The sequence below is a fragment of the Amycolatopsis iheyensis genome, from assembly GCF_024703995.1.
Lineage (GTDB): Bacteria > Actinomycetota > Actinomycetes > Mycobacteriales > Pseudonocardiaceae > Amycolatopsis > Amycolatopsis iheyensis.
Genome location: NZ_JAMXQV010000024.1, coordinates 1 through 114,156 on the forward strand (window position 1 = coordinate 1; position 114,156 = coordinate 114,156).

At 69.0% G+C, this 114,156-nt stretch carries 111 protein-coding genes, 1 tRNA gene and 2 pseudogenes (1 of these 114 only partly in view); 63 read left to right on the forward strand and 51 right to left on the reverse strand.

The annotated features are described in order from the left end of the window. Window positions 1–107 precede the first annotated feature (107 nt). The gene (locus tag M8542_RS36005) at window positions 108–1,571 is read right to left on the reverse strand and encodes a nitrosuccinate lyase (protein ID WP_257924803.1); all 1,464 of its coding nucleotides are present in this window, start codon (window positions 1,569–1,571) and stop codon (window positions 108–110) included. Window positions 1,572–1,639: 68 nt separating this feature from the next. Between M8542_RS36005 and M8542_RS36010 the strand changes: the two genes are divergently transcribed. Next, window positions 1,640–2,296, forward strand: coding sequence for a TMEM175 family protein (locus tag M8542_RS36010; protein ID WP_257924804.1), 657 nt, complete (start codon window positions 1,640–1,642; stop codon window positions 2,294–2,296). Here the strand turns inward: M8542_RS36010 and M8542_RS36015 are convergent. Further along, on the reverse strand, window positions 2,283–2,825 hold the full coding sequence (locus M8542_RS36015; RefSeq protein WP_257924805.1) for a DinB family protein: 543 nt from the start codon (window positions 2,823–2,825) through the stop codon (window positions 2,283–2,285). The genes M8542_RS36010 and M8542_RS36015 overlap by 14 nt on opposite strands. Window positions 2,826–3,065: 240 nt before the next feature. Between M8542_RS36015 and M8542_RS36020 the strand changes: the two genes are divergently transcribed. Continuing rightward, window positions 3,066–3,884 (forward strand): COG1361 family protein, encoded by an 819-nt coding sequence (locus M8542_RS36020; RefSeq protein WP_257924806.1) that lies wholly within the window; start codon window positions 3,066–3,068, stop codon window positions 3,882–3,884. A gap of 52 nt (window positions 3,885–3,936) precedes the next feature. Here the strand turns inward: M8542_RS36020 and M8542_RS36025 are convergent, their stop codons facing one another. Then, a complete protein-coding gene (locus M8542_RS36025; protein ID WP_257924807.1) occupies window positions 3,937–4,476 on the reverse strand; it encodes an AAA family ATPase in 540 nt (179 codons plus the stop codon). Between the two features lie 829 nt (window positions 4,477–5,305). Between M8542_RS36025 and M8542_RS36030 the strand changes: the two genes are divergently transcribed. Together M8542_RS36030 and M8542_RS36035 are read left to right on the forward strand one after the other, a co-directional pair. After that, window positions 5,306–5,464, forward strand: a complete 159-nt coding sequence (locus M8542_RS36030; RefSeq protein ID WP_257924808.1) for a hypothetical protein — start codon at window positions 5,306–5,308, stop codon at window positions 5,462–5,464. Next, the gene (locus tag M8542_RS36035) at window positions 5,461–5,721 is read left to right on the forward strand and encodes a hypothetical protein (RefSeq protein ID WP_257924809.1); all 261 of its coding nucleotides are present in this window, start codon (window positions 5,461–5,463) and stop codon (window positions 5,719–5,721) included. Before M8542_RS36030 ends, M8542_RS36035 begins: the two co-directional genes overlap by 4 nt. A 133-nt stretch (window positions 5,722–5,854) precedes the next feature. Here the strand turns inward: M8542_RS36035 and M8542_RS36040 are convergent, their stop codons facing one another. The 6 genes from M8542_RS36040 to M8542_RS36065 form a co-directional block, all read right to left on the reverse strand. Continuing rightward, entirely contained in the window at window positions 5,855–6,508 is a 654-nt protein-coding gene (locus tag M8542_RS36040; RefSeq protein WP_257924810.1) for a DUF742 domain-containing protein, read from the reverse strand. Further along, window positions 6,505–7,065, reverse strand: a complete 561-nt coding sequence (locus M8542_RS36045; RefSeq protein ID WP_257924811.1) for an RNA polymerase sigma factor — start codon at window positions 7,063–7,065, stop codon at window positions 6,505–6,507. The genes M8542_RS36040 and M8542_RS36045 overlap by 4 nt, the downstream gene beginning before the upstream one ends. Window positions 7,066–7,070: 5 nt before the next feature. Beyond that, on the reverse strand, window positions 7,071–7,319 hold the full coding sequence (locus M8542_RS36050) for a hypothetical protein (protein ID WP_257924812.1): 249 nt from the start codon (window positions 7,317–7,319) through the stop codon (window positions 7,071–7,073). A 247-nt stretch (window positions 7,320–7,566) separates the two neighbouring features. Then, window positions 7,567–8,820: a helix-turn-helix domain-containing protein gene (locus M8542_RS36055; protein ID WP_257924813.1), complete on the reverse strand. Its 1,254-nt coding sequence runs from the start codon at window positions 8,818–8,820 to the stop codon at window positions 7,567–7,569. Between the two features lie 129 nt (window positions 8,821–8,949). Continuing rightward, complete coding sequence (locus M8542_RS36060; protein WP_257924814.1) at window positions 8,950–9,525, reverse strand: hypothetical protein; 576 nt, start codon at window positions 9,523–9,525, stop codon at window positions 8,950–8,952. A 280-nt stretch (window positions 9,526–9,805) separates the two neighbouring features. After that, on the reverse strand, window positions 9,806–11,587 hold the full coding sequence (locus M8542_RS36065) for an Hsp70 family protein (RefSeq protein WP_257924815.1): 1,782 nt from the start codon (window positions 11,585–11,587) through the stop codon (window positions 9,806–9,808). Between the two features lie 315 nt (window positions 11,588–11,902). Between M8542_RS36065 and M8542_RS36070 the strand changes: the two genes are divergently transcribed. Further along, window positions 11,903–12,139, forward strand: coding sequence for a hypothetical protein (locus M8542_RS36070; RefSeq protein WP_257924816.1), 237 nt, complete (start codon window positions 11,903–11,905; stop codon window positions 12,137–12,139). Between the two features lie 71 nt (window positions 12,140–12,210). Here the strand turns inward: M8542_RS36070 and M8542_RS50460 are convergent, their stop codons facing one another. From M8542_RS50460 to M8542_RS36095, 5 genes are all read right to left on the reverse strand, one after another. Further along, complete coding sequence (locus tag M8542_RS50460; RefSeq protein WP_257924817.1) at window positions 12,211–12,906, reverse strand: endonuclease domain-containing protein; 696 nt, start codon at window positions 12,904–12,906, stop codon at window positions 12,211–12,213. Window positions 12,907–12,974: 68 nt separating this feature from the next. After that, window positions 12,975–14,096 carry a competence protein CoiA family protein gene (locus M8542_RS36080; protein WP_257924818.1) on the reverse strand — a complete coding sequence of 374 codons (1,122 nt, stop codon included), beginning with the start codon at window positions 14,094–14,096 and terminating at the stop codon, window positions 12,975–12,977. Between the two features lie 76 nt (window positions 14,097–14,172). Continuing rightward, window positions 14,173–14,355, reverse strand: a complete 183-nt coding sequence (locus tag M8542_RS36085; RefSeq protein WP_257924819.1) for a hypothetical protein — start codon at window positions 14,353–14,355, stop codon at window positions 14,173–14,175. Window positions 14,356–14,468: 113 nt separating this feature from the next. Further along, window positions 14,469–15,047 (reverse strand): hypothetical protein, encoded by a 579-nt coding sequence (locus tag M8542_RS36090; protein WP_257924820.1) that lies wholly within the window; start codon window positions 15,045–15,047, stop codon window positions 14,469–14,471. A 450-nt stretch (window positions 15,048–15,497) separates the two neighbouring features. After that, window positions 15,498–15,908: a histone-like nucleoid-structuring protein Lsr2 gene (locus M8542_RS36095; protein ID WP_257924821.1), complete on the reverse strand. Its 411-nt coding sequence runs from the start codon at window positions 15,906–15,908 to the stop codon at window positions 15,498–15,500. A gap of 324 nt (window positions 15,909–16,232) precedes the next feature. Here M8542_RS36095 and M8542_RS36100 point away from each other — a divergent pair, with 324 nt between their 5' ends. The 6 genes from M8542_RS36100 (at window position 16,233) to M8542_RS36125 (ending at window position 22,915) form a co-directional block, all read left to right on the forward strand. Next, complete coding sequence (locus M8542_RS36100; protein ID WP_257924822.1) at window positions 16,233–16,760, forward strand: hypothetical protein; 528 nt, start codon at window positions 16,233–16,235, stop codon at window positions 16,758–16,760. 1,038 nt (window positions 16,761–17,798) lie between these two features. Further along, on the forward strand, window positions 17,799–18,737 hold the full coding sequence (locus M8542_RS36105; protein ID WP_257924823.1) for a BMP family ABC transporter substrate-binding protein: 939 nt from the start codon (window positions 17,799–17,801) through the stop codon (window positions 18,735–18,737). Further along, window positions 18,734–20,206, forward strand: a complete 1,473-nt coding sequence (locus M8542_RS36110) for an ATP-binding cassette domain-containing protein (RefSeq protein WP_257924824.1) — start codon at window positions 18,734–18,736, stop codon at window positions 20,204–20,206. The genes M8542_RS36105 and M8542_RS36110 overlap by 4 nt, the downstream gene beginning before the upstream one ends. Window positions 20,207–20,265: 59 nt before the next feature. Beyond that, window positions 20,266–21,264, forward strand: a complete 999-nt coding sequence (locus M8542_RS36115; protein ID WP_257924825.1) for an ABC transporter permease — start codon at window positions 20,266–20,268, stop codon at window positions 21,262–21,264. Next, window positions 21,257–22,252: an ABC transporter permease gene (locus M8542_RS36120; RefSeq protein ID WP_257924826.1), complete on the forward strand. Its 996-nt coding sequence runs from the start codon at window positions 21,257–21,259 to the stop codon at window positions 22,250–22,252. Before M8542_RS36115 ends, M8542_RS36120 begins: the two co-directional genes overlap by 8 nt. 12 nt (window positions 22,253–22,264) lie before the next feature. After that, on the forward strand, window positions 22,265–22,915 hold the full coding sequence (locus M8542_RS36125) for a class I SAM-dependent methyltransferase (protein WP_257924827.1): 651 nt from the start codon (window positions 22,265–22,267) through the stop codon (window positions 22,913–22,915). 27 nt (window positions 22,916–22,942) lie between these two features. Here the strand turns inward: M8542_RS36125 and M8542_RS36130 are convergent, their stop codons facing one another. Continuing rightward, entirely contained in the window at window positions 22,943–25,252 is a 2,310-nt protein-coding gene (locus M8542_RS36130; protein ID WP_257924828.1) for a tetratricopeptide repeat protein, read from the reverse strand. 495 nt (window positions 25,253–25,747) lie between these two features. Here M8542_RS36130 and M8542_RS36135 point away from each other — a divergent pair, with 495 nt between their 5' ends. Continuing rightward, on the forward strand, window positions 25,748–28,132 hold the full coding sequence (locus tag M8542_RS36135; protein ID WP_257924829.1) for an ATP-binding protein: 2,385 nt from the start codon (window positions 25,748–25,750) through the stop codon (window positions 28,130–28,132). Window positions 28,133–28,239: 107 nt separating this feature from the next. On the opposite strand, the gene M8542_RS36140 is transcribed toward M8542_RS36135, so the two are convergent. Then, the gene (locus tag M8542_RS36140; protein ID WP_257924830.1) at window positions 28,240–29,430 is read right to left on the reverse strand and encodes a cytochrome P450 family protein; all 1,191 of its coding nucleotides are present in this window, start codon (window positions 29,428–29,430) and stop codon (window positions 28,240–28,242) included. A gap of 808 nt (window positions 29,431–30,238) precedes the next feature. Here M8542_RS36140 and M8542_RS36145 point away from each other — a divergent pair. The 5 genes from M8542_RS36145 to M8542_RS36165 all read left to right on the forward strand — a co-directional run bounded on the left by M8542_RS36145 (window position 30,239) and on the right by M8542_RS36165 (window position 33,368). After that, complete coding sequence (locus tag M8542_RS36145) at window positions 30,239–30,511, forward strand: hypothetical protein (protein ID WP_257924831.1); 273 nt, start codon at window positions 30,239–30,241, stop codon at window positions 30,509–30,511. Window positions 30,512–30,749: 238 nt separating this feature from the next. Further along, window positions 30,750–31,532 carry a YczE/YyaS/YitT family protein gene (locus tag M8542_RS36150; protein WP_504970535.1) on the forward strand — a complete coding sequence of 261 codons (783 nt, stop codon included), beginning with the start codon at window positions 30,750–30,752 and terminating at the stop codon, window positions 31,530–31,532. Window positions 31,533–31,590: 58 nt separating this feature from the next. Then, window positions 31,591–32,097: a cupin domain-containing protein gene (locus M8542_RS36155; RefSeq protein WP_257924833.1), complete on the forward strand. Its 507-nt coding sequence runs from the start codon at window positions 31,591–31,593 to the stop codon at window positions 32,095–32,097. A gap of 94 nt (window positions 32,098–32,191) precedes the next feature. Beyond that, a complete protein-coding gene (locus M8542_RS36160) occupies window positions 32,192–32,404 on the forward strand; it encodes a hypothetical protein (RefSeq protein WP_257924834.1) in 213 nt (70 codons plus the stop codon). Between the two features lie 409 nt (window positions 32,405–32,813). After that, window positions 32,814–33,368: a hypothetical protein gene (locus M8542_RS36165; protein WP_257924835.1), complete on the forward strand. Its 555-nt coding sequence runs from the start codon at window positions 32,814–32,816 to the stop codon at window positions 33,366–33,368. A gap of 369 nt (window positions 33,369–33,737) precedes the next feature. Here the strand turns inward: M8542_RS36165 and M8542_RS36170 are convergent, their stop codons facing one another. Next, window positions 33,738–34,388 (reverse strand): prepilin peptidase, encoded by a 651-nt coding sequence (locus tag M8542_RS36170; RefSeq protein ID WP_257924836.1) that lies wholly within the window; start codon window positions 34,386–34,388, stop codon window positions 33,738–33,740. An 18-nt stretch (window positions 34,389–34,406) separates the two neighbouring features. Between M8542_RS36170 and M8542_RS36175 the strand changes: the two genes are divergently transcribed. From M8542_RS36175 to M8542_RS36225, 11 genes are all read left to right on the forward strand, one after another. Continuing rightward, entirely contained in the window at window positions 34,407–35,033 is a 627-nt protein-coding gene (locus M8542_RS36175) for a hypothetical protein (protein ID WP_257924837.1), read from the forward strand. After that, window positions 35,027–36,046, forward strand: coding sequence for a hypothetical protein (locus M8542_RS36180; RefSeq protein WP_257924838.1), 1,020 nt, complete (start codon window positions 35,027–35,029; stop codon window positions 36,044–36,046). Before M8542_RS36175 ends, M8542_RS36180 begins: the two co-directional genes overlap by 7 nt. Window positions 36,047–36,151: 105 nt before the next feature. Beyond that, entirely contained in the window at window positions 36,152–36,859 is a 708-nt protein-coding gene (locus M8542_RS36185) for an SAF domain-containing protein (RefSeq protein ID WP_257924839.1), read from the forward strand. Beyond that, complete coding sequence (locus M8542_RS36190) at window positions 36,859–37,752, forward strand: CpaE/TadZ family protein (protein WP_257924840.1); 894 nt, start codon at window positions 36,859–36,861, stop codon at window positions 37,750–37,752. The genes M8542_RS36185 and M8542_RS36190 overlap by 1 nt, the downstream gene beginning before the upstream one ends. After that, a complete protein-coding gene (locus M8542_RS36195) occupies window positions 37,749–39,128 on the forward strand; it encodes a TadA family conjugal transfer-associated ATPase (RefSeq protein WP_257924841.1) in 1,380 nt (459 codons plus the stop codon). The genes M8542_RS36190 and M8542_RS36195 overlap by 4 nt, the downstream gene beginning before the upstream one ends. Beyond that, window positions 39,125–40,057 (forward strand): type II secretion system F family protein, encoded by a 933-nt coding sequence (locus M8542_RS36200; protein ID WP_257924959.1) that lies wholly within the window; start codon window positions 39,125–39,127, stop codon window positions 40,055–40,057. Before M8542_RS36195 ends, M8542_RS36200 begins: the two co-directional genes overlap by 4 nt. Further along, window positions 40,054–40,944 carry a type II secretion system F family protein gene (locus M8542_RS36205; RefSeq protein ID WP_257924842.1) on the forward strand — a complete coding sequence of 297 codons (891 nt, stop codon included), beginning with the start codon at window positions 40,054–40,056 and terminating at the stop codon, window positions 40,942–40,944. The genes M8542_RS36200 and M8542_RS36205 overlap by 4 nt, the downstream gene beginning before the upstream one ends. Window positions 40,945–41,007: 63 nt before the next feature. After that, complete coding sequence (locus M8542_RS36210) at window positions 41,008–41,205, forward strand: hypothetical protein (RefSeq protein ID WP_257924843.1); 198 nt, start codon at window positions 41,008–41,010, stop codon at window positions 41,203–41,205. 76 nt (window positions 41,206–41,281) lie between these two features. Next, window positions 41,282–41,632, forward strand: coding sequence for a TadE/TadG family type IV pilus assembly protein (locus tag M8542_RS36215; RefSeq protein ID WP_308210316.1), 351 nt, complete (start codon window positions 41,282–41,284; stop codon window positions 41,630–41,632). A 67-nt stretch (window positions 41,633–41,699) separates the two neighbouring features. Continuing rightward, window positions 41,700–42,674: a hypothetical protein gene (locus M8542_RS36220; protein ID WP_257924845.1), complete on the forward strand. Its 975-nt coding sequence runs from the start codon at window positions 41,700–41,702 to the stop codon at window positions 42,672–42,674. 59 nt (window positions 42,675–42,733) lie between these two features. Beyond that, window positions 42,734–43,135 carry a TadE/TadG family type IV pilus assembly protein gene (locus tag M8542_RS36225; RefSeq protein ID WP_257924846.1) on the forward strand — a complete coding sequence of 134 codons (402 nt, stop codon included), beginning with the start codon at window positions 42,734–42,736 and terminating at the stop codon, window positions 43,133–43,135. A 5-nt stretch (window positions 43,136–43,140) separates the two neighbouring features. On the opposite strand, the gene M8542_RS36230 is transcribed toward M8542_RS36225, so the two are convergent. Continuing rightward, a complete protein-coding gene (locus M8542_RS36230; RefSeq protein ID WP_257924847.1) occupies window positions 43,141–43,668 on the reverse strand; it encodes a hypothetical protein in 528 nt (175 codons plus the stop codon). 69 nt (window positions 43,669–43,737) lie between these two features. Here M8542_RS36230 and M8542_RS36235 point away from each other — a divergent pair, with 69 nt between their 5' ends. Continuing rightward, window positions 43,738–44,211, forward strand: coding sequence for a pilus assembly protein TadG-related protein (locus M8542_RS36235; protein ID WP_257924848.1), 474 nt, complete (start codon window positions 43,738–43,740; stop codon window positions 44,209–44,211). Window positions 44,212–44,270: 59 nt separating this feature from the next. On the opposite strand, the gene M8542_RS36240 is transcribed toward M8542_RS36235, so the two are convergent. Continuing rightward, window positions 44,271–45,380, reverse strand: coding sequence for a DUF4037 domain-containing protein (locus M8542_RS36240; protein WP_257924849.1), 1,110 nt, complete (start codon window positions 45,378–45,380; stop codon window positions 44,271–44,273). 360 nt (window positions 45,381–45,740) lie between these two features. Here M8542_RS36240 and M8542_RS36245 point away from each other — a divergent pair, with 360 nt between their 5' ends. The 15 genes from M8542_RS36245 to M8542_RS36315 all read left to right on the forward strand — a co-directional run bounded on the left by M8542_RS36245 (window position 45,741) and on the right by M8542_RS36315 (window position 59,634). Beyond that, complete coding sequence (locus M8542_RS36245) at window positions 45,741–46,172, forward strand: hypothetical protein (RefSeq protein ID WP_257924850.1); 432 nt, start codon at window positions 45,741–45,743, stop codon at window positions 46,170–46,172. Beyond that, window positions 46,172–49,102: a BTAD domain-containing putative transcriptional regulator gene (locus M8542_RS36250; protein ID WP_257924851.1), complete on the forward strand. Its 2,931-nt coding sequence runs from the start codon at window positions 46,172–46,174 to the stop codon at window positions 49,100–49,102. Before M8542_RS36245 ends, M8542_RS36250 begins: the two co-directional genes overlap by 1 nt. Before the next feature lie 932 nt (window positions 49,103–50,034). Beyond that, window positions 50,035–50,208 (forward strand): hypothetical protein, encoded by a 174-nt coding sequence (locus M8542_RS36255; RefSeq protein WP_257924852.1) that lies wholly within the window; start codon window positions 50,035–50,037, stop codon window positions 50,206–50,208. Between the two features lie 254 nt (window positions 50,209–50,462). Further along, complete coding sequence (locus M8542_RS36260) at window positions 50,463–50,801, forward strand: hypothetical protein (RefSeq protein WP_257924853.1); 339 nt, start codon at window positions 50,463–50,465, stop codon at window positions 50,799–50,801. A 57-nt stretch (window positions 50,802–50,858) separates the two neighbouring features. Then, window positions 50,859–52,076 (forward strand): AAA family ATPase, encoded by a 1,218-nt coding sequence (locus M8542_RS36265; RefSeq protein WP_257924854.1) that lies wholly within the window; start codon window positions 50,859–50,861, stop codon window positions 52,074–52,076. Next, window positions 52,073–53,851, forward strand: a complete 1,779-nt coding sequence (locus M8542_RS36270; RefSeq protein ID WP_257924855.1) for a VWA domain-containing protein — start codon at window positions 52,073–52,075, stop codon at window positions 53,849–53,851. Before M8542_RS36265 ends, M8542_RS36270 begins: the two co-directional genes overlap by 4 nt. 64 nt (window positions 53,852–53,915) lie before the next feature. Further along, window positions 53,916–54,731, forward strand: a complete 816-nt coding sequence (locus M8542_RS36275; protein ID WP_257924856.1) for a hypothetical protein — start codon at window positions 53,916–53,918, stop codon at window positions 54,729–54,731. An 18-nt stretch (window positions 54,732–54,749) separates the two neighbouring features. Beyond that, entirely contained in the window at window positions 54,750–55,430 is a 681-nt protein-coding gene (locus M8542_RS36280; RefSeq protein ID WP_257924857.1) for a hypothetical protein, read from the forward strand. Window positions 55,431–55,456: 26 nt separating this feature from the next. Continuing rightward, entirely contained in the window at window positions 55,457–55,849 is a 393-nt protein-coding gene (locus M8542_RS36285; protein ID WP_257924858.1) for a hypothetical protein, read from the forward strand. A 38-nt stretch (window positions 55,850–55,887) separates the two neighbouring features. Beyond that, complete coding sequence (locus M8542_RS36290) at window positions 55,888–56,406, forward strand: hypothetical protein (RefSeq protein WP_257924859.1); 519 nt, start codon at window positions 55,888–55,890, stop codon at window positions 56,404–56,406. Between the two features lie 161 nt (window positions 56,407–56,567). Beyond that, the gene (locus tag M8542_RS36295; protein WP_257924860.1) at window positions 56,568–56,813 is read left to right on the forward strand and encodes a hypothetical protein; all 246 of its coding nucleotides are present in this window, start codon (window positions 56,568–56,570) and stop codon (window positions 56,811–56,813) included. After that, window positions 56,813–57,301: a hypothetical protein gene (locus tag M8542_RS36300; protein WP_257924861.1), complete on the forward strand. Its 489-nt coding sequence runs from the start codon at window positions 56,813–56,815 to the stop codon at window positions 57,299–57,301. Before M8542_RS36295 ends, M8542_RS36300 begins: the two co-directional genes overlap by 1 nt. After that, a complete protein-coding gene (locus M8542_RS36305; protein WP_257924862.1) occupies window positions 57,298–58,116 on the forward strand; it encodes a hypothetical protein in 819 nt (272 codons plus the stop codon). The genes M8542_RS36300 and M8542_RS36305 overlap by 4 nt, the downstream gene beginning before the upstream one ends. A 47-nt stretch (window positions 58,117–58,163) precedes the next feature. After that, entirely contained in the window at window positions 58,164–58,517 is a 354-nt protein-coding gene (locus tag M8542_RS36310; protein ID WP_257924863.1) for a hypothetical protein, read from the forward strand. 331 nt (window positions 58,518–58,848) lie between these two features. Further along, entirely contained in the window at window positions 58,849–59,634 is a 786-nt protein-coding gene (locus tag M8542_RS36315; protein WP_257924864.1) for a hypothetical protein, read from the forward strand. Between the two features lie 498 nt (window positions 59,635–60,132). Here the strand turns inward: M8542_RS36315 and M8542_RS36320 are convergent, their stop codons facing one another. From M8542_RS36320 to M8542_RS36330, 3 genes are all read right to left on the reverse strand, one after another. Continuing rightward, window positions 60,133–60,891, reverse strand: coding sequence for a hypothetical protein (locus M8542_RS36320; protein WP_257924865.1), 759 nt, complete (start codon window positions 60,889–60,891; stop codon window positions 60,133–60,135). 20 nt (window positions 60,892–60,911) lie between these two features. Continuing rightward, window positions 60,912–61,175: a hypothetical protein gene (locus M8542_RS36325; RefSeq protein ID WP_257924866.1), complete on the reverse strand. Its 264-nt coding sequence runs from the start codon at window positions 61,173–61,175 to the stop codon at window positions 60,912–60,914. Between the two features lie 1,161 nt (window positions 61,176–62,336). Then, window positions 62,337–63,233, reverse strand: coding sequence for a hypothetical protein (locus tag M8542_RS36330; RefSeq protein WP_257924867.1), 897 nt, complete (start codon window positions 63,231–63,233; stop codon window positions 62,337–62,339). A gap of 230 nt (window positions 63,234–63,463) precedes the next feature. Between M8542_RS36330 and M8542_RS36335 the strand changes: the two genes are divergently transcribed. The 3 genes from M8542_RS36335 to M8542_RS36345 all read left to right on the forward strand — a co-directional run bounded on the left by M8542_RS36335 (window position 63,464) and on the right by M8542_RS36345 (window position 65,036). Next, window positions 63,464–63,649 (forward strand): hypothetical protein, encoded by a 186-nt coding sequence (locus M8542_RS36335; protein WP_257924868.1) that lies wholly within the window; start codon window positions 63,464–63,466, stop codon window positions 63,647–63,649. A 149-nt stretch (window positions 63,650–63,798) separates the two neighbouring features. Continuing rightward, the gene (locus M8542_RS36340; protein ID WP_257924869.1) at window positions 63,799–64,398 is read left to right on the forward strand and encodes a hypothetical protein; all 600 of its coding nucleotides are present in this window, start codon (window positions 63,799–63,801) and stop codon (window positions 64,396–64,398) included. Beyond that, window positions 64,398–65,036: a hypothetical protein gene (locus M8542_RS36345; protein ID WP_257924870.1), complete on the forward strand. Its 639-nt coding sequence runs from the start codon at window positions 64,398–64,400 to the stop codon at window positions 65,034–65,036. Before M8542_RS36340 ends, M8542_RS36345 begins: the two co-directional genes overlap by 1 nt. A 201-nt stretch (window positions 65,037–65,237) precedes the next feature. Here M8542_RS36345 and M8542_RS36350 read toward each other — a convergent pair whose 3' ends face one another. From M8542_RS36350 to M8542_RS36385, 8 genes are all read right to left on the reverse strand, one after another. After that, window positions 65,238–66,236 (reverse strand): C40 family peptidase, encoded by a 999-nt coding sequence (locus M8542_RS36350; RefSeq protein WP_257924871.1) that lies wholly within the window; start codon window positions 66,234–66,236, stop codon window positions 65,238–65,240. Window positions 66,237–66,333: 97 nt separating this feature from the next. Next, window positions 66,334–67,413 (reverse strand): replication-relaxation family protein, encoded by a 1,080-nt coding sequence (locus M8542_RS36355; RefSeq protein ID WP_372508694.1) that lies wholly within the window; start codon window positions 67,411–67,413, stop codon window positions 66,334–66,336. A 105-nt stretch (window positions 67,414–67,518) separates the two neighbouring features. Continuing rightward, window positions 67,519–70,083 (reverse strand): type IV secretory system conjugative DNA transfer family protein, encoded by a 2,565-nt coding sequence (locus M8542_RS36360; RefSeq protein WP_257924872.1) that lies wholly within the window; start codon window positions 70,081–70,083, stop codon window positions 67,519–67,521. A 40-nt stretch (window positions 70,084–70,123) separates the two neighbouring features. Beyond that, window positions 70,124–72,043, reverse strand: coding sequence for a VirB4 family type IV secretion system protein (locus M8542_RS36365; RefSeq protein WP_257924873.1), 1,920 nt, complete (start codon window positions 72,041–72,043; stop codon window positions 70,124–70,126). Between the two features lie 4 nt (window positions 72,044–72,047). After that, window positions 72,048–73,307: a PrgI family mobile element protein gene (locus tag M8542_RS36370; RefSeq protein ID WP_257924874.1), complete on the reverse strand. Its 1,260-nt coding sequence runs from the start codon at window positions 73,305–73,307 to the stop codon at window positions 72,048–72,050. A 10-nt stretch (window positions 73,308–73,317) separates the two neighbouring features. After that, window positions 73,318–75,576: a TrbL/VirB6 family protein gene (locus M8542_RS36375; RefSeq protein WP_257924875.1), complete on the reverse strand. Its 2,259-nt coding sequence runs from the start codon at window positions 75,574–75,576 to the stop codon at window positions 73,318–73,320. A gap of 2 nt (window positions 75,577–75,578) precedes the next feature. After that, a complete protein-coding gene (locus tag M8542_RS36380) occupies window positions 75,579–75,923 on the reverse strand; it encodes a pilin (RefSeq protein WP_276587585.1) in 345 nt (114 codons plus the stop codon). 50 nt (window positions 75,924–75,973) lie between these two features. Then, complete coding sequence (locus tag M8542_RS36385; RefSeq protein WP_257924876.1) at window positions 75,974–77,068, reverse strand: sigma-70 family RNA polymerase sigma factor; 1,095 nt, start codon at window positions 77,066–77,068, stop codon at window positions 75,974–75,976. A gap of 801 nt (window positions 77,069–77,869) precedes the next feature. Here M8542_RS36385 and M8542_RS36390 point away from each other — a divergent pair. From M8542_RS36390 to M8542_RS50695, 9 genes and pseudogenes are all read left to right on the forward strand, one after another. Next, window positions 77,870–78,673, forward strand: coding sequence for a RodZ family helix-turn-helix domain-containing protein (locus tag M8542_RS36390; protein WP_257924877.1), 804 nt, complete (start codon window positions 77,870–77,872; stop codon window positions 78,671–78,673). 146 nt (window positions 78,674–78,819) lie between these two features. Next, a complete protein-coding gene (locus M8542_RS36395; RefSeq protein WP_372508697.1) occupies window positions 78,820–79,836 on the forward strand; it encodes a TRM11 family SAM-dependent methyltransferase in 1,017 nt (338 codons plus the stop codon). 183 nt (window positions 79,837–80,019) lie between these two features. Beyond that, window positions 80,020–81,333, forward strand: a complete 1,314-nt coding sequence (locus tag M8542_RS36400; protein WP_257924879.1) for a DNA cytosine methyltransferase — start codon at window positions 80,020–80,022, stop codon at window positions 81,331–81,333. A 59-nt stretch (window positions 81,334–81,392) separates the two neighbouring features. Beyond that, window positions 81,393–81,806, forward strand: coding sequence for a hypothetical protein (locus tag M8542_RS36405; protein ID WP_257924880.1), 414 nt, complete (start codon window positions 81,393–81,395; stop codon window positions 81,804–81,806). A 253-nt stretch (window positions 81,807–82,059) separates the two neighbouring features. After that, window positions 82,060–82,599, forward strand: a complete 540-nt coding sequence (locus M8542_RS36410; RefSeq protein WP_257924881.1) for a recombinase family protein — start codon at window positions 82,060–82,062, stop codon at window positions 82,597–82,599. 170 nt (window positions 82,600–82,769) lie between these two features. Further along, on the forward strand, window positions 82,770–83,594 hold the full coding sequence (locus M8542_RS36415; RefSeq protein WP_257924882.1) for an adenine nucleotide alpha hydrolase family protein: 825 nt from the start codon (window positions 82,770–82,772) through the stop codon (window positions 83,592–83,594). 174 nt (window positions 83,595–83,768) lie between these two features. Next, window positions 83,769–83,930, forward strand: a complete 162-nt coding sequence (locus M8542_RS36420; RefSeq protein WP_257924962.1) for a helix-turn-helix domain-containing protein — start codon at window positions 83,769–83,771, stop codon at window positions 83,928–83,930. 83 nt (window positions 83,931–84,013) lie between these two features. Then, window positions 84,014–84,553: pseudogene (locus tag M8542_RS50810) on the forward strand (Arm DNA-binding domain-containing protein); the annotation flags it as partial. Window positions 84,554–84,925: 372 nt separating this feature from the next. Then, window positions 84,926–85,504, forward strand: a pseudogene (locus M8542_RS50695) (site-specific integrase); the annotation flags it as partial. Between the two features lie 86 nt (window positions 85,505–85,590). Here M8542_RS50695 and M8542_RS36430 read toward each other — a convergent pair. From M8542_RS36430 to M8542_RS36500, 15 genes are all read right to left on the reverse strand, one after another. Then, a tRNA-Lys gene (locus M8542_RS36430) sits at window positions 85,591–85,663 on the reverse strand. Between the two features lie 437 nt (window positions 85,664–86,100). Further along, entirely contained in the window at window positions 86,101–87,363 is a 1,263-nt protein-coding gene (locus M8542_RS36435) for a methyltransferase domain-containing protein (protein ID WP_257924884.1), read from the reverse strand. Continuing rightward, window positions 87,360–87,818: a hypothetical protein gene (locus M8542_RS36440; protein ID WP_257924885.1), complete on the reverse strand. Its 459-nt coding sequence runs from the start codon at window positions 87,816–87,818 to the stop codon at window positions 87,360–87,362. The genes M8542_RS36435 and M8542_RS36440 overlap by 4 nt, the downstream gene beginning before the upstream one ends. A gap of 119 nt (window positions 87,819–87,937) precedes the next feature. Further along, window positions 87,938–89,914, reverse strand: a complete 1,977-nt coding sequence (locus M8542_RS50465; protein ID WP_257924886.1) for a tetratricopeptide repeat protein — start codon at window positions 89,912–89,914, stop codon at window positions 87,938–87,940. 227 nt (window positions 89,915–90,141) lie between these two features. Continuing rightward, window positions 90,142–91,155, reverse strand: coding sequence for an SAM-dependent methyltransferase (locus M8542_RS36450; RefSeq protein ID WP_257924887.1), 1,014 nt, complete (start codon window positions 91,153–91,155; stop codon window positions 90,142–90,144). A 263-nt stretch (window positions 91,156–91,418) separates the two neighbouring features. After that, the gene (locus M8542_RS36455; protein ID WP_257924888.1) at window positions 91,419–91,994 is read right to left on the reverse strand and encodes a hypothetical protein; all 576 of its coding nucleotides are present in this window, start codon (window positions 91,992–91,994) and stop codon (window positions 91,419–91,421) included. Between the two features lie 90 nt (window positions 91,995–92,084). Next, the gene (locus tag M8542_RS36460) at window positions 92,085–92,363 is read right to left on the reverse strand and encodes a hypothetical protein (RefSeq protein WP_257924889.1); all 279 of its coding nucleotides are present in this window, start codon (window positions 92,361–92,363) and stop codon (window positions 92,085–92,087) included. Further along, window positions 92,360–93,265, reverse strand: a complete 906-nt coding sequence (locus M8542_RS36465) for an SAM-dependent methyltransferase (protein ID WP_257924890.1) — start codon at window positions 93,263–93,265, stop codon at window positions 92,360–92,362. The genes M8542_RS36460 and M8542_RS36465 overlap by 4 nt, the downstream gene beginning before the upstream one ends. Window positions 93,266–93,378: 113 nt before the next feature. After that, a complete protein-coding gene (locus M8542_RS36470) occupies window positions 93,379–94,374 on the reverse strand; it encodes a S1 family peptidase (protein ID WP_257924891.1) in 996 nt (331 codons plus the stop codon). A gap of 211 nt (window positions 94,375–94,585) precedes the next feature. Next, entirely contained in the window at window positions 94,586–95,686 is a 1,101-nt protein-coding gene (locus tag M8542_RS36475; RefSeq protein ID WP_257924892.1) for an SAM-dependent methyltransferase, read from the reverse strand. Beyond that, complete coding sequence (locus M8542_RS36480; protein WP_257924893.1) at window positions 95,683–96,969, reverse strand: cytochrome P450 family protein; 1,287 nt, start codon at window positions 96,967–96,969, stop codon at window positions 95,683–95,685. Before M8542_RS36480 ends, M8542_RS36475 begins: the two co-directional genes overlap by 4 nt. Then, the gene (locus M8542_RS36485; protein ID WP_257924963.1) at window positions 96,969–97,508 is read right to left on the reverse strand and encodes a GTP-binding protein; all 540 of its coding nucleotides are present in this window, start codon (window positions 97,506–97,508) and stop codon (window positions 96,969–96,971) included. The genes M8542_RS36480 and M8542_RS36485 overlap by 1 nt, the downstream gene beginning before the upstream one ends. Before the next feature lie 52 nt (window positions 97,509–97,560). Next, a complete protein-coding gene (locus tag M8542_RS36490; RefSeq protein ID WP_257924894.1) occupies window positions 97,561–97,914 on the reverse strand; it encodes a DUF742 domain-containing protein in 354 nt (117 codons plus the stop codon). Beyond that, complete coding sequence (locus M8542_RS36495) at window positions 97,914–98,312, reverse strand: roadblock/LC7 domain-containing protein (RefSeq protein WP_257924895.1); 399 nt, start codon at window positions 98,310–98,312, stop codon at window positions 97,914–97,916. Before M8542_RS36495 ends, M8542_RS36490 begins: the two co-directional genes overlap by 1 nt. Then, the gene (locus M8542_RS36500; RefSeq protein ID WP_257924896.1) at window positions 98,309–99,604 is read right to left on the reverse strand and encodes an ATP-binding protein; all 1,296 of its coding nucleotides are present in this window, start codon (window positions 99,602–99,604) and stop codon (window positions 98,309–98,311) included. Before M8542_RS36500 ends, M8542_RS36495 begins: the two co-directional genes overlap by 4 nt. Before the next feature lie 1,529 nt (window positions 99,605–101,133). Here M8542_RS36500 and M8542_RS36505 point away from each other — a divergent pair. Then, on the forward strand, window positions 101,134–102,435 hold the full coding sequence (locus M8542_RS36505; RefSeq protein ID WP_257924897.1) for a cytochrome P450 family protein: 1,302 nt from the start codon (window positions 101,134–101,136) through the stop codon (window positions 102,433–102,435). Between the two features lie 29 nt (window positions 102,436–102,464). Here the strand turns inward: M8542_RS36505 and M8542_RS36510 are convergent, their stop codons facing one another. Both M8542_RS36510 and M8542_RS36515 read right to left on the reverse strand, forming a co-directional pair. After that, a complete protein-coding gene (locus M8542_RS36510; RefSeq protein ID WP_257924898.1) occupies window positions 102,465–104,906 on the reverse strand; it encodes a LuxR C-terminal-related transcriptional regulator in 2,442 nt (813 codons plus the stop codon). 571 nt (window positions 104,907–105,477) lie between these two features. Beyond that, entirely contained in the window at window positions 105,478–106,131 is a 654-nt protein-coding gene (locus M8542_RS36515; RefSeq protein WP_257924899.1) for a hypothetical protein, read from the reverse strand. A 305-nt stretch (window positions 106,132–106,436) separates the two neighbouring features. Between M8542_RS36515 and M8542_RS36520 the strand changes: the two genes are divergently transcribed. From M8542_RS36520 to M8542_RS36535, 4 genes are all read left to right on the forward strand, one after another. Continuing rightward, window positions 106,437–107,588 carry a helix-turn-helix domain-containing protein gene (locus tag M8542_RS36520; RefSeq protein ID WP_257924900.1) on the forward strand — a complete coding sequence of 384 codons (1,152 nt, stop codon included), beginning with the start codon at window positions 106,437–106,439 and terminating at the stop codon, window positions 107,586–107,588. Window positions 107,589–108,227: 639 nt separating this feature from the next. Next, on the forward strand, window positions 108,228–108,593 hold the full coding sequence (locus M8542_RS36525; RefSeq protein ID WP_257924901.1) for a hypothetical protein: 366 nt from the start codon (window positions 108,228–108,230) through the stop codon (window positions 108,591–108,593). A gap of 423 nt (window positions 108,594–109,016) precedes the next feature. Beyond that, the gene (locus M8542_RS36530) at window positions 109,017–109,832 is read left to right on the forward strand and encodes a hypothetical protein (protein WP_257924902.1); all 816 of its coding nucleotides are present in this window, start codon (window positions 109,017–109,019) and stop codon (window positions 109,830–109,832) included. An 18-nt stretch (window positions 109,833–109,850) separates the two neighbouring features. Next, complete coding sequence (locus tag M8542_RS36535) at window positions 109,851–110,777, forward strand: inositol monophosphatase family protein (protein WP_257924903.1); 927 nt, start codon at window positions 109,851–109,853, stop codon at window positions 110,775–110,777. 186 nt (window positions 110,778–110,963) lie between these two features. On the opposite strand, the gene M8542_RS36540 is transcribed toward M8542_RS36535, so the two are convergent. Genes M8542_RS36540 through M8542_RS36555 form a run of 4 tightly spaced genes read right to left on the reverse strand, consistent with a single transcriptional unit; the run spans window position 110,964 to window position 112,509 of the window. After that, entirely contained in the window at window positions 110,964–111,335 is a 372-nt protein-coding gene (locus M8542_RS36540) for a hypothetical protein (protein ID WP_257924904.1), read from the reverse strand. After that, on the reverse strand, window positions 111,328–111,654 hold the full coding sequence (locus tag M8542_RS36545) for a hypothetical protein (RefSeq protein WP_257924905.1): 327 nt from the start codon (window positions 111,652–111,654) through the stop codon (window positions 111,328–111,330). Before M8542_RS36545 ends, M8542_RS36540 begins: the two co-directional genes overlap by 8 nt. A gap of 4 nt (window positions 111,655–111,658) precedes the next feature. Further along, the gene (locus tag M8542_RS36550) at window positions 111,659–112,204 is read right to left on the reverse strand and encodes a DUF4254 domain-containing protein (protein WP_257924964.1); all 546 of its coding nucleotides are present in this window, start codon (window positions 112,202–112,204) and stop codon (window positions 111,659–111,661) included. Window positions 112,205–112,209: 5 nt separating this feature from the next. Next, complete coding sequence (locus M8542_RS36555; protein WP_257924906.1) at window positions 112,210–112,509, reverse strand: hypothetical protein; 300 nt, start codon at window positions 112,507–112,509, stop codon at window positions 112,210–112,212. A gap of 412 nt (window positions 112,510–112,921) precedes the next feature. On the opposite strand from M8542_RS36555, the gene M8542_RS36560 reads away from it, so the two are divergent. Continuing rightward, window positions 112,922–113,749 carry a hypothetical protein gene (locus M8542_RS36560; RefSeq protein WP_257924907.1) on the forward strand — a complete coding sequence of 276 codons (828 nt, stop codon included), beginning with the start codon at window positions 112,922–112,924 and terminating at the stop codon, window positions 113,747–113,749. Between the two features lie 4 nt (window positions 113,750–113,753). Continuing rightward, window positions 113,754–114,156 carry the start of a hypothetical protein gene (locus M8542_RS36565; protein WP_257924908.1) on the forward strand. The gene runs 422 nt beyond the window's last position, so only the first 403 of its 825 coding nucleotides appear in the window; its start codon is at window positions 113,754–113,756; its stop codon lies beyond the right edge, outside the window.

Genomic DNA, 114,156 nt, shown 5'->3' on the forward strand with positions numbered 1-114,156 from the left:
CGCCTGCAGCCGCCCGCAGCCACCCCACGCCAGCAGCCGCCCGGCGCCTGCAGCCGCCCGCAGCCACCCCGCGCCCGCAGCCGCCATCGCCCGCGGCCGCCCCGGTCTCAGGCCGAAGCGCCGCCCGCCCCCGGCTCACCGAGCGCGCGGTCGACCAGAGCGCCCGCCGCGCCGGTGTAGGCGGCCGGGTCGACCAGGCCGTCCAGCGCCGCCGGGGTGAGCACCTCGGTGATCGCGGGCAGCTCGTCCAGCACCTCACGCAGCGGCCGCTCCTCCCGCACCGCGCGTCGCGACGCCTCGCCCAGCAGCTCCTTGGCCTTCGCCTTGCCGAGCAGCGGCGCGAGCGCCGCGGAGAGCCGTTCGGAGACGATCAGCCCGTGCGTCGACGCCAGGTTCGCCCGCATCCGCTCCGGCTGCGCGGTGAGCCCACGCGCCAGCTCGGCGGCGGTGTGCGCGGCACCGCCGGTCAGCCGGAGGCACTCGCGGATCAGCTGCCACTCGGCGTGCCACACCCCGGCCGAGCGCTCGTCCTCGGTCAGCATCGACTGCGTGACCCCGGCGGCCAGCACCGGCACCTGCAGCGCGGCCGACCGGATCAACGTCGCGAGCACCGGGTTCCGCTTGTGCGGCATCGCCGAGGAGCCACCCCGCCCGTCGGCGGCCGGCTCGGTGACCTCACCCAGCTCCGTGCGCGTCAGCGTCTCGACGTCGACGGCCAGCTTCCCCAGCGCACCCGCCGTGAACGCGAGCGCGCTCGCCAGGTCCACCACCGGCGTGCGCAGCGAGTGCCACGGCAGCACCGGCGCGGCCAGCCCCGTCTCGACGGCGAACGCGGCGGTCAGGCGCCCCGCGTACCCGTCGCCGTCGATGGCGGCGGCGAGATCATCGCCCCCGCCCCCGCTGCCGTCGGCCGGCTCGGTGCGCGCGTCGCCGGCGAGGCGGGCGTACTCGATGTACGCCGCCAGCGTTCCGGCCGCGCCGCCGAGGGACACCGGCAGCCCGCCGTCCAGCACGCGACGGATCCGGACCGCCGCGTCCAGCACCAGCTGCCGCCAGCCCGCGGCCTTGAGCCCGAACGTCGTCGGGACCGCGTGCGCCGTCAGCGTCCGGCCGGCCATCGTCGTGTCCCGGTGCTCGCGCGCCAGGCCGGCCAGCGCCTCGGCCGTCGCGTCGAGGTCGGCCGCGAGCGGCCGCAGCGTCCGGTCGGCGACCAGCATCATCGCCGTGTCGAAGATGTCCTGGCTGGTCGAGCCGCGGTGCACGTACTCCGCCGCGCCGGGCACGATCTCACCGACCGCCGACGTCAGCGCCTGCACCAAGCCGACGACCGGGTTCGCGGTCGCCCGCGACCCACGCGCCAGCTCGACGACGTCGATCCGCGCACTGCCCGCCGCCTCCGTGATGGCCGCCGCGGCCTCGGCCGGGACCGTCCCGAGCCGCGCCTGTGCTCTCGCCAGCGCCGCTTCGGCGTCGAGCATCGCGCGTAACCAGGCCTCGTCGCCGGTCGACGCTTCGGCCGGCGTACCGGCCCGCACCGGGGACAGGAGTCCGGAATCGGGGTCTACGGTCATGGCGTCAGCATCGCACGCGCCCTACCTCGGCAGCCGTCACACAGCCGGGTCTGGCACGCTCACCAGCCATGAGCAGCGCCACGCCCGACGAAGCCGTCGAAGACATCGAGCCTCGCGGGATCGCCGCGGAACGGCTCGTCTTCTTCTCGGACGCCGTCGTCGCGATCGCGATCACCTTGCTCGCGCTCGAGCTGCCGCTGCCGGAGGGCCCCACCAGCGCCGAACTGCTGCGTTCACTCGGTCATCACCAGTCCGAATACGTCTCCTTCCTGATCAGCTTCGCGGTGATCGGCGGGCACTGGCGCGCCCACCACCGCCTCTTCCACTACGTGACCAAGGTCGACGGGACCCTGATCCGCCTCACCTTCGGCTGGCTCCTGATGCAGGTGATCATGCCGTTCGCCACCAAGGTGATCGCCGAAGACGGCGGGTTCGAATTCCGCTTCGTCTTCTACGCGCTCGTGCAGGTCGTCGCCTTGTCGCTCCTCCTCCTGATGGCCGGGCGGATCCAGCGTCGCCACCTGTACCGCGTGGACACCCCTCCGGAGCTCTTCGGCGGGGTCTACCACGGCCTCGGCACGATGATCGCCGCCTTCGCCGTCTCCATCCCGGTCGCGTTCGCGACGAAATGGGCCTACGCCTGCTGGGTCGTCATTCCCCTCCTGGGTGCCCTCCTCCTCCGGCTTCGCCGCCGCTCGGCGACCGGAGCCGCTACTCCCCGGTGACGCCGTCGATCCGTTCGCGGACGAGGTCGGCTTGGCCGATGTGGCGCGCGTACTCGCCGATCATGCGCAGCATCAGCCACCGCAAGGTGAACGGTTCGCCGGTGCTGATGCGAGTGCCCGTCTGCTCCAGCGCACTCGCCGCGACGATCTCCCGGGAGCGCGCGCATTCCGCGTGCCACAAGGAAAACGCCTCGTCGACGTCGCCGTCGAGGGACGTGAAGTCCTGTTCCGGATCGTCATCGGAGTAGTACAGGACCGGCACGTCCTCACCCGCGAACTGGATCCGGAACCACCAGCGCTCGACGCCGGTGAGGTGCCGCAGCAGCCCGTGCAGGGTCAACGTCGAAGGTGGAACCGAGCGTTCGGACAGTCTTCCGGGGTCCAGACCGGTGCATTTCAGTTCGAAGGTGCGCCGGTAGTACTCGAGGCTTTCGGTCAGCGCCTGGCGTTCGCCGGCGATCGGTGTCGGGTCGGTCCGGTCGCCGGTGAGGCGGGCCGGGGCGGTCACGGGGACGGTGTGTTCGGTCATGTGCGGAGCGTGCCACAGGGGTCCGACAATTTCGGTTCGCCGCTGTGGCCGGTGACCGGGCAACCAGCGGAAACCCCCAGTTCAGACACGGTTTCGCGAACCCGGTAACGAATGTCGGGGAGCGGCGATCTGATCTTCGTCAGCTGCTGCGATCACCCGTCCCCACCCCGGTTGGAGCGGCACCCCTCGGCCCGGAATCAGGAGATCAGGATTATGGAGCGAACCGGTCGAAGAACCGCCGTGTTGGCCGCGCTGACCGCGGCGGCCCTCTTCTCGGCGCCCGCCGTCGCGTCCGCGGCGCCCGCCCCCAGCACGATCGACGTCAGCGACACCTCGCTCCACGCGGGTGACACGTTCACCGTCACCGAGCAGCTGTACAACCCGACGGACTTCACGGTCACCGGCGCGAAGGCGGCGCTCTACGCCAAGGAAAAGCCGATCGTCGACCTCGTCGACCTGGTCTCCTGCGCCGGCACGATCGGCTGCGACCAGTACCTCAGCAGCTACCGCGGCGGCGTCGGCGACCTGAACGCGGGCGAGAGCCGCACCGTGACGTTCACCTTGCGCGTCAAGGAGGACGTGACCGGCGGCGAGTTCACGCTGCAGCACCAGTTCGCGGGCGACAACTACGCGTTCTCGGTCGAGGACGGCCCGGCCGTCACGATCACCGCGGCCCCGAAGGCCGACGTCAAGGTCGCGCTGACCGCCACCCCGCGCATCGGCCTGGTCGCCCGCGTCGACTACGTGATCACGGTGTCGAACACCGGCCCGGGCACGGCAACCGGCGTCCGCGTGACGGCGAACGCGGGGTCGGGCCGCTCGGTCACCTCGGCGACCGGCTGCACCCGCTCGGGATCGACGCTGACCTGCGCGATCGGCAACCTGGCGCCGGGCGCCTCGGCCACGGCGAAGTTCACGTCGGAGGGCGGCGTCTTCGCCTGGGGCGCGTTCACGGCGACGGCCCAGCGGTCGGCGAGCACCCCGGCCGACCCGAACGCGGCCAACGACACGGCGTCGAAGAAGTGCACGGCCTACACCGGGCTGTTCGTGCAGTGCTGAGTTGATGTCCCGACGCGCGCGGGGCCCGGCCGGGCCCCGCGCGCGTGTCTGTTCAGGACAGTGCGAAGGTCGCCGAGCGGGCTTGGCGACGCACCGCGTCAGCGGTCTCCTCGATGGTCTGCCCGGAGGTGTCGAGGACGTTCGCCTCGAGGTCGCCCAGCGCGACGAACGCGCCGTGCATCCCCTTGATGGGCTCGACCTCGGTGAGCTCCTTGCCTTCGCGGGCGGTCCCCCGGGCGAGGGTGACCTCGAGAGTGGGCCGCAGCACGACATAGAAGAGCGGGAGGTCATCGCGCTTCGCGGCGTCGCGGAAGGGCTCGAGCGCCCAGGGACCGATGACGCCGTCGAGTACGACGTCGTAACCCCCGCGGGCGTACCCGCAGGCGGCCTCGGCGATCACCCCGAGCACGACGTCGTTCTGCTCGGCGGCCTCGGGCAGGTAGGGCGCGACGAACCCGGTCTTGATCCACACGTAGAAGCTGTCGGTGTGCAGGTGCACGGTGGGCCGCGGCGCATCCTCGGCGACCAGCCGCGCGACGGTGGACTTCCCGGCACCGGGTGGCCCGGTGAGGATCAGCAGTGAACCTGGCATGCAGGCATCATGCGCACAGGGCCGGGTGAAGAACCAGTCTTGACCTCGGCGGCGACGTCAGCCGGACCCGGTGTGCGGGTGGGTGCGGGGGACCTGGCTAAACTTGGGGCGCGGGCCGTTAGCTCAATTGGTAGAGCTGCGGACTTTTAATTCCCGGGTTTATGGTTTCAATTAGTCCCAAATAGTGTCGAGCAAGTCTAATCTGTGCAGGTCAGGCGACATTTACTGCAAGAGTCAGTGTCGTGCAGTGTCTCGCGGTATCGGGCGCTCCGTGAGCAACGGAGCCCAATCGGAGACCGCCGATTAGTCGGTTCTCCGGGCGGCAGACTCTACGGTCGGATCTTAAAGTTTCATGATCCTTCGTCCTTTTAATCCGTAGGTTCTGGGTTCGAGCCCCAGGCGGCCCGCCGAATGTTACACGTCTGACCAGCCGTTTTGTTGTCGGCGCAGCCACCTGTGCTGCTGGAAACGGCTGTGTGGGCTCCGTTGCGTCTCCGTTTTCACTGGCGTGCCAGACAGCTGTCAGCCCCGGGCTCGCCGCGGTCAACCACCTCGACCCCGATGACATCGCCATCGCGACTGGACGCAATGACGGCGTCACCGCCGCGGCCCTGGCCGCGCTCACCGGACGCAACGTCGCCGAGCTGGTCCGGGCGCTGCCGCAACTCGAAACTCGAGTCGCCGCAGGCGCGGTTCGTGCCCCACCGGGTCTTGCCCGCGTTGCCCCCACCGCCACCTCGGTGGCCCGGTCCGGATCCCGCGATCGCACCATCACGTCTGCCTGCGCCACCGCATCTGGCTCGGCTCGCTTAGTCCCGGCAGCACCGCGGTGATCGACACTCCCGGCCCGGTCGACATCGGCGTCTTGCCCGAGGTCGTCGCGGCGCTGCGCCGCCACCGCGACCACACCACCAGCTACGTCGTGCACGTCGCCATCGACGCCTGGGACCGCGCACACCGCTACGACCTTCTCGGCCGGCGCCAATGACGACGCCTGCACCGCCTTCACCCGGCCTGACCCGCGTTTCGCTCGGCGATTCCGCAGCCCACCCCGTGTGCTGCCCCGACATCATCACCATCGCCAGCGTCCTAGCCTCACCCCACTGGCAGGCCATCGCCGCCAACCCCCTCACCGAAAACACCGTCTGCACTGAGGTCATCCGCCGCCTCTGCGGAGGCGGTGACCACGATCCCTTCGACGCCGCCGCCGCCATCTGGCCCTCCAACCGCCCCCTGCGCTACTGAGCCGAAGGACACCAACAGGACCGACGCCGCCGCGACGCCGACGGACACTGGGACACCTTGGTCGCCCACCTTCCGCAGAATTCAGCGCTGTTCGGTCAGCCTTCGGTGATCGATACCTGTCCACGGTCCTGGTTCACATCTCGCGAAGTCGCTCAAGTACGACGGCCATTAACGCCAGGCTGGGACCGCCGTCCTCCTCGAGCTGAGGAAGGATCACCGTCGCCAGGCCCGCGTCGACAACATCGGCGATGACAACGCGCGCTACTCCGAACGGCCACTCTAGCCGTGCAGCGATCTCCGCAACGGCCGTCGGGCGAACGCACAGTTCGCAGACGCGGCTCCACTCCAGAGAGCGCACCGTGGCCGGATCCAGGCCCGGGGCGGTGACCACAAGTGCTTCCAAGGCGAACTGAGGAGCCCGGGTGCGACCACGTGTTTTCATGTAAGGCCTGACCAGGCCAGTTGCTCCGACGAGCTCTGGTACGCCGTCGTCCGACTCCGGCATAGCGAAAGCGCTGAGACGGGAGAGGTGCCGAGGTGGCCGGTCCTCTGAATGCGGCTCGGCCTCAGAGCCGCCGTGCGGACGCGTGCGGAAGTCAGGCCCAATCAGCAGGGCACCCTGCTGTAACCCGGCTCCCGCGTCGCCTTCTCCTGCGTCTCGGAACTGTTGAGGAACTCGCGAGCGCAGGTCGGCAAGACCGGCGTCGGGATCGAACTCGATGAGGTGGGGTTCCTCCTCATGGGCGCGCTGCACCAGATCGCGGATGGCGTCGTTCGGCTCGGTCATTGCCTCTCGCCTCCTTGGTCGGTCTGGTTGAGTTGGTCGAGCCCGGGTTTCAGGACGGCACGTAGACGCTCTACGTGGGTTCGGACGGTTGACTTGCTCATTGTGAGCGCGTAGGCGACCTCGTCGTAGTTGAATTCTTCGATGAAGAACAGCACAGCCACGGCTCGGCGTCGAGGCGGCTGCTGGGCGATCAACTCCCGCACGACCCTGAGCACGGTGAGTTCGTCGAGGACTGCGGCAAGATGGATGTCCTCCTGCGCCCAGGCTTCCAACTCGTCGTCGAGATCTGCGAGTTTGCGCTGGCGGCGGTACACGTCCATGACTTTCTTCGACGCGATTCCCAGCACGTACTTGCGGTTGTCCTCTGACGACACGTGCTGCCGATGCGACCAGAGGCGGAGCATCTGGCAGTAGGCCTCCTGGGTCGCATCCTGCGCGATGTAGGAGTCGCCGGCGGCAATCCGCAGAACCGCGCGGAAGGTCCGAGGAGCGGTCAAGCGGTAGAACTCCTCGAAGCTCTCCACCAGCGGCGCGGACGGCGGCCCCAGCGATCCCATGCGTGTCATGCTGCCGGGTCGTTCCGGTCAACGCGACATTTCGCGTCAGGTTCCGGAGCGATGTCGCAGATCGTGACGTCGACGACCGCGCCGTCGGCGTCACGGTCGATGATCCGGCTGCCGGGTGCGGCCTGGGCGATGACTCGCTCGACGCTGGCTCGACGCACGCGGTACCGCAGCAGGGCGATCAGCTGCCGTGTCAATGCGCCAAGTGCCGAGATCGCCGCGATGGCGAGCAGCGGGGTGGTGCTCATCCTCGTGCCCCCTCTCGATCCCGTCCACAAAGGGCTCGGAAAACCGCGGCGTCCTGTCTACAACGACCAGAAGGAAATTTCGCCGGTTCCCGAATCGCCTGGTCAACGCACGAATGAAGTCGACGACCGGCTGGACCGAGGCGCGGGCCGGACGCCACGGCCGCCCGACCCGCGATCACCGACCAGTCGGTGTCACCGGTGACGTCTCGCCGGCGACACCGCGAGCCGCATCGTCCGGTTTCCGTGATCAGTAGTCGTCGAAGAAGCGCGTGGCTTGGTCGCGGATGCGCGTGAGCCGTTTGGAGACTGGGCTGTGGTTGCGGTAGCCGAGGGCTTGGGCGATCTCAGTGAGGTTGGTGTAGCCGCTGTTGAGCAGCACCACGATCTGGCGGCTGGTCGGGTCGAGCAGCGCCATGAAGTCGGCAGTGACCAACCGGCCTTCGATCTCGGTGTCCGGGCTTTGGACGGGGATGGTGTCGGTCAGCTCGACGAAGCGGACCTTCACCTTGTTGCGGGTGTGGTGCAGTTTTCGTTCGAAGTCGATGCGCGCGTTCGTCCAACGTTCGGAGAAGTCGTCCTCGACGCGGTTGGCGCGGACGGCCTCGAGGATGCCCCGAAGCCGGCCTCCAGCATCGGCGGCCTCGATGGTGCGGTGGACGACGTCCGCAGCCTCGGCCTCGCCGCACCACAGGTCCGCAGCCACCCGGGGATTGGTACGCACCCCGCCGCCGAAGGGCGTGCCGTCCTCGAGCGTCGGGGGTTCCTCCTCGACGCCGTTGTCAGAGGGGGGAAGGCCTCGCAGGATCTGCTCAAGCACGTTGGTGACCGGCGGCAGCCAGAAGTCCAGGTTGTGGGCGAGGATCCGGATCGGGTCGTCGGTGGAGAATCCGCTGATCGGCGACCCGGAGATGAGATCTCGCCACACCGTCGATGCCCAGGCTCGCGAGAGTCGAGTCTCGAAGTCAGCCGGCAGGTACTGCTCCGCGCCGGCGAAGTCCGCCACGAATGGCCATTGCCCGGTCCGCAGCCATGGCAGCCCGAACCGGTCGAGTGTCGCGCGGGGCAGCAGATGCATCAGCGGGGCGTACTCGTAGTAGCGCGACCGTGTGCGCGGGACGAAGACTACGTTGTGGTCGCCCCGGGCCGCCACTGCTCGGATCTCGTCCGGCAGCTCGATTCGTGCCATGGCGCGTCCGCGGAACTGCGCGGCCTCGCAAAGGAGGTTCCACCACGCGACGCCGAGCGTGAGCCGCCAGGCGGAGGTCATTGGCGGCAGTGGAACGGTCAGGTACTCCGCAGGCAGCGGGCTGTGCGCACGCAGGACCACGGTGAACACGTCGCCAGCCGAGAGGTGCCGCATCCGCGGGAAGTGCTCCGGCGTCGGGGTCGTGCCGTCCTCGTAGAGCAAGTCACTTCGGTGGATACGCGCAATCTCCGGGGGCATCGCCTTGGGCGCGTAAGCGACATCGACGGAATCCGCGAGCTCGATGGCATTCATCATGCCCATCCCACGACACGGCACCGCGATTCTGTTCCGTCCGGTGCGACCAAATCCTTGGCCGGTTGACTCCATGCTTCACCCGATCATGAGGGGCACGACTCAATCGCGACGGACGAAGATCGCGGCGGCTTACCCCGAGGTGGTGGCCTGCTGGTCTTCCCGCGACGTCTTCGCCGCCGCCCGCCCGCCGAGATACGGCTTCTTGTCCGGCCAATGCGGCTTCAACGCCGCGAGGAACCGCTCTGGGTCTTTCGTCAGCGCGGTCAAGCAGGCCACCACGAACGCGCGCATCTCCAGCTTGCGACCCGACAGCACCACCTGAGCGTCCTTCTTCAAGTCTTTCGGCGGACGAGTGGTCAACGCCGGATCGCGGTGCTTGCTGGGCATGGCGACCATCCTCGCACGGTGGCTTGCCACCAAACAAGCCAGGGTTGTCTTTGGTGGCAAGCCACCAAAGGGCTGGAGGATGCCGTGAACGTCAACACCACCGTGACCAGCGACGCGCGGACCACCGACCTGAATTTCCGAGCCAAGGCGCCGCGGCGGCTCGACCACATCGAGATCGTCGAGATCACCCGGTTCGACGCGGGCAACCGTCGGCGCTACGCCGCGACTGCGGCGCTGACCCGCACCGACGGCGTCTACAGCACCCACACCCTCGTATTCCAGGACGACCGGGACCGCTACGCCGTCCGCGACGGCCACTACGACATCCCCACCCGCGCCGAGGCCGAAGCCGACGCCCGCGTCCGCCCGCACGCAGGGCCTGCTGGTCACCGGTGTCGCATCCGCAGCGGAAGGTCTCCGCGCCGCGGAAATCGTGGGAGGCCTTCGAGCAGGGGAGTGCAGTCCGGATGGCGGCGGGTGCCGGCAGGCGGAGAGGGTAGGTCGCCCGTGCGGTCCACTCTCTCCGCCGTCGCTGTGCTGGGTCATGCCGCGTCGCAGGGGAAGCCGATTTGTCGGGCCAACGCTTAGGCGGGCTGTGTCACACCGCGAGGGCTTCGAGCTTGACGAAGTCCAACTCCACGTGCACGGGCTTGCCAGTTTCGATGACGTAGGCCCACACGTCGATCTCGGTCTCGCCGAACCGGAAACGGACCTCGACGCCGCGTCGGTCGATGTCGCGCTTCATAACTTCTTTCAGACTGACCTCCAGGCTGCCGACGTAGTCGCACGACGGGTCGGTGACGAATGTGGGAGTGCGTGACGTCGAGCGGTACACATCGAACTTGATCCCAGTCTGGTCGTCGTACAGCGGAAAGTAGCGTCGCGACACGGTTTTGGTGGTCGGCACGATGTCGCCGGCGTGTGCATGCGATGAGAAGACATTGCGGCACTTGAGTTTTCCGTCGACGACGATCTTGTGTTCGTCGCGATGGCCGGCGTTGATGTCGAAGTCTTCGGTGACGCGGATGCCGTAGGAGTACCGGACGCGGCGTGCGCGGGTGTCGGGTTCGCAGGCGAAATGGGCGGCGCCGGCGACGACGGCGCCACCGGGGTCGGGCGGAGTCAGGATCGTCGCACGGCCGGTGAAGTGGTCGGCGAGGCTCTGCCGCAGATACTCCGAGTCGGCGAATCCGCCGACGAGGAGGATGTTCTCCGGCTGTTCGAGCGGCCCGAATTCGTCAACGACGAAGGCAAGCTGCTGTTCCACCAGCTCGATGATCTGCGGGATGACCTCGGCGAAGACGGCGTGGATCTGCTCGGCGGTGATGATGAGCTGGGTCGCCTGCCCATCTTGCTGGTCTTTGAGGTTCTTCTTGGTGCGGGGGCTGAGGTGCTGCGCGATCTCGGCCGGGATCTGAAGGTAAAGCGGGTCGTCGTGGTCGACGGTTATGTGACGTTTCGCCTGCTCCCAGGCGTCACGCATGCTGCGGATCGCCGCCGGGCATCGATCGAGCAGCTTGGCGTAGGCCCGGTCTCCGCCGAAGCGTGGCTTGAGGATCAGGTTCTCGAACGCGATGTTGAGGTACACGCTGCCCCGCCAGGCGCCTCGCACCTTGCCGATCTCGGTCATTCCGTCGGAGTCGCGCCGGTACGCGGTGATGTCGATCGTGCCGCCGCCACAGTCGACGACCACGAACCGGGTGCCCGGTGTGGTGAGATCCACGGGCACGGCATCGATTCCGGTTCCGATCCGCACACCTGAGGTGAGCGCATACTGGGCCGCGGCTTCCGGCTCGAGTGCGAGGACCAGGGCGCCTTTGTCCTGGGAGACCCCGGCAGCGTAGGCGGCTTCGCGGACCAGCTGCTTCTGGTGGTCGGTGAACACGGCGGGGACCGTGATGCAGACCTGGATCTGGTCTTCACCGTACCCGGCCCGAGCGATATCGGTCAGGGCAAGCCGATAGACCTGCTTGAGGAACAACGCCAGATAGCGCTCGGGAAGGTCCGTGTGCTGCCCCATCGTGACCGTGGCGTCCACGGCCTTGTCCGGCGAACGGCCCAGCAGCATCTTGATGCTTTCCACCAGACGCAGTCCGGAGTCCTTGCCACCGGCGTTGCGGAGGTCTCCCTTGTGCTGCGCGTCGTAGCCGAATGCCACCACCTCGCCCTCGGTGTCCAGCAGCAGGCGCGTGAGCGTCTTGACCGCGTCCTGCGGGGCACCGGGCCAGTTTCGCCGCTTGGTGATCTCACGCTGACCGCCGCTGGGCGAGTCCGGGGTGATGATCGTCCAGGCGTAGCCGGTGCCGTAGGTGCCGACATCGATGCCGAGGCGGACCGGACGGAACTTGCGAGGTGCAGGAGGGATGTGTTGCGTTGACATGGGCGCGGACGCTAGCGACGAGGTCCGACAAAACTGCCGCTGTGATCGGCCTCTGGTGTAAACGGAGGACAATGTTCATGCATTCGAGTGAAAGGTGACGTCACGCGGGCTCTGCGCGGGCGACCACTCGGGGTACTGGCAAGAAGTGTTGTCAGGCTCGCCCGGCGGGATGACCTCAATCATGTCTCCGGGCAGGTGTGGCTCGTTCTTGTGGCAGTTGCGACGAAGCGTTCCACGTCTCGTCGGAGATTAGTGCCCAGGTGTCGGCATGGCAGCGCATCTCCATCGTGTGACCGGATAGGGAAGACTGACGAGATGACAGGGGCACGATCGTTCTACCTCGGGCTGATCATCCACCGGACCAACCGGCCAGACCTGCGGAACGTGACAGCGGCCGAGTTCAACCGCGCCACGATCTTCAACTCCCGGGAATTCATCGCCCATCACCCGCACGGCCTGCCCGACTCGGCCCTGCAACGGGCGTTGCACGCCGACCTATGGACCCAGCGCCAGTGCCTCCAGATCATCACCGAGACCGCTCGGTTCTTCTGAGCCTGCCACCCATCGGCCGACGCCATTGCGGCGGTGAGCACCTTGCAGATGCCGGACACTGGCCGATGGAGCTACTTGCTGCACGGTGGTTCTCCCTCGTCGCCGTATCGAGGACACCAGCGGTAGTAACTGCTATCGAGGTTGCTGCTCGGGGCGGCCCGTCCGTGCTGTGGTTGCCAGCCGCCCCAGTGCCGGGTGTTGCAGGTGTTGCACAGTGGCGCGCGGACGAACCCGTGGGTGTGGCAGTGGTCCCACACCCGGGCGGGCTCGCTTAGGCAGCCCGCACAGATGAACCGCGCGGCGGCGGGCCAACCGCGGCGGCCTGCTGGGTCGGTGCGGTACTGCCGTCCGCCCAGTTCGCCGTTGTAGATCACCGGCTGCGCGCTGTCGCCCTGCGCGCCGTAAACGACGACCGCGCGCTTGATCTCGCCGAGATCGGCGACCATCGCCTCGCCGACGCGCTCGAACCAGCCGTGGGAGTCGGCCCCGTGGTGGACACCCAGGCACGAGCAGTCGCAGTCGACACCGGTCGCCTCGAGGCAGGCCCGGGTGCACCGCGACAGCGTCGACATGTCCCGGCAGACCACGACGTAGCCGTAGCGGTCGATTGCCGCGATCACCAGCCGCGTCAGGCAGTTGCGCGGCAACGTCCACCGGTCCCCGTCGAGTTGAGGGGATCGGATGCGGACGGTCTCGTGCAGCCACCGGCGGTTGCCTTTGCGGGCCGGGATCTTCGCGATGACCTGTCCATTCCGCGGAAGCCACACCTGTGGCACTCCGGGACCTGTCTGCACGCGCCGGCCGACGACGCGGACCGCAGGTACGTCGTCGTGGCTCATGCCGAGGGCGGTTGCGGCGCGGCCAGGTTGTAGAAGCTCTGCGGAGGTCGGCTGGCGATCATCTGAAAGCATCGGGGACAGAGGACGCCGCCGGGGCCTCGCGGGGCCTGGTGGCATTTCGTGCAGGTCAGCGGAGCGGTCGTCGCGCGCAGCGCGTCGTGCGGGTTTTCGCACACCGTGCTTCGGCTGGCCCGACGGCCGGGCCGGCTGCGGGAGCCGGGCTGGTAGACGTATCGGCTGGCGTCGTCGGTGAGGTCGCGCAGCAGGTCGAGGTCCTCATGGGGGATGAGGCGGACGCTGCCGCGTAGGTCGATGATAGGCACGATCCGGCGGGCCGGCACCTGCTCGGCGACATCGTCGACGGTCAGCCCCGGCCACGGCTCGGCGATCGGATGGAATCCGCCGCAGGGCGGTTTGGGACGCTTGCGGGTGCCGTTCGGGCAGTTGCCGAGGGTGGTGACGGTGCAGCGGGTGGCGACCAGTCGGCGCGGGCCGATCGCGGTCGCGGCCCGGCGTGGCGGCAGCGAGCTCCAGGGGCGGGGGTTGCTGCCGACGGTGGGGACGTCGAAAAACCAGGCCGAGGGCCGGTCGGAGTCGAGGAACCACACCGCCAGCCATCCGGCTTGGAATGAGCGGGTGGTGCGGGCTTTCACCGACTGGGTCTGCACCTGGGAGTGCTGGACCTCGATGCCGGTCGGCCGCGGGCCGGAGATCGCGACGTCCAGGATGGTGCCGGCGCCGGTGCGCTGCTCCTGGGTGGCCGGGTGGCCGGCGTCCTCAGCGGCGCGCTGCCAGTAGTCCTTCTGGATCCGGTGTTCGTCGGACTCGCGCGCGATCGCGTGTTTCTCGGCGCAGCGGCTGCCGGGGAAGTGCACCGCCCAGTAGCGGTCCCCGATGCGTTTGACGTACATCTCCGCGCCGTCCTCGTCTGGTCCGGCCGCCCGGCTCGTGCCGTCGGGCTCGCGGATGCTGGCCTGCTGGCACAGCAAGATCTTGTCGCCGCGATGGATCTGGCCGTGCAACGCACTGATCACGGCGAAATCAGCGGTATTGAGTTCGGCCAGGTCGAGCAGACGGTCCTGCCCGGGACGAGGGGTGTAACGCACCAAGGTCGACATCCGCGAACCTCCCTGCGGTAGGCCCTCTCAGAGTAGGAGCCGGCACCGACAGTCCGACGACAGCTACCCTCGGTGTTCAGCCGGCTCGTCCCTTGTCCTGCGACTCGATTGGGCGGACCTCCGGGGTGCCGGCAGCCGCCTTGTCGAGGACGTGAAGCTCGAATCGAGCCGTGTCGTAGCCGCCGATGTCCCAGGCGAGATCACTGTTCCCGACGCGCCACTCGTGCCCGGTGGCCCGCTCTCGCAACAACCACGCCACGTGCCCTCCCGCTGACGGCTTGACCGCACCCGCCTCCGACCACGGTAGCAGCACATGGAACATACGTTCGACCAAGGCGAGGTGGGTCGCGGCGCGGAAACGGGAGTTGCGTGTCAGGGGCCGGCGAGCATCGCGAGGGTGACGTCAGGGCCGAGGTTGGCGCTGTCTCCAGTGAGCTGATGCAGGATCTCTGCGTTGACGATGCGGCAGAGTGCGGTGCAGTGACGTTCCCAGTCGTCGAAAGCCGCGGCCGCGGTACTGTCGGCGACACTCATCCGCCTCCGCAGTTTCACGTAGACCTCATAGCCGGGATCGCCCGGCCGCGGTTCGCACCCCTGGGTGATGAGAAGAAACTCCTTGAACAAGGCCCCCGCGGCAAGGTGGTCGCGGGACAGGTCCGTCAACGACACGTCCGCCAGCACTGCGGGCCCATTCACGACGTTCTCGCGGGCTTGGGGGATGATGCCAGCGGCGGTCGTCGCCGTGATCGCGAACGAGAGCATCACCAGCTCTACCGCACGTTCCGTCTGATCGACGGAGCCCGGAGGTAGTAGGCCTGCGCGTCGATCGAACCGACCGAAAATCACCTCAGCGTGGTGATAGGCCGCGCGCCACAGATTCATCGGCTGAACCCCGAGCGGCCCCGGCTCGGCCGGCTCTTCCGTTGTGCGGTCCCGCTGTTGCCCGCTCATCGCTTCTTCCCCTTCCCTCTCGCGTGCGAGTCCACCGGCCGCCGTCCGACGGGTCCCTGTTGACCTGCACGCGTGCCCTTGACCTGGGAGCCTTTCAGCCGGTTCCCGAACTTGATAAGCGATCTTCAGCATGTCATCACGCATGCGCGCCTGACGGCCAAACGCTGCCTAAACCCACCGAAGTGGTCGAACGAAAGTTCGGTTCGACCGAAGGTCAGGATGACAAGTCGGCCGGACCGGGCGATCGGGTTGGCCGGCGCGCGTGCGCCAGGCGGGCCGGTTCGCATGCGTCTTGGCAACGACAGGTCGAATTCAGGACCGGGTGCCGCGACGGTCCCGAGGTGGTCCAGTGCGACGCGTGCCGTGCTGATCCGGCGGCGAAGGTACGTCCATGCCTCGCCGCGGGATGAGCGCGAATCTGGTGGGCCCATCCCGCGGCAGCGGCTGCGTCTACCTCTTGGCTGCGGCGACCTTTTTCCGCGAGCCACGCTTTGGCTTCGCTGGTTCGGGTTCGGTTTCCTGGGCGCGCTTGTACAGGTCGATGATCTCTGTGGACAGCCTGCCGCGATCGGAGATCTCGTGGCCATTGGCCTTAGCCCATGCGCGTACCTTTTTCGAGTGCTCACGACTGGTCGAATTGCTTGAGACGCTGGTCGACCCCGTCGCCGTGTTCCTGCGTTTGCGGCCACCGGTTCGGCGCGCGGCTTCGATGTAGCCGCCGAGTTCCGCGCGGAGGCCTTCGGCGTTCTCATCGGACAGGTCGATCTCGTACTCGATGCCATCGAGTGCGAACGTCACGGTTTGAGTCGCCGCGGTTCCGTCGATGTCGTCCAGTAGTTCTACTTTTACGTTCCGTGCCATGCCGTGGCTCCAGAGTGCTTGCCTTGATGCTGGGACGCCGTCGAATATAGCGCACGCCGAAACCGGATAAACAGCTAATGCTGGCTTGTGTGGCAAGTGTGGCACCGGCTATAGAGAAACCTTTGCGTATTCCGCAACGCGGGCTTGAATGCCTATCGATCCAGCCCTACGGTTTCGTGGTGGCGCGGTGACGTGTAGTAGTCGGAACTACTGCGCTGACAGCAAGCGAGGCGCAGGCAGTCTCGATTTGCCCTGCTGCCTCGATTCCGGCCACGGTCGAATGTAGGGACGTCGTGGCGCGTCCCGGAATTGAGGGGTGATGACATGAAGGCGCGGACCGTGTGGGCTGCCTTGCTTGCCGGTGAACCGGGTGTCATTTTCGGGGTGTCGGTCTTGGTATTCGTGGTCGTCGTGGCGGTGGTGCTCGTGTTCTGTGACGTGGCGCCGCGGCGGGTCGAGGTGCCTGAAGGCGACCGCCCGACGGTGTGGCAGCTTCAGCGGCAGAGTCCTCGGAATAGGGAGGAATGGCTGCGGCGGCGGATTGAGGCCTATCGGGGTGCGATCAGAGCGCGAGCTGCGGAGGTTGCGCAGGAGAGCGCCGCGATGGCGGATCGGGAGGCGAAGCTGGTCGCACTGGTCACCGACGACGACTGGCCGACTCTGGAGGACCTGCACGAGGCAGAAGATGCGTCCGTCGATGTCAGGGCCGCGTCAGGTCTCCCCGGTGCCGCTGCGCAGGCGTGCAAACCTCTGCCGATCGCTCCCGACGGTTCCTGCTGCGGTCAGTTGCGTCTGGTGGTGTCGCACGAACCTCGGCCGTTGGCCTTCGGTCCGAGGGAGATCGCCGCGTGAGGTACCCAACTGCTTGCTGGCCGGACGTGGGGATGACGGACTCGGGACGGGCCTCTGGTTGCACCGCTCGGCGGTTCGGTGAGCGCAACGGAGGTTTCGGTGACTTCGTTCGTCGACCTGCCCCTTGAATGGATCTCTCCGTCTGACGGTGTCCGGTGGGAGTGGCACCTGTTCGAGGCTGACGAGCTGGTGCATCTCTACCGGGTCGCCGAGCTGGGGAATCCACGATTGTGCCTCCTTCGCCCGAGGTGTGTGCTGGACGACCCATATCCCCTCGACCACGACCGGCCGGGCATCAACCTGCGCACGGTGATCCCCCGACAGGACGGGATATGCCCACGGTGCGCCCTGCACCTCCGGGCCACAGTCCCTCAGCTTCTCACCGGAACACCGGAAGCCGGCGAGTCAACGGGCGACCTGTTCCAGGGTGATGACCGTTCATGAAGACTCGTGATCGAGCAATGCCCGAGCGTGCAGCAGCCGTGGCCCCGTCTCTGGAAAACGTGACCGGTCTGCTGGGTCGAAGGCTCGTCTTCAGTCGCCTCGTCGTTGGGCCCCCGGCACCGCGTAGCGCGATCTTCTGTCGAGTTTGGGCGAGCCGGAAAATCTCGCTCGCGACGGTCAGATGACGAACTTCGGCATCGTGCTGTAGCACGTGAGCGACGAAGTCGATGTTCTTCGGGCCGGAGAGTTTAGCGATCATGCAGGGGGTTCGTTTGCAGTTGGGCAACCTCGCCGGTTGTCCAACTGACCAAGTGCTGCCTGCCCGGCTTCGCGCAGGCCCCCTCGCCTCACCGCAACGAGCCGGATCACGTCGAGTCATCGACAAGGCACTACTCGGACGCGCTCACCTAGCAGCTGACGAGCGCTGGTCGTCGCTGTGCGGTTGTTTCGAACTTCTCTGCAACAAGCCCCGGCGGTGGCACACTGTGTCCGGCGAAACGGAGGGGGAGCCGGTACATGGGGTGGAGGACCGCGGGGACGGCGGTTGCCGGAGTCGTGCTGACAGCGGCTGTGATTGGGGGATGCGGATCCGGCATGCAGCCGGACGCGGGGCCACGAACCACGCGAGTCGCGATCATCCTCGGCGGTGTAGCCAATGACGGTGGGTTCAACGAAGCAGGCGCTGGCGCAGTGGAGGCTCTGCAGCGCGAGGGCAAAATCAGCGCGCAGATCCGCCAATCGGTGGCCAACGCCCGCGACGCCGAGACGGCCGTGCGCGAGTACGCCAACGCCGGCTACGACCTCGTGATCGGCTGGTCAGCGAGCTTCTCCGACGCCGTGTACCAGGTCGGCAGAGAGCCAGCGTTCTCCAAGACTCGCTTCCTGGTCACTGGTGACGCCAGCGACAAGCAAAAGCCAGCAGCGAATATCGAGACCTGGAACTACGACAACACCCAGTACGGATACCTGCTGGGCTGGATCGCTGGAAACACACAGCTAGCCCCGATCGGCATCATCGATGGCCAGCCCATCCCCGCCCAGGTCCGCAAGTGGAAAGGCTTCGAACTCGGAGTCCACGCCGTCAACCCCACCGCAACCGTCCGCCAGCCGATCTTCACCGGGAGCTGGGAGGACGCGACCAAGGCCAACCAGGCTGCGGTGGCCCAATTGGACTCCGGCGCGCACCTGATCGCCACCAACGCCGAAGGCTTCTCACCTGGCATCGCCGCAGCGGCCGCCGCACGCAACGTCGCGACGGTCGGTATGAACTCGGCCACCAGCGACACTGCGAAGAAGATCAATGTCGGTCGCGCCCGCCTCGACCTGCTCCCTGTCCTGCGACCGATGATCGACCGGCTGAAGAACGGTACTTTCGGCAACCGCACCTCGATCAGCACCATCGCCAACAAGTCTCTCGTGTTGGACACCATCACCAAGGTCGCTGCCGCGCCCAGCCTTCCCGACGACATCCAGGCGCGAGCCGAACGTCTCGCTCAGCAGCTCGCTGACGGAACCGTGAAAATCGGCCCGTGACTCAGGCCCTCTCGCTGAACTGCGTGTCCCGGCAGTTCGGCACCGTCCAAGCTCTGCACGAGGTGGACCTGCGCATCGAACCCGGCCAGGTGCATGCGGTGCTCGGGGAGAACGGGGCCGGCAAGTCCACTGCCGTCCGGATTCTCGCCGGCCTCGACCGGCCGGACTCCGGCGTCGTCGAACTGAACGGCACACCGCTGCGGCTACGGTCCCGGGAGGAGGCCACCCGGCACGGAATCGGCCTGATCCCCCAGAGCGGCAGCTTGCTGGCCGAACTCTCCCTGGAGGAGAACCTCGCGCTCACGCAGCCGCAGGTCGTCCTCCGGCGCCGCCGGCTCCGGCGGGCGCTCGCGAGCGCCGCAGCCGCGGCGAGCCTCGACATCGATCTCGCCACCCCCATCCGGCAGCTGGGCCGCGCGCAGCAGCAGCTCGGCGAAGTCGCGCTCGCGCTCGCGCAGGGCGCCAGGATCCTGCTCCTCGACGAGCCGACCTCGGTTCTTGACCCGGGCGAGATCCGTGGTCTCCACGCCCGGTTGCGCGAGCTTGCCGCGACGGGGGTCGCGATCGTACTGATTACCCACCGTCTGACTGAGTTGCGCGCAGTAGCCGATGTTGCGACTGTGCTCTCCCACGGCCAGGTCACGTGGCACGGTCGCGTGCAGGACACCGACGACACCGCCCTGGCCACTGCGATGATCGGCGATGACCCGCTCGACACGCTCGAACGCAGCGCGAGGGTCAAAACCGGTGGCCCGGGAGCGCTCATCCTCGACGGCGTTTGCGCCGCCACCGACGACCTCGCGCCAGTCCGCGACATCAACCTTCAGGTCCGTCCAGCCGAGATCGTGGCTGTCGTCGGCACCGTCGGCAGCGGGCAACGCGCCCTGGCCGACGTCGCCGCCGGCGTCATCCCACCGTCGTCTGGGCGCCGTCACGCCGACAACCCGATCGCCTACGTTCCCGAAGACCGCGCGACCGCGCTGTTGTCGGATCTGCCTATCAAATGGTCTGCAGTGCTTCCGCAACTACGCAGGCGGCGGTTCTCCCGGTTCGGGATCCTTCGCCGCGGCGAAGTCGCCGCAGCTGCGCGCGAGCTGTTCGCCCAAGCCGACGTACGCCCGCCGGACCCCGAACTGCCGGCCGCCGCGCTGTCCGGCGGCAACGCCCAGAAGCTCGTTGTGGGACGTGAGCTTGCCTCGCAACCGCGCGTCGCCGTCCTGCACGCGCCCACCCAGGGCCTCGACCTGCGCGCCTCTCACGCTGTGCGACGTCAAATCCGGGACGCGGCGACGTCCGGCACCGCCGTGCTGCTGATACCCACCGACCACGATGAGGCCCAGGAACTCGCCGACCGTGTTCTGCTCATACGCGGCGGCCGCGTCGTCAAGGAGTACACCGCAGCCGAGTATGACCAGATCGTCCACCAACTGGTCGACACCACGCCCGGCGGAGCCAGCACGCCGTGCTGAGGGCCCGCGGCCGGAGCCGCTCCAGCCCTGCGCTGACCGCGCTCGTCGTCAGCAGGTGCTTGCTCGTCGGCTTCGCCTTGGTCACGCTCGTGGTCGCTGTCACCGGCGGACGCCTCGCCGACGTTCTGACCGGTTGGCTGTACGGCGCGCTCGGCACGCCGTACGCCGCTGCGCAAACCGCGGCATATGCTGTTCCGTTGGTCGTGGTCGCTCTTGGCGTCACTCCTGCCCTGCGTGCGGGTGTGATCGCCGTCGGTGCCGAAGGCCAAATGCAGCTTGGCGCGATCACCGCGACCGTAACTGCCTTGTCGCCGCTCGGCCAGCTGCCGACTGTCCTCGCCCTGCCGATCGGCGCGCTCGCCGGCATGCTGGGTGGCGCCGCGTGGTCGATGATCCCGGCCGTTCCGCTGCTGCGCTGGCAGGCCAGCGAGATCCTCACCGCGCTGATGGCCAACTTCGTGGCTGTGCAGCTGCTGGCCTATCTGTTGCGCACCTCGTTGAGCGATCCAGGCGGGTACTCGGTACCGCGCAGCGCAGACCTTCCCGACACGGCCCGCATCCCGTTCCTTCCCGTTTCCGGCCGGCTTACCGCCGCGGCGCTGCTGGTGCTGGTGCTGGTCGCGGTCGGACTCTGGTGGTACCACAGCCGTTCTGCCCGGCTACTGGACATATTCGCCGAGAACAAGTGGCTGGCCGCCCGACTCGGCCTCAGCCGGGCGAGGGCCATCCTCGCCACAACTGCCGTCTCGGGCGCGGCCGCCGGGCTCGCGGGCTGGATGCAAGTCGCCGGGCCCGACGGGCGGCTCACCCCCGGCGTCGCCGGCGGGATCGCCTTCAACGGCCTGGTCGTCGCCGTTCTCGGCGGCAATCGGCCGGTACGGATCGTGGCGGCCGGCTTAATCATGGCGGCGCTGGTCACCGGAGCCGACGGTGTCCAGCTGCTGTCCGGCACACCATCATCGATCGGAGTGGTCAGTCAAGGAATCCTGCTGCTCGCCGTCGCCCTGGCGCTCGCCCTGACCCAACGCCGTGTACGACTCGGGAGGCCGAGTGACTGAATTTCTCGTGCTTTTGCTGGGAAGTGCCCTTGTCTCGGCGTCGCCGCTGATCCTTGCCGGGCTCGGCGAGATGCTCCTCGAACGCTCGGGAGCTGGATTCAACCTGGGTATCGAGGGCATGCTGCTGCTGGGAGCGCTCGCGGGTGTGCTCGGCTCAGCGTTCGCCGGACCATGGTTCGGAATGCTCGTCGGCATGGCAGTCGGGACGTGCTGTGGATTCGTCTACGCCGCCGGCACCGCCTACGGAGTCGACGTCGTGCTTGTCGGAATCGCGATCTCCATCCTCGGCACCGGGACCTCCAGCTACGCCTTCCAGATCATCGCCCCGGCCGGCCATGCCAATATCAGCGCGCCGCTACTGCCCACCGTGAGGATCCCCGGCCTGGCGGACCTACCCGGACTAGGGGCACCGTTTCGCGCAGTCGGAGCCGGGTTGCTTTTCGCGCTCGGCGCCGCAACCGTGATCGCGTGGACCCTGCGCAGTACTCGGTTCGGACTCCGGTTGCGCGCCGCAGCGGACCTCGGCGCCGCCACCCTCCGCGGGATCTCCGCCCAGAAGTACCGACTTGTCGCCGCTCTACTTGCGGGGGCACTGACCGGCGCCGCCGGAGCCGTCCTGGTCCTAGGCACGATCGGCATCTTCACCCCACTCATGAGCGGCGGCCGCGGATTCCTCGTTCTCGCAGTCGTCATCATCGGCCGCCGGACGACCGGCGGAGTGGTGGCAGGCGCCCTGCTGTTCGCCGGGCTCGACGGGCTGGCTTTGCTTGCCCAAACCCGCGACCTCGGCCTGCCGTCTGAGGCTTATCACACCTTGCCTTACCTGACCGCCCTCGTCGTGCTGTGCACCCACGCGCGGTGGCTCACACGCCGGCCCGACAAGGTCGTGCAGCCGGCAGGTCCTGGCCCGGCGTCAGTTGCCGGGCTCGGGCAGAACCAAACCGAGCTTCCTCTTGGTGATGACGATGTCCGACGTCCCACGGTGTGAAAGGCGCTCCTCATGTCCGATCCTCACTCGCCGGAATCCGCCGCTCAGCTTTACGACGCGATCGGCGAAACCTATGAGGCCGCCTTCGGGCAGCAGCCGGGATTGACCCGCGTTCTCGATGCGCTGGTTCGGGCCTTGCCTCTCGGCGTTCGAGTGTTGGATCTGGGATCCGGGACCGGTCGTCCGGTCGCGGCGACTCTTGCCGCGGGGGGACACGCGGTCACCGGTTACGACGTGTCGGAGCGGATGGTGAACTTCGCGCGAGCCCACGTCCCGGACGCCAGGTTCGAGGTGGGCGACATGCGTTCCCTGAGTTTCGGCGAGGGCAGCTGGGACGCTGCACTCACCGTCTTCTCGCTGTTGCAGCTGCCTCACGCCGATCAGCTGCAGATGCTCGAGCGCATCTCACAGTGGCTGGCGCCCGGCGGCTACTTCCTCGCCGCGACCGTGCCGCATCCGGCAGGCTGCGGCGGGCGGGAGAGTGACTGGATGGGGCATCGCGTTCGCACGTACAGCTTTACGGCACTGGCGCTGAAAGAGCACGTCGCCGCAGCCGGTCTGCAGGTACTGCACGAGGAGGTTGTGTCCTTTGTTCCTGCCAGCGATGAGGCTGACGCCGAGGAACAGGTCTATCTGATCGCTCGTAAGCCGGACGTCGCATGATCCGCGGCGGTGTGCGGCCGCAGTGGACTATCGTTCCGCTGCGGTCTGCTGATTCCATTCGGCAGCGTAGGTCTCGGCAACTCGCTGGTTGATCTGGCGAAGCCGATCTTGCGCGCCGTCGAAGGTCGTGCGCGCCTCCTCGAGCTCGCCCAGCGCCAGCAGGGTCAGCCCTCTCTCGGCGAGCGCCTCCGCCTTTCCTTGAAAATCGTCGCGCCGGTCGAAGGCGCGTGCAGCCTGCTCGCAGTAGTGCAGGGCGCGTTCCAGATCACCGGACGCGCGCAAGGTGCGGGCCAGCGGCACCGCCGCGTAGCCCATCCCATGTGGATCGTCTGCTGCTTCCAGCAGCGTGAACGCTGTCTCGCCGTGCCGTGCCGCGAGCTCGAACCGGCCCAGTGCCCGGTAGGCGCTGCCCAGGTGCGTTCGTGCCAGGGTCTCGCCGACCTTCGTTCCGACCTGCTGCGCGACGGCCAGTGCTTGCTCGCACAGCTGCGCTGACAGTTCGAAATCTCCGCGGATGAAGGCGACTTCGCCCTGCTCGATGTAGGCGAAGGCCATGAAGCGAGGCGGCTCGTGCCCTTCGCAGACCTCGATCGCGCGCGCGGCCAGTGTGAAGGCTCGCTCCAAGGAGACCGGGTCGCCTCGGCGTAGGTAGCCCTCCGCGAGTTCGTCGGCCGCCTGTGCGACCCGCAGGTAATCGTCGGCCAGTTCTGCGGCTTTGAGAGCGACCTCGAACGAGTCGATCCACGCGCTGACCGGCCGGTAGTGGATGAAGAAGTCGAAACACTCGACGGGGATGCGCCATGCGGGGAACAGCATGCCGTGATCCAGCGCGAGTTCGGCTACGCCGGCGAGATTTGGCAGCTCGCGCACAGACCATCGGTAGGCCGAGTCAAACGAGGGGAACGCGACTGGGGTCACGGCGTCCGGCGCGGGCCCGAGGTGGATGTGGTGATCCGGTCGTTCCGGGGTGATGGCCCACGATGCGGCGTTGACGGTGTGCAGGTACCAGTGCACCAGCCGCCGGATCGCCGGTTCCCGTTCCTCGTCACGATCCGGCCGCGCGGCCTCCTCCGCTGCGTAGTCGCGGAGGAGGTCGTGTAGACGGAACGCGCGTGCTGGAAGCGCCTGCATCAGCGACAGCTGGACCAGCTGCTCCATGAGCTGGAACGCCTCGGCGCTGGTCGTGTCGGCGAGTGCAGCCACCGAGTCGGCTGTGAGCTGCACACCCGGGTGCAGCCCGCACAGCCGGAAGACGCGGGCCTGGTCGTCACTCAGTTGGCGGTAGGAGTAGCTGTAAGCGGCGCGGACGCCGATCGACTCGTCGTCGGCAACCTGCAGCTCCAAGGCACCGTGCGCCAGCAGCTCGGCGTGCTGTGCGATGGTCAACGTGTCATTGCTCGCGACCCGCTCCGCCGCGATGTTCAAAGCCAGCGGCAGCCGGGCACACAGATTGGCCAGCCGCGCTACGGCCGCCGGTTCAGCCTCGACGCGGTGCTTGCCGACGAACCCGCGGATCAGCTCCACCGCGTCGTCCTTGGTCATCGCCTGCAGCGCTATGGCTTCGGCGCCGGCAGTGATCACCAGGCCGGACATCCGCCTTCGGCTGGTGATCAGGACGGATGTGTTGCGCGAACCAGGCAGAACTTGAGCGACTTGTCGCGAATCCTGTGCGTTGTCGAGCACAATGAGCACACGGTGCTCGACGGTCGCTCGCTGTTCGAGATGGCCTCGCAGAACGTCCAGCTGCATCGAGGGTTGAGACGGAATTCTCTCGTCGCTCACACCGAGACCACGCAGCAGGCGCTCGAGAATCTCCCCGGCCTCGGCCGGCTGACGAGGGTCGAAGCCCCGAAGGTCGGCGTAGAGCACATGATCGAAATCATGCTGGTGCAAGTTGGCCCACCACCTGGCGAGCGCGGTCTTGCCGGTCCCGGGCGGGCCGTAGACGAACGCGACGGTCGAGCGGTCGGGGTGGACCTCATGGATCAACGCGCTGCTCAACGCGCCCAGTGCGTGCTCTCGGCCGACGAACAGAGGGGGCGGAGGAGGCAGCGCTGCGTACGGTTCCGACCGGGCAACTTCAGCCAAAGTGACGAGGGCGCCGCCAGCCCCGAGCGCCTCGTCGATCGCCCTGGCCGCCTCGATAGTGGGTGGAAGCTGGCCAAGCTCGATACGGCTAAGCACACTGTAGTGGTAATTGACCTTTTCGCTTAGCGCCCGCAAGGTCAACTTCTTCAGACGACGGAGGCGTCGCATGGCCGCGCCGAACTGCTGCGCGGCGGTCAGGGGTTGCGGGCGGCTTGGTGCAGCGTCCGCGTCTTCTGTCGACCTGGCCATCCCGCCCCCTCCCCCTGCGGCTGTCGGTATCCGATACTCCCACATCGGTGATCAACAGGGCAGGTGCCAACAGACGAGGTCCTGGCCCTCAACACCACCCCAGCCAACCCAGATTGGGACGGTCACCAGCCGCTCTCTCACAGAACGAAACCGAGGAGCGACAGCGCGTCCCCCACCGCGCTGGTGTTTCGGGTGAAGTCGAAACACCAGGTGGTGGCGTTGTGAGGGAGTCCAGCACCAGACTGGGACAGGGGGATGGGAGATCACGATGAGTCCATACGCGCCTCGCGACGTACAGACGTCCGATGTTGGGCACGACCCCTGCGCAACGCTGGCCACCTCGGCCGGATTACGGGAGCACGTCCCCGCCCGCCGACGGCAGCGCCGTGACGGTATATGGGCCGCCCAATGCCAGAGGTAGAGACACTAGAACGTGGCGGTCGCAGGCGTCGCGAGAGGTCTGCGACCGCACTTGGACCGCGAGACGGGAGAGGTGTGGCCGAGGACGACGTCGACGCCGCCCACATAGCCGTGGGTAGCGATGCGTCGACGGACGAACGGTTTGGCGACGTGCCGGCGGCGGTGGCGGACACACAGATGACCAGCTTCATCGGCCGATCTGATCTGATTGCCCGAGCCAAGCACCGACTCAGTAGCGCACGCCTGATCACACTGCTCGGCTTGGGGGGCGTGGGCAAGAGCCGTCTCCTGCTTCGGCTGGCCGCCGAGCCCGACGTGCAGAAGGCCTACCCGGATAGAGTCTGGGTCGTCCGGCTGGTCGATGTGCCGGCCCGAGGAGATCTGGTCGCCGCAGCATGCGCCGACCAGCTAGGCTTGATGGACAACGCGGACGGATCGCCCGTCGCCCGGTTGCGTGACTTCTTTCGGGATCGCCGCGCACTGCTGATGCTCGACAACTGCGAACACCTGACCGAGGGAGCCCTCGGCGAGGGACAAGTGTCCCGGCTGTTGTCCGCGCTCCTGCCCGCAGCGCCGAACCTGACCGTGGTGGCGACCAGCCGGGTCAAGCTGGGCGTAGCAGGCGAACACCTACTGCACATCGAACCGTTGTCTTCGGCGGATGCCCTGTGCCTGCTACGTGACCGCGCACAGGCCGCAGGTCGCACTATCACGAATGCCGAGTTGCCGCTAGCAGAACGTCTATGCGAGATGTTGGGCGGTCTGCCCTTGGCTGTCGAGCTGGCGGCCGGGCAACTCGATGTGATGACTCTTGCCGAGATTGTCGACCATCCCGAATTGCTGCGCCTGCTCGTCGACGGCCTGTCCGAACAACGCCACCACCGCACGATGTACGCGACTATCAAATGGTCCTACGACCTACTGAATGAGCCGGAACAGCGCCTGCTGGCCACCGTATCGGTGTTCGAAGGCGGATTCGACCTCGACGCGGCCGTCGCGGTCGGCCCGGAAGCCGGCATCGACGCCTCGCAGGTGCCGGCTCTGCTGCGGAGCCTGGTTCGCAAGTCGTTGCTACTGGCTGAGGCGACCGGAGACCGCACTCGGTACCGCATGCTCGAGCTCATCCGCCAGTTCGGCCTGCAGCTGGTATCTGACGCGGACAAAGAGTGCGAACTCCGGTCCGCGCATGCGCGCTACATAGTTCGTTTCGCCTCGAGAGTTCGAGAGCGGTGGTTCGGCTCGCAGGAGACGACGCTGCTGCTGGGAATGCGAGCCGAGCTTCCCAACTCACGCGCTGCTCAGGAATTTCTCCTGTCGTCAGCCAACACCGCTGAAGAGGGTCTCCAGCTCCCCGTCGATATCACGGCGTCGCGTGCATTTGTGTTCGCTGGTGTGCTGGCCGACTGCCTGCGCATGCTGACCCGCGGGCTTGAAAAGCAACACCAGGACACACCGACCATTGTCCAGCTCACAGCCCTGTGTCAGATCGCCTGGATCGCACAGATCCAGGGAAGTGACTCCGCAGGACCTGCCCTGGCCGCAGCCGAGCAGCTCGCTCGTCGCCTCGGCTGCGAGGACTCGTTCGGGCCGCTGCTGTACGCACAAGGTTGCCGATTGTGGCTGGCCGAACCGGACCAGGATCGTGCGCGAGGCAGCATTGCCCTGCTCGCCCAGGCCGAAGCCGCTTTCGAGAGATCCGGGGATCAAGGCAACAAATTCATGGCGGAGCTGTACGGTGCGATGGCGACGGTATTTCTGGGCAGCGCGGACGCCGCGTTCGCAGCGAGTGCCAAAGTACTGGAGACGGCCACCGCGGCGCGGGCACAGTGGTGCATTTCGTGGGCCAAGTGGACCTGCGGCCTGACCGAACTGCTCCACGGCAACCTGCAGACTGCGATCCGGCTGGCGCAGGAAGCGCTGCGACTGCAACTGGCGATCAAGGATCGGTTCGGCCCGCCTTGGTCACTGTGGCTGATCGCTCTGATCTTGCTGCGGCTGGGCAAGTTCAAGCAAGGTGCGTGGCTGCTCGGAGGTGCGCGCGTCGCGCAGCGATTGACTCAGACCAATGTGCTGGGGTTGTCACAGTTCTTGCGGGTGCAGCGTGACGTCAAGTCGTACGCTCGCCAGAGGTTCGGGGACAGGTTCGACGAGGAGCTCAGGGTCGGAGAAGACCGCGCGGCATCCATCGAAGAGGTCTACGCGTCAGCCGCGAAAAAGTTCGACACAGAAGACGAGGGATCGGCCGTCCCACGGCCCGCAGACCGGCTGACTGGTCGCGAACTGCAGATTGCCAAGCTGGTGTCGGAGCCGATGAGCAATGAAGAAATCGCTGAGAGACTCGGAATTAGCCACCGCACGGTGGAGAAGCATGTACAAAGGATCCTGGCCAAGTACGGCTTGAGCACCCGCACGGACATCGCCGTGTGGTACCTGCGTACCGTCGCCCCGTCGGAGGCATGACGATTCTCGACGCGCAGGGACGGCGCGTCGACACCGCTGGCGATCCCCGCGCTGCGATCCATGGGTGAAGGCTGCCCTCAGCCGTGCGGGCGCCGAGGAGCTGCTGCTCAACGACCGCCGGGTATCACGGGCAATGCACTGAAGCCGTTCATGATGACACTCGGGTTGTGGCGTAGCTGATCGGCCTCAGCGGCCAGGCGTGCGTTGGGAAAATCGCGGGTCAACGCGGTGAACACGACTTCGGCTTCCAGCCGCGCCAGTGGAGCGCCGAGGCAGTAGTGGATCCCGTGTCCGAACGACAGATGGGTCGCGTTGCGGCGCACGTCGAAGTTGTCGGCCTCCGGATACTGATGCGGATCACGGCCGGCGCTCAACGGGGACACCAGCACGATTTCATCGGCCGGGATCACCACCCCGCCGTACTGAACCGACTCCCTGGTCCAGCGGTAGGGTGCCATACGTACCGGACTGTCGAACCGCAGTATCTCTTCGACGGCGCCCGCAACGAGCTCCGGGCGATGGCCTAGCAGCCGCCAGCGCCGTGGATCGGCCAGCAGGTGATGTACCCCGTTCCCGATCAAGTTGGTCGATGTCTCGTGGCCGGCGACGAACAGAAGAAACACCATGTCCATCACCTCGTCGGCACTCAATTCGCCACGCTCGGCCAGCTGCACCAACGCCGACAGCAGACCGTCGTCCGAACTCGCCCGCTTGCCCAAGATCAGCTTGTCGAAGTAGTCCTCCATGGCACGCGACGCGGGAAGCACCCGGTCCGGGTCGTCTTCCATCATCGCGGTCGTCCAGTCGCGGAACTGATGACGCTCGTCCAGCGGCACGCCGAGCAGCTCACAGATCACGACCAGCGGCAGCGGGAAGGCCACGTGCTCGATCACGTCGACGGGGCGGTCGCGAGGCAGGGCCTCGAGCATCTCGGAGACCAGGCGCTCGATGCGCGGGCGGAGCAACTGGATCCGCCGGAGGGTGAAGACCTTGGACACCCGCCGGCGCAGCTCGTCGTGACGCGGGTTGTCCATGAACAGGATGCTCGACGAGCCGAACATCCGCGACAGCTCGGGGGTTTTGCCCGCGCGCAGGAGCTGAGCGCCGAGAATACGGTGTATGCCTGCGCTGTCCTTGCTGAGATGCTCGTCTGTGAGGGCGGCCAGCGCATCTGCGTAATTCCCGATCACCCATGCGGTGACACCGCCGGGCAGGGTTACCTGATGCACAGAGCCCCGCTCTCGCAGTGCCTTCGCCGCCTCGTGGGCGTGTTCCCAGTCGAAGATCTCCACGGTCATGGTTGCCCTCCAGTCCTGTCCCCGCCCGGTCGGGAGCCGCGCGCGCGTACGGCCGCGACCGACCTGGCACGACGACTCCGCGCCGCCGTGCGCGGCAGGCAAATCCGCCGCAGTTGCGGTTCGTTGAGTGCCGTACCCCGTCTGCTGACCGATGACATTCCTCGGTCTCAGCATGGTGGAGTGGCCTCGCTCAGCCATCGGCGCAAACACGTACCTTGTCCCGGCACCACCACGTAGCCAGCGGATAGCGCGTACGTGGAGACACGTACGCGTAGCCGGTAACCGTGGCGGCAAGCCCGGCAACTGGTTGGCTGCACTCAAAATCGATGCACCGAATATCGATCGAATAATTGAAACTAAGGAAAGCTCGGCTGTGTCGAACGGTCTGTAGTCGATCAACATCTCTGTGTGCCGCAACTGCTACTTCGTGTAGCGGAAACGTGCACCCAATCGGCGTGGCTACGCGCAAGCCCGTACTGCATCGGTGTCGACCTGTCGCGCCTGGTCACGAATACGCGAGTTCACGCATTGACGCCATGTGACCCGGTCGGTCTATCGTGTCGCATAAGCCAAACCGATACCGAACTTCCGGATCTGAGCAGATCGAAGCACTTATCTACACGGGTTCTGAGCCCCGAAACAAAGTCTCGCGGCGTCAGCGGCAACGCTTCCAGTTCGAGCGCCTAGCCGCGGACTAATCTTCAATGAAATTGAGGAAAGCATGATTGGATCGGATGACAACGCGTGTGTGTGTCCGTCTGTGAGCACGGTGCTCGTCGTTCGTGACGACGAGACAGGGTGGGCTCAGGTGGCCTACGACATCGACCCTCGACGAAAACCGCGAATCGCCGGGTTCCTCTTGTGCGAGAGCGAGCGTGCCCTGCTGACGGGGATGACGACAACCGGCTTCCGACTGGCGACCGCATACCGCGTGGGTTCGTGGTCGACCGCGTTCCTCTTCGAGCGAGTCGCCGCAGACGTCGCCCGCGCACCGGGGCAGACCGGCATTCACACCGAACATGACGATGCGAGGGCGGCTCCAGCAGCGTCGACCGGCCGGTCATTGCATCTGGTGCGGTAAATGGCCAGCATGCGGTCGCCTCGGAGGGTTCACCCTTGCTCTCGCCTGTAGGGAACGGGCATCTCGCGGCCTCCGATCGATCGCGTGCCTCCGGGGGAAGCCGGCCGGTGGGTGACGCCTACTCGGCGACACGACCGGACTTGTCGACCGGGTCGCTCGCACCGATTGCGACTCAAACAGTTAACGCAGCTCCTCCTCGTCGGCAGCTGCCGAACGCCCCTGGAGGCAAAGAATGACAATGCAAGCCATACAAGCACACCCGACAGTCAGCCTCGGTGGACCCCAACTACGTGGGCGACTCACCGCACTCGCCGGCGGCACCACAGCCATGGGCAGTGGAATCGCGTTGCTGGTGTGGTCACGACTGGGCATGGTCCCGATGGACGTCCTACACGCCGCAGTGAGCCACGCGTTCGGCTGGACATTCGGCAGCAGCATCCTGGTGTGCCAGTTCATCCTCGCCACGACATTCCTGCCCCTGCGCATCCGGCCAGGCATCGGCACCCCCGTCGCACTCGTCATCCCGGCGGCCGTCGCCGACGCCCTTCTGTCGCTGATGCCGACCGCCGATTACCTCCCGCTGCCCGAGGCGCTGGGCTTGGTGATCCGAACACTGGCCCTGCTGCTCGGCGGACTTCTCTTCTGCGGCGGCGTCGCCGCCTACCTCACGGCCGCCCTGGGGCAGCTTCCGCGCGACGCACTCATGCTCGCCCTCGCCGGCGCACGCGACATCACCCAGGCGGAACCGCGACGCCTTGCGCTCGCACGCATCAGCATCGACACAACATGTCTCGCCGGCGGCATCGCACTGCTCGGCCCCGACAACGCGATGCATCTCGGAGCGCTCGCGCCTGGAACTCTGCTCATAGCCGTCGGGTCAGGCCCGCTCATCTCCTACCTTCGGCGCCTAGCTGCCCGAGTTCTGGGCTTCTCGCCACAGGCAACCCCGGCCACAGTTCGCCACGAAACCGGTCGCCACCGGCGGACACGGCCCGCCCACGCCCGCACCGGCCGACGATGACCCCGGCCAGCTCAAGCCAATCAGGAACAGCGGAAACCTACGCGCAAAGGAGACGATCATGACTCAGCTCATTTCACATCGCGACATCCGGATCGCCACCGGGGGTCTCGGCGAGGCCGTCATGGGACCACAGCGACAGCAACTCACCGTCGCTGTGCACTCCGGCCTGGCCCCGATTCGGAATCTGTCGTCCGGGACAGTGCGGATGCCCGGCGGCCACCACGCGCTCGCGCACATCCACGCAGAGTCCGAGATCCAGGTTTACGTCGTGTGCGGCAGGATCGCCTCCCTGGTCGGCCCCGACCTGACGCCTCTCCTGCACGCCCCCGGGTCGCTGCTCTACATCGCACCAGGAGTGGAGCACGTGGGCGTGAACCTGGATCCCTACGAACCGGCCGACCTAGTCGAATTCCGCACGGACCCTGCCTTCAACGCCGACGTAGTCAACGTCCCGGGTTTGGACGCGCTCGCGGAAACTCGCGTCACCCAGCTACGTCGGGACTACCTCCTCGGCCGGTGTGACGAGCAGCTGGCCGTCCCGTCCGTGCACGCCGTGACCCGGTGAGGCTGACGGCCACCCACAAGCACCCGCGCAATCTCGTGCGGGCATCGGAAACGCACCACCGCGGCGACCACCGCACCAACCGAAAGGAACCGCCATGCAGCAGAGCCAGATCGTCCGGGCCATTCTCGCTGGAGCATTCATCGTCGCCGGGATCGTGACCGGGGCGAGTGCCGCCGCCGCGACGACACACCATGCTGCGGTGACTGCCGGCCCGGCCGGTCCCGACACCCGCGAGGGCTCGATCACCGACGCATCCCCCGGAGGGGCACTGGTAGTCGCTCCCAACGGCACCAGGATCTGGTGGTAGAGCCTCCGGCATACCGGCACCGCGAGCCGAATCTCTCTCGCCGGCCGCGGTTGAGATAGCCGGACCGCGATTCATCATCAACCAACAGAACGTCGATAGCTAATCAGTGCTGCCCAAAAACGGGCAATCTAAAAAAACAAAAAAGCCGACTCGGTGTCCTTGACTTCGATCGTTTCCGTAGGGCAGCGTGGACGGCATCAGCAAACACAGGCGCTGATCGTGGGGTCACCACAGTAAGTCCGAGCCTCTGCGTATGCCGACAGGTTGGGGAACCTGGCAGCACGGTGCACGCGTCGACATGGATCGAATTACTCAATTCATCGGAGAACAGAATCGGCTCTCCGCGATCCGCAGGCTCGGGTGGGACTCCTCGAATTTCGGTCAAGAAAATTCACCAGAGGAGCAGAAAATGACGTTGTCTCATCGAGCTCGACTCGGGCTCGTGGTCGCCGCCGCGGCGGCAACCGTGGTCGGAGGAGCCGGTCTCGCCGACGCTGCCACCATCCACAGCCCGGTGACCTCGCCCGCCGCGCACAGCGCGGCCCGAGATGTCGGGGTCCCGAGCGAGGTCGATTCCTCGGCAGCCGTGATCGCACCGGACGGCACCCGGATCTGGGGGCTGACGGCTCTTCCGTTCGGCGGCCACGCCAACCGCACCAGCCCGACGACCCGTGAGGGCCTGGCGGCCTCGACGCAGAGCGCGGTCGAGGTCGACATCCTCGCTTCGGGCGCCCGGCTGCGCACGTCGGTGCCCCGGGGCTCGGTGATCGGCCTGGCCTACCCCGGGCAGACCGCCTGGGGTGGCTGCCAGATCCCCGGTTCCGACGGCTACGTGTGGGGCTGGCTGAGCGTGCAGACCTCAGCCGGCTGGCGATCCGGCTGGATGCGCCACGACCTGTGGTCGATCACCCAGCACACCTACCCGGGTGGCGGGTCGGATCCGACCCGCCTGCCCTGGTGCTGACCCCACGCAGGTCGATGACCCACTGGCCACGGTGACAGCCTCACCGGGCTCGTGAACCCGCGGCCACCACCTCCCCACGTCGATAGGTGGCCGCCTCCCGGGAGGCGGCCGGCGCAACGACCCTCCAGCACCGGCCGCCTCCCACACCCCTCCAGCGAAAGCGCAGTCATGAATGAACCACGCGACTACCCCGCGTCCGTGCAGCAGCTGCTGACGCGACCCACCGAATCGGCGCTCGCCGCGCCGGGAGCGCCGCGAGAGCCGACGCCGGTTCTCCGCCCCATGCCGCGCGCCGCGGGTGTGACGGAGGGGTACCTGCACCTCGTGCGCCTGCGAACGGACGCGGGAGGCGTTGTCGCAAGGGTCGGCTCAGCTACTAATCAGGATCATGACGAATGCGCCGCCGAAGAGGCATGGTCCGAACGGCACTGTGGCCTGGCCCCGCTCGCCGTCGCGGTGGGCACCGGGGACGGCGAGCAGCAGCAAGGCCAGCACAGAGGCCACCACCAGCGCGCCCGCCACCTGCGCCCAGCCGATCCAGCTGGAGACGGCGCCGACGAGCGCCGCGACGACGACGTCCCCGGCCCCAACGCCACCGTTGGTCAGTACAGCCAGCACGAGGACCAGACCACCGGTGGCAAGCAGGCCGCCGAGCGCACGTACGCCGGGTTCGACGTCGTTATGGGCCAGGCACAGGGCCTCGAAACCGGCGATCACGCCCCCCAGCTGCGGCCAAGACAGCTGTCGGGGCAGGCGATGCTCGCACCAGTCCAGGACCGCCAGCGGCACGCCGAGCACCGCCGCGAACCCGTACACCGCGAACGTACCGCGATCACCGACTCGCCACGCCAGCAGCGCCAGCAGCACGGAGGTGACCACGGCGCCCAGCCACCACGAACCGGCGATCGCGCGGTCGTGGTGCAGCAGCCGACGGGTGAGCGCGCTCAAGGCGGCGCCGAGCCCCAGTCCGACCGCAGCGGCGCCGAGGACCCACCAGAGACCGTTCGTCGACAGCTCCACGGCTCCTCCCGATCTCGCATGATCACTCTGCCCGCCATCTTGCCTGTTCGCACCGTCATACCGCTCGCGCGCACCCAGCACGCGAGTAACCGCTGGCGCCTCGGCGTTGGTGCCGTTGCGGTACTTGGGTTCGCTGTGAGCGCCTGCAGCTCGGGCGGAGCCGACGTGCCGGCATCCTCGGCAAGCACACCGGCGGCCGTGGTTCCGACCGCCACGACCGCATCACCCGCCAGCACGGCGAAGCAGAAAGCCGTGGACGCTTACCTGGGTATGTGGCGGGACGTCGCCGCCGTGGCGATCACCTCGGACTGGCGGTCGCCCCGGCTGGCCGAGCACGCCACCGGTGACGCGCTCTCGGTGCTCTCGCGTCAGCTCTACGCCGATCACTACAACGGCGTGGTCAGCAAAGGCGCTCCGGTCAATTCGCCGGTCGCCCAGTCCGTCGACTCGCCCTACGAGCCCAAAACGGTCGTGATCCGCGACTGTTCTGATGCGAGCACCTGGCTGAAGTACCGGGCGGACAACGGGAAACCGGCCGATGACAAGCCCGGCGGCAAGCACTTGATCGACGCCGAAGTCAAGCTGGCCGTCGATGGTTCCTGGCGCGTGACCCGCTTCGCCGTGGAACGGACCGGATCATGCTGACCGCGGCGCACCGGTTCGGCATCGTCGCCACCGTCACCTCGGCGGCGATGTTCGCGGGCATCACGCCGGCGCTCGCGCGGGACTGGTACGGCGACGTCGACTGTGGACAGTCGACTTATCCCGGCTGTGAACTGGGCGCGGGCCAACGCGGCCACGATGCGCCCGCACCGGGGTCGGACCCGCAGCCCACCGCGCCGAAAAACCACTCCGGCCAGCGCGACACAACCACGCCGCCGGGAGACCGGATTGTCGGCGGCGAGGACACCCGGGCGGACTGCTCGTACGTCCGAAGCGACTATCAGCCACCCTCCACCGGAATCCAAACCGCGAGCCATCGCCTCGGCCACTCATCGTCCGACGGCGTAAGGTTCGCCTCCCTGGAGCGGTCCACCTCGCACGAGCCCCGGCTGGTGCAGGCACCCGGTCAGGCCGGGGCTTGGTACGTCTACCAGTGCTCCGGTCCGGGTTCGCGCGATGCGCTGTTCCGAGCGCCGGTGTGGATCCCCGACGGGCAAGCCCCCGGCGCGGCGGCGGTGCCCTCGCCGCAGCAACTGGCCGAGCAGGCCCGCTCGCAGCTGCGGCTGCCGAGCCCGGTAATCGGCTCGAGTCCGGCAGGCACGCAGCTGGTCCGGTTGCCGACGTGGCTGTGGCTGGACCGGGCGATGTGGCAGCCGCGCTCGGCGACGGCCTCGGTGCCCGCGGTGTCGGTCACCGCGACCGCGACCCCGACATCGGTGTCCTGGTCCACCGGCGACGGAGCCACGGTGACCTGTAACGGTCCCGGAACCCCGTTCCCGGCCGGCGGAGCCGCGCAGGCCACGTCGCCGGACTGCGGACACACCTACCAGAAATCCTCGGCCGCGAGTCCCGGCGAACGGTTCCCGGTCACCGCCACGGTGTCGTGGCGCATCACCTGGGTGGGCGGCGGAGCCGCAGGCGCGTTTCCGGACCTGACCACCAGCGCCGTCGGCGCACTGCGGGTTGCGGAAGCGCAGGCGCTCGTCACCGGATAAGTCCTGCGCACCGTGCCTGCACCACCCGACTTCCGTTTCCTGATCTCGTTCTCGCTCGCCGCGGATTCCGCGGGCACGGGCGAGCTACACCTGGAGGGACGACCCATGACCAGCACTGACACTCCGGCGCGCGGCCAGAAGCCTGCCGGTGCAGTGGCGCCGTCGTCGTGGCTGGACCGCACCGGCACACCCGCCACACCGACCTCCCGGCACCCGCGGAGAGTGCCGCATCTGGCTGCCGGGGCAATGCTCGTCGTGTGCTGCGCCGGCGGAACCGTTTGGTGGACGACCAGCACCCAGGACCGGACGCCGACCCTGGCGGTGGCCAGGGCCGTGACCGTGGGGCACGTGCTGTCCATGGCGGACCTGCGCACCGTCGATGTCTCCGCATCTGCGGGTACCGTCCTCGTCCCGGCCGACGAAGCTGCCGGCGTCCTCGGTCGACCGATGGCGACCAACCTCGGGCCTGGAGCCCTGTTGACCCCGGACGCCGTCGGCGCCGCACAGCTGCCCGTTCCGGGCCGGGCGATCGTTGCTGTCGGGGTCAAACCCGGACAATTCCCGCCCGCACTGACCGCCGGCGCCCCGATCACCGCGATCGTCACCGCCGCTGGGACTCAGCCCGCGACCACGGGGCAGGCGCCCGTGGCAGGCACGACCTGGCGCGCCATCGTGGCTGGCGTTGCACCGGCGGCCACGGACCAGACGACTGTGGTGTCGCTCGACCTCTCCGCCGCCGACGCCGAGGCGCTGGCCCAGGTGCCGGCCGACCGGCTCGCCCTGGTGATGCGGCCCGCGGGCGGTGGCCGGTGATGCTGATCGCGTTGTGTTCCGTTCACGGCTCGCCGGGCGTGACCACCCTGGCCGTCGCCCTCGCCGCGCACTGGCCCGACACGAACCGACCCCGCCGGTTGATCGCCGAGATCGACCCGGCCGGCGGCGACCTGGCGATACGGTTGCACCTGCCGACCACACCGGGACTGGCCAGCCTCGCCGCCGCCGCACGCCGGCAGCCTCGCCCCCACGTCGTGTGGGACCACACCCAGGAGCTACCCGGCGGCGCGCGGGTGCTGGTTGCCCCGCCCGGGAGCGGACACGCGCGCGCCGCTCTGCAGATCCTGGCCGGCGCCGCCCACCAGCTGCTGCCCGCTGCCGCTCGCGAACCCGAGGCTGTTGTGCTGGCCGACTGCGGCCGTGTTGATCCCGGCACCCCGGCCGAGGCGATCGCGCGCCAGGCGGACACGCTCGTTCTCCTCACCGGTGCCCGCGACGAGGACCTTGCCCACACTGCGGCGCGGCTGAGCGAGCTGGCCCGCTGGACGCCCCGGCGGGGCCTACTGCTCGCCGGCGACGGCTACCCGACCGCCGAGGTCGAGCGCGAGCTCGGCGTGCCGACCATCGGGCGCCTGCCTCACGATCCGGCCGCCGCGGCCACCTTGACCGGTCATCGACCACCACTCACACACCGCCGCCGAGCAGGCGGACTCGCCCGCCATGTCGCCGCGCTCGCGCGCAGCCTGGCAACACCCGCCTCCGCCGCCGTTGCGCCCGCTGCCACGGCTGCAGGTCAGCAGCACACGGCCGACGGAATCATCGCCCAGCCCTCCCACACCGACCCGTCTCGCGGACGTCGACCTCCATCAGCCGGGAACCTGTCGCGGGGCAGCAATCCGTCGTCCCCGACCGAGCCGGAGCCGCGGCCATGACGGCGAGCAGGCGCCCCACGCAACCGAGCGCGGCCCCCATCGGGGCCGACGGCGCCGAGCAGCGGCTGCACACGCGGCTGCGACGAGCCCTCGCCACGGAGCTGCCCGCACGCGTCGAGGCCGCGACAGGACCAGCGTCGGGGCCGCTTCCGCAGGCGCGGCGGCGAGAGATCGGCCGCGACGTCCTCGACGGCGCGATCGCCGCGCACAGCGAGGCCGAGCTGATCGCCGGCCGCGAACTGGTGGACTCCGGCACCGAGCAGCGGCTCGTCCAGCAGGTGCTGGATGACGTGTTCGGCCTCGGCGGTCTGCAGCCGCTGCTGGACGACCCGACGGTGGAGACGATCGCGGTCAACCGCCACGACCGGGTCTTCCTCCAGCACACCGACGGCCGCCGCACTCAGGCCGCCCCAGTGGCCGCCTCCAACGACGAACTGACCGACCTGATCCGCACCCTGGCCGCACGGGCGTCCTCGGAGGAACGCCGCTTCGACCGCGGCGCACCCGCATTGAACCTGCAGCTACCCGGCGGCGAGCGCCTGTTCGCCGTACTGGGATTGACGGCAGGCGGGGTAACGGCATGCACGATCCGCCGGCACGGCTACCTCACCGCCACCCTCGCCCAGCTGCGCCGCCGCGGCACCCTCGATGCTGGCCTGGAACGCTTCCTGCGCGCGATCGTCCGAGCCCGGAAGAACACGATGATCACCGGCGGCACCGGCGTCGGGAAAACCACGATGCTGCGTGCGCTGGCCGACGAGATGGATCCGCTGGAACGCCTCGTGACCATCGAGGACGCCTTCGAGCTCGGCCTCGGGCTGGATCCCGCGCGCCACGCCGACGTCACCGCATTGCAGGCACGCGAGGCCAACGTGGAGGGCGAAGGCGCGATCGACCAGGCCGAGCTCGTTCGCTGGGGCCTGCGGATGAGCCCGGACCGGGTGATCGTCGGCGAGATCCGCGGACCCGAGGTCATCCCGATGTGCAACGCCATGTCCCAGGGCAACGACGGCTCCATGGCCACCCTGCACGCCTCGTCGTCGAAGATCGCGTTCACCCGACTTGCCTCCTACGCCGCGCAGGGGCCCGAGCGGCTGCCACTGGAAGCCACCGCACTCCTGGTCGCCTCGGCGGTGCACTTCGTCGTGCATCTCGATCGCGCCGCCGACCGCACGACCCGGGTCATCTCCTCCATCCGCGAGGTTGTCGACGCCGAGGCCGGTTCGGTGATCTCCAACGAGGTCTACCGCCGCGGCCCAGACCGCCGCGCGGTGCCGGTGGCCGGGGCGTTGCGCGCGGACACCCTCGAGGACCTGATCGCGGCCGGATTCGACCCCGACCTGCTCTGCCGCCCGGAGGGCTGGTGGACGCCATGAACCCCGCCACCACCACTGTCACCGCCGCCGCGCTCGGTCTGGGGACCGCCGTCGGCGTCATCCTGATCGTCGCCGCGTGCCGCCGAACCGCCGCGGTATCGCCATCCGCCCGTGGTGCCGGACTGGTGCGTGCCATACACGGCTTGGTCGGCAACCGGCGTGCACTGGTCCGCCTGACGGTGGCGGCCGGCGCGGGCCTGTTGGCAGGGGTCGTGACCGGGTGGGTGGTCGGTGCTGTGCTGGCTTCCGCCGCGGTGTGGTTCCTGCCGCGGCTGGTCGGCCCGGACCGCACCCACGCCCGCCGGGTCGCGCGGATCGAGGCGATCGCCTCCTGGACGGAGATGCTGCGCGACGTGCTCTCTGCGGCGGCTGGGCTCGAGCAAGCCATTCTTGCCACCGCCCCGCTCGCCCCGGCGGCGATCCGCGGCGAGGTCGCCACCCTCGCCGCGCGCCTGGAAAGCGGGCAGCGCCTCGCGCCGGCGCTGCGGGCCCTGGCATCCGAGCTGGACGACCCAACCGCGGACCTCGTCCTCGCCGCCCTCGTGCTCGCCGCCGAGCACCAGGCCCGCCAGCTCGGCGACCTCCTCGGCTCACTCGCCACCACCGCCCGCGGGCAAGCCGCGATGCGGATGCGGGTGGAAACCGGGCGGGCCCGGACCCGCACCTCGGTCCGGGTCATCGTCGCCACCACCCTCGCCTTCGCCGCCGCGGTCGTGCTGGCCAACCGCGCCTACCTCGACGTCTACAACACCGCCACCGGCCAGATCGTCCTGCTGCTCATCGGCGGCCTGTTCGCCGCCGGATTCGCCTGGCTCTCCCGCATCGCAACCAGCGGCCGACCGACCCGCGTTCTGGCCTTGAACGCCCCGGATGCGGCCGGAACACCCGACGGTGACGAGCCGATCGCCGGGGGAGGTGAGCGCTTGTGATCGCGCTCCTGCTGGGCGCTGGCGCCGGCGTCGGCTGGTGGCTGCTGCTGACCTGGATCCTGCCTCCCCGCCCGGCGCTGCACGCCCGGCTCGCCCAGCTGCGCACCCGACCACCGGACGCGCCGATCGTCGTCGCAGACGAGGCGGCCTGGGTCACTGCCTGGGCGCGGTTGTTCGCGCCTGGCCTGCGGAAGCTCGGACTGCCCGGAGCAAAAGTCGAGGCCGATCTGCGGATGACCGGCCGTGGCACTGACACCCACCTTGCCGCGAAAGCCCTGCTCACCACCGCCGGGCTGCTCGCGCCGTGGCTCCTGCAAGCCCTCCTCGCCCTCGGTGGCCTGTCGCCGGGCGCCGAGGTTCCGCTGCTGGCCGGGCTCGTACTCGCCGCACTCGGGTTCCTGACCCCCGATCTGGACGCCCGGGGGAAGGCCACCCGGCTGCGGCGCGAGTTCCGCGACGCGCTCTCGGCGTTCCTCGACCTCGTCGGGATCACCCTCGCCGGCGGAGCCGGCGTCGAGGCCGCCCTCGGCGACGCCGCGGCCGTCGGCGCGGGCCCGGCGTTCGAGGCGATCCGCCGCGCCCTGCGCACTACACAGCTGACCCGCAGCACCCCGTGGACCACCCTGCGCCGGCTCGGCGAAGAACTCGACATCACCGAACTGGCCGAACTCGCCGCCTCGATCTCCCTGGCCGGCACCGAAGGCGCCCGCATCCGCGCCTCGCTCGCGGCGAAAGCCCAAGCCCTGCGCACCCACCAGGTCACCGACGCCGAAACCGACGCCCAAGCCGCCACCGAACGCATGGCCCTGCCGGTCACGGTGCTGTTCCTCGGATTCCTGGGATTTATCGCCTACCCCGCGGTGATCCAAGTCCTCAATGGACTCTGACCGCTCCGTACCCCACTTGAACCCGGGAAAGGCAATGAACCACAACGGAAAGAAGACACCACCATGTTGCACCACATCCGGACACTCTGGCAATTGACGCGAGCACGCATCACCCTGCTGCGCGCCGAGCCGGAACGCGGAGAGATCACCACCACGGTCATCGTCACCGCCCTGATGGCCATCGCCGCGATCGCCATCATCGCGATCATCGTGGCGAAATTGGTCCAGAAGGCGAACTCGATCGACCTCGGGCTGGGCTGACATGCTCGGCAGATCCGCCCGAGTTCAGCGCTTGCTGGCTCGTGTGCGGCGCGCTGTGGCGGGCGATCGGGGAGCGGTGACCGTCGAGCTGGTGATCGCGACGCCATTGCTGCTGCTGGCGTTGCTGACGATCATCCAGTTCGCGCTGTGGTCTCACGCCACCCACGTCGCGCAGGCCGCCGCGTCCCAGGCGCTGGCGGCGGCTCGCGTGCAGGACGGCAGCAGCAGCGCCGGACACGCCGCGGGACAGCAGCTGCTCGACGAGCTCGCCGCGGGCCCGCTGCGCGACCCGCAGATCGACCTCACGCGGACCGCGACCTCGGCGACGGTGAGCATCCGCGGAGAGGCGACCGCCGTCCTGCCCGGTGTGCACGTTCCCGTGCATGCCGAAGCCGCTGGGCCCGTGGAGAGGTTCGTCGGCACGTAGGCGGCTGCCGTGCCTTGAGACCCCGTGTTGTGGCAGACATTCGACGCTTGGCCGAAAGGAAGACCCGATGACACAGAAAGAACTGCACTCGACAGGGTCACCGGTGCAGGCAGCCATGTTTCCGGACGGGCCGGATTCGGTGCTGCGCAACCCCGATGTCTCCGAGACGCAATGGCACCGGGAACTGGTCCGGGCCGCGTTGTATCCGTGGCTCTTCCTCACTGAACTCGCCGGGATTCTGCTGCTCGTGCTCGCGGGCGTGCTGGGGGACGGTGTCGCCGCGGTGCTCGCGCTGAGCGCGGGAATTTTGACTGTGAGTGGGAGCGTGTTGGCCGGCTGGCATCGTGCCAGCCGCATCGAGTCCGACCACCGTCACGGTCCGGCACGTCCCTGCCGTCTGGACCGGGTGCGGGGAGAGTTCTTTCTCCGTAGCCGCGACTTCAGCGGCCTCGGCACCGCGAGTGCGGCGGCACGGACGCTATTCACCGGCGTGGACGAGCTCTACCGCAGCCCTGCCCGCGACTGGATCGACCCGGCGCTGTGCACTGAGGTGCATCGGGTGGCGTGGCAGGCGTTGTGCTGCCTGGACCGCACGCGCGGCGCCCGCGGGCTCGCTGCGGAACTCGCCGCCGACCCCGATTCCGCGGTCGGCGACCTCGCCGCCGCGGCGCGCCACGCTGTGACCGCCATCGACGACGCGCTGGAGGAGGTCGTGAGCCACATTCACGGCTGCCTCGCGCTGACCCGCGCCTGGGAGGCCAAACTGCGCCACACCGACCTCACCGCCCGGGCCGAACACACGCTCGCCGCCCTGCCCGGCCCCGACCAGCTGCGGCGACTGTCCGAGGCCGCCGAAGCCCTGCCGCAAGCCGTGTTCGCCTACATCACCGCCGCCCGCGACGTCACCGACGCCGGACCATTCCCCTGGGAACAGCCCACCCCGTCCCGGCCGCGTCGTCGCCGCGACCTCGCGTCCCGCCTCAGCGCGCTCTTCGCGAGGACACCGCTCGGACCTCCCCGAGCCGGCGACGGCACGCCTTGACAGCAACGGCAGCACCGCGGACGCCGCGGCACCGGTGGTGGACCGGCGACCGTGGTTCGGTGACGGCTGAGGCCGTGCTCCTCACCCCCATCCTGGTGCTGCTGCTGGTGTTCATCGCGGTCGTGGTCCATCGCGGTGTCGACGCCCGGATGCGCCTCGACGACGTAGCGCACCAGGCTGCCCGCGCCGCCAGCCTGCAACGCACCACCACCGCCGCGGCCGTCGCGGCTCGCGACACGGCCACGTCCGCACTCGCGCAGGCCGGGATCGCCTGCCACGACGTGTCGACCAGCACCACGACCACGGCCGCCCCGGGCGGGACGGTCATCGTCGTCGTGCGGTGCACCGTCGATGTCGCCCAGGCCCTGCTGCTCGGCGTTGCGAGCCGGGCCGTGCAGGCCACCGCGACCGAAGTCATCGACACCTACCGGTCCCAAGCTCAGCTGCCGGAGTTCCGATGAGCGCATCAGTGCGCGGACCCCGCGCCCGCGAGGCATGCGCGGACCTGGCGTCCGGTCAGCGTCCGGTGCTCGAGCAGCCCCGTCGCGACGTGGCCGATCTGCGGCCAGTGCCGGTTGATCAGGTCCCGTGCGATGCCCGCCCACGGGTCGGCCCGTCGAGCGGGGAGCCCGTACGCCCGGCGCGCGCGGGCGATGAGCCCGAGGTCGTCGTGGCCGCCGTGCAGGTAGGCATCGAGCGTGATGTCCTCGGCCGTCAGGTCCTCCCGCCGCAGCTCGACCGCATCGGTGGTGTCGAGGATGTGGCGGGCCTGGGCCAGCGGCCCGGCGTGCGCGACTACTGCGACCGAGGACAGGTCCACCTGGCGCGGCCGGACCGCGGTGAACCCGGCCCGCCCGGTGCCGCGGGGGCGCAGGGTGACATACCGAAGCGAACGGCCCTGCAGCACGTAGACGACTGCGTGACCGGCCTCGTGCCAGGCGGTCAGCCTGTCCTCGCGCGAGCACGGCGTGGGCGGATGCGGCGCGTCGGTCACACCGGACAGTCTGCTCGACCGCTTGGTGCGTCGGCTGCGGGGACGCGCGGCGCGGCCGGGTGGCGGCGGGTGCGGTGGCGGAGCGAGGACGGCCAGGTCACAGCCTTCGTCGTCGTCCTGCTGATCGGCATCCTCGCTCTCGCTGGTCTGGGACTGGACGGCGGGCTCGCGCTCGCGGCGAAAGTCCGGGCAACCGGCCAGGCGGAGTCCGCGGCCCGCGCCGGCGCCCAGGCGATCGACCTCGGCCTCTATCGCACCACCGGCCGGCTCCGGCTCGTCCCCGCGCAGGCCGACGCGCTCGCCCGCGGCTACCTCGCCGGGATCAGCGCCACCGGGACCGTCACCGTCGCCGACGACACCGTGACCGTCACCGTCACGACCACCCAGCCGACCCAGCTGCTCTCGCTGATCGGCGTGCGCCAGATCCACGCGCACGGCACCGGCTCCGCCCACCCGCAACTCGGCGTGTCCAGCGTTTCCCTGGGGTTCGCGAATTCTGAAGTATTGAACGGCGGGAACAGAAGTGCTGGTGGTGCGTCATGACGGTACCTGCACGCTTCGGTCCAGCAACCGACGGGCAGTGGTGGCCGACTCCGACCGGATCAGGAATCTGGTGTGGACCTTGCTGCGGTCAGGACGTCGGTCACGGAGCGAGTTACTGTGCGATCGCCGAGCAGATCGGTGTTGTCGGCGAATTGGTCGACGGCCCCGGTGAGTGGCAAGGCGCGAAGTTCGGGGTCGGTGATGCTGGCGACGAGTGCCTGGCTGAATCGCTCGGCGTGCAGAACCTGGAACGGCCTATCGTGGTAGGGGCGGATGCTGGGGTCGAGCGGCTCGGTGAGCCTGAGTTGGTTGTGCAGCTCGGCGATGGCCGAGTAGGCCGTGGCGAGGTGGTCTTCCCGTTCGTGCCAGGTGGTGGCGGCGAGCGCCGCGGCCAGTGCCGGGGTGATGTCGGCGGCGACGGGGAGTTGGGCGAAGGCGCTGCCGAGCCACTTGCTGTAGGGCGGGTAGCGGCGGTGCATGAGCAGGCTCAGCCGCATGAGGTCGCGGACCAGTCGGGCCGCGACGACGGCCGAGCCGAGTTCATCGCCGACTTCTCCGCATCGTCCGACAAACGCTTCTTCCTCGGAGATCCGCTGCCATTGGCAGGCCAGCACATAGCGCCAGATCTGCTCGGGGTACCAGGCGAGCTGGGAACGAGCGGAGGTGAGTTCGCCTGTGTGGTCGTGAAAGACCGCACCGGTGGTGATCTCGGCCAGGGTCTGGGTCGGGGTGGCGAGCCAGTCGAGTGTGGTGATGGCGTCCCGTGGATCGAATCCCAGGTGCTGGGCGAACCACAGCTCGAGGCTGGTGACGTCGACGCGGTGGAAGACTGGGCCGTCGGTGACCGCCATGTAGCGCACGTGCTCGTTCTCGGTGGGAGCGAAGTTCGTCGGGTAGCCGTGGAACGTCTTGGGCAGCTCGTTGCTCAATGCCGTGACGATGTCGTGAGCGTGCTTGTCCGCGTCGTGGGGGTGCAGGAACAACTGCAGGCGTGGTCCCCATTCGTGGTCAGCGGATCGGGCGGTGTCGAAGCCGAGGACTTCCGAGCCGGCGCCGATCCGCGCGGCGGTGTGGGGCAAGTCCCCGAAGTGCGCGTGGATCAGCGGGCGTACTGCCTCGTGGTAGAAGCGGCGCGACAGTTCCAGCCCGGGGATGAACGAGTGACCCATAGGTGGCATGGTGCCGCGAAGGGCGTGCGTCCCGCGACCGGATATCGCCGGTGTCGCTCAGAGTTCATCGATATCAGGCGGGTCGAGGACAGTGGTGTAGCGCTCGGCACCTGCGACGGACAGGCCGAACTCAGCCAGCGTCACGGGGACCCCTGTTCATCGGGAGACGGAATCTGCCTAGAACATCGGCACTTCGTCAGAAATCTCGACCTTCGATCGGATTCTCCACGCGATCGAATGAACCCGCCCCTACCAGGTCAAAGGCTCGACCTGGGACCGAGATCCCCCGGTGAACTCGCGACATTTCATGCACTCGAGCACTGACGCCGACAGAACCCATCACGAGAAGGGAAACCCGGCATGGTCACATCGGACGAGGAGATCACCCGCCGCCTCACCGAAACCGACACCGCGCGCAGCGCGCGCCGGCAGCAGGCGGCCACCATCGTGGGCGAGCTGGCTCGCCGGCACACCGAGCTGGCCGGGGCGATCGCCGCGCTTGAACGCGAGCTCGGCGAGGCGCTGACCGCGGCCGGCGACGTCATCGACATACCCGAGCTGGCCGCGGTCACCGACGTCGCCGTCGACGACCTGACCCGCTGGCGCAACCAGGCCGTCAAACCCGCCCGCAGCGGCAAGCGCAAGCGCCCCCACACCAAAGGCGACACCACCGGTACCACCAAGCCAACCGCCACCGCGCCGCGCGTCGCCCGACAGGTCGCGCCGGCACTACCGGCCGCATCCGAGCCCGTCGGCGCCACGTCGGCCGCGGCCGACGCGGCGCGCCGCTGATGACCGCGCCGGTCGGCCGCACACGGATCGCCCGCACCGCACGGTTTGTCGGCCGGGTGGTGCGCGGGCTGCTCGCGGCTACGTTGCTGGCCGCCCTGGTGGCAGGGCTTCCCGCCGCACTGATCGTCGGCGTCGGCTGGCCCCTGCCGGGCCACGTCCCGAGCGTGGATGAGATCGGCGCGTTGCTGATGGCGCCGATGTCGGCGCATGTCCTGCTCGACATGCTCGCGTGCCTGGCCTGGCTGCTGTGGCTGGTCTTCGTCGTCGACGTCGCTGGCTGCGCCGTCGACGTCGCCCGGGGCGCGCGGTGGTCGCATCTGCGGCGGCAGCGTGGGCCGGTGCGACGGATCGCGGCCGTGCTCGTCGGCGCCCTGCTGATCGCCGTACTGGGCCGCACCGCCACCGCCGCACCCGCCGGGCCGACCGGTGCCGTACGCCCCGGCGGGAACACCGCACTCGTCGCGACTGCACGCACCAAAACGGTGCCAACCACCGTCATTCCGATCGCCGGTGAGCACACCGTAATGTCGCTGACGGAGCGCCGGACATCGGCCGAGCCGGGAACCGAACGGGTCCGGCCGCCGGCGGACGGGGTGCACGACTCGCTGTGGCGGGTCGCGCAGCGCCGCCTGGGCGACGGGGACCGGTGGCCGGAGGTCTGGGCCCTCAACGAGGGCAGCACGCAGCCGGGCGGGCGGGTGCTGACCAGCCCGAATCTGATCCATCCCGGCGACCGTCTCCGCCTCCCCGGGAATGGCCCGCCCGCCGCGCCCGCGGTAGCGCCCCGGCTCGCGCCGGCCAATCCGCCGCCACCCGCGACCGAGCCCGCGCCGCCGACGCCCAGCACCACTGCGCCACCGTCCACCGCGCCGGCCCCGTCCACAGCGCCGACCGTGGCGCCGACGGCGGCCGAGCCCGTCACGGGTGCGGCGTCGTGGGATGGCGGCGAGGTGTTCGTCAGCCTCGGCCTGGCCGCGGCCGTCAGCGCGCTGCTGCTGCTCGCCCGGCACCGCCGCAACGCCCGCTACCGGCCCGGCAGCGGGCGCCGCGACGACGACCTGCCGATCGCGCCCGTGGTGTACCAGCTGCGGCTGGCTCACCTGCGCGACCACCAACACGACGACACCGAGCCCGACACCGAGCAGCACGGCGAGGCCGGCCACACGCTCGACGACCCTGCCGCACACGAGCACCGCCACGAAATTCCTCAGGTCACCGCGGCAGCCGACGACGCAGCCCGGCTGCGTGCGCTCGCGCCTCGTATCCGGCGGGTGGTCGCCGGGCCGCCTGGCGGGGGAGTGCAGGCATCGACGGCGGCGGTGGACATCGCGCTCGATGCGACCGCGTCGGGTGTCGACGGCGCAACGACCGACGCCGCATCCGGTGGGGGAGTGCGGGTTGCTCTCGATCTGGCCAGAGTCCACGGCCTCGGCCTCGTGGGACCCGGCGGCTACGCCGCGGCCCGCGCGCTGCTGCTCACCATCCTCGCCGCTGGGCCGCAGGGCCGGCCGGCGCCGGCGGTGCTCGTGCCCGTCACGGATTTGGCCCGCCTGCTCGGCCTGCCACCATCAGCAGGGGACTTGCCGGACACGGTCACCGTCGTGCCCGATCTGGACACCGCGCTGACCGCCCTCGACGCGCCGCACCCACACCGGCCCACGGTTCTGATCGCGGCGCCCCCGGGCGAGATGGATCAGCAGGCGAGGCTGCAGCAACTGCTCGACAACGGCGCCCAGCACGGCCTCACCGCGCTGCTGCTGGGCCAATGGCGCGCCGGGGTGACCGCCTACGTCACCGCCGGCGGGATCATCTCCGCGACCGACCCGGGACTCGGCGAACCGCTGCGCGGCACCCGCGCCTTCACGCTGCCCGAGACCGCCACCCGCGACCTGCTGGCCTTCCTGCGTGCCACCCAGGCCCCCGGCCGAGCCGGTGATGCCGGTGCTGAGACCGAACCGCACACCGGACAGTGGGCTAAGTCGCCCAGGCTCGGGGACACCGGAGGCGGTCCTGATCGCCTGGAAATCACCGCGGGCCCGCCGGCGTTGGAGCCACGCCCCAGCGAGCCCGGCGAGCCGCGCCCGCTGCCACCACCGGCGGCGGCCACGGACCCGGGGAAACCTGCCTCGCTGCTGCTGACGGTGTTCGGCACCCCGGCCCTGCACTGGCGACCCGATACTGGAGGCCCCGGGGCGGAGCCGCGCGACCTGTCCGGGGAGCTGAGCAGCCGACCGCTCGAACTACTGGTATTTCTCGCGGTGCATCCCGGCGGGGTATCCCGGGACGGGATCGTCGATGCCCTCTGGCCCAACGAGCCGCCCCGCAACCCCGCCAGCGTGCTGCGCACGGTGCTCTCCCGGATCCGCCGCACCCTCGACACCGCCACCCGCGGAGCCGGCGGCGAGCTGGTCCTGGCCGAGCACGGCCACTACCGGCTCGACCCGGCCGTCGTGGACGTGGACTACTGGGACTTCGCCGCTGCGGTCACCCGCCGCCGCCTTGCCACCACACCCGAGCAGCGCGCCGACACTTACGAGGCGATCGTGGCGCACTACGGCGGCTTGCTGGCCGACGGCCTGGACACCGAGTGGCTGGGCGCCGCGCGGGAAGCGACCCGCCGCGACGCGCTCGACGCGGTGGCCGCGCTCGCCCGGGCCCGGGTGGAGACCGATCCCGACTACACCCTGGATCTGCTGGAGACCGCGAGAGCATTCGATCCGCACAATGAGCTGCTCTACCGCGACATCATGCGCCTTCAGCACGCTCTCGGCCGGCACGACGCCATATCCCGCACCCTCACCCTCCTGCAGACTCGCCTGGCCGAACTCGACACCACACCCACTCCTGACACCGTCGACCTCGCCCAGCGGCTGCGTGACCACCACACCGGCATCTCCCTCGGCGACATCCCCCGATCCACTGCCTCATGAATGAGCAACCGGCTATTCTCGACAACGTCTCGACACGACGCCAATCGATGCGTGTTTCGCGCACCGTAACAGCAATTGCACGGAACAGCGAAATGCCTCGATTCCGAGCCGTCACGCGGTCCCTGTTGATGCTAGCGTCGACAGGGACAACACCGCTATCGAGGTCGAAGAAAAAGAATTCAGTGGGCGCGAATGAGTATTCCATGCCAAGTCCGGCGCCGAGGCATGTCGAGTCTCGTGCGCAGTTGCCGCACACCTCGAAGACGCCCTGGTGCCGCATCGCCGGCCGCAGCGGCAGCGCCTCTCGCGCCGGGTCTTCCCCTCTCGTTCCGCGGTCGCCCGGCAGGCTGACCGACACCGGTGACGCGCAGCGTGATTGCCGGCCGTGGGACCACCGACCCGGCCGATCAGCCTCGTCCTCCGGTATCCGGTCAAGCTGGATCCCCCTGTCGCGCGCATCTGTGCAGGTCAACCCGACAGTAGGGGGATCCACCAGTATCCCAGACTCGCTTGACACCAAGCGGGTAAACACATCAGGCCCGGCACCGACGTCAGGCGGCTCCGCCGCGATGTCCACTGGATCGGCTCGTATCCATCGCTCTCGTCCCGGCGCATCCGGCTTCTTCGACTGTTCTATTTTTCCTGCTATTCCTGCTCGCGGCAACGTCTGGCCGGCGCATCCGGTATCAGTGGCGCGACAGCCGTCTAACCTGCGCAAACACTTCCGGAATGGCGCGCCATTTCCGGGAAAAAGTGGGAAAAACTCCCTGAAATTAGCCCGGAAAACTATTGCGCGGACACCGTGGATCGAGTTACGTTTGTTGTGTCACCGGGAAAGCCGGAAGCCGCAAACATTCACCCGCCCGGACGTCAACCGTCAAACCGGGAAATCATGATTGGGGACCACTGTGTGCACCATTGAAGACGACAACGTGACCGTGAACGACAACGGCACGGTGACGATTTCGTGTTACTGCGGGTGGACGGTGGACCGCCCCACGATGGACGCCGCCGACGCGGCCGGACGCGCCCACATCGACGAATACGAAGAAAGCGAACAGCTGTACCGGGAAGACCCGGCCGCGTGGGCTGCATGCCACGGATGACGCCCGCGCGGTCCCGGGCGGCGTCAAGCCGCCACCCGGGATCGGCTGCCATCTGCGCCATCCGATGAAGCCGCGAATGTTGGTGCCGTCGCATCGTGGGCCGAACATCGCCCCACGGTGTCGCCTGAATTCCCGCACCCGCCGCAAAAGTAAGCCGCCGATGGCCACGTCATCAGCCGGCGTGTTGCCCGTAGGTGCTGGCGCGCCCGCACTTGCGCCGTGTCCATTGCGGGCCGATAGGAAGGAAAAGACTTATGGAGCGCGAGTTTGACGGCCACGTTCAGCTAACCCAGTTGGGCGCGGATGGTGACCCGGAGTTTCCGGCACGCATCCGGACCGGGACCGGTGTCATCGCGGGTTTCACCCGTGAGACGACGGAGCAGTTCGTGAAGTGGATCAACATGGTTCGTGCCGCCTTTGGATCCGGCTGGTCCGCCGAGTGGGACGGCGACACGGTGGTCATGACGTTGCATTCGGTTGACTGGGAGCAGGGGAGCGAGCCGGACGAAGTCGTACGACACAACGCGGACGGGAACGGCCGGTTTTGGTTCGGTGGGCGCATGTTCATGTGGGACACGCCGGACGGCGTGTAACGCCACCGCCGCACTCGTGTCCACTGTAGACGATGAACATCTGAAAGGACCGACACGATGACCACCCCCGCCACGACTCCGGCACCGAGCCCCGGGCCCGCCGCCCCGGGCACGGCAATCCGACTGCGCAACGGCGAACTCCGGCGCATGGTGGCCGAACAGCTCGCCCAAGACCCAACTGCCGCACTCACCCCCGGCGCGATCGCGCGAACTCTCGGGCGTTCGTCCGGCGCGGTCGGCAACGCGCTGGCGGTGTTGGAAGCGCGCGGGGAAGCCGCACCGGTCGGCACGAAGCCACTGAGCTACCGCGCGACCCGCAAAACCGCCGACGCCGCCACAACGGCCACCATCACCCCGCGCGCCACCCCCGCCTCCACACCGTCCGCGCCAACCACGCCACCCGCCAAGCCGCCAGCCTCCGCCGCGCTGGTGACCACACCGGTCCGGCGTCCGAACGGGCAGATGTACCACCCGCGCAAACTGTCCGGGCTATCGGACGTGACAGCGCTGCGGCGGCTGCGCGAGGCGGGGGTGTCCGCGCTCATGTACGGCCCACCCGGGACCGGGAAGACCTCGGTGGTGGAGGCCGCGTTCGACGACCTGGTGACCATCCAGGGCGACAGCGACACCGTGACCGACGACTTCGTGGGCTCTTACACCCAGACCCCGGACGGACGCTACGAGTTCGCCTACGGGCCACTGGTGATCGCGATGCGCGAGGGGCGCGCGTTGTTCATCGATGACGCCACCCTGATCCCGCCGACCGTGCTCGCGGTGGTGTATCCCGCGATGGACGGACGCCGCCAGATCCTCATCAAAACCCACAAGAACGAGGTGGTCGACGCTGCGCCCGGGTTCTACGTCGTGGCCGGACACAACCCCGGGGTGCACGGGGCGGTCCTGACGGATGCGCTCTCCTCCCGGTTCGCCGCGCAGATCCAGGTGTCGACCGACTACGACCTCGCCACCCAGCTCGCGATCGACGAGAAAGCGGTCCGGGCAGCGCGGAATCTGGCCACCCGGCAGAAACGGGGCGAGATCGGCTGGGCACCCCAGCTGCGCGAACTGATCGCGTTCAACCGGATCGCCGACGTGCTGGGCATCACCGCCGCCGCCGGAAACCTGGTCGGCATCGCACCCGAGGAGGACCGGGACGTCGTGGCCGAGGTGGTGCGCAACGTGTTCGGCGTCAACGCCGCCCCGCTTTCGCTGGGTCCCCAGTTCGGGCCCGCGCCCACGACCCCCACGCGACCGTCCGGAAAGGACACCCCGTGAGCACCCACGTAGCCGCCCCCGCCGCCACGCCCACCGCCGTGTTCCCCGCCGCCCCCGGATGGCTGGCCTTGTCCGCCGCGTTTGGGGACGAGGTCCCTCTCATCGCCGACCGTGACGACCTGGTGGTGACCGTTGCCCCCGGGGCCGGGCACGGTGCCCCCGCGTGCTTCTTCCCCGACCTGGCCGCCATCGAGGTCGACGGCGTCCACCTGGACCCCGGGGTCGACCCCGCCACGGTCGAACCGCACCGGGTCGGGGACCGCAAACGCTACCGCACCGCGTGGGGCCTGCTCACCCACGAATGCGGCCACGCCAAACACTCCGTGTGGCGCGCTCCCGACGACGCGCCCCCGGGCGCGGTCGCGGCGGCGGACCTGTTGGAAGAGAGCCGGATGGAAGCGGCGCAGGTGCGCCGCCGCCCGGGCGACCGGTACTGGCTGCGCGCCAGCGCCACCAACCTCATCCTCGCCGACACCCGCGCCAGCAACCCCGCCACGGCACCGACGATGTCCCCACAGGACGCCGCGCACAGCGCCGCGCTCCTGCTGGCCCGCGTGGACGCGGGCATCCTCACCCGCCATGAGGTCGCGGACGTCGAGCGCGTGGTGCGCCACATTCTCGGCACCGACACCCTCAGGAAGCTGCGTACCATCTGGCGTGCCGCGCACCGCACCGCCGACGACAACGCCACCGCGATGATCGAACTCGGACGCCGCTGGTGCGACGTCATCGGCACCGACCCCCACCAAACACCCGACACCCCCGACCCCCACGCAACCAACAACGGCAACCCGACCCGGAAGGCAAGCGGGCACGGAGCACCGTCGGCACTGGCGAAGGCGGTCACCAGCGCCGCCTCCGCGATCGGTCGCGCGGTCGTCGCCGAACCCGCCCCCACCGATCCCACCACGCAGGCCCTGGAAGCCCGGGCCGCCGACGGCAAGGCACGCCAGCAAGCGCAGAACGCCGCCACGGCGGTATTCGGGAGCGGTGCCGGAACCGGATACGACCCGAACGCCCGCCACATCCGGGGAACCCGTCCGCCTGGCACCACCGAGCAAACCGCCGCGCGGCAACTGGCCCGCGCGCTGACCACCGCCGGACACCGGGAGCGCACGGCTACCAAAACCCGCTCCACCGTGCCGCCGGGACGGTTGCGGATGCGCGGCGCGATGACCGCCGACGCGCAACGCGCGGCGGGCGCGATCCCCACCGCCGAACCGTTCACCCGCACGACCCGCGCCACCGTGCCCACCCCGCCGCTGCGGCTCGGCATCATCTGCGACGTCACCAAGTCGATGAGCGCCTTCACCGGCCCCGTGGCGTCGGCGGCCTGGATCCTCGCCCACGCCGCCCGCCACACCGCCGTACCCGCCACCACCGCCACCGTGGTCTTCGGCGCAGGCATCGTCACCCCGATCACCCGCCCCGGCATCACCCCCGCGAAGGTGACCGAATTCGGCACCCGGTGGGGCGGGCACGTCATCGACACCGCGATCAGCGCCCTCGACGGTGCCCTCGACCTGTCCCGCCCGAGCGCCGCCCGGCTGCTGGTGATCATCTCCGACGGCAACTTCGAGGCTGACAACCGCGATCGGGCCCAGACGATGCTCGACCGGTTGCGGGACAGCGGATGCGCCGTGTTGTGGCTGGAACCCGCCAAGAACGGCACCGAACCGATGGACGGCTCCACCGTGCACACCCTGACCGACCCGGCCACCACCGCCCGTGCCATCGGACAGGCCGCCACCGCCGCGCTGAGTGCCACCCGGTAGTCCGCGGCCCCGGGCACCCTCCGCGCCCGGGGCCAGCAACCGCCCAGAGGACAGGAGCACCGCCATGCACGCGACACGCGCCACCGCCGGCCCGACCGTCCCGCCGGACGCGGTGACCATCGTTCCCGCTGCCCCGGACCGGGTCCCCCTGCGCACCCCCGAGGGCGTCTGGGCTCTTGTTGTCACAACGGTCGGGCTCACCATCGCGGGATGCGGTACCGATCCGACCGCACCCCATCCCGGCCCGGTACACACCGACATCACCGCGCTGTTCGCCGGATGCTGGCTGCCCGGACCGCCACCCGCGAGCCTCAACCGAGGTGACGTCGCAGTGCGGCTCACCGCGCCGGCGGACCGCGACCGCACACGCGCCGACGTCGAGGTCCTCGCCGCACGCGAGGACGGCTGGACCAGCGTCCGGACCCTGCCCGCCCTGGACACCCGCTGGCCGCATCACGTGGCGACCACGGTGCTGTCCTGGATGAGGGGGTTAGCCGAGGAAGCCGTCCGCACCCTGACGTGGCGAGCGTTCGCCGCTTCGCTCGGCAGCGACTGCGCACACATCGGACCACCTCCCGACGCGGCGGACGCACTCGGAACGCTGATCGACGCCGGACTCGTCGCGGTCGGCGACCACCTGGAATGGAACGAGCACACCGCCACCGTCTGCCCCGGCGGGGCACTGGTTCAGGGCACCGAACTGCGCGAGCTGGGCGGCTCCGCCGTTTCCGCCCTGGCAACCAGCCTCGCGACCCCGGTCACCGTCAACGGCTGGCACCTGTGGCGGCTGGCCCGCGACGGGCGCACGCTCGCCGGCCTTCGCGCCGAACTGGCCGCCCGCTGCCCCGACGGCCCGCCCGCTACTTCGGATCTGCCCTGAAAGGACACCGAGTTCACCATGAACACCCGCAAAGATCGCATCATCGCCGCCGTATTTGCCCTGACCGCCGAGTTGGACGGGTCGTGGGCACTGGCGACCGGCCGGTACGCCCGACGCGATATCGATTTGTGGCGGGCACTGCTGCTCATCGGCCCGGTGGGCGAGATCCTCCGCGTCCACGAGGTCCACGGCGAACACCCCTGGGCTTACCGTATCGAGCCCATTTTCCCGGAGGACGAAGACCGCGATGCCATCGGCTGGAACGGACAGCAGTACGGCATTGACCGCACGGGGCAAAACCCGCGGGAGTGGTCCTTCCCAGCTGATCGCATCCCGAACGGCATCACCATCCCGGTCACCGCCTCGGCCCGCGAGGCAGCCGAACTCATCGAGATGACGGTGTTACCCGACTACCGCTACTGGTCGCAACGAATCCGGGCCCGCAACACACGCCGTCAGGAACGGCTACAGAACGACCTCAGCCAAGCGGCGGACATAGCTCACCGATTCGGCGGACCGGTCAACCTCGTATCCCGGCGCTACAGCGACACAACCACGTGCAAGCTGCCGGACGGCCGCTCAGAAATCACCCTCTACACCGCGTCACCGCGCGTGGAGATGCGGTTCGTCGTCCACCGCGACCACGCCATGACCATCGCACCCGATCTGGCCCGCCTCTTCGGGTTCCTCCCGTCCTGACCACCCCCAGAACGAGGAGGCACCCCATGCCGCGCCACGCGCAGCAGCCACGAGCGACAACCGCCACCGACGCGACCACATCACCGATCGGCGACGTCGTCGACCGCAGCACGGGCCTCCCGCGCCTGCTCACCCGCAAATGCGAGACCTGCATCTTCCGCCCCGGCAACCTCATGCATCTGACCGACGGCACACGCGACGACGTAGTCCGCGCCGCGCTGGCCAACGACAGCTGGATCGTCTGCCACCGCACGCTGCCCGGCACCGCCAACCCAGTCGGCTCCCAGGCGATCTGCCGAGGCTTCTGGGACGTGCACGCCCGCGACTCGTTCGGCTGCCGTCTCGCCGTCGCGTTCGGCGGCCCGGTCCTCGTGCCACCGCCCAGCGAACCCACCGAACCCAACTCACCGCACGCCTGACAACACCCACCGACAACGACGAGAGGAACCAACCCACCGTGACCACGGCACCGCAGTCCCTGACCGATCGCGCGATCGCCGCCGCCCGCCGATCCCGCGAGATCGCACCGCACGAGTTCGCTGACCGCGCCACCCTCCGGCTGCGCTGGGACCGCCGCGCGGTCACCGCCACCCACATCGCCGCCGCGCTCGGCGTGCCCGTCGACACGGTGCTCGTACGCGACGGCCCCGACCGCCACTACGGCATCGGGACCAGCCGGATGCCGGGAGATCTGATCGAGGTCCACGGCGACGACGGCGCCCGCTGGCGATTCATACCCGACCTGACCGGATTCAACCCGATGTGGGGGTGGCTGCTGCTGGGCGAGTGCCCGTACTGCGAGGCACCGGGCGTTCCGCTGGCACGCATCGCCGGCCTCACCGACCTCGGTGCCCACCTCGCCCCCGAGTTCGGCGAGCACGGCGCGGATGCCGCACCCCCGGAGTTCCAGGGCGACCCCGGCCACCACCCGGACTGCGAATTCGCCGCGCCTACCAACGACAAGGAGGCCGAGTGAGATGTCTACGCATCGACTTTTACCTCGGTACGGGCCGTGTCGCCATGGCGACTGCTGACCGTCCCGGATGTGTCCGCCGCCGTCGCGGGGGTCGCGGCCCTCGGCAGCGTCCCCACCTTCACCTGATCCGACTGCCCGGAACAAGGGAGAGGAACAAACCCATGCAGGACAACAAGACGCGTCTCATGTGGACGGTGCTCGCCTTTGCGCTGCCCGGGCCGTGGACCCCGGTCATCGTGCTGGCTTACCTCCTCAGCCGCGCCGGCAAGGACCACCACGCTCCCAGCCAGCACTTCGCGCCTGCACCGCACTTCCCGCCCGATCCCTACGCGTGCGTTCCCGTCCCGACCCCGGTGCGGGGCGACGGGAACCCGTACGCGCCGCCCCAGCTAACCGGGAGCCGATGATGTCGACCAAGACGGACTTCTACCTCGGACGCGGCACCAGTGCCGAGTGGGTCGGCTCGATCGCCCGCGATGCGCACCCCGAGGACGTGCTCGCCGTCCCGCCCGGACGGCTCGCGCTGACCAGCACCGACGAGGCCACCTACCGCGATGCCGTCGACGACCTGCTCGTCGTCTGGGCCTGCGAGGACCTCGGCGACGCCTACCCGCGTCGGGGCGGCTGGCCGTGGCCGTGGTGGACCAGCCACATCTCGAGCTGGATTGTCGCGTTCGACCCGGGCGAGAAGGCGGTGTTCATCACCGTGGGCGGCGGTGTGGCGTGGCACCGGATCAACCCCCGCTGCCCGTGCATGCCCGCGGGCGACGACCCGCTCGGCCCGCCCGACCTGGCGGCCTGGGTGCGTGACCCGGCCGCGCCGCCGTCGGTGCCGATGCCGCTGATGCGCGACCCGGCCACCGGACTCCCTACTCCCGCTGGAGCACCCCGATGAACTGCGCGATCACCCACGACTTCTATCTCGGTCGCGGACCGGACGCCGAGTGGGTCGCCTCGATCGACCTCAACCAATGCGCCTGTTCCAGCCTCGCCGCGATCGAACGAGCAGGCACCGCGGAGGAGTTCCGCCGGCGCGTGGAGCGCCTCTGCCTCATGGTCTGCCGCGACGAGACGGGCTACGCCACCAGCCCACCATCGTCGACCTGGCAATGGTTGTGGCCGACCAGCCACGGCACCGACCGAACGTATGCCTTCGACGGTGGCGCCGTGTGGACCTGCCCGCGGGGGCAGCGGTGGTTGGCCCGCGCGGGCGACTACGTCCCGCCCAGCCCGGAAGAGTCCCCGGTGGTGTTCCCACCAGCGCGCGACACCTGCGGCTACACCGGGATCGACGCCGCTGACACCACCGCCCGCCGCTACGGTCCGCTGCTCGGCCACACCCACTGCGACGACATCGACGAACTCGGCATGCGGATCCTGGCCGACCTCACCCTGCCGCCGGGCCCGGGAACACCATCCGAGCTCGCCGCGCTGCGCCTGCGGCTGGCACCGGACCTGCGGTACGCCGTCACCGCCGACTCCTCGGCCGTGGAGCTGGAGATCGAGGTCCTCGGCTACCGCGCCGACGACCCCGCCGCCGACCTCGCCCGAGACGCCTTGGCCAGCCTGCCCGCCCTCTACGGATGGACCGACCCCGACGGCGGCCCACCCCGCTTCAGCGTCCGCGTCCTCATCGCCGATGCCCACCGCCACGCCAGCCACCCTGCGCTGGCCGATCGCCACACCCGGGCGGTCCTGACCGTCCACTGAAATCCGCTGGCCCACGACCATCGCGCATGACAATCACGGAGGACACCATGATCCACGACAGTTCACCGCACGCACCGACCACCGAAGCGGCGGCGACGGTGGCCCCGCGTAGCGCCGCCGAGCACCACGCCGCCGCCGAGGCGCTGTTCACACGCGCCCGCGAGGTGCACCCGACGATCAACGGCTCCGTCGGCCACGAAAACGAATACCGGCGCTGCCTGGACTGGGCTGACATGCATCTGCGTCTCGCCGAAGCCCTCACCGCCGGAGCCGGACTCCTCGCCACCCAGCTTCGCCTCAAGGCCGACGGCTACAAGCCCAACCTCAGCCTCGGATCCGAGGCCTACCAGTGGGACACGTTGCTCACAGACATTCACCGCAAGCCCGAGGAAAAGGCATGACCAGGCACACCGCCGACACCACGCCGCTGGAGCCGAACTGCCCGAAATGCCCCGCCGGGGTCGGCCAAGCCCACGACGACAGGTGCACTGTCGCCCGCTGTCTGGCCACCGGACTGCAGCGCACCGGCCATCCACCGACGTGTCGCTGTCCGCGAGACATATGGACCGGACGCTGGCCCGGCACCGCCGAGTGCGAAGAGTTCGGCTGGATGATCGGCCCCGGCCAGCCCGACCTCAACCGCCTCCTCACCACTGCCACCTGGGACCCCGTGGCACACCGGTGGACCCACCCCGCCGCCTCGACAGCAGACCCTGACCGAGGAGAGCCTCGATGACGTCGCTCACCACCACCGCGGACCTCTCCGCCGGCGCAGCCCTCGCCGCCGGCGAGCACTGGATCGAACTCGTCCCCGCCACCTCCGACCAGCCCCATCAGGTCAGCTTCCCAGCCATGATCGAATCCCGCCGCCACCACGGGCTCTGGGTCCGGCCCCGGCTGCGTCCCGAGGTCGCCCAGGCCCTGTGCGAATGGCTCAACCTGGTCTACCCAAGCAACCCCGATTGGTACCCACTGGCCCGCATCGAGGACGACCTGCTGATTGTCTTCACCGGAGAGGCCGCCCACGACCGTCACGAGATCGCGCTCGACGTGGACGGCCGCTACCGGCTCGGAGATCTCGGCCGCTGGTTTCTCTCCGGCCCGACCCGCACCCCAGCCCGGTTCCGCCACCGGCTCGACGTGCTGCGCGACGTCGGACGTCACCACCCTCGGCCGGGCGAAACAGTGGTCACCTGCGACCCGGTCACCCTGCCCGGCAGCGGCTACCCCGCCTACATCGAGTCCCGTCCCGGCACGTTGGCGAGCATTCCGGTGTTTCGCCCGGAAATCGCCGAAGCGGTGGCCGTGACCTGCAGCGGCAACCACGACAGCGTCCCCGAGGACCACCCGCAGGTGTACTTCGACGGCGACACTCTCGTCCACGTCCACCAGCACCTGCGTGCCTGCGACGGCTACCTGCCCCTCCGCATCGACCCCGATCCGGACGGCAACTACCGCATCGACACCCTTGAGTGGACCTTCCACATCGTGCCGGAAAATCCGAGGGAGTCGCTGTAGCCGATCAGGCCGACGCTTGGCAACGCTCAGCCGGGTGGCCGGCACCTTGACTACGTCGTACTTGGCTTGTGCAAGGCGGCTCGTTCCCGAACGGGCCGCCGCACGCATGTCCGGCGGCGAGCCGGACAGTTGCCGCCCGCGCTGGGCAACCGGGATTGGGTTCTGACCGTGAATCTGGACGTCGATTCTCCGGCATCAATGACGCCGCATTCACGCAAAGCGACTCCATGCTCGCGAATGTCGACGTCGCTGCTGCCCACGGGCCTCAGTTGCTGGGTCCGCTCGTCCTGGCCATCTCGCCGGTGACGAACCTGCTGCTCCAGGTGGAGCGCCCGCAGCGCGGCGAGGACGGACGACCTGGACCAGCAGTGAGCAGCGGCGACGATCGGCGCCTTGGACGGGCCCGGGTGCTGTCAACATTCGCGGGCATCGATCATGCTGGGCGCCGCCGATTTTCGTGAGTAAGTGCCGTCGAAATTCACGGAGATAGCTAGGCATTCACAACACGGCTGCCACCACCACGATGACAATGACGAGGATCAAGCAGACCGCGATCAGCGTCTTCACCGCCGGCGGCCATGACCCGGCCGGTACCACGGGCGCCTCGACCTCGTCGTCACGGCGAGCCTCGGGCAGCGGCCAAAGGGGAGCGACGGTGGTGGCCTGTCGTATTGGTGCGCTGGCGGGCTGGAGGCGGTGCCACGCGTCGAGGAAGTGGTCGACGTCCGCCGGCGGACGTCGCGCGTTCTCGCAGAGCGCCTTGAGCAGATTCCGGACGGACGCCTCCTTCCCTGCCGGCGGCAGGTTCGCCGCGTCGAGGATGTGGCCAAGCTGAGTCCGCCGCCAGGCGTTCTTGCTGTCGCGGCTGCACATGTCCCTCGCGAGAGCGGAAACCGAGATCGCGCGAGGTGTCTCCCGCACCCGGCGCAGCGTGGCCATGAACTCGGCGGCCGTGGTGATGTCGGCGATGTCTCGCGGCGGCGGCCGCCACGCTGGGAAGACCTCGGAAAGCGCATCGTGGGCCGCCGAGAACCACTCGGTGACCTCCTGATCGGCGCCCAGCGCCGCGAGCGCCGCTTCATAGCGGCTCCACGGCGCCAGCCTCGGCCCAGGCCGAACAACGACCTTCATCGTGTCGACATCGACCCCCATCTCGACGGCCAGCATCGCGGCCAACGATGCCTCGGTGATCCGCCCCGGGCTGGGGAAGCGTGCCTGATGAAGCACGATGAGCCGTTCAGAGATCCCCGTGGCCATGTGGCGGATCTCCGCAGGCGTCATCGCTGTGCCTGAGCGGGTGAGACGAGCGCGGCTTCGAGGGCGCGGCGGATCGCCGAGTTCGCCGCGAGAGACTGGCGTGACGACGCGAGTGCCGCTACCGCGGCTGCGGCACCGAGCGTCGCCGGCAGCGGCTGCCCCAGGGCGACGAGCACAACCACGAAGGCCGCCAACACGAGAAACCACACCACGCTGTGGCCGGCTGCGACCGTGCCGCAGGTCCAACGCGGACGAAGACGAGCCTGGGACAGCAGGACAGACACGACAGCTCCTTGCGAGACAGAGAGGAATGGCGCAGACCGCCGATTTCGAAGCAGAAACCGTGCGGTACGACGCGCCGGGATGAGAACCATCATGGCCACCACAAACAGCGCATGGGAAATCCAAACCCACCCCCCAGGTCTGTGACGTGCACCACGATAGCGTCGGTCGGTGAGCCCCTGAAGCCTCCGACCTGGCCACCGGCGCGGAGCATGGCCGAGTGGCCGCTGCCAGGATCGCCCGGAGTGTCGTTTCTGCTGTTCAACCAGGGTGCCGGCCCGTGAGGGTCTGTCCGGGTTTTTCGCGACCTGTGGAAGTCTGCGGTATCGAAGGTGAAGGCCTGCGGACGTGCCTAGACCAGCAGTTTTGCTTCTGCGGGGCTGGTGCCTCCATGCTGCCCGCGAACTGGGGTTTCTGGGGCATCGTAGACCCGGAAACGCCTGTTCAGGCGCCGTTTTCGGCGACCTCGCTACCGTTTCCGCTGGTCGCACGGTACGTGGGCGGCCGTGCGGCGTGCAGTTCTTCGCCGCGCCAGCCCAATTCGGCTTCGGGCACCGCCTGGCAGCGAGAACCTGCTGATCAGACGGGTCGGGTGAGTCCTCGCGCAGTCCTTGGCTCGGGGATCAACTCCGCCGGCAAGGACCGGACAGAAACGCGGTCGCACCGGCCGAGACCTGCGGGTTCTCGTTCTTCGCGGCAATCCCGACCCTGGCGCGCCGGCAGGCCCGGGGCGTCGCAGGGCGAGTGGCCAGCCCCGCGTCCCTGCGGCCGACGTGGACGGGAAGCCGTGCGCAACGCCGATAGCTGCTGATCAGAGACGTGTGCCGCGCCGACAACCAGCCGCCCAGAACCCCGCGCATCTCACCCCGCGGGACCTTGGTCGGCCGGGTGCCGGTGGCGCAGCTACATCGCCGCACCGTTGGGCCCGTCGAGGTCGGGCGCCGAGCGCGGCGGGACGCCGGACCATCACCCGGGGGGGACACCCTGCGACCAGCGCCTGCGGAAATCCGCTGGTTCGCAGGGCGTGCTCAGTCGTGACGGTTCCCGCATTGGAACCGCGGCACCGCGCACGAAGGCGCGGGGCCGCCGCCACGATGATGGCGGCGACCCCGCGAGGTCGGCTACCTGGTGACCAGGGAAGCGAGAACCGACCGTCCGCGTGCTCACGCGGTGGGGGCAACAACCGGGGTGTCTGTCTTGTCCGGGTTGATCGTGAACCGCTTCGGTGCCTCGCAGGTCTTGATCGCGTAGCCGTCGGCAACGAGCTTCTCCAGCGCGTTGTTCACCGCCCCGCCGGAGCGAGCGAGAGCCTTGCCGATCTGTGCGGGCCCGAAGCTCTCGCCCGGGCGTTCGGACAGGTATTCCTCGACCAGCCCCCGCAGTGCACCTTTCGCCAACCGGTCCTTCCCCGTCGACGGAGCCTCGGCCGTCACCACGCTCGAACCCGGCGAGTCCACGGCGGCGCCGGGCTTGTTGTCGCTCACTGGTGCCTCCGGCGGCCGGGCGTGGTTCTCCTGCGTGCTGTCGTCGTCGGTGGCTAGGGTGGGTCCGCCGCCGGCGGCAGCGTCGGCCTTGGCGTCCGTACCACTTGCCCGATCGTCGATCACAGTCTCGTCGCTGGCGGGGTCCTCTCCATCGTCGCTGATCGGTTCGGTTTGCTCGCTGGCTGCGACGTCCGCCGGGGCAGTCTTGCCGTTGGAATCGGCATGCGCGGCCGGGTCCGGCAGCGTGTCCTGCGGTTCGGATGCGGTGATAACGGTGTCCGACGGGATGAGCGTCCACGTGTCGGGCTTGCGAGGGCCGTCGGCTGCGGTGCGCACGGCCGCGCCGTCGCGGTCCCAGCGGGCGAGGATCTTCGCGGCGGTCGAGCGGCCCACCCCGGCCGCGATCGCCAGTTCGGCGGTCGTCGATCCGGGTTTGGTGGCCAGCACGGCGCGCACCTTGTCTGCCGTGGTCGATGCGTCGTTCGTGCCGGAGATGGCGTGCAGGGGACGGTCGGTGGTGGTGTTCCTGTGGGACATAACGTTCTCCGTGTGGATCGGTGGGAAGGGGATGGTCATGCCCCGGCCGGGGCTTGGCCCGCCGGTGCGCATCCGGTGGTTCGGGCTACACGACTATGGACGCTTCGTCACTGCCTCCATGTCAAGCGATCCGTCGACCTTTATCCGTCTCTTGTGGATGCTGCGGCTGTGACAACGCACGATGGTGGGCGAGACGAAGCAGGTTAGTTGGCGGCTCCAACGCCAAGGTGCGCTTGACATTTCTGATACACGGAGCGTGGATCGTCCCCATGGACACGGCGAAAAATACCGACCCGCAGGCTCCCGTCACGCTTGAGCGCATCCTCAACAAGCTTCGAGTGAAGGTTCTGGACCGACAGTATTGCGATATCGGCCCTTACGCAGGTGCGTGGAGGGTCCACGTTGGGACGCTCTATCTGACCGATGACGAACTGCGCGCAGTGCTCGATCTTTGAGCCTCTTGGTTCGAGCCGTCAGCCAACTACTGTGATCCGTTCCGCCATCTATCGTGCAAAGTCACAGCGGCATAGGAGTCGAAGGCCTGTGAGGTTTCTCGACGAATCCGGCCATATTCGCTTGACGTTCGGCCGTCTACGGAGCGTCGATGGACATGTCATGGACCAACGTGCGGTCTACCTTCACGAAGGATGTGTCTCCTGTGGACGAAACAGTGCTGCCCGCCCGCACCGACGATGGGGTGGCCTCACCTGACGAACGGCCGAGTGGCGTCGCGGCCGATATTGTTCTGGTCCCCGCCGACTGCCCGATCCCCGTGCGCTGTCCTGAGCGCTTCGGGGCATTCCTGCTGACCGAGGTCGACATCGTCAGCGGGCCTGATTTGGATTGCGACGGCGACGTGCTGCACATGACCGGTGTGTGGCTGACCACGCTGCCGACGGCCGACCGGCACCACGACGGCGACCTCGTCGTCCTCCTGCACGAGCCGACCGCTTCGCCTGCGCGCTGTGACCCGGATTGCCACGCCGACGTCGAGATGCGGCTGGTCAACGGGAAACGGTGGCAGCGGGTGGGCATCTGGCCCGGTGTGGACGGTTCCTGGCCGCATCTGATCGCGCCGACCGCAGCCGCGATCATGAGCCTGCACACCGACATCCTCGAACTCGAACAGCCGCCCCAGAGAATCCGATTCGCCTCCGGCAGACCGGACACCGAGTTTGCCGGGGCGGAACTGCGGACACGGTGATGCGGCCGCCGCACCTGATTCTCCGGCCCGTCTGCGACGTCGCAGCCAGCGTTGGCGCGGCCGTCGCGATCGGCGCGTTCGCCAACGCGTGGTGGCACCCGGCCGCGGCGGCGCCCAGCCTGCTCGTCGGCGCGGTCTTTGGCGCGGAGGCCATCGTTCACCTGATCTGGTTCCGGCCGCGTGTGATCGCCGCAATGTGGTGGCTGCGTTACGAGGTCGGCCCGGCTCGCGACGCTCTAATCGACCTCGTCGGGCAAACGCCGTCGGGGTGCCCCATATTCGATCCCGTCGACGAGGTCGTGCTGGTCTGCAGGTACGACTGGTCGAGCCCTGATGTGTCGGTGACCCGCATCCGCGGCGACGACTATGCCGCGCTGGCCGACGGAACGCAGGAGTTCCTGATCGTCGAGACCTTCCACCTGCGCGCCCGTGGCCCCGAAGTGGTCTCGCGCCGCGTCGAACCGTGGGCGCTGATCCTCGATGATCACTATGCTCCGGTCGCGGCGAAGCCGATGCTTCCACCCGAGGCCGAGCTGGATGCGGACCAGGAACGAACGATCACCGAGAACGGGCTTCGTTTCGCCACAAGCGACGATGTTCGGGTCCTGTCCGATCAGTTGAGCCGCGCGGTTCCCTAGGTGCGGCACGGAAGGACGTCGCGATGCCAGCGTCACCGGGCCGATCCGTGCCGTTGTCGGATCGGCCCGGTCGCGTGCTCCTGCTCGGTCCGGCGCAGCGGACACGGGCCACCCGACGGGACCAGGGCTGCCGGCGGGCACAAACTGGTTGCTCGTCGAGGGCGGAGACTCGAGTGGCGGTGGCGCCGAGACGGATCCTGGTTAGTTGGCCCCGCCGTCGACGACGACGCGTTGAGATGGTCGCGTGGCGCCGTAGTAGTCATCGCCGGGATGGTGGTAAGGGCGTATTCCGATGGTTTGGCCGACGTCGGGCGCGTCGATCATGTTGCCGCCGCCGATGTAGAGGCCGACGTGGTGGACGTGTCCGGCGGTGGCGTAGAAGACGAGGTCGCCAGGGGCCAGTGGCTGGCCGGCGGGGACGTGTGGCCCGGCGGCGTACTGTTCGCGTGAGGTGCGAGGCAGGGCGATCCCGGCGGCGGCGTAGGCGGCTTGGGTCAGGCCACTGCAGTCGAATCCGGTGTCGGGGCTCGTGCCGCCCCACAAATAGGGCAGTTTCCGTTGCCCGCAGGCATAGTTGATGGCGGCCATCGCGGCGGGTGAGGCAACTTGGATCGTGTCACAGTTTCCTGGCCCGGTCACGGCGGGCGCGGGCTCGCACCGGACACCGGATACGGCCGCCACGATCGCCCGCGCGGCGTCCTCGTGCTTGGCGTAGGCATGCGGGAAGCCGGAGCGTTGCACAGCTTGGGCGGCGTCGGTGACGCTCATCTGCTGCCAGCCCGGTGTTGCCTGGAGGTGTTCGAAGAATGTCGTTGCCGCGTAGGCGGGGGTGGTGAGCTGGGCGGGGCTGCCCCAGCCCATGGAGGGGCGTTGCTGGAAGAGCCCGAGACTGTCCCGGTCGCCATAGGAGAGATTGCGCAGCCCGGATTCCTGGAGCGCGGCGGCGATCGCGACCATCCAGCCGGGCTCGGGCACGCCCCGCTGTTTGCCGATGGCAACGATGACAGCCGCGTTGCCCATCTGCTCGGCGGTCATGCCCGGTACCGACCCGGTCGGTGCCCCGTCGGGGGTGCAGGTCAGTGAGCCTGCGGATGAGCCGCTGCTGAACAGTTGGCCGACGATGCCGGTGGCCTGGGCGCCGATGAGCAGCGGGATGGCGAGGACGGCAGCGGCGATGCCGGCTCCGATCTTGCTCCCCACGGCAGTACTCCTTTCCGGTGACGCATTACGGGCACGGGCATTGATGAGTGAGTCCTCGTGGGCGCGGCTTGCGGCCGTTGTCGGCGACCGGCGGTGGTCAGCGCTCGCCGCGGGCGATGCGGTTGGGGGTGGCTCGCGGCGGGCTCGGGCTCGGTGGCGGCAGCCGATAGGGCGAGGCCGCCGGCACGTCACCGCCCTCGCCCTCGGCCGGGTTGGTGGCGTCGGCGGCCGGTGGGAGGCCAGGCCAGGCGCCGGGCAGGTCGGCGAGGCTGTAGCGGGGCCCGGACGGGTTGACGCGCGCGGTGGTGAGGGGGAGCCACACCGGCTCGGCGGGACTCGGGTGCGGCGCGGCCGGGTCGAGCAGGTCGGCGGCCGCGGTGGCGACCGGGACGGTGTGCGGGGCGTCGAGCTGGGCGTGCACGCGGGCCAGAGCGGTGCGAGCTCCGGCTTCGCGGCGGCTGGTGGGCAGCCACACCAGCACCGGGGTGGCGATCCCGGTCGACTCGGCGAGCCGGGCGTAGCCGGCCAGCTTGCGGCCGACCTTGGTCAGGGATTCGGCGCCGGTGTCGAACTCGAGGAACCATTCCACTTCGCTGCCGTTGCGCGTGCTGGCCTGCCAGCGGCCGTAGCCGTCGGGGATGACGAGGTCGCCGAAGTGGCGGGCGCAGCGCGCTTCGGACCACCACACGACCAGTGTCCCGGCGGCGCGGGCGTAGCGGCTGCAGGCGATGAGGGACGTGAAGAAGTCGTTCACGCCGACGGTGTGGGCGAGGCGCTGGTTGTGGGCGATGGCCATGGCGCGGTCGTGCCGGTAGCCGAGCTCTTTGATATCCAGGCCGTGCTCGGCGGCCAGGACCGCGGCGCCGGCCGGGCCGAGCACGTAGTGCATGGGGGCGGAGCCGAGCTGCTGGAACGGCTGGAACCGCGACACCGCGCGCCAGAGGTAGAGGTCGCGGATGCGTTGCCGCGCCGAGCGGCCGGAGGGGAAGGCGGCGTCCTGGATCTGGGCGGTGGTCAGCACCCGGTGTTCGTGCAGCAGCGCGAGCAGCCACTTGTCCCTCGCGGTGAGGCGGGAGGCGAGCATGGCCTGGTGTTCCACCGAGCCGGCCGCGCGGGCGCTCGGGCGGCCGGGCAGCGGGCCGTGCATCGCCTTCTGATGCAAGATGCGGGTGATCAACGCGTTCTCCTCGGAATAGTCAACAAGGTGTGGATAAGTGCTGTGGGCAACGCACCGTGAATCCCGGCGGGGCGGCCTGGCGTGCTTCAGCGGCAGGCGGTGCGGTCAGGGACGCGTGCGGCGCGGGTCCGTCTTGGCCGGCCGGGTCGGCGGGATGCGCCGCGTGGGTGACGTGGGATGCGTCCGGGTGGTCTCCGTGGTGCGGACTGGTGCACCGCCCGTGGTGTGCGTGGCGTTGTGTCGGCGCCGCTGAGCGCGCAACGCGGCGCGGATTTCCCGCGCCCGGCCAGGGATCGGGGCGGGGAGTGGGGCGGTGGTCATGGTGAAGGGCTCGGTTTCCTCGCCGTGCACGACCAGCCGGCTGGCGGTGTGGTAGACGCCGAGGTGGGACAGGTCGTGCTCGGACAGGCGAGGTGCGGTGTGGCGGGCGAGTTCGCGGGCGTCCTCGGGGGAGGCGGAGAAGAAGATCTTGCTGCGGGCGTTGGTCGAGATGCCTTCCTTGAGGTCGCGGGGCAGCTGGCCGAGGTGCTGATGGGCCAGGGTCATCGACAGCCGGAATCCGCGGGCTTCGGCGAGCATGTCTTCCATCGGGTAGGGCAGGTTGAGGAAGTTGTGGCATTCGTCGATCACCAGCGACGCGTCGGGGCGCAGGCGTTGCGGGGTGCGGGCTCGGGCGGTGGTGGCCTGCCACGTCCGGGCGACGACCAGGGACCCGACGAGGCGGGTGGTTTCCTCCCCCAGCGAGCCTTTGGGGATGCGCACGAGGCAGATGCCGCCCTCGTCTAGCACGTGGGCCATGTCCACTGTGGAGCGACCGCCGGCGATGGCCTCCTTCACGAAGGGCCGGAGCAGGAATGCCCGCAGCTTGTTCATCAGCGGCGAGATGACCTGAGATCGGGAGCTGTCGGTGAGCTCGTCGTACCAGTCCCAGAACCCGGTCAGGACCGGGTCGGTGAGGCCGGCGGTGATCCGGGCCCGGAAGGCCTCGCTGGTCAGCAGCTTGGGCAGGTCGGCCAGGGTGGGGACGCCTTCCTGGGCGCGGAGAGTGAGGCAGGCGGCGCGCATGAGGTCGTCGGTGCGGGGACCCCAGAACGCGGAGTAGACGCGGCGGAAGACGGAGACGAGGTTGTCGACCTCCCGGTCAGTTTCCCCGCCTTCGAGCACGTTCAGGCACGGTGGCCGGTGCCGGGAGTCGGCGTCGAACAGCACCACCCGCTCGGCCGCGGCGGCCGGGAGCCGGTTGAGGATGTCGGTGACGAGGTCGCCTTTGGGGTCGATCAGCACGACGCCGCGGCGGGCCTCGGCGTCGTCGAGGATCAGGGTGCCCAGCAGGGTCGACTTGCCCGAGCCGGTGGCGCCGAGGACGTGCAGGTGATGGCGGGCGTCGGCGACGCGTAGCCCGACCGGGCGGGCGTGGCCGGTGTCGGATTGCCCCAATGGTTTGACCTCCGTCCCGGGCGTGGCGACACCGGGAGGTGGGGCGACGGCTTTCGCACCGGCACGTTCGACTCCGGGGATCTCCGCGTCGGTCGGCAGGTGGGCGAGCGCCGCGAGTTCCGGGACGGAGAGCAGGTCGCCGCGGTCGAGTCGGCGGTGGGCGAGGGCGCGGGCGGGGTGGTGCAGCCGGGTGCGGGTGTAGTGGTTGTGGTCGGTGTAGGCGGCGAACGCGGCCGCGAGCGCGTGCGCTCGGCCGCGGGCGGTGTCCCGGGCCTGGCGGGCCAGCTGTTCGGCGGTGTCGGCGGGCAGGTCGGTGGACACGGCGTAGCGCACCAGGGTCTCGTACTGGGAGCCGCGCTGCTTGCCGACGATGGCCTTGTTCTGGGCGGAGTACTCCAGCGACAGCTGCGGGTCCTGGCTGATGCGCCGAGCGTCGGCCGTCCGGCCCGGGCGGATCGCGTTCGCGCCGGGGGTGATCAGGTCAAGAATCCGGCCACCGAGTGAGGCGGAGGCGCCGTGGTGGACGCGGCGGGCGGCGCGGCGGGCCTGGGCGACGCGGCGGCCGGTGACCGGGCGGGCGAGGATCTGCACGCAGGCCCGCTCGTCCCTGCCGAGCCCGACGGGAGCTCCGAGCAGCCCGCGGATCGGGTCGGCATCGAAGGCGGTGCGGATCGGCAGCGACTCCGGGCGGGCGAGTCGCAGCTGCCCGCCGACGGTGATCCGCCGCCGCCCAGCCGCCAGGTCGGGGAACGGGGAGGTGGCCGGGGTGGTGCGGGTGTGTGAGCCGGGCCAGGCCGCCTCGACGGCCCGCTCCACCAGGGACGGTGGGATGACACCGGGAACCCAGAACTGCACGGTCACGCCGTGCTCGCCGAACACGTATTCCATGGCCAGGTGTGGCTGCCCGGTCCACCATCGGCGCCAGGCGGGGCGCAGCAGCCCGACGAGGTTGGCCCAGACCGCGGCCCCGCCGGCGGGATCGACCGTGGGCGGGGCGAGGACGGTGATCCGCCGCGCGTCGGCCAGCAGCGCCTGGTGGCAGCGCGTGCGCCACCAGCGGCGAACCACCACCCAGCCGATCACCGCGACGGCCGCAGCCGGAACTGCGACCGGGCCCCAGGCCAGCGCCCAGTCCCGCAACGCGGCGAGCAGCACCTCGATGGCGCCACCGGGGGCGCGAAGATAATCACCCACCCAGCCCCCGGGTGCCGGAGCGCCGGTGTGTGCGGTCATGAGCAAACTCCTGTCGTCTAGCGAGGTGAGGGGCTGGACATCAGGTCGGGTCGAGATCGACCTGCTCAATGTCGGACCCGGGACCCTCGAGGTCGGCCTCGGCGGCTGGCTCGGCCGTACCGGCGGGCCCGAGGTCGACGTAGGCGTCGGCGAGGCTGCCGTCGATAGCGTCGGGGTCCTCGGCCGCGAACTGGGCAAGTTCGGCGGGGTCGGTAGTGACCAGGAAGTTCTCCGTCGGCGACGCCAGGCATTGAAAAGCGACGCGCTGCGCGCCGGCCGCCAGCAGGCCCTGGCCACGGTCGGCCGACAGCAGGAATTGCCGTTCCCCGGCGGAGAGGTCCCACGCCTCGGCGATCTCGTCGATGGCTTGGGGTGCTTGGCGCATCAGGATCTGAGTGGCGGCGTTGGCGACGAGCGCTTTGCCGAGGTCGCTGCCGAGCACATCCGGGGCGTCCGGGGTGGCGACGGTCAGGCCGCCCCAGTGTTTGCGCAGCGCCTTGGCCATCCGATACAGGTAACGGCCACCTTCGGGCTGTTGCATGAGCAGCCAGGCCTCGTCGACCACCACCAGCCGCGGCCGCCGCTGCGCCGGGTCAGACACCCGCCGCCACACCGCGTCCAACACCAGCAGCGTCCCGATCGCGCGGAGCTCGTCGGGCAGGTCGCGCAGCGAGAACACCACCAGGTGCCCGTCGGGGGTGGTGGAGGTGGGGCCGTCGAACAGGTCGCTGAAGGCGCCGTCGACGAACGGGTGCAGCCGCGCCGCCAGGTCGGCCGCGATCGAGTCACCGCGGTTGCCGGTCGCGGCGAGGACGTCCCGCAGGTCGCGCAGCAGCGGGGCGGGGCGGGTCCAGGTGCGCGGATCGGCCGTGATCCCGGCGGCCGCGTAGGTGCCGGTGATGGCGGTGTCGAGCACGGTCCGTTCGGCCGGGGTGATCGCGGTGCCGAACAGGACCGCGAGGACGGTGTGCAGGAACAGGCTCCGGCGTCGCAACGCATCCGCCGGTGCGGTGCGCCGCCCGGCCGGGTCGGTGTGGACGGGCAGGTCGAACGGGTTGAGCCGGACGCCGTTCGCGCCGAGGTGCAGGTAGGTGCCGCCGACCTGCGCGGCGAGGCGGGCGTATTCGTCTTCCGGGTCGATGACGAACGCCTGCACCCCGGCGTAGAGGCTGCGCAGGGTCTCGAGTTTGACCAGGTAGCTCTTGCCGGATCCGGAGCGGCCGAGGACGACGGAGTTGTAGTTGTCGCAGGCGAACCGATCCCAGTGCACCAATCCCGAGGAGCCGACGTTGTAGCCGTAGAGCACACCCGAGACCGTGGCGGTGGTGGGATCGACCGGCGCCAGGTCGGGGGAGGTGAACGGGTAGGCCGCGGCGACCGCGGGGGTGTCGAATGTCCGGGTCAGGCCGAGGGAGTCCAGCCCGAGCGGCAGGGTGGAGACCCAGCCCTGCAGCGCCCGGTAGGTGGCGGGTTTGGCGTCCAGCAGCAGCGACGCGCACAGCGACCGCAACGCCGAGACGTCCTCGGCCAGCGACGCTTCATCGGGGGCGTGGATGGTGAGGTATAGCCCGAACTTGAAGAGGCGTCCGTCGCCGCGGGCGATGCGCCGCGACATCTCGGCGGCGTCCTCGGCGGCGGCGTCGAGGTCAGGATCGTCGAGCCGGTCGTGGCGGGCGTTGTGCCGGCGGGATGATTCGAGCTTGGCGCGCTGGCGGCGCAACCCGGTCGCGGCGGTCGTCGGGTCGACGGGCTGGATATGCACAGACACATCCAGGCGGGCCGGGTAGGTCAGCAGCGGGGCGAGCCACCCGGGATACACCTCCTGCGGATAGCCGGTTACGCCGAAGGACGCGACGAACTCGTTGCCGACTTCCAGATGCCGGGCGGCCACCGACAACGAGTCCGGGGTGAACGCGCCCGCGGACCCGCCGCGCGTGCTGTGGTTGCAGATGCGAGCCATCGGGCTACCTGCCCTCGATCTCGTCGTCGTAGTCGAAGTCCTCGTCGTCCGAGAGCCATGGCCCTGACCGCGACGCCGGCGACGGCAGCGGGCGGGAGTGCGCCGCGCGATCCGGCGGGGCGGCGATGTGGCGGCGCGGCTGCCGGTGCGCGGGCGGCGGCGCCGGCGGGGCAGCGGGGTCCGGGTTGAGGCCGTAGAGGTCGGTGAAGGTGCTCGTGCTGGTGACGACGTCGTCGGCCGCGGCCAGCTGCGCCGAAGGCGGCAGGAACGTGTCCGGGTTGCACGCCGCAGCCAGCACCCCGGTCGCCGCGGCCGCGTCCAGCGGGGTCACCACGATCCCGGCTGAGGACAGCAGCTCGGTGGCCTCATCCAGGCGGCGCACCACCCGCTGCTCGGCCGCCTGCCGCAGGCGATCGTCCACCGGCTGCTTGCCCCGCCGTCGCCGGAGCAGGCTCGACACGGCGGGCGCGGGCGTGGTGCGCAGTGGCTCGCGCAGCACGAGCAGCACCTGCCGGCGCAGCAGATCGGCGTGCGCCGTCAGCTCGGCGAGGTAGTCGGCGTGATCGCGTGCGGCGGCCTCGAGCGCGGGGTGCGGCAGCCCAGGCGCCCGGTCCCGCAGCTGCGCGATCTGGGGTGCGAGGTCGAGGCGTTCGGCCCGCACCAGGATCTGCACCGGCGCGGTCAAGCTGTGCAGGTAGCGGGCGAAGGAGGCGACCAGGGCCTCCTGCTCAGCCGGCGTCCGCAGGGAGAAATTCACCGTGCCGCAGACGGCGATGACCGCGAGCCCGTCCCCGCCCAGGTCGACGACACCGGCTCGCGATCCAGTCTCGGCGACACCGGTGGCCGGCAACTCCAGCGGCGCCGCCGACACCGAGTCCGCGCCCGTCGCCCCGGCGCGCCGGGGACGGGCCCGAGTTCGCGTGGCCGCGTGTTGGTGCGCGGTCAGCCACGCCGGAGCCGCGCGCACCCCGTCGGGGGCGGCGACCCGGTGCCGCGGGGACAGGTGCTGGCGGATCGCGGCGAGGACGAGGCGGTCCAACGGGACCCCGTCACGCTGGCCCAGCGCGAGCACGGTGACCGCGATCCCGGCCGGCACCGCGACGATCAGGAACACCGGCAGCGGCACGAGCGAGCGGGTCAGCGAGTGCAGGCCTAAGAGCAGGAAACCGGTGACGCCGAGGATCATCAGCTGCCGGGCGGTGAACGGGCCGAGGACCCGGTCGGGGCGGTCGACATCGGCGCGCACACGCACAGGACTGGTCATCGCAAAGTCCTCACTTCTTCTTCGGGACAGGGCTGCGGCGTGGCCGCTTCGGCAGGTCGAGTGGCAGCGGCAGCTGCACCCCGGCGCGCCGTGTCGGCGTCGCCGTTGGCGGCGGGGTGGCGTCGGGTGACGGGGTTGGCTTGGGCTGGCGGCGCAGCCCGAGCGGCAGCGGGTACTGGCCGGAGGCGAGCGGCCGGTTGCCGGTGTAGGCGTCGCGGGGGCGGCGGCGCGGCGCCCGGGCGGCGCGGTTGATCCGCCCGGACGGGGTGATGAGCCCGGGCCCGGTCTGCCGCACCGGCGGCGCGGGAGGTGCTTCGGCGAGCGTGGGCCGGGATCGACGTGTGGGGGCGGGGCGCAGGTGGATCGGGAGCATCCCGGTTTCCGGGGCGATCAGCGCGTGCGGCAGCGTCGCCGGGGGCCGGGCGTTGCGGTTGATCCGCCCGTCCGTGGTGAGCAGCCCGGGCTGGCGCACCGGCGGCGGGGTGGCGGGTGGGTGGTCGGCGAGGTCGTCGGCCAGCGACCGGCGCCCGACGCGGTCAGGGTCCCGGCGGGTGGTGATCGGCAGTCCGAGCTGATTCCGAGGTAGCGCGTTCGGCAGTGACTTCGGTGCCACGGCACGCGGATTCGGTGTCACGCGTCGTCGCTCGCCCGCCCCGGTGGCGGTGAACAACGACAGCTGGCCCGGTCCGGGATACCGGTCGGTGAGCCGTGCGGTGGGGTCGAGTTCGCCCAGCCGTGGCGAGCGCGGCACGTCGGGCCGGGTCCGGCGGATCCGCATCGGGAGCATGAACTGGCCCGTGCGGGTCGAGGGCGGATCTGCTGGCGGACGCTGGCCGCCCTCGGGACGCCTATGCGGCGCGGGCCGTCCGCGACGTCCGCCGAGAGCGGCGGTGGCGCCGCTGAGCATTCCCATCGTCTTGTAGGCCAGCACCCCGCGCACGACTCGCCCGAGCAACGAAGGGCGGCCGGAGCGCAGCGGGGCGAGGAACCAGAACGGGATCTTGATCAGCACGACCAGCAGCGCGATGCACAACAGCAGGTTCATCACCGCCGAGGGCGTCGGCCCGAAGATGGTGAACCCGCCGGGGGCGAAGAAGATCTTCACCGCGGCCACCAGGGTCACGGACTGGCCGACCTGGATCGCCAGGGCGCCGCCGCAGCCTTTCCACCAGAGGAAGGCGATGCCCTCGGTGTGGGGTAGCGCGTGGAACATCAGCGCGATCGGCGCGGCGGCGATCAGCAGGATCGTCACGATCACCCGCACGATGAACACGACCAGCAGCACCAGCAGCAGGGCCACCACGACCAGGCCGAGCACGCCGAGGAACAGGCTCCCGCCGTGCATCGAGCCCCGCACCATGTTGACCAGGCTGCGGGTCACCGCGGCCGGATCGGTGCCCTCGCCCAGCACCGCGCCGGAGACGGCGTTGGCGATCTGAACGCCTTTGGTGGTCAGGAACAGCGACAGCGTCCCGGCGAGAAATCCGACCACGATCCGGGGGGCGAGTTCCTTGATGGTGTAGCGGGCCTGCAGGGTCTGGTAGCTCATGATGATCAGCCCGGCCAGCAGGACCAGCACGCCGTAGGCGGTGAGCAGGATGTGCCACGACCCGGTCCACACCGCGCCGAGTCCGGGGAGCTGGTCGGGCTCGGGGGTGCTCAGCAGGGTCTTGCCGAGCAGGTCCAGCAGCGGGTTCAGCCCGGCGGCCACGAGTGCGGCGAACAGTGTGCTCGCAGCGGCCACCATGCAGCCGGTGAGGTCGGTGAGCCCGCACTCGGCGGCGTCGCCGTCGGTCCCGTCCGGTGTCGGTGCACGGGGCGGGACGCCCGGGGCCAGGGTCGAGGGCTGGGGGATGCAGTCCGGGCCCTGGCACGGCCCTTCCAGTGAGGGGGCGCAGCCGGGCAGGATCGAACCGGGAAAACACGATGGCGCGGGGGTCGGCAGGTCGGTCGGGGGTGGCAGCGGCGTGGCCGGGATGGTCGGGGTCGGGCTGAGGCTGGGCAGGTGACAGGCCGGTTCCGCCGAGCCGGGCGCGCAGCTCGGGTTGGGCGGTAGCGGCAGTGGCGGTACCTGCTGCGGCGCGAGCGAGCCGGACGCCACCGTCGGCGCCGGTTCGGCGTTGGCCGTGGCGAGCACGCCGAGGACCGCCGCCAGCAGCAGGCCCAGGACGATGAGGCTCCGGCGTCGCCGCGGTCGGGCGGTCCGGCGGCGGGGTGTGTCCTCGGGCGGGTGAACCATGCGGCGGTTCGGCGAGGCGGGGGTGGCCATGGCTACAGCCCGCCGACGATGGTCTTGAGGATCTCGACCACCAGCGGCGCCAGCGCGGCCAGGCCGAACCCGATTCCGGCGGCCTTGAACGCGCCTTTGGCCTTCTCGACTTCCCCGGGGTTGTCGCCGGCCATCAGGTAGCGCAGGCCGCCGATGGTGATGAACACCAGCGCGACCCCGGCGAGGATGCCCATGATCCAGTTGCGGATGTTGGTCAGGACCTGATCCACGGTCTGGGCGAGCGCGACGTAGGTCACCGTGTCCGCGTGCGCCGCCGGCCCGGACAGCAGTAGGGTCGTCGTGGCGAGCACGCCGGCGAGCGCGATCGCGCGGCCGGGCGAGACCAAGCGGGGCGAGGGTGTGCGGTGGTGTGGGGTTCGGCGGCGGTGTCGTGGTGTCAGTCGCATGAGCGGACCTCCCGACGGGTCGGCGCAGCCGGGCCGGAGGCGGTGCGGCGGGCGCGGGGACGGCGGTCTGCGGGCACGCGGGTCCCGCACGAGGCAATAGGCGATTTCGGGCCGTGCGGAGACACCGGTGCGCCAACATCGGTCGCCGGCTCGCCCGCCGCGTCGGTCACGGTGCGTGACTTCAGTCGGTGGGTGTGGCGGGAGGACGCGGGCGCGGTTGCGGAGTTCGGGCGGCGCTGAAGCGGGTGCCCGGCAGCGGTGTCCAGTCGCCGGTCGACGGGTGTCTCGAGCGTCGCGTCGTCCTGCTCGTTCAGGTAGGCGACGAGGCGGTGCTCGGCCCGGTTACGTCGCTGTTGGGCTGTCTTGTAGCGCACGCCGCGCGCGTGCGCTGCGTCGGCGAGTGGCACCTCACCGACGCGGGTTTCGGAGATCAGGCCCGCTTCCTCGGTGGTGATCGCGCCGGCGCGGACGGCCTCGGCGAGGACCAGATCCGGATGGTCTTCCTGGCGCGGCGGTGGCGCCGAGCCGAACTCGAGATCGTCCACCGGAATCGGGTGAGCGGTGGCTTCGCGCAACGCGCGCCGTCCCTCCGCACGGGCGGCCCAGTACAGGTGCGCGAGGATCGCCGGGCGGGTCAGATCGACCTCGTGCAGCCCCTGCAGGAACCCGGCCAGGACGGCGGCGTTGAGGTCGTGGGTGTCGCCGGTGAACCGGCGTGTCACGAGCGCGGCGACCCGCAGCAGCACCGGTAACGCCAGCCCGACGCACGCCATCGTCCAGGTGCCGCCGTCGGCCCCGTTCTCGGCGCGGGCTCGGGTGATCAGATGCGCCCACACGGCGTCCCGAGTGGTTTGCGGGCAGTCCCCGGCGAGCAGGAGGGTGCCGAGCTCGTTCAACGGGACCGGACGTGACGGCAGCTCCGCGATCTCGCGGCCGTCCACGCTGACCGGCTCCGGCCCGGTCACCAGCCACGCGAAGGTCGTCCGCGCCAGCGCGAACACATCCGAACTGGCGACGAAATCAGGAGTGGCGCGCACGTAAAACCCGCGCTCGTCGACATCGGTTTCGGGATGCGGAAAATCCATGACAGCTCCGTAAGCGCATCGGCTGAGTGGTGAGCCGTCAGTGAGCCATCGTGGACGCCTCAAAACCGCCTCAAAAGCGCCTCTTAAGCGCGACCAAAGCGCCTCAAGGGTTAAGTGTGTGAAAATTCAACTACTGGGGTATGGATGAGTGCGTGGCGTGTGCCTCGATCGCTGCTATGCCCTTCCGGGCACTCTGAGCTGGGCGGAAGCGGCATAGCGTCGTGTGGCGCCTCAGTGTTTTTTCGTGACGTGCCTCGTTGAGGCGCCTGCCGTGACGGCGAGAGAGAATTGAATTCTCAAGCGGCTGTGGATCGCGACGATGGTCGCTGCTGCGTTCCGATGGGTCCAGAACGTGGATGGGTGTTCGGCGGCCCATTTTCGTGGGCCTCGCCGAAAAGTTTCGGAATTTTCAGTGGCGGTTGTCTCCAAAACGCGGGTTTCTCTCTATTGCCTGATGACAGCACCAGCCAATGCCGGGCATCACACACCCGGCTGTTCTCGCCGGGAGGACCTCACATGGCCCAGCGCCCGCCGTCCCCGGACGGCCGTCCCCGCCGCCGCGGGGACTCGGCTCGCCCGCCGCGCGCCCGTCGCGGGGGCGAGCTCGCTCCCTATCCCGGAGCCCGCACCCACACCACCGCTGCGGGCGCCGGCGGCGCCCGCGCGACCTCACGACCGGAAGGCCCGAAAGCACGTCCGCACAAGCAGGCGAGCACGGCAGCGCCGGAGCCGACTCCGGCCACGGTGTGGACGTGCGGGCCGGACCCGATCGACGCGCACGAGGCGTGGCCGGCGCCGATCGTGGAGCGCATCACGACCGCGTTCACCGGACCCGGCGCGCACGTCGTCCTCGTCGACACCGGCACCGCCGCGACGACGATCACGCCTCCCGCAACCGGCGACCCCACCGCGCCCGGCGAGGGCGTCCCGGCAGCGGTGCGGGCGGCGGTTCACGCCCTCGGCCGCACCGTCACCACGCCCGTCCTCGACACGCGCGCGGACTCCTCCGCCACGCCGTCACAACCGTTCTGGGCCAACCTCATCCACGACGCCGCCAGCCCCACCGGGACACCCGCGGACCCGACGACCAGCCCCGCCCGAGATGCCGCCATCCACGGGCGCGCCGCGCCATGCTCGTGGCCGGCCGAGCTCGCGGATCTGATGCTTGTCTCGCTGTCCGCACACGCCGCCGAACGGGTGTCGATCGACCGGCTCGCGTTGCGCGCGGCAGGCCTGTTGCGCCTCGGCGGCATTTTCGCGGTGTATACGCACAGCGACTGGAACGGGGGGCGGTTGCTGGACCCGACCGGCGCGATTGTTGCGGCCGCGCAGCACGCCGATCTGCTCTACCTGCAGCACATCGTCGTGCTGCACACCCCGGTCCGGGCGGGGCGCCTGCACGCCGCGCCGAGTGCGTCCATGGCCGCCGAGTACGACCGCACCGCGCACCGCGCGACGGTGCGCGGGATGCCTGCACCGCATCTGCGCGCGCACGGCGATGTCCTGGTCTTCGCCCAGCCTGCGAGCCCCGCAGGTTCACCGCTCACACACACCGCCGAGGTCCCGGCTCCCGGGGATCGGCCCGGCCCCGAAGACCAGCGGTGAGCGACCCCGTGCCCCCGTCGCCCGCCGCCGCGGCGGCCGTTCCTCCGGCATCGAAAGGCAGCCCGCTCATGTCCCACCCGCAGCCGTCCCACCCGACCACAGAGCCGGCGACCGGCGGCCCCAGCACGCGTGACGGAGACCCCACCGTGCCGGTCTCACGCGCGCTCATCGAGGCCCTGGACACCACACCTCAGCGACCGGCGGGCACCGCCGTGAGCGACCCGACCGAGCCCGATGCCGCAGCCGAGCCGGCCAGGGCGGGAGAGCAGCCGCTGTCGGTGTGGGTGACCGCGCAGACCTCGCCGGCCGCGCAGCGCAAGGGCCGCTACGTCGCCGACTCCACCGCACACCCGGCCAAGATGCTGCCCGCGGTAGCTGCGCACGCCATCGGCCACTACACCAACCCCGGGGACCTGGTGTTCGACCCGATGGCCGGGTCGGGCACGACCCTGGTCGAGGCGATCGACGCCGGGCGCCGCGCGGTCGGGGTGGAGTACGAACCGCATTGGGTCGACGTCGCCCGCGCGAACCTCGAGCTGGCCCGCGCACGCGGCCAGGAGGTAGACGCCGAGATCGTGCCGGGGGACGCCCGCCAGCTACCGCACCTGCTGCCCGAGAAGTACCGCGGGCAGGTCGCGCTGGTGGTCACCTCACCCCCGTACGGGCCGTCGCTGCACGGGCAGGTCGTCACCGCGACGACGGACTCCCCAGACGGGAAGGTGCACAAGTACCACCACCGCTACGGCAACGCCCTCGACCGCGGCAACCTGGCCAACGTCGGCCACCACCGGCTGCTCGCGGGATTCACCCGCATCCTCACCGGCTGCGCCGCCGTGCTGCGCCCCGGCGGGCACGTCGCGATCACCGTGCGCCCGTGGCGCGAGCATTCCGAACTGATCGACCTGCCCTCGCAGATCATCGCCTGCGGCCACGCCGCCGGGCTGGTCCCGGTCGAGCGGTGCGTCGCCTTGCTGGCCCGCGTCGCCGACACCGGACTCGTCGCCCGGGGCTCGTTTTTTCAGCGCGACTTCATCCGCAAACAACGCGAGCAGGGTCTGCCGCTGCATCTGATCGCGCACGAAGACGTGGTGGTCCTGCGCCGCCCGCTAACCCGCTCAAGTTCGAAGGTGGCTGCCGGCGGCGGCAGTGAGGTGCCGGCGTGAGCGCCCGCGCGCGATGCCCGTCCTGCGGCTGGACCGCACACCGCCGGTGGCCCGACCGAGCGCGCCGCGCCGCGGCCCGTCACCGCTGCGCACCAGACCGGCCGGAGCCGACAGTGCCCGGGACACGGCAGGCGATCGGATCTGCGCCATTCCTGGTCGTTGGCTGCGGAGAGGGGGGCAGCGATGAGCGCACCTCACCGTGACGACGCCACGCCTGCGGCCGACGCCGACGACGCCGCGCACTTTGTGGCGACCGAGGGGCCGGTGATCGGGTCGCTGTGCACCGGCCTGCTGGGCCTGGATCTCGCGGTCGCGGCCGTGCTCGGCGGCCGGATCGCCTGGTACAGCGAGATCGATCCGCACGCCGAGCGGATCCTCACTGCCCGGCTGCCGGGCGTGCCGAACCTCGGCGATCTGCGGACGATCGACTTCACCGGCGTCGAGCAGGTGGACGTGCTCACAGCCGGATTCCCCTGTCAGGACATCTCCGCGGCCGGCCGGCGCGCAGGCATCGAGAAAGGCACTCGCAGTGGACTGTGGCGCAACGTGCTGGACGCCGTTCGCGTCCTACGACCCAGCCTCGTCATCCTGGAGAACGTCGCCGCCCTCCGCTGGAGAAACGGCGGGCTCGACCACGTACTCGGCGGCCTGGCCGAAACGAGGTATGACGCGGTCTGGCGTTGCGTACGAGCCAGCGACATCGGCGCCGCGCACCGCCGCGAGCGGGTGTTCGTGTGTGCCGTCCCCCAGCCGGGAGGGGTTGCGGATGATGCCGACACCGCAGGCCCGCGACGGCGAGCCCCGCGGCCCGGTCGACCCGGCGCGGCGCCGCGCGGGCGGGCACCAGGTCAACCTCAACGACGCGGTGCACGCGGTGGCGAAGCTGTTGCCGACGCCCCGCGCATCGGACACCGGGTCACCGGGCAGACGCGCCGGCCGCGGGTTCCGCCCTCCTCTGTCGCAGCAAGTGCTGCCACTGGTGACACCGACGGAGCCGGCGGCACACGAGGACCTGGCGGACGTGGCGTCGCTTCCGCGCGGGTGTGCAGTGGCCGACACGGCGCCGGTGCTGCCCACGCCAACCGCCTCGGACGCCCGAAACTGCACACGCCGCACCCACGATGGCGGACCATCCCTTCCCGATCGGGCACGCGCACTGACGACACCCGCTTCGATCGGCGAGGAGACGTGTTGCGCGACAACACAATTCCGGGGGGGGGGGGGGGGATTCGTAGCTGTCTTTCCCCCGGCGCGTGGGGCACTGCTGCCGACACCGACTGCGCACGACGGTTCTTCCAACGGAATCTCCGCTGCCTCACGACGAGGAGGTCCGTCCCTGTCGGACACCTTACGCCTGCTGCCCACGCCCCGGGTGACCGACGGGACGAAGGGATGCCCCGCGCAACGCGGCTCGAAAGGCGACCTGATGCTGCCGTCAGTCGCCGTAGCCGTCACCCGGCCCCGCCGACGCCCCGCCACGCGGAAGGATGCGACTGATCGTGACCACCGACCGCGCACCCCGCGGAGGCCGCGCCGCACGCGGTAAACCGGCGCCGGTGGACTGGGGCGAGTACGCCGCCGCTGTGCACCGCTGGGAACTCATCACGAGCCACCCCGCGCCCTACCCGACGCAGCCCGGCCGCCACGGACGTCCCGTCCTTGCGCCCGCGTTCGTCGAGTGGCTGATGGGCCTGCCGCCGGGCTGGGTGACCGCCGAGCACCTCGACCTGCCCCGCACCGCCCAGCTGCGTGCGCTCGGCAACGGCGTCATGCCCCAGCAAGCCGCCCACGCCCTGCGTCTGCTGCTCGAGGACCTCGCCCACCTCACCTGCTCCTGGCACCCGCCGACCGCCGCACCATCACGAGTATCCGACCACCGCGGACGCACCACCACCACAAGGCGTCCCGCCGCCACTCGCACTGCGGCCAGCAAGCGCACCCGCCGCACCGGCGCCGGCTCGCGTCGCTGAACTCGCGGCGCTGCGGAGCGGTGAAGCCGACCGGCCAGAGCCCGCCCCGCAGCGCCGCATTCCATCCTCGCCGGTTCCACCCGGAAAGAGAGGTCTTGCCATGCCCGTCCGCGCCAACACGAATCGACCCCGCGGCCTGCGGCGATGGGTTCGCGCCGTCCGCCATCACCTGACCTCGCGGCGGCACAGGCGGCCATCGAACCTCGTCGGGACCGGAGGTCCCCACCAACAGGTCGACGCCCTGACGCACCCGGTGACGAGGCGGTCGGCCGAGGCGGTCGCCGCCCTGATCCGGGCCGGCTGGAACGTCCACCGCCCGCCGTATGGCTACACGACCATGACCGTCGCCAGGGCGGCGCCGAGCCGACGGGGCAACGCCCGGACCCGGCTCACCCCGGACTCGCGCCGCGCCCCAGTGGTGCAGGCGATCTTCTACTGGCGCGCGGTCACCGGTCTGTCGGTCGAGCACATCACGGCTCGGCTCGACGCGGACCTCGACCGCTACCCGCCGCCCGGAACGCACACCGCGTGGCCGCCCGCAGCGGTTACCGCGATCCTCACCAACGTCAAGTACACCGGCTACCAGGCCACCTGTACTCGCGACGAGCACGGTGCCTTCCGCCCCGCCAGCGAGTGGGTTCTGTCGGACCAGCCCGCGCACCGGGCCCTGATCACCCCCGCGTTGTTCTGGGCAGCTCAAAGCCCGGCCACCAGTGTCCGGCGTGTCCCGCACCGCCTGCTCGCTTCCACCCACGACCGTCCCGCCGGCCATGGCAGTGAGGAGAGCCCGTGACCGCCGTCCACGCGCCCGCCACCCGGCGCACCGCCACATCACGACCGAACAGCTCGTCTCGAGACCGGCGCCGCCCACCGGCAAGCCCGCCAACGGCGCGGCGGCGCCGCGAGCGCTACCCCGGAACGCCACGCGGCCGGTACCTCAGCCTTGGTGCCGGGGTCCAGAGCATGTGCGTGCTGCTGCTCGCGTGCGAGAAGGAGATCCCGCCCTTCGACGCAGCCCTCTTCGCCGACACGGGCTGGGAACCCAAACAGGTGTATGCCCAGCTCGACACCGCACGTCGCCTCGGCGCGCAGGCCGGGATTCCGGTACGGACGGTGTCCAGCGGCAACATTCGCCACGACGCCCTCAAACCGAACGCGCGGTTCGTCACCATGCCGCTGTTCGTCAAGAACCCTGACGGGTCGCGCGGCATGGCCCGCCGGCAGTGCACGGGCGAGTACAAGATCCGGCCGCTGAAGAAGGCGGTGCGCGAGATTCTCGGGTACCCGCACCCGCAGCGGGTGCCGCGCGGGGTGTTCGTCGATCAGGCCATCGGCATCTCGACCGATGAGTTCCACCGCGCCAAGGACTCGGACGTCAACTACACCCGCAATATTTTCCCGCTGCTCGACTTGGGGATGTCGCGTTCGGACTGCATGACCTATCTGCGCGAGCGGGGCCTCGGCGACGTCGTGAAAAGCTCCTGCATCGGCTGCCCGTACTCGGGAAACTCGCGGCTGCGGTTCATCCGGGACACCGATCCGGACGCCTGGGCGGACCTGATCGAGTTCGACCGGGCCATCCGCCACGGCAGCCCCCGTGCCAACGCCGACGGCCAACCGTTGCGAGGCAAGTTCTTCCTCCACCGATCGCTGCTTCCGCTCGACCAGGTCGACCTGGACCTCACCCGAGGCCGCCCCGGAGCGGACGAAGACGACCCCGACGGTTGCTCCCCCTTCAGCTGCCGGAGCGGCCACGCCACGGACAGCGCACTGGCTGCCGAGCACTGATCTCGCCGGCACCCGGTGCGCTAGAGAGACGCCACAGACAACTCCAAGGAGTTCGCCATGCAAGATGCTGAACCGGGGGAACTGAGCCCTGAACCAGCCCACGCGGCTTCCCCCAGGTCGGTGCCGTCCTGGTCACCCGAGCGTTTGGAAGGCCTAGGTCTCACCACCGACCTGATGACAGCCGCCGATCTGCTCGGCATCAAACGAACCAAAGCTTACACGCTCGCTCGCAACGGGGCGTTCCCTGTGCCAACAGTTCGGATCGGACGCAGCTACCGCGTCGCGGTTGCCTCGATCGTCGAGCTATTCGGACTGGGCAGAGAGCCTCGTACCTGAGCCTTGCCCTCTGAACGATCGCGAGCGTAGATAGCCGCTGTGCATCACGGCCGACCTACGGATTTCCAGACAGGAAAACCCGCATGACATCCCGCACGTTCAAAGGAAGCACCTACAAGCGATGTACCTGTCGACATCCGCAAACCGACAAACAACTTGGCGCAACCTGCCCGAAACTCAAGCGCAGCAACGGCACCTGGAGTTCCAACCACGGAACATGGTCCTTCCAAGCCGAACTCCCGCACAATAACCGCGGTGATCGTCGCACGCGCCGCCGAGGCGGCTTCGCCAGCCAGACCGAAGCACAAACCATGCTCGGCGACATCGCCGCGCTCCTGGAGGTGGGTGGCAAGCATGGCGATAGCGCGCTGATCGCCGTCGGCGATCTCATCGACGAACGTCTCCAGGCCAACGAACCCCTTCCGGCTCCCGAACTGGTCGCCAAACAACTCGACGCCGGAAACGCCGCGGTCGACGCGATCCCAACGGTCGGCGAGTGGCTGCTGAACTGGCTTTCGACCCGCAAGGTCAGAAAGGGCACGCGCCGCAGCTACCTCCAGCACATCGAGTCGTGGCTGATCCCCTACCTCGGACATTACCGGCTCGACCTGCTCACGATGGAACACATTGCCCGCATGTTCGACGCAATGGCCGAACGCAACGACACCATCACCGCCGCGAAAACCAGCGACGACCCGGCTGCCCAAGCCAGCGTCCGGAACCTGCGGGTCATTGGTCCGGCCACCATGCAGCGCTACCGGGCAACGCTGCGCGCGGCATTGAATTCCGCGATCCGCAACCCGAAGATCCCGATTACCTTCAACCCGGCTTCTTACGTCGAACTCGAATCAGGCAAGCGTCCCAAAGCGCTGCTGTGGACGCCAGGCCGGATCGAACAGTGGCAACAGACGGGTGAGAAGCCCTCCCGCGTCATGGTGTGGACGCCCGAGCACACCGGACATTTCCTCGATCACGCCGAAGGGCACCCCTACTACGTCCTGTTTCACCTGATCGCCTACCGGGGGCTTCGCCGAGGCGAAGCCTGCGGGCTGCCCTGGTGGGAAGTTGACCTCACGAGCCAGTCCATCACGATCAGCAAGACACTGATCCAGATCGGGTGGCACGCCGAATTCGGCGAACCGAAGAGCGACGCCTCCGGCCGGATCGTCGCCCTCGATGTCGCCAGCACGGAGGTGCTCCACCGGCAGAAGAGCCGCCAGACCGCGATGCGCGAGGCCGCGGCGCACTGGGTCGAACACGGGCTGGTCTGCACTGAGGCCGACGGCAGTCCGATTCACCCGGCCAAGCTCACCGACGCCTTCCATGCCATCGCCGAAGCCGCAGGACTTCCGCCGGTCCGGCTACACGACCTCCGTCACGGCGCCGCGACGCTGGCCTTGGCTGCCGGAGCAGACCTCAAAACCGTCCAGGAGCTGCTCGGCCACTCAACCATCGCCATCACGGCCGACACCTACACTCACGTGCTGCCCGAACTTGCTCGCGAGACCGCGGAGGCCACGGCCCAGCTCGTGCCGAGGCGCAGTGCGAGTGCGATACAGATCGCAGGGATATGACACAAGGTAACAGGGGGTTAACGCCCAGTGAGAGGGTTGCGTCCAAGTGCTCAGTCGTCAACCCATCGCTTGACCTGCGTAGTAAGTGGGCCGCCAGGGGCTCGAACCCTGGACCCAAGGATTAAAAGTCCTCTGCTCTACCAACTGAGCTAGCGGCCCGCGGATTAAGCTTACCGAGCTGGATCACGACGTCGGCACGCCGGGTGTCACAACACGGCGGTGGCGTGACCCGCCGGCGGGCAGGGCGGCGGTGTAGCCGGTGCCGGTTGCCGACGTGCAGGACGGACTGACCGGGGCGGACGTCGAGCTGGTGGAGCATCGCTGCGATCACGATGGGATCGATGCTGCGCGCGGTGTAAGCGCCGGGGCTTCCTGTGCGCCGAGGGCTGTACGCCTCGGCGAGCGGGAGGTCTGGCATGAAGGCTTCGATGCGGACCCGCTCCATCGCGGTCCGCTTTCCGGGGTTCGTGGCGTGGCCGCCGGCGACGATCTGATCGACCATCGAGCTGCCCAGGTCCGCGGATATGTAGGACTGGTTCATCGACATCCCCTTCGATTTGCCGAGCTTTGCGAGCCGTCGGGAGTTTCGGTGTCGCTCATCGGTGTCCTTTGGCGTCGCTGGGCGCGGGTGATGCTGGCTGGATCGAGGGATGCCGGGTGCGGTGCGGTCGCCAGGCGCGGAGGCTGGTGCTGGTGGGCCGAGTCCAGCGGTAGTCGCCGGCCGGGTCGTCAAGCCACAGGGTGTGTTCGCGCTGGGTCACGGTGAGCCCGAACCGGTCCCAGCCGGGTCGGCCGAGCCGTAGCCACAGCCGGTACGCTCGCTCGACCGCTCGCCAGAGCAGCCGTGGACCGGCCTCGATGACGCGGTCGGAGTTCAGGCCGATCTGTGCGCTGGAGCCGTCCGGTGCGGCGAGCAAGATCCCGTACGGCGGCCCGCAGTCGCCCATCATGATGGTGCGGCGGATGTACGGGTTCCGGCCGAAGTTCAGCGCGGCCAGCAACCACACGATCCGGTTCTCCGGCTGCTCCAGCACCATCGGGTCCAGGACGGTCCTGCGCCTGACGCAGGGCTGAGTGGCGGCCGGAGCCCAGGACGCAGGCTGATCCGGAACGGCATCCCAGGTGCGCAGCGGCTCGAAGCCGGCTTCGACGTCCGCGAACCGGCCTTGCACAACCCGCTCGCCGACCCGGTCGAGCCGGATGAGATTGCCGGCTCGCGACCCGATCGCCAGCTCGGTGAGGATCGCCCCGGCGGGGGCAAGCTGGCGTAGCCAGCAGGGCGGAATCGCCGGGACGGCGCCGGTGACAACGATGCGGTCGAGGGGCGCGTGTTTGCCGAAGCCTTCCAAGCCGTCGCCGGTGCGCAGGTCGGGGGTGTGGCCAAGGCGCGCGAGCCGGGCCCGTGCCAGTTCACACAGGTCGGGTTCGATGTCGAGCCCGACGACGTTGTCGCTGCCGAGGCGGTGGCACAGCAGTGCGGTGAGGTAGCCCGATCCGGTGCCGACGTGCAGAACCCGATGCTCGTCCTGTACGGCGAGCAGTTCCAGCATCCGGGCGAGCGTCGCGGGTGCCGTCGCGGTGGACAGGACGGCGCTTGGCGTGTCGCGGCTGAGCAGGATCGGCAGGTCGTTGTCGCCGTAGACCGCGTCGAGCCAGATGGCCCGGTCGGCCGGGTCGGCGGAGTCGACGATCTCGTTGCGTAGGCCAGCTGACCGGAGATGGTGGTAGCGGGGGACGAAGCTGTGCCGCGGGGTCCGGCAGACGGCCGTGAGCCAGGCCGGGTCGGTCAGGATGCCTGCGGCGTTGAGCCGGTCGGCTAGCGCAGCGTCCTTTTCGTGCTGGGCGCGGGCGGGGATCATCGGGTGCTCCAGCCGGGCGGCGCGGTGACGGGGGCGGGCGTGCCGCGTCGGTGAGGCCCGGGGGTGAGGTGGCATCCGGCGAGCGGGCTGAGTACGGCGTTACGGCCTCCGCCGAACTGAGCGAGGGCGTAGTGACGTCGGCGGTCGGCAACGAGGTCGCCGGCGGCGCTCCGCGGGCAGAGCGCCGGGGTGTTCCGGAGCGGCAGGGTGGCTCGGGTGGCGTTGTCGCGCTTGGTGGTCGGGAACTCGCTGGTGCGGCTGCTGGTGACGGGGCCCGGGCTGTTCTTGCGGTGCCACGGGCCCCAGTTCGGCTGGCCAGTCAGGGCGTCGGTGAGGACCCGCTCGTACCGAGCGACGGCCTGGTCGGCGTCGGTGTGTGCGTGCAGGACGGCGTACTCGCGGTCGCGCGCGCTGGGAGCCGCGGCCGCGTCGACGACGGCGGTGGGCGGGGACATGAGCGGCGCCTCCTGTGGCGGCGTTGAGGTCGCGTGTGGCGACAGGGTTGTCGAGGGTGGTGAGCTGGGTGATGAGGTCGTCGAGCCGGCGACAGGCGCGGCCGTCTTTGTGGAGGTGGTCACGCCGGCCCGGGGTTCCCCTCGGCGCGGGGTGGATCGGCGTGGTCGAGGGCGGCCAGTGCTGCCAGGGCTCGGTCCAGCGAGTCCCCGCCGAGGTCCTGGAGTACCTCGACTGCTTCGGACAGGTAGCCGCGGGCCTGATCGATGCCGCCGTCGAGCTGGGCGACTTCGGCGAGGGCGACCAGGACGTTTGCCTCGTATGCCGCCGAGCCGGTCCGGCGCAGCACCTGCCGCGCGGTCGTCAGCAGCGCGACAGCGGTGTCCTGGTGTCCGGCGCGCGCGTGGATCCGGGCCAGGCCGAGTGTGACCCGAGCTTGGTCTTTGTCGTCGCCGAACTTGGTCAACATCTCCAGGGCGGTCTGCAGATGCGGTTGTGCGTCGGCGTCACGGCCGGCCTGCAGCAGTGCGTCGCCGATCCGGCGGTGCCGAGCCGCGACGCCGCGGTCGATGCCGAGGTCGGCCTCGATGCCCAAGCTCGTGCGGTAGTGCGCGATCGCGGTGTCGACGTCGCCGCGTGCTTGGGCGACCCTTCCCAGCTGTTCCACGGCTGCGGATTCGGTGCGGCGGTCGGCTGCGTCTCGTGCCAGCTCGATGGCGTGCCGGGTTTGTGCCTCGGCTGAATCCCACTGGCCGAGGTCCAGGTACACGCGGCCGAGCTGGTGGCGCAGCCGGGACTCGGCGACGGGGTTGCCGCAGCGTTGTGCCGCGGTGATCCCGAGTTCGTGCGCGCGCAGCGACTCCGGGAGAGGTTTGCGGTAGAGCATCAGCTCCCACAACGCCTCGCACAGCTGCCAGGCCAGCTCATCGTGCCGGTCGGCAGCGCCTTCCTCCAGTACCGCCAGCACGTTCGGCAGTTCGCGGGCAAGCCAGTCCAGGGCGGCGCCGTCCGTGTCGAACTTGGCGGGTTCGCCGGCCAGCTGCCCGGCTACGGGGCTGACCCGCCAGCGCATCGATGCCGGGATGATGACGAGGTTGGCCCGGGTCATTTCCTGCAGGTACCAGGCGCCGGCGCGGGGAATGACCTCGTATCGTCGCTGGTCGGGTTGGGTGCGGGCGTGCAGCCGGACCAGGTCGTGGAAGCGGTACCGGTCGAGGTCGACTTCCTCGAGCAGGCTCGCGTCGACCAGGACCTGCAGGCCGTGCCCGACCTCGGGCTCGGTCAGCCCTGTCACCGCTGCCGCGACGCCCACCCCGAACTCCGCCGCGGGCAGTTCGCCCAGCAGCCGGTACAGCTCAGCTGCGTGGGGCTCGAGGTAGTGGTAGGACCAGTCGAACAACGCGGTCATGGAATCGGCCGCGGTGGTGGGGTGTGACAGCGCAGCCAGGCGTGACCGCTCGTCCCGGAGCCGGGTCACCACGCGCAACACCGACCACCGCTGCCGGGTGATCAGCCGGGCCGCGGCCACCCGCAACGCGATCGGGAACCGACCGCACAGCTGGGCCAGCTCGGCCAGCGCGTCGGGCTCGCGCGCGGCTCGGTGCTCGCCGATGAGCCGGGTCAGCAGCGCCACCGCGTCGGCGTGGGGCAGCGGCGGGACTTTCACCAGGTGGGCGCCGTCGGCGAACAGGCCGTCCTGCTGCAGCCGGCTGGTCACGAGGACGACGCTGCGGGTCGAGGTGGGGATCAACGGTCGGACCTGCTCGGCCGAGGTGGCGTTGTCCACCAGCACCAGCAGCAGGACCTGTCGCGCGGCGGTGATCGTGCGATATGCACTGACCCGTTCGGCCAGGGTGGTGGGTACCTGGTCCGGCGGGGTGCCCAGGGCGCGAAGGAACAGGCCGAGCGCGTCGACTGGTGTCACGGCAGTGCTGTCGGAGGAGAAGCCGCGCAGGTCAACGTAGAGCTGGCCGTCGGGGAAGCGGGAGGTGTGCGAGCTGGCCCACTGCACTGCCAGCGCTGTTTTGCCGACACCGCCGGGGCCGATGACCACCGCCACGCTCGCCGCCTGCTCCGCCTCGCGTACCGGGGTCGTCACCAGTCTGTCCAGGTCGGCGAGTTGGTCAGCGCGGCTGACGAAATGTGCGGTGACGGGCGGCAGCTGGCGAGGACCCGATGGCAATGGATCCGTCGGCCGTGCAGGGCTGTGCTGGGTAGCGGTCTGTACGCCCCGCTGGTACTTACCGCTGTCGTGGTCGAGCGAGGCGCAGTCGAGGCGGGCCGGGCTGGCTGCCGTTGCCACGTTGTCGGGCCTTGCGGCGTCGTTCATCGCGTGCCACCGTCCACGCTCCGGAGGTGGCCCGCGGACGAGGGCGGCGTTCTGGGTCTGCGCAGGTGGGCGACGGCGGCCAGGCACAACGATTCGACGGGGCGATCTCCGTGCGCGAGGCGGGGGTTGTGCCAGGCCGAGGTGTGGGTGATACCGGGCGGGATGAGTCTGAGGCAGCCCAGAATCTGGCGCAGCTCCTCCGTGGTGCGGAGGTGCTGCGGCGGCCGGTGGGCGGTTCTGCCGTAGGTGTCGCAAAGAATGCGCCGGTGTTCCGCAAGGGTGGCGTCCGCGGTGTCGCCGGCGTCGAGGCCCTCGACAGTGGCGTGGGTGGCAATCACCACGCTGCCTGCGGGCAGCCGCTCGGTGTAGCAGCGCAACGCCGTAGTCGCCTGGTCGGTGTCGGCGACCGTCTCGAGCACTCCGGTGAGTACCAGGCCGATCGGGCTACCGTGGCGGAGCAGTGTGCGGACCGCGTCGTCGAAGAAGATCGTTCCGGGTTCCAGGAAGTCCCCTCGAACAGCGGCGATCTGCGGTAGCTCGGGTTCGACCAGGCGAACATGCGCGGTGACGTACTCGTCGTGGTCGGCGTACACCACCATGCCGCGGGGATGCGGGAGGACGTCGTCGTGAATGGGCCTGGTGTAGGGCAGTCCGGCACCGAGGACGAGGAACCGGTGAATGTGTCCCTGTCGCGACGCGAAGCGGATCGCTCGGTGCAGGAAGTCACGCTCGTCGCGGTATGTCCGCGGCAGAGTCGGCACGAGGTGCGTCGCCTGGGCACACCACTCTCGATCAAGCGCGAAAGCCTGATCGCCTCCCAGAAAATGGTCCCTGACACGGGCGGGGTGCACGTTCTCCAGATCCAGTGGTGGTGGTGTCCATTGGCGTGCAGCGACTTTCAGCGCTGTGTCCGAAAGGGACGGTTGAGCCGCCGACGAGATGTCGAGGCCAGGAAACGGCGGCGTAGTCGGGTCGCTGGTGGAACCGGCGGGATGTGATGGGACCGGCATGGGACGACACTTCCTACGTGGTGCGGATTCGGTGTGACAGAGCGGCGGCGGGCAGGCGGATCGTGGCTGTGGTGGGACGGTCAAGCTGCGAGGTCGGTGCGGGCGGCACCTTCCCGCCCGACAGGTTGGGTAGGCCGAGCACAGCATCCGGGTGAACAGGAAGTCCATGCGAGTTCGTCATTTCATGGTGATGCCGGTGGCGTCGGACGGGTCGGTGGCCTCCGGGGATGCGCTCGGCGCGGAATGTGCGAGGCGCGATGGGGTCAGTGCGATGATCGGTGGGGTCGGAGGCCGCGTTCGGCGCCGGCAGGTCGGCCCGGTACGGGGCCGCCGAAGGGTTCGAGAGGGACGCCGCGTTTGTCGAGGATGCGCCAGACCGTTCCATAGGAGATGTTGTTGCTCCGGGCGATTTCGTGGATGGGGGTGTGGCGGCGATAGTTCTCCTCGATCTGGGCTTCATCGACATCGACGGTGTTGCCTTTGCGGGGGTTTGACCGCGACGACGCAGCGGTGTGGGCGATGATCTTGAGCTGGTCGGCGCTTTGGCGGTGTAGCAGGTGCAGCGCGCGGAGCCCGAATGCCTCTTGGACGCTGTGGGCGAAGTGGGGGCTGATGCTGGTTTCTGCGGTCAGGACGCGGGAGACGTGGGCGTGGGTGTAGCCGACGGATCGCGCGAAGCCGGCTTTGGTGACATCCCATTCGCGGCGCAGGGTCTCGAGCATGTCGGCCGCGGTGGGCTGGGCCTGGCTGTGGTTCAGGTCGATGTGGACGCAGGTGTATTCGGTGAACTGCTGCATGGTGGTCAGACAGGTGTTGCAGAGGGAGAGGGGCTGGGTCATGCCCGGGCCGTCCAGGAGGACGGCGGGCGCGGCGGTGTGGCTGCACAACGCGCACGTCTGGTTCAGGAGAGGGAGTCCGTTCACCGCCGATCACGGGACCGCAGGGGCCGACGAGCCGACAGCGAACACAACTATGAGCGCCACTGCACACGCCAGGACACGGCAGCCAAGCCTGTCCACTTCGAGAAAGACGGCCTTGATGGGGGCGGTCTGGCGGGGCGGTGTCGTCGGGTGCCGGTAGAGCTGCGCCCCGATCGCCGGCGCCGGAAACGCCGCGTGCTCGTAGGCCGCGACGACGTCCCCGGCTGTGGCGGTCTCGACGGGGCCAACGACGACAACGCCACCGAAGCGGGCCAAACTCGAGATCATCGGCAATCTCCCAGTTCGTCGACGTCGAGGACCCGTTGCGTGGACGGCCGGGGCGCCGCAGTTGAGGTGGGTGAGTGACGGCGGCTGACCAGCCCGACGCGCAGAACGCGGGCGACCGCGTCTCGGTCCATCACGGCCGGTGCGACCGAGTGCGCCGGCAGGTGCGCGATGTTGCTGAGGAGCTGATCGGCTACGAGCCGGTCTTCGACGGCGAGCGGGATGCCGGCCTCGGCGAAGCGCCTGGCTAGCAGGGACACGTCGGTGCCGTCCGGGACGCCCGCGCCGTGGTCGGTGAGCTGGGTGATCGCCGCGACGCTGTGAGGCGGTGCCTTGTCGAGCAGCGCCAGGATGGTGGCGAGGCGGATCCCGGCTGGTCGGAGCGGCCCAGTGACGAGGATCCCGATCGGCGCGCCGGCGGTGAGCAGGTCCGTGACCGAGGACGTTGCTGCGAGGTCGTGGTGGCGATCGGCGGGCAGGCTGAGGACCTGGGCGCGGCCGGCGGCGGCGCCGCGGTCGATGTGGTCGTGCAGGTTCCGGGTGACCGGGTCGTGTTCGATCACGATGATCCGTGCGCCGGCGTCGTGCAGGTCAGCCAATGTCGAGGAATGGGCCCAGATGGGCAGTCCGCCGGTGCCGAGAACGAGAAAGTGGCGTAGCCCGTGCTCGAGCATGGCCTGGGCGGCGGCACGGTCCCAAGCGGCGGCCGCGATCGCCAGCCGAGGCAGCTGCGGGTGTTCGGCGATGAGGCGGTCGGCGAAGATCCGGTCGATGGCGGTGTTGAGAGAGCCATCAAGCAGGTAGTCGACGACGGCGTCCCGGCGGGGGCTTTCGATGTCGGGATGGACGCGTTCGCCATCCTGTGCGCGCTGGTGAGCGGGTGTCGCTGTGGTGAGTCGTGGCATGTCGGTGTGCTTTCGTGGCGGGATTGGGCCGTCGCCGAGGCCGTCCATCCGGCGGCCGGTGTGGCCACAGCATCGGAGGTGCCGTGGCCACACCGCGTCGGGATGTTCGGGGGTTAGGTGGCGGGCGTGGCGGGCAGGGCCGTGTGCGTGGTGGCCTTGGGACGGCCGGGCAGCAGCTGGTGGGCGTGCTGGGTGATCCACGGCTCGTAGGCGGAGACGTTGTTGAAGATGGTCGGTGCGACCCCGCAGTACGGGCTCGCGCCGCGGGAGGCGGTCCCGATCAGGTACCAGGTCGTTCCGTGCTTCTGCAGGAGCCCGGAGCCGGAGTCACCGGTGCATGCACCGCCACCGGTGGGCGGGACGCCGCCGCAGAGCTCGCCGGTGCCGATTCCGCCGTCGGCGCACTTCGTGCTGGGCAGTAGCGGGATGTCGAGCTGGGCCAGGTCGGTGGGGGCCGGGCCGGTCCAGGTGGTGGGGTCGACGTTGCGGGTGCCCCAGCCGATCGAGCGTGCCGGCAGCCGGGGCTGGGCCGGGGCGATGCGGGCGGCGCGGATGCCGTCGAGGTGGCCGTCGAGGCGGATCAGGGCGATGTCCCAGATCCAGCCGTCGGCGTCGGGGTAGCCCCATCGCCAGCCCGGCGGGACGTCGATCTCGGTGCCGTTGCGGACGAGGCCGCCGTGCAGGCGGTTGGTCGAGCCGAAGCGGGCGTGGTAGATCGTCGGGTCGCTGCGGTCGATGTCCGGGTCGCCTGCGGCGGAGCGCAGGGCCACGAACCGGGCCTTGACCTGGGCGGGCATCCGCGCCTGCTCGGGCAGCGACGGTTCGTTGGTGAGGCAGTGGCCTTGAGTCACCGCCACCGACGCGGGGTTGCCGTTCTCGTCGTAGCCCTGGTCGATGAAGGTGAGGCCGCACGAATGCCAGTTCGGGTCGCCGTGGTCGAGCAGCTGCAGGGAGCCGGCGCCGGCGTAGGCCTGCGATGCCGGGTCACCGCCGACGAGCTGAGGGGAGACCGTGTCGGTCGGCGGTGGTGGGGCGGCGGCCGCGGTGGAGACGCCGGTCAGCACCGACAGCAGTGCCAGTGTCGATGCGACTGTCGTTCTGAGACGCACGAGCAGAGGGGTCCTTTCTCGGTAATCAGTTGTGGTGCAGCCGCAGAAGGCGGAGCACCGTAGTGGTGGAGATGCCTGGCTGCGCACGGGAATGGAGGTGTGCAGCCAGGCACCGCACGACCCGCGGGGTCCGTGTGGGGCCTGCGGGTGCGTGAGCTGTGACCGGCCACCGCTAGTGGCCGGTCGAGTCCGGACTGCCGGCGGTCGTTTCTCAGGTAGCCGGAGTACGTGCAAGGACGGCCGGCGCCGGATCCCCAGCCGTCCGCGACAAGGGGCCGCGGACGGCGAGGAAATCAGGAGGTCTCGGCGGTGGTGTTCGTGGTGGTTCGGGGATGTCGTCGTGAGGGAAGGGTTTCTGGGCGAGGACCGCGGCGGTGAAGTGTCCGCACGCTGGTGTGCCCGTGGGCGGTCCTTCGGGATACCAGGTGAACGCGGGCACGATCCCGGTCGGGAGCACTGTGGTGCCGTCGATCATCGCCCGAATCTCGGCTTCGGTCGCGAGACACCCGGCGCCAAGACCGAGGAATTGCAAGGCGTACTCGAACTGCTGTGCCTGGGCGGCGAGACCGGGGTGCTCGGGCCTGAACAGGTGGGTCATGGCCACGAAGCTGCCGGCTGGCAACCGCGCGAGATGCGTCTGCACGACCTGGGCGGCTGCGGCACGGCTGCCGCCATAGAACGACATCACTCCGCCGCCCAGCAGCAACGCCACGCGTTCGAAGTCGGAACAGATGAGACCGGGGTTTTCGCTGGCGGTGTTGTAGAGGGTGTTCCACATCGCGTCCGGGTCCCAGGGGTCGGCGTCGACGACGTGGACGCCGTCGTCGGGGTCGGCGATGGTGCGCAGCTGGGCGAGCGTCAGCGGGTCGCGTTCGACATAAATCACCGTGGTGCGAGCTGAGCTTTGCGCGCGGTTGCGGCTGATGGCCTCGCCGCGACGGACCGTCGAGTGCAGATCGTCGTCGCCGTCAATGTGTGGCAGGCCCGCGCCGGCGACCACGATGCTGCTGACGCGTTGGCGGGTGGCAAGATAGGTGGCTGCGCGGTCGAGAAAAGCCTGTTCGGACCGGAACACGAACCCTGCGTCCGGCACCCGTGTGCCGAGCAGAAGAGCTGCGTCGAGTTCGTTGTCGTGGGCGAATTTCACGGTCGGAGCGAGCCAGCCGTCGCTGTCTTTGGCTTCGCGGAACGCATCGTAGAGGTAGGCGAGGTTGATCCGCTCTCGATCGACGCCGCAGGGCTGCCACCACGTCGGCACGGTCGTGGCGCGTCGGCGAGCTGGTGCAGGCTGTGCGGTGTTGGTGTGTGTCATCGGTTCGGTGGTGCTTCGGTGGAGCGCGGGCTCGGAACGGGCGTTGCCTGGCCGAGGGCGCGGGTCGCGGTCACGGGTAGCCGGGCCGGGCCGCGGGTCCAGGGCGAGGGGTGGAGCGGGATTTCGGTGGCGGGCACGGCCAGGCGGACGTCGGGTAGGCGGTGCAGGATCGTCTCGACGGCGGTGCGGGCGATGATGCGGCTGGTGCGCTGGGCGGGGCAGGCGTGCGGTCCGACGCCGAAGGCCAGGTGGGCACGGTTGCCGGGGTCATGACGGTCGTGTGCGCCGGCCCAGCGGTCGTTGTTGGCTGCCGCCAGCCCGAGGATCAGGGCGTCGCCGCGGGCGATGCGCTGGCCGCCGACGACGGTGTCGGTCAGGGCCCATCGGGTGGGCTGGTTGGCCATCGGCGGATCGGCCCACAACACGTGATCGAGTGCGTCGTCGATGCCGAGGTGCCCGCCGCGCACCTTGCCGTCGAAGCGGGGGTCAGTGAGCATGATCCGCAGCGTTTGCGCGATCCACACCTGCAGGGTTTCCCAGCCCGCGCCCAGCATCAGCAGCATCGACGCCAGGACTTCACCGTCGTCACGATGGCAGGGGTGGTGCAGGAAGGCGGTGGTGAGGTCCTCCGCAGGCGCCGTGTGGTGTTCATTGATGACGCCGGTGAGGATGGTTTCCATCTCGTGGAAGCGTTCCGCGGAGTCTTCGCCGGAGCCGAACAGGGCGATCACGCAGGTCTGGAGCCGGTCGCCGAGGTCGGGGGCGATGCCGAACAGTCCGGCGACGGTGAGCATCGGAACCTGTGCGGCGTACTGCGCCACCAGGTCGAGCTGCCCATCGGCGGGCAGCCGGTCGATCAGCCGGTCGCAGGTCTCGCCGACGTCGCGGGCCACGCGATGCTCGCTGATCCTGGCGAGCCCGTCGACGAGCGGGGCACGCAATCTGCGATGCGTGGCGCCGTCGGAGAAGTAGGCGTTGTCTCGGGGGAACATGATTGGCGCCAGCCCTGAATCCGCTCCGATGTGGCCGTCGGCGAGCAGTCGCCAGTTCTTCGAGTTGCGGGAGTAGTGCTGTTCGTTGCGAACGACGGCCCGGAGCTCGCGGTAGCCCATCACCAGCCATGCCGGAATCCCGGGCTCCAGCTCGACCGCTGCGACCGGTCCTCCCCAGTCCGTCCAGAGCCGCTGGTAGGCGGCCGCCGGGTCGGGGCAGGTCGTGGTGGCCGACAGCGGAGTGAGGTCGTTCAGCTTCTCCAGGGGGCAGCCGGTCTTGGGCGTGGTCATCAGAGTCGGGCCTCCGCGGAGTCGTGGCAGGTCATTGCATGGGTAACCAGGGCGATCAGCGCGTCGACCGAGGAGCGGTGGTCGCGGGCGTCGCAGCGCACCACCACTGCCTCGGGCAGGGCGAGCGCCTGGCGTACCTCGTCGTCGGCGTAGTCCCGCGTGCCGGGGAAGCGGTTGACGGCGATGATGTAGGGAAGTCGGCTCCGGCTGGTGTCGAGTTGGTCGAGCACGGCGAAGCTGTCCTCGATGCGGCGTAGATCGATCAGGACCAGGGCACCGATGGCACCTTCGGCCAGGTCCTCCCACACGGACCAGAACCGCTGTTGCCCCGGTGTGCCGAACAGGAACAGCACGGTGGTGTCGAGGGTGATCCGGCCGAAGTCCAGGGCGACGGTGGTGGTCACCTTGTCGGGGACACCGTGGAGCGAGTCGATGCCTGCGCTGGCGTCGGTGATCGGCTCTTCGGTGTGCAGCGGCCGGGTTTCGCTGACCGTCTCGATCAGAGTGGTCTTGCCGACACCGTAGGCCCCGACGACCATCAGCTTCGCCGACTGGATCACCGTCTCCGGTACGTACGCGATGTCGGCGCGGTCACAGCTTGCGGAGTCCGGCAAGGACCTGCTCCATCAGTTCGAGTTTCGGTCTGGTGTCCTGGCCGGGGTCCCGCACGCCGAGTAAGCCCGCGTCGATGAGGTCCGAGGCCAGGATCCGCGCCACGCTCATCGGCAGCTTGAGGTGGGCGGCGACTTCGGCGAGGCCCAGCTGTCCGCGGCACAGCCTCAGCAGATCCCGCTGCTGCCGGTTTGTCCGCGCAGACACAGGGGCGTTGCGGAGCGCGATGATGAGGGTTTCCGCAGGCAGGGTGGCTTTCGGGCGGGTGCGTCCACCGGTGAGCACGTAGGTCTTGACCGGGCCCGGCCGAAACCCATGGTCGGTCGGGGACATCAGGCACCGGCGGGGGCGCGGCCGGGGGTGCTTAAGGCGGACTCGCCGATCCGCTGGATCCGCTCGGCCATCGCGTGAGCGATGAGGCTGGGGTCGGCGGTCTCGGACGTCACCACGGCCAGGGACGTCTTGTCGGCGGCGCGGCGCACGAACACGTAGCCGTCGGACCACCGGGAGAAGTTCTGCAAGAGCGGGCTTTGGAAGCCGATGTCCTTGTTCAAGGCGGTCGCCAGCGAAAGCAGACCCGAGCAGGCTGCGGCGATCCGCTGAGCGCCGTCCTCGTCGATGTCGGCGGTGTTGGTCAGAAGAATGCCGTCGACGGCAAACACCAGGCAAAACCGTACGCCGGGGATCCGGGTCAGCTCCGCCAGCTTCCAACGGTCCTCATCGGACGTCATCGCGGTTCCTCCCCGTCGATCGTGGTCGGCGCATCGCTGGTGGTGGTGGCGGGGTCGGCAAGCGAGCCCCGCACGATCGCCTTCATGAGGTCGCCTTCGGCGGCCGGGTCGGGTGCCGAGGCATGCGGCGGTGCCGTTGGCGTAGTCGGCGAATTGCCCGGTATAGGGACTTGAGGGACTCGGATCGGTAGCCCGCCGCGGGTTGTCCCGCCGGTGGGAATGGCCTCGGGTCCGAGGTCGCGGTGCTTGCCTGGGGCGGCAGGTTCCGACGGTGCCGAGGTAAGGGGCGGCTGTCGAGGCGCCGGTGGCACCGGGAGGTCCGGGCTGGCGACGACCGGAACGAGCAGGTGCTGGGGCACCGTGATGACGGCGCGGACGCCGCCGTTGGCCGTGCTGTCGAGGTGCACGCGGAACTTGTGCTTTTGGCAGTACGCCCCAACGACGGCAAGCCCGGTCTCAGGGATTGCGCCCAGCTCGTGCAACCCGACCCGTCGTTGTCCGGACACGCGGTCCTGCGCCCACCGCAGCCGATCGCCCAGGCCCGGACCATCGTCATGGATGGTGATCGCCCATCCGACGTCGACCTTCTCGAACGTGACGGTGACCGGCGTGCTGGGCGGTGCTTCCCGCGTGGCGTTGGCCAGAAGCTCGGCGATCAGGTGAATCAGCTGCTCCGCCAGGACGCTGATCACCGCTACGCCCGGAGTGCCCTCCACCTGGACACGCTGGTAGTCGACGATGTACGCGGAGGCGTGCTGGACTACCTTGTCCAGCGGCTGCGGCTCCGCAAACTGCCGAGCTGTGCGTTTGCCGGCTAGCACGACCAGTGACTGCGCGGCCCGTGCTTGCGTGGCAGCGGCGTGGCTGATGCTGAAGTAATCCTGAAGCGCATCCGCGTCGTCTTCATGCCGTTTCAGGATCGTGAGGGCAAGGTCCTCAATCTTCTGTGCTTCGGTTTGCCACCGTTGCGCTAGCGACACGACGGAGCTGACAATGCCTGCCTCCCGATCCTGCAGCATGCCAACCAGCCGCACCACGTCGGCAGCTGCGGAATCCACGGTGCCCTCGTCCTTGGCCTCGGACCATGCCGGCGGCTGCTCGCCGCGGAAGAGCGCCTCCAGCTGACCGGCGACCGCTGTCAACGCGAGCTCGCGGCCATGGGCCAGCTGCTCAATCTGGCGCCGCAGCTGCACGACTTCGTGCTGCAGCTCGTCGTGGTCGTGTCCGCGGTGCCAGTTCCGGTCGATGTTGGCCCGGGCAGCGGTGGCAATCGTCTCGGCCGCGCTCGCCACGAGCTTGAGGCCAGCGGACCGGATGCCCGTGGGTGTCGTGTGAGTCATGAGTGATCGAGTCCCGAATGTCCTAGATGGAGGGAACAGAAGCCAGGAGGTACGCATGACGACGTCGTGGGCCAGGTGGCTGGAGTCGCGCGCAACGGCGGGCCGCGACCACTCGCGCGCCGCGAGGCGTGGGCCGCCCCGCCGGGAGCGCCGGACCGTGCTCAGCCTCGCCCCTCCGCGCCGCGGGCGGGAGCGGCGCATACCGACGTGACACCGTTGGCATAAAGCGTCGCCGCGAGCCTGCATAGGCAGGCGCGCGCCCTCGCCGCCGGCCAAGACGGGATGATGCGCACGAGCGGCGCCCAGTCGAGGCGATGACACCGGACGGCCGGCACAGCGCGGTCGTGAAACTCCCGACCACACGAGCTGCGGAACCGATGCATCGCCGCGTCGGCTGCTGTCGACGCGGGGAGCAATCTGGCCGTGAAGCCCAGCGAGGACGAGAGGGAGAGGTGGGGTGGCACAGCCACGCGGAGGAACGTCGCGGGCGCCGCGAGGGCCGTCGAGGGTTTGCCACCCCACCTTCCGGTCCGGCCTGGGGGTGACCGGACGCTGAGGGCGCCTGCCCCGTTCCGCGGGGGCCGCGCCTGTTGTTCGCGTATGCGGAGGTCCCGGTGACGGGCACCTGGAGAGCGCCGACATCGACACCGGTGAGCGCCATACCGGCCGTCGGCCGGTGCGGTGAGCACCGTTCCCGGTGATCGACTCGTCGCGGCCGTGCGGTGTCCGTTGTGTCGGCGGGGGTCGCGGGCTGGCCGTGGTTGTCGGCGGATGTCATGGCGTCCTTCGTCGGAAGCTGATCCCGAGGTCAACTGGGTTCACAGGGTCGATGCCACTGCTGGCACAAACAGGTACGGCGCGGCATGACGCTGGAAAAATCAGTTCCGGAATCGAGCACGGTGGGATTCTCTGAAACGTGGTGTTCGCTCCGGGGCCTATCAACCTAGACGACGATAGAGCAGAAGTCCGCCGTGTCAACACAACGAACGAATTTTTCGCAGGCCACTTTGTAGCTCACGCGTATGGGCTATGTGGTTTCACATATACGGGCCCCTGTGTGACGCGAAGGCTCAGGCTTGTCATCGCGAAGTTGTCTGCGTCGCCGGTCTGCGCCGTCGACCTCGCCCGGTCGACATCACCTGAGGGAGGAACCGGAGCCGCGCCTGTTAGGGCAGGGTACGGGGCACAGCTACCCGATTTCGCGGTGACGGATACTTGTGCCGGCCAACCCGGTAGGTGGTTTGAACAGCCGCGCCTATGTGGTTTTCCTAATGGTGCCTGGGGCGATGATCGGCGACCCTTTGACGTGCACGCATCCAGTGCGTGCGGGCAACGAGCGGCGCGCCGCACCGGCCTCAGACCCACCGCGAGACCGTCGCAGGCACGAGCCGGAGGGTGCAGCCGCTGCTGCTCATCCGACTGGACACGGCCGCGGGCGACCCTTACATGCCGGCGGCAGCCAAAGTAGCTGTCACCGGCAGATGGTGTCCGAGGCGCATCCCGACACGCATCACGCGATGCGGCCGCAGTGCACGCGAGAGCGGGTCACGTACAAGAAAGGCACCGCGATGACGTTGGAGCTCGCAATTTTCGGCCGTGACTGGTGGAACCACGCGCACAGGATCGCGAAGGAACTGCGAGAAAAAGGTGCAGTCCATCCCGCAATGCTCCCGTGGGGCGGCCAGAAAATTCCGGTGTTTGTCATCACTCGCTACGCGGAAGCTCGGGCGGCGCTGGGTGATCCTCGGTTGTCGAAGGATGGCGCGGGGCTAGTCGCGATCCTGAACCGGCACCTCACTGTGGACGGTGTGGAACCTGAGCTCAGCGCCATGTTCAAGGTCAAGCACATGATCTTCTTGGATCCCCCGGAGCACACGCGGTTGCGCGGCTTGCTTCAGAAGCACTTCACCCGGACCCGGATGGAGGCGATGAGGCCGCGGATCGAGCAGATGGTGAGCGGACTGCTGGACGAGCTTCCCAAGGGGGAAGAGGTCGACCTGATCACGGATCTGGCGTTCCCGCTGCCGCTGAACGTGATCTGTGAGCTGATCGGTGTGCCGGAGGAGAAACGCAGGCTGTTGCGCGCGTGGACGTTTGCCCTGATGGAGGACAATCCGGAGCGGGCTCGCGCGGCCTCGGAGAACATGTACACATACCTTGTCGAGCTGATCGAGACCGCGCGGGCGAACCCGGGCGATGACCTCCTCTCGGCGCTCGTCCAGGACGCCGAGGCCGAGGATCGCCTCAGCAAGGAGGAGCTGCTGGGCACCTTGCTCCTGCTGTTCGTCGCCGGGCACGAGACGACGACCGCGCTGATCGGCAACGGCATCAAAGGTCTCCTGGAACGTCCGAAGCTGTATCGTGAGCTGGCGCAGAAGCCGCAACTGCTGCCCCGCGCGGTGAAGGAGTTCGCCCGGCACGAATCCGCTGTCGCCACCACGACGCATCGGTTCACCACGGAAGAGATCACCATCGACGGGACTACCATCCCCGCGGGTGAGATCGTGCTCATCTCTCTCTTGAGCGCCAATCGCGACGATCGCCAGTTCCACTGTCCTGAACAGCTGGACGTCCATCGGACCGAGCCCAACTTGGCATTCGGCTATGGCATCCACTACTGCTTGGGTGCGCTGCTGGGTTCCATCGAGGCCGAGAGCGCGTGGGGCGCACTGGCCCGGCGGTTCCCGAACGCTCGCTTGGCGGTCGAGGCGGACCAGCTGGCGCGGCGACAACCGGTGATGATCCCTTGGAGCTACGGCGAGCTACCGGCAATTCTGGGCTAACGATCCGGGGTCGACGACGGGTGCAACCATCACGGCGAGTCCTGGTTCCGTCTCCCCGCAGCCGGGGCAACCATGGTGAGGTACCACGCGGCGATCGCCGCCCGGGTTTTCGTGCCCAGCTTGTGGTTGATATTCGTGACGTACACGCCGACGGTCCGCGGAGTGATCGGCGTGAGGTGGCCGGCGATTTCCTTGTTGGTCAAGCCTTTCGCGATCAATCTGGCGACCTCGAACTCGCGAGGGGAGAGCCCGTCTCGCGGAGTCGTCGGCTGCGGTGTCGTTCCCAGCGGACCCAGGGCCAGGGCGTGCATCTCGTCCGCGGACGAGTTTTGCCCGGAGGTGACGAAAATGGTCCACCTGTCGTCGCCGACCTCGTCGTCGCCGAGCTCGTGCCGTCCCGCGGCCTCGGCCAGCCGTTGCAGCCGCAGGAATGGCCCCGTCTGGAGCACAGTGGCCTGCGTCGCCAGTTGCCGCGCCTGCGCACCGCCCAGCACCCGCGCGGCGGCCTCGTAGTCGCCGAGCCGCGCGGCGATCAACGCGAGCAGCCACAGGCTCAACACGGGTCCCCAGGCATCGCCGATATCTAGCTGGATACACAGCGCCTTTTGGGCCGATTCGGTGGCCTGGTGTGGCTTGCCGTCGAGCAGCTTGACGAGCGCGCGGCACCACAGGGCCCAGGAGATGCACCACGGAGCTTCGGCTGCTTCCGCGTCCGCCAGCAAGGTCACGCTCTCGGCCTTGGCGACATCAAGACGACCCAGCGACGCGGCCGACATCGTGAGGAACAGCCGTGCCATCCACTCGTCAGGCTTGGCGCCCGCGGCGCGAAATGCCGATGCTGCCCCGCGAAACGCAGTGAGCGCCCTCCGCGCCCGCGTGAGGTTCTGCTCGGCCAGCCACAGCCACGTTCCGCGAGCGACGTCGAGCGGGCCGAAGTCGTCGGCGACGCCAAGCGCAGTGGCTGCGGCCTCAGCGTGGGACAGCAGAGGTGCAGCGCGTTCATGGTTGCCTTGGATCAGCGCGATCCACGCAGCCAGTGAGAGCGCCGTGACTTGGTTCGCACTCGGAGCGTCAGGATGCTGTGCCAGCCCGGCGCCGAGCATACGGAGATTCTCGTTGAGCCGGCCGCCGAAGATGAACGCGCAGGTCTGTGTCACGTGGATCGCCAGTTCAAGCCCGCGCGCCGCGGTCTGCCGGGTGGCGAGGAGGTGCCGCTGGATTGCGATCAGGTCCGGCCGGAACTCGTTCAACCGCAGCATCCACTCGAGCTGGTACCGCGTTTGCCATTCCCGGGTGCCTCGCTCGGCGAGCGTCTCGAGATAGGACGTGTAGGCCTGGCGTGATCGGGGGGCTTGACCGGATTCCACGACCAGCTGGCCGTACTGACGGATCGTCTCCAGCATGCGGTAGCGCAGCCGGTTCTGACGCTCGACGCCCTTGAGCACGTTCTTGCCCACCAAGCTGATGAGCAGGGGCTGCACCTCGGCCTCGACGATCCCGTTGTCGAGGCCGATCGCCTTTATGGCCTCGCGGTCGAAGGTGCCCTCGAACATGCTGGCGAGCGCCCACAGCTTCTGCTCAGGCTCGGGCAACCGTGAATAGGACCAGTCCACCATGGCATGCAGCGTCTGGTGGTTGCTTTGGCCGGATGTCCCGCGGTCCAGCAGCGACAACAGGTCAGCGTGCTCGGTGAGAGCCTGGAGCGTCATGGCGTTGCCCGCCAGCGGTACCGCGGCCAGTTCAATGCCGAGCGGGATTCCGTCGAGCCGCCGGCACAAGCGCGCCGCCGTGTCGTAGTCACGTTCGCGGATCGTGACGCCCAGCTCGGCGGCGCGGTCGATCAACAGCTGCAATGCATCATGCACACCACCGTTGTCGGCGCCGCAGTCACAGCGGTCCTCGTCACCGACGCACAACGGCGGAACCAGTAGCAGGCGCTCGCCCCGCACGCCGAGCCGCTCCCGGCTGGTTGCCACGACCTGGAGCCCCGCGGCTTGCTGCAGCAGCGTGTTCAACAGCGTCGGCACCGGACCGGTGCCGGGCATGTCACCGATCAGATGCTCACAGTTATCCAGCATCAGCAGCAGTTGCCGATCCCGAAAGTAGTCGCGGAGCCGGTCCAGTCCCGGCGTCGACGCGCTGTCTTGAATGTGGAGCGCGTCAGCGACGGCGGCATAGAGCCGGTCACCGCCCTCACGCAGTTCGGCCAGGCCGGCCACGAACACACCGTCGGGGTATCCGCGGGAGGCGGTTAGCTCGTGGGCAAGGCGCAGCAGAAGCCTGGTCTTGCCCACTCCGCCGAAGCCTGTCAACGTCACCAGCCGAGTGCCGTGGCTGTTCAGCAGCGTCCTGCCGCGTTCGAGCAACCGACTGCGGCCGATGAACGAGTCCAGCTCCACCGGCACCGACGATTCGGTGCGACTGGGCGCGTCTCGGCTAGCGAAATGGAGGTCGTCGTCGCTGACAGTCATAGATGCGGCTCCCGCGTGGCAGTGACCGTCGGTCGAGGGTGGCCGAGTAGCTCGCTACGCCCGACGAAGGAGTCCAGCTCCGCGAGCATCGACCCGGGTAGCCCGGCCGCGTCCTTCCTGCCGAGCTCGTGGTCATAGTCGCTGGCCGTCATCGGCGCTCCTCGACCACCGTGACGGCCGATCGGCGCGCTCCTTCTCGGGCTCGACCTGCCCAGGCGACGTCGTTACCTGCGGCGTCCGCTGACGTCGACCGGCTCGCTCTCATCCGGAGACTGATCATTGCGGGTCCGTCATCTCAGAGAGCGCGACGTCGTCCGGCCTAGCGGCGATGATGACGCAGGGCACGCACGGCATTCCGGTTCCGACATTGACGTGTTCGGCGTGGTCTGGCCGGATCTCCAGCCCGCACAGGGCCGTGAGGTGCTCAGGTATCGAACCCCCGGCAGGTACGCGGATGAGATGGACGGCGCGATCGGTCTCACCGACCGTGCGCCCATTCGGTAGTTCGACGCCGAACTTTAGTCGGGCTGGGACGAACCCGGGCGCCAAACCGGTGCCCGGCGAGGTGGTCTCAGCGGATTCGACCGCGGAAGTTGCCGTGACTGGATGATCGGCAATAGCTGGCGTGAGTGACGGATTGTCCATGATCACCTGGTTGGTTCGGTATCGGGATGGCTGGAACGCCTCGAGCGCCGCGGATTTGGCGATTGCTGGCGGTCGAGGCGCGCGGACCGGTCAGGAGTGTGATGTGCGCGTGCCGGCACCCGTCCTTCTCTGCTGCAAGTCGCAGAGCGAGGCTGTGCAGGGCGGCGATAAGGCCCTGGTACATCTCTGGAAGTTCATTGGGCGCGATCAGCTCAGGGTCGTTCCAGCCCTGCAGGAACCCGGTAAGCCGAGCGTCGGCGTACTTCAAGGCGAGCGTGCTATCTGAGGAGCCGTGGAGAAGGCGCAGTGCTCGGTCGACGGTTGCGGTGATCTCCTGCAGCCGGACTCGGGCGAGGTACTCGGAGCTATCGTCGCGCCAGCAGACGGTCGGCAGCGAGACGAGCGCGTGCCGCGCCCGGATGACAGCGAGTCGTCGCCGTTCCCGACGACGTTGCAGAAGCCGGATCACGATGGCCACCGCCGTGGAGCGGAGGACGCGGTCGGGCATGTGGCTATCCGTGGTGCGACGCCAACCGACGCGTCGGAAAATTGTCTGTTCGCGATCCGCGTCACCGGTCATGACGTCGCTTCCCGTTTGCTCGTGCGTGCCTCACGCAGAGAGACCGTCAGGGCAGCGCCGAGCTGGTTCCGCAGCTCGGCGGTAGCATCTGCGCTGAGCAAGACCGGTTCCCTTGGCGCCGTCGAGCTGAAGAGCGCGATCCGGCCGTCGTCGCGCACCACCGCGAGGACAGCCGGGTTGCCCTGCGAATCGACACCCTCGACGGTCCAGCAGGTAGACGCAGGGTTACACATAGTAAGTGATGTTACGAAGACGCAGGTCACAAAGGTTTCCCAGCGGGAAACCCAGCTAGGTAAGCTGAACCCATGGACTCGATGGGCACCACGATCCGCCGCCTCCGCCGCTGGCGCGGCCTGTCCCTCGACCAACTTGCGGGCTTGTCGGGGTTGTCGAAGGGGTACCTGTCCAAAGTCGAGAATGACCTCAAAGAGATCGACAAGCGGTCGACAATCGTCTCGATCGCTCGCGCTCTGCGGGTCAGCCTGTCTGACATCACCGGCGACGGCCTGGAGATCCGCGACCCCCAGGCTGATAGCGCCATCCCGGCCATCCGTGATGCGCTGCTGAGTACCGACCTTGACGGCGCTGAGGCCCCATTCGGCGATCTTGGCCAGTTGTTGTCCGAGACGCAGCTGTTGGCCGCGTTGCGGCAGGCCAACCAGGACGCCGAGGTCGGTAGACGTCTCCCGGATCTGCTGTCGGCTCTCCATACGCACGCCAGCAAGCCTGAAGCTCTTCGGTCGTTGGTTACCGCGACGCACACCACGGCTTTGCTGACTAAAGGGCTGGGTGCCTTCGAGTTGGCATGGATCGCTGCAGAACGTGGCCACGAGGCCGCGACGCGGCTCGGTGAGCCCGGTTGGATCGCGCTCGCCGAGTTCGCGCGCACTCAGGCGCTGTCCGGCCTCGGTGCGCATAAGCGAGCAGGCAAACTCGCCGAACGTGCGCTGAGCTATGTGCCCGCCGACGCCTATGACGTACGGGGTGCGCTGACGCTGACCACGGGATACACCGAGTCCGTGCTTGGCGGGGACGCCGCGGCCGCCCTCGATGAGGCCGCCGGCCTGGCCGAGCACGTCGAGTTCGGAAACCGGAATTTCCTCCTGTTCGGCCCGGCCAACGTCGTGCTGTGGCGCATCTCCTCCGCGCTGGAGCGAGGCGACCACGCTGAAGCCGCGCGCCTTGCTGCGACTCTCGATCCTGCCGACCTGACGATCGACTCTCGCCGCACGACTTTCTTGATAGAGCACGCTCGCGCGCTGTACGGCATCCGCCGCCCCGACGAGGAGGTGCTGGCGCTTCTGATCCGCGCTGAAAAACTTGGGCGAATCCGTACGCGGACGAACCCGTTCGTACGCGACATCATTTCTACGATGCTTGCCCGCGCCCGGCGCGAGAAGGTGGCCCGCGAAGTACGCGGGTTGGCTGATCGGATGGGCCTGATCAAGACTTCTTGACTCGCGCTGCCTCGTGCCAGCGAACACGGAGACGGCGCCTAAATAGTCGCTCGTGTCGCGCGCCGTCACGCGGTTGACGCTAGGAGCGACAATGCCTGCGGGGAGGAGTCCAGAGGATGGCAATTCGGTTGGCGTGGTAGGCAGATCGCCCGCTGACACCAGGGACGTCGATCCTGCTGTTGGCGGCGACTCCAGCCACACCTGCCGAGTGCGACATCGTCCCGCCGGCAGCGTCGTGAGACCCACTGCCTCAGCAAGGCTGGGTTTGACAGTCTCGGCAGCGGACGTTCTGTGGCGGCGGACGCGCCGCGAACAAGCCACGTCGATCATGTCCCGCAGCGACTCCGTCGGCGCGAGCACGCGCGTCGCTGCCAACATGGCGCGATGGACTCGGTGGACACGTGCGTGATTGTTCGAAGGCGAACTCATGATGGTTGCCGTCGCGGCGAGAAATCCGCGCCAGCGTGCTTCACTGTCGTCGAGGGTATGAGTCCGGGTGCGCTTAAGAGCAACAGCGGCACTCCGGCGCCATCGGAATGAGCTTGGCAGTGACCCGAAGTCCGCCCGGTCCTCAAGAACCGTGGCATCGGGACCTCGTTGTATTCGGTTCAGCAGTAAGCCAGTGCTAGTCAGGGCCGCATGGCCGTCGCCGTCCTCCGCGGCCTGGTGTCGGAGATCCTGCGCGGGGGCCACACCGTCACCGCGCTCGAGCTTTTCAAGTGCATCGTCAACGGTTTGGGGATGGCTGGCGACGCCCGGGTCCGCGCCGATCAGGACGACTGCGGTGACACCGAGTACACCGCGGTCGCTGAATCTTATGCCGACATGGTCGCCAAGGTGGGCTTGCTGGCCGGGCCAGGTGCTCATGCGCTATTCCTTGGTTGCGGGCCTAGGCCTTTACGTACTCGACGGGTCTTGATCAACCCGGATAACCGTCCCATTGGCTGCGGCTTTCGCGCACCTGCGACGCGGTCCGGTTTCCCTCGGGTGTCTGTGCTGCTCTGACCTGGGGTTTTGTCCACGCTCGGCTAAGTTGCCCACCGCAATGGGTACCAGTAGTGTGGACGTCAGCGGTCCGCCGGTGGTGAGCCGCAAACGGGGCGACGGGGGGGCGCAAACGTGGCGAATAACCAGAGTGGGTCACCTCAAGCCCGCGGGCGAGAACTTGCGAAACAGGGCAGGGAGTTGTTTGCCTCCTGTGGATCCGTCAAAGCCGCAGCCCGTGAGTTGATGAACCGGCATCGGGATCTGCCTAGTATTCAAGCGTTCCGGTACTCTGCTGGGCTGTCGCAAGATCAAGCAGCCGTCCGCTACAACGAGGTCGCTGGTAATCAGACGACGCTAGGTGGAACCACGATCAATGCCTGGGAAAGTTGGGCGCGAACGCGGGGAGCTTCTGGAGTCGGCTCTCCGCCGTCATTTGCAAGCTTGCTTATCCTGGCAAAAGCGTACGGACTTGGACCGCACGGAACTGCTAGTGAGTTCATTTTCGCGGGTGACCTTGTTCAGGAGGCGTACGAGAAGCTGGCCCCGGAAGATCAGTTAGCGCTGAAGGCTGCAGGTGACCATCCGTCCAACACTGCCAGCGACTTACTCCAGGTGCGCGGCGCCGGGGTCGGTGGCCCGAATACGACCGACAATGCCGTAGGGCCGGACTTCAACCTAGTCGTGCCGACGATCGACAATGGAAATCCGGCGATCTCCGTGTTCTCGTTGCCGAACCCAAATCCGGGACAACTGCTCGACTTGACTTGGAACACCTTCGGGTTTGGGGTGCAGCGGTTGATGCGACAGATCAAGAGTCTCGGGCGACGGCTTGACGCGGACATCTGCGTCGGAATCAACGAGGCGGGTTTGGTCATGGCGACCTTCCTGGCGTCCGCCCAGTTCAATCGCTGCTCTATCGGGTATCTCAGGTGCAACCGCGTTCGGAATGAGATCACCTTCGCGGCCGAGTCCCACTACCCTGAATCGGTGGAAGCGCCGGTGATCGTAATTTGCGACTTCGAGGTCAAGCATGCTGACGTCGTCGGTCTCGTGGCGCGGGAGCTTCGTGAACGATACCCAGGAGCAGAGTTGTACTTCGCGGTCTTCGGCGCTATGACTAAGGGCAATTCTTTAGAGGTGCAGAGCTTCGATGATCTCACCGGCGCAACCATCATGCAGGCGGCTCGGTTTGATGCGGTGTTCATCGCCGCGACGATGAGCCCGCCGGGAATCGAGCCACCTTTGGAACTTCGCTGAGCAGATGGGGAGACAGTGGTGGAGAAGGTCAGCAGCGTTCCTGGTATCGCCGGCAGGCTCGCCGAGATGGTACGTGGGGTGATGCTAGAGTTGCGTCCCAAGCTGGTCGAGGCTGCGCTATCAGGCCGACGCGGCGAAAGCGAGAACCCGCGGCATGTAGACAACTTCCTGTCTGAACATGACTTGTGGATGCATCGTCGCTACCGCGAGCTGCTCGCCCCGATTCTCGGAGAATTTGTCTACGCATCTGAAGAAGCAGAACCAGAGATCATCGGTGCTGACCCCGACCCGGATTTCTGCGTCCTGGTCGACCCTCTGGACACCAGTGAACTCGCCGTCCGCGGCCTGCTCGGCTACACCCACTGCATGGTTTACTCCCGCGCCGCCGCTCGGCCGGTCGTCGCGGTGGTCGGGGACATCTTTCATCACCTCCAGCTCTACGTCGGCGCGCGTGACGAGCACGGTGTCGACCACGCCTTCGTCGTCACGGCCGACTCTCAGGCGTACGAACTCCGACAGAAGACAAGTGAGCGACTCAGAGAGTCGCTGGTTACCAACTTTCTGATGCGCCCGGGTGAGCGCTTTCTCCCGCTCGCCCGGAAGTCGAAGTTTCTTGAGGCGCTCGACACGCCAGGAGACGACGGTAAGAGCAGGGGGCGGATTGGGGTCGACTTCGGCTCCGTCAGCCTCTGCCATGTTGCGGCGGGCATGACGGAAGCTACCGTCGAGTTCGCCAAGGGCTTCGCGGTTTGGGACCTCGCCCCTGGGCACTACATTCTCCACGCGTCTGGCGGCACCGTGCTCGACCTCGACGGGAAGCCCGTACCGCTCGACTACCACTTCGGCTCGATTGCCGACATCGCCGAGGCCATGGACCGCCGACAGCGGTTCGTTGCTGCCGGGACCGCCAGCCTGGCCGCGGAGATCGTCGAGAGCCTCCGGTAATTGGGTGCTTGCGCCCGGTATCGGCTGGCAGCAGGCTTCTCGGCGGTGTCGGTAGTCAGGTGCCGCCGGTCATTACCGCCAGCTCGAGTAGCCGACGCGGCCGCGCCATTGCATCGGCCAGCACGCGCGGGGCGACATGGATTCGGCCGGGCTACCGCCTGACGCGAGATCTTCAAGATGTCGGCGTCACTGGCGCGCCGAGGTGCCGGCGCGTTGGGCGGGCGAGCTCGCGGGCCGGAGCGTGTGCCGTCCGGCTATCTGCTTGTCACCGGCTGCGGGTCCTTCAAGGACGTCGGGGGTGAGGTGGCGGTGCGCGATCTGCCAGACCGAGCATGCTCGGGCGCGGCGTGTCCACCGGGGTGAGCAGGCGCGGCAGCGGCCGTGCTCGTCGGGTTCGTGCTCGTTCAGCAGATCTCGCCATGCGCTGGTCAGCATCGGGGTGGCCGAGTCGGCCAGCGCCACCCGCGATGGGGTGTCGGCGTCGTTGACGATCGTGTCGAGGTAGTCGAGGCGGTCGTAGACCGCCGTGTACAGGGTGGTGCGGAGAACGTCATCCATGTCGATCTCCCTCTCCAGGGCCGGGGTCTTGCGGCCACGCGACTTCTGGGGTTACGGCGGGCGGTGGTAGCGGCCACAGCCGTGGGTGCAGGTCGAGTGGGACCAGGTCGCTCAGCCGCAGCCGCGCGGTGTGCAGCCGGGCGGCCGCGTCGTCGAAGTAGGCGCACGGCCAGAATCTGCCCGCGCAGGTCGGGCAGATGCCCGGCGCGGAGGGGGCTGGCAGGTGTCGGTTCAGGTCGTTGGCGGCCTCGGCGGCGCGTCCCAGCGGGCTGTTCGTCGCGACGATCACGCCCACCACTGGGCGGATGTCCTCCTCCATCGGCTCACGCCATCCCGTCTGGGCCGGCGGAGGTCTGGAAGACCGGCAGCTGGCGGCGTCCGAGTAGCAGGTCGGTGACGAGGTCGTCGTAGGCGCGGGCGAGCTCGCCGAGCTGTCGGGCGGCCAGCCGTACCTGCGGATCGGCGGGCTCGTGCCTGTCCTCGGCGAGCAGCTGGCCGCGCATCCACACGATCACTAGCCGCTCGATGAGCTGGCCGAGGGATTCGGTGTGCAGTACCCCGGTCCGGCGCTGGGGCAGCTCGACCGCGCCCCATCGGTCGATTCGGTCGATCAGCGCTGCGCACGCGGCGTCGCCGCGCTGCTGGGCGCGGATCGCGGCGGTAATGGCGTGCGCGTCGGCGTCGGGATCGCCGAGCACCCGGTGGACCTGCGCGCGCGTCCGATTCGCGGTGGCCAGGGCAGAGGCCGCGGCCAAGACCGGGTGCTGATAGCCGCCGGACGGAGTGGTGGTGAACGCGCGGACCACCGCGGCCGCGCGTGGCGGCGAGGACGGGCTGCTCGCCGAGGTCGTCTTCAGGGCCGCGGCCATCGGCGTCACGAGGCCGACCTGCTCGGCCCGACCATGGGCGGGACCGGTCGTCCGGACATCTCCCACTGGGCGAAGTGGACGACGATGCGGTGCCACAGACCCGGTTCGCCGACTTCAGCGACGTGCATCCGCACACGGTGTGCACGGTCGTCCCAGCAGGCCAGGATCCGCACGCCTGCCTGGGCGTCGGTGTCGAGGAACAGGTGCTCGTCGATGCGCGGCTGCAGGGTGCGGCGCCGGTGCTCGACGGTGGGCAGGCCGGCCCGGACGATCGCGGCCGCGGCTTGGTGCTCGATCCCGGGCACCAAGCATGCCGGGGCCAGCGGTGAGCGTTGCAGCTCGGCGATCACCTCGGCTTGGCGATCGACGCGGCGAGCCCCTCGCCTTAAGTGGGTAACGAGATCGGACAGGGAAGGCCTGGTCGCCGTCGGTATTGCGGTCATCAGATGGGCTCCTTCACGATCGGGCTCGATCTGGGTCGGGGATGGGAATCGGCCGACAGGTCGCGGTGTGGTGGCCGAGGGTCCGCAGATTCCCGACGGCGGACGCGTGGTGAAGTGCCTGTTGCCATGCTCGCGCCATTCGTCTGCCCCTCAACATCGTGGTTGATACCCCTCAACTCTGTGCCTGCATTGAAGGTCGGCGCCTAGTTTAGTGGTATTAACTGGATGTTAGGGTGGGGCGGGCGCGCTAGTCAAGGGGTCTAAACTCGCTGGGGTGAGTATCGATCGCGAGTTCGACGACCTGCGCCGTGACCCCGATCCGCTGCGCCGCGGGCGCCGGGCGACCGAATTGCTGACCGCCTACAACCAGCTGGCCGCTGAGCTTGCCCGCATCCGCCGGCACGCGATCGAGTGCGCTCGAACCGACCTCAACATGAGGGACAAGGACATCGCCCCGGAGGTCGGGCTGACCAAGAGCCGGCTCTCACAGCTGATGAAGACCGCGCCGGCCGCCGAGCGCCTCGTCTTCGGCCATGGTCCCGTCAGCATCAGCGTGCCATTGCGCTATCAAGTCACCGACCGGGAACGCCCGCTGATCGCGGCTGAAGACGCCGAGGCCGCCGACCAGGTGGCGGAGCTGCTGCACTCCTTGTCCTTCGTCGTCACCCGTCGGCAGATCGAGCCCGAACAATCAGCGCTCCCGGATGGCGACGCCGTTGTCGTCTGTGGACCGAAGTCTGCGCCGGTGGGCGCCCACCTGCTCGAAGCCGACCCTGCGCTGCGCGTGATCCAGGCCGGATCTCGCTGGTGGGTCGAGGAGGTCGGCACCGGTGTCCGACACGGCTCCCCAGCGGATGAACCCACCCCGCGATCTGGCGACATTGCCTACATCGCCAGGCAAATCCGGGACGGGCGGGTAGTCGTGCACATCGCCGGAATTCACACGATCGGCTCGCTCGGCGCCGCTCATTTCCTGGCCAACAACCTCGCGGCACTGTTCACCATGACCGGTGACACGTCATGCTCGATGGTGGTGCGTTGCTTCGTCGATGACCGGCACGTCAGCGCCAGCGAACTGCTCGCCGGCCCCTTCGTGTGGTGAGCACGTGGAAATAGCATCGGCTCAGCTGCCGGCAATCCACGCCAGCGACGACAAGATCGTCACCTTTCCCAAGGGTGTGATCATGCTCGACGGGGCGTCGGCGTTTGTGTCCATGCCAGTTCCTCCGGCGATCTATGCTGCAGAGCTCGGCGCACAACTCAGTGCCCACCTCGTCGACTCGCCCGGCGCGGACCTTGCCGAGGTCCTCGGTGAGGCAATCCTCGATGTCGCGGCACGCTTAGATCTTCGCCCGGGCAAGTCGCCCTCGAGCACAGTCACGATCGTGCGCGAGTACGGCGGCTGGCTCGATCTATTGCTGCTGGGTGACAATCTCGTCGTGCTGCCCAAGACAGTCATCACGGACATGCGACTGAGCCAGCTCGATCTCGAGCCAAGCAGGCGATACC

Coding starts and splice junctions, on each gene's coding strand:
- M8542_RS36005 (WP_257924803.1), bottom strand. CDS start 1,571: ATGACCGTAGACCCCGATTCCGGACTCCTGTCCCCGGTGCGGGCCGGT.
- M8542_RS36010 (WP_257924804.1), top strand. CDS start 1,640: ATGAGCAGCGCCACGCCCGACGAAGCCGTCGAAGACATCGAGCCTCGC.
- M8542_RS36015 (WP_257924805.1), bottom strand. CDS start 2,825: ATGACCGAACACACCGTCCCCGTGACCGCCCCGGCCCGCCTCACCGGC.
- M8542_RS36025 (WP_257924807.1), bottom strand. CDS start 4,476: ATGCCAGGTTCACTGCTGATCCTCACCGGGCCACCCGGTGCCGGGAAG.
- M8542_RS36035 (WP_257924809.1), top strand. CDS start 5,461: ATGACGACGCCTGCACCGCCTTCACCCGGCCTGACCCGCGTTTCGCTC.
- M8542_RS36040 (WP_257924810.1), bottom strand. CDS start 6,508: ATGACCGAGCCGAACGACGCCATCCGCGATCTGGTGCAGCGCGCCCAT.
- M8542_RS36045 (WP_257924811.1), bottom strand. CDS start 7,065: ATGGGATCGCTGGGGCCGCCGTCCGCGCCGCTGGTGGAGAGCTTCGAG.
- M8542_RS36050 (WP_257924812.1), bottom strand. CDS start 7,319: ATGAGCACCACCCCGCTGCTCGCCATCGCGGCGATCTCGGCACTTGGC.
- M8542_RS36055 (WP_257924813.1), bottom strand. CDS start 8,820: ATGATGAATGCCATCGAGCTCGCGGATTCCGTCGATGTCGCTTACGCG.
- M8542_RS36065 (WP_257924815.1), bottom strand. CDS start 11,587: ATGTCAACGCAACACATCCCTCCTGCACCTCGCAAGTTCCGTCCGGTC.
- M8542_RS36070 (WP_257924816.1), top strand. CDS start 11,903: ATGACAGGGGCACGATCGTTCTACCTCGGGCTGATCATCCACCGGACC.
- M8542_RS36080 (WP_257924818.1), bottom strand. CDS start 14,096: ATGTCGACCTTGGTGCGTTACACCCCTCGTCCCGGGCAGGACCGTCTG.
- M8542_RS36090 (WP_257924820.1), bottom strand. CDS start 15,047: ATGAGCGGGCAACAGCGGGACCGCACAACGGAAGAGCCGGCCGAGCCG.
- M8542_RS36095 (WP_257924821.1), bottom strand. CDS start 15,908: ATGGCACGGAACGTAAAAGTAGAACTACTGGACGACATCGACGGAACC.
- M8542_RS36100 (WP_257924822.1), top strand. CDS start 16,233: ATGAAGGCGCGGACCGTGTGGGCTGCCTTGCTTGCCGGTGAACCGGGT.
- M8542_RS36105 (WP_257924823.1), top strand. CDS start 17,799: ATGCAGCCGGACGCGGGGCCACGAACCACGCGAGTCGCGATCATCCTC.
- M8542_RS36125 (WP_257924827.1), top strand. CDS start 22,265: ATGTCCGATCCTCACTCGCCGGAATCCGCCGCTCAGCTTTACGACGCG.
- M8542_RS36130 (WP_257924828.1), bottom strand. CDS start 25,252: ATGGCCAGGTCGACAGAAGACGCGGACGCTGCACCAAGCCGCCCGCAA.
- M8542_RS36140 (WP_257924830.1), bottom strand. CDS start 29,430: ATGACCGTGGAGATCTTCGACTGGGAACACGCCCACGAGGCGGCGAAG.
- M8542_RS36150 (WP_504970535.1), top strand. CDS start 30,750: ATGCAAGCCATACAAGCACACCCGACAGTCAGCCTCGGTGGACCCCAA.
- M8542_RS36155 (WP_257924833.1), top strand. CDS start 31,591: ATGACTCAGCTCATTTCACATCGCGACATCCGGATCGCCACCGGGGGT.
- M8542_RS36160 (WP_257924834.1), top strand. CDS start 32,192: ATGCAGCAGAGCCAGATCGTCCGGGCCATTCTCGCTGGAGCATTCATC.
- M8542_RS36165 (WP_257924835.1), top strand. CDS start 32,814: ATGACGTTGTCTCATCGAGCTCGACTCGGGCTCGTGGTCGCCGCCGCG.
- M8542_RS36175 (WP_257924837.1), top strand. CDS start 34,407: ATGATCACTCTGCCCGCCATCTTGCCTGTTCGCACCGTCATACCGCTC.
- M8542_RS36180 (WP_257924838.1), top strand. CDS start 35,027: ATGCTGACCGCGGCGCACCGGTTCGGCATCGTCGCCACCGTCACCTCG.
- M8542_RS36185 (WP_257924839.1), top strand. CDS start 36,152: ATGACCAGCACTGACACTCCGGCGCGCGGCCAGAAGCCTGCCGGTGCA.
- M8542_RS36190 (WP_257924840.1), top strand. CDS start 36,859: ATGCTGATCGCGTTGTGTTCCGTTCACGGCTCGCCGGGCGTGACCACC.
- M8542_RS36195 (WP_257924841.1), top strand. CDS start 37,749: ATGACGGCGAGCAGGCGCCCCACGCAACCGAGCGCGGCCCCCATCGGG.
- M8542_RS36200 (WP_257924959.1), top strand. CDS start 39,125: ATGAACCCCGCCACCACCACTGTCACCGCCGCCGCGCTCGGTCTGGGG.
- M8542_RS36210 (WP_257924843.1), top strand. CDS start 41,008: ATGTTGCACCACATCCGGACACTCTGGCAATTGACGCGAGCACGCATC.
- M8542_RS36220 (WP_257924845.1), top strand. CDS start 41,700: ATGACACAGAAAGAACTGCACTCGACAGGGTCACCGGTGCAGGCAGCC.
- M8542_RS36240 (WP_257924849.1), bottom strand. CDS start 45,380: ATGGGTCACTCGTTCATCCCCGGGCTGGAACTGTCGCGCCGCTTCTAC.
- M8542_RS36245 (WP_257924850.1), top strand. CDS start 45,741: ATGGTCACATCGGACGAGGAGATCACCCGCCGCCTCACCGAAACCGAC.
- M8542_RS36250 (WP_257924851.1), top strand. CDS start 46,172: ATGACCGCGCCGGTCGGCCGCACACGGATCGCCCGCACCGCACGGTTT.
- M8542_RS36260 (WP_257924853.1), top strand. CDS start 50,463: ATGGAGCGCGAGTTTGACGGCCACGTTCAGCTAACCCAGTTGGGCGCG.
- M8542_RS36265 (WP_257924854.1), top strand. CDS start 50,859: ATGACCACCCCCGCCACGACTCCGGCACCGAGCCCCGGGCCCGCCGCC.
- M8542_RS36275 (WP_257924856.1), top strand. CDS start 53,916: ATGCACGCGACACGCGCCACCGCCGGCCCGACCGTCCCGCCGGACGCG.
- M8542_RS36280 (WP_257924857.1), top strand. CDS start 54,750: ATGAACACCCGCAAAGATCGCATCATCGCCGCCGTATTTGCCCTGACC.
- M8542_RS36285 (WP_257924858.1), top strand. CDS start 55,457: ATGCCGCGCCACGCGCAGCAGCCACGAGCGACAACCGCCACCGACGCG.
- M8542_RS36295 (WP_257924860.1), top strand. CDS start 56,568: ATGCAGGACAACAAGACGCGTCTCATGTGGACGGTGCTCGCCTTTGCG.
- M8542_RS36300 (WP_257924861.1), top strand. CDS start 56,813: ATGTCGACCAAGACGGACTTCTACCTCGGACGCGGCACCAGTGCCGAG.
- M8542_RS36305 (WP_257924862.1), top strand. CDS start 57,298: ATGAACTGCGCGATCACCCACGACTTCTATCTCGGTCGCGGACCGGAC.
- M8542_RS36310 (WP_257924863.1), top strand. CDS start 58,164: ATGATCCACGACAGTTCACCGCACGCACCGACCACCGAAGCGGCGGCG.
- M8542_RS36315 (WP_257924864.1), top strand. CDS start 58,849: ATGACGTCGCTCACCACCACCGCGGACCTCTCCGCCGGCGCAGCCCTC.
- M8542_RS36320 (WP_257924865.1), bottom strand. CDS start 60,891: ATGGCCACGGGGATCTCTGAACGGCTCATCGTGCTTCATCAGGCACGC.
- M8542_RS36330 (WP_257924867.1), bottom strand. CDS start 63,233: ATGACCATCCCCTTCCCACCGATCCACACGGAGAACGTTATGTCCCAC.
- M8542_RS36335 (WP_257924868.1), top strand. CDS start 63,464: ATGGACACGGCGAAAAATACCGACCCGCAGGCTCCCGTCACGCTTGAG.
- M8542_RS36340 (WP_257924869.1), top strand. CDS start 63,799: ATGGACATGTCATGGACCAACGTGCGGTCTACCTTCACGAAGGATGTG.
- M8542_RS36345 (WP_257924870.1), top strand. CDS start 64,398: ATGCGGCCGCCGCACCTGATTCTCCGGCCCGTCTGCGACGTCGCAGCC.
- M8542_RS36360 (WP_257924872.1), bottom strand. CDS start 70,083: ATGACCGCACACACCGGCGCTCCGGCACCCGGGGGCTGGGTGGGTGAT.
- M8542_RS36365 (WP_257924873.1), bottom strand. CDS start 72,043: ATGGCTCGCATCTGCAACCACAGCACGCGCGGCGGGTCCGCGGGCGCG.
- M8542_RS36370 (WP_257924874.1), bottom strand. CDS start 73,307: ATGACCAGTCCTGTGCGTGTGCGCGCCGATGTCGACCGCCCCGACCGG.
- M8542_RS36375 (WP_257924875.1), bottom strand. CDS start 75,576: ATGGCCACCCCCGCCTCGCCGAACCGCCGCATGGTTCACCCGCCCGAG.
- M8542_RS36385 (WP_257924876.1), bottom strand. CDS start 77,068: ATGGATTTTCCGCATCCCGAAACCGATGTCGACGAGCGCGGGTTTTAC.
- M8542_RS36400 (WP_257924879.1), top strand. CDS start 80,020: ATGAGCGCACCTCACCGTGACGACGCCACGCCTGCGGCCGACGCCGAC.
- M8542_RS36415 (WP_257924882.1), top strand. CDS start 82,770: ATGTGCGTGCTGCTGCTCGCGTGCGAGAAGGAGATCCCGCCCTTCGAC.
- M8542_RS36420 (WP_257924962.1), top strand. CDS start 83,769: ATGACAGCCGCCGATCTGCTCGGCATCAAACGAACCAAAGCTTACACG.
- M8542_RS36435 (WP_257924884.1), bottom strand. CDS start 87,363: ATGATCCCCGCCCGCGCCCAGCACGAAAAGGACGCTGCGCTAGCCGAC.
- M8542_RS36440 (WP_257924885.1), bottom strand. CDS start 87,818: ATGTCCCCGCCCACCGCCGTCGTCGACGCGGCCGCGGCTCCCAGCGCG.
- M8542_RS36450 (WP_257924887.1), bottom strand. CDS start 91,155: ATGCCGGTCCCATCACATCCCGCCGGTTCCACCAGCGACCCGACTACG.
- M8542_RS36455 (WP_257924888.1), bottom strand. CDS start 91,994: ATGACCCAGCCCCTCTCCCTCTGCAACACCTGTCTGACCACCATGCAG.
- M8542_RS36460 (WP_257924889.1), bottom strand. CDS start 92,363: ATGATCTCGAGTTTGGCCCGCTTCGGTGGCGTTGTCGTCGTTGGCCCC.
- M8542_RS36465 (WP_257924890.1), bottom strand. CDS start 93,265: ATGCCACGACTCACCACAGCGACACCCGCTCACCAGCGCGCACAGGAT.
- M8542_RS36475 (WP_257924892.1), bottom strand. CDS start 95,686: ATGACACACACCAACACCGCACAGCCTGCACCAGCTCGCCGACGCGCC.
- M8542_RS36480 (WP_257924893.1), bottom strand. CDS start 96,969: ATGACCACGCCCAAGACCGGCTGCCCCCTGGAGAAGCTGAACGACCTC.
- M8542_RS36485 (WP_257924963.1), bottom strand. CDS start 97,508: ATGGTCGTCGGGGCCTACGGTGTCGGCAAGACCACTCTGATCGAGACG.
- M8542_RS36490 (WP_257924894.1), bottom strand. CDS start 97,914: ATGTCCCCGACCGACCATGGGTTTCGGCCGGGCCCGGTCAAGACCTAC.
- M8542_RS36495 (WP_257924895.1), bottom strand. CDS start 98,312: ATGACGTCCGATGAGGACCGTTGGAAGCTGGCGGAGCTGACCCGGATC.
- M8542_RS36505 (WP_257924897.1), top strand. CDS start 101,134: ATGGTGTCCGAGGCGCATCCCGACACGCATCACGCGATGCGGCCGCAG.
- M8542_RS36510 (WP_257924898.1), bottom strand. CDS start 104,906: ATGACTGTCAGCGACGACGACCTCCATTTCGCTAGCCGAGACGCGCCC.
- M8542_RS36515 (WP_257924899.1), bottom strand. CDS start 106,131: ATGACCGGTGACGCGGATCGCGAACAGACAATTTTCCGACGCGTCGGT.
- M8542_RS36520 (WP_257924900.1), top strand. CDS start 106,437: ATGGACTCGATGGGCACCACGATCCGCCGCCTCCGCCGCTGGCGCGGC.
- M8542_RS36525 (WP_257924901.1), top strand. CDS start 108,228: ATGGCCGTCGCCGTCCTCCGCGGCCTGGTGTCGGAGATCCTGCGCGGG.
- M8542_RS36540 (WP_257924904.1), bottom strand. CDS start 111,335: ATGGATGACGTTCTCCGCACCACCCTGTACACGGCGGTCTACGACCGC.
- M8542_RS36545 (WP_257924905.1), bottom strand. CDS start 111,654: ATGGAGGAGGACATCCGCCCAGTGGTGGGCGTGATCGTCGCGACGAAC.
- M8542_RS36550 (WP_257924964.1), bottom strand. CDS start 112,204: ATGGCCGCGGCCCTGAAGACGACCTCGGCGAGCAGCCCGTCCTCGCCG.